Annotated in this window: 69 protein-coding genes, 4 pseudogenes and 1 riboswitch; of the genes and pseudogenes, 17 read left to right on the top strand and 56 right to left on the bottom strand. The window is 70.6% G+C overall.

Annotation, left to right across the window (positions count from 1 at the left end; all coding sequences use genetic code 11):
- The 31 genes and pseudogenes from D474_RS0115280 to D474_RS0115130 form a co-directional block, all read right to left on the bottom strand.
- The coding region (locus D474_RS0115280; RefSeq protein ID WP_017614422.1) for a sensor histidine kinase at positions 1-2285 on the bottom strand (2285 nt) is incomplete at its 3' end.
- Between the two features lie 223 nt (positions 2286-2508).
- Positions 2509-3424, bottom strand: a pseudogene (locus D474_RS28855) (sirohydrochlorin chelatase).
- Positions 3425-3578: 154 nt separating this feature from the next.
- Positions 3579-4175: a GTP-binding protein gene (locus D474_RS0115270; protein ID WP_017614421.1), complete on the bottom strand. Its 597-nt coding sequence runs from the start codon at positions 4173-4175 to the stop codon at positions 3579-3581.
- Entirely contained in the window at positions 4156-4599 is a 444-nt protein-coding gene (locus D474_RS0115265; protein WP_083931843.1) for a DUF742 domain-containing protein, read from the bottom strand. Before D474_RS0115265 ends, D474_RS0115270 begins: the two co-directional genes overlap by 20 nt.
- Positions 4596-5033, bottom strand: a complete 438-nt coding sequence (locus D474_RS0115260) for a roadblock/LC7 domain-containing protein (protein WP_017614419.1) — start codon at positions 5031-5033, stop codon at positions 4596-4598. Before D474_RS0115260 ends, D474_RS0115265 begins: the two co-directional genes overlap by 4 nt.
- 1 nt (position 5034) lies before the next feature.
- Positions 5035-7515: a sensor histidine kinase gene (locus D474_RS0115255; RefSeq protein WP_017614418.1), complete on the bottom strand. Its 2481-nt coding sequence runs from the start codon at positions 7513-7515 to the stop codon at positions 5035-5037.
- Between the two features lie 274 nt (positions 7516-7789).
- Positions 7790-9244 carry an argininosuccinate lyase gene (gene argH, locus D474_RS0115250; RefSeq protein ID WP_017614417.1) on the bottom strand — a complete coding sequence of 485 codons (1455 nt, stop codon included), beginning with the start codon at positions 9242-9244 and terminating at the stop codon, positions 7790-7792.
- 54 nt (positions 9245-9298) lie between these two features.
- A complete protein-coding gene (locus D474_RS0115245; RefSeq protein WP_051050986.1) occupies positions 9299-9802 on the bottom strand; it encodes an arginine repressor in 504 nt (167 codons plus the stop codon).
- 29 nt (positions 9803-9831) lie between these two features.
- Positions 9832-10788, bottom strand: coding sequence for an ornithine carbamoyltransferase (gene argF, locus D474_RS0115240; protein WP_017614415.1), 957 nt, complete (start codon positions 10786-10788; stop codon positions 9832-9834).
- Positions 10785-11993, bottom strand: a complete 1209-nt coding sequence (locus D474_RS0115235; protein ID WP_017614414.1) for an acetylornithine transaminase — start codon at positions 11991-11993, stop codon at positions 10785-10787. Before D474_RS0115235 ends, argF begins: the two co-directional genes overlap by 4 nt.
- Entirely contained in the window at positions 11990-12991 is a 1002-nt protein-coding gene (gene argB / locus D474_RS0115230; RefSeq protein WP_017614413.1) for an acetylglutamate kinase, read from the bottom strand. The genes D474_RS0115235 and argB overlap by 4 nt, the downstream gene beginning before the upstream one ends.
- Complete coding sequence (locus D474_RS0115225) at positions 12988-13764, bottom strand: bifunctional ornithine acetyltransferase/N-acetylglutamate synthase (protein WP_017614412.1); 777 nt, start codon at positions 13762-13764, stop codon at positions 12988-12990. The genes argB and D474_RS0115225 overlap by 4 nt, the downstream gene beginning before the upstream one ends.
- 18 nt (positions 13765-13782) lie before the next feature.
- Positions 13783-14811 (bottom strand): N-acetyl-gamma-glutamyl-phosphate reductase, encoded by a 1029-nt coding sequence (gene argC / locus D474_RS0115220; protein WP_017614411.1) that lies wholly within the window; start codon positions 14809-14811, stop codon positions 13783-13785.
- Positions 14812-14967: 156 nt separating this feature from the next.
- A pseudogene (locus D474_RS28850) lies at positions 14968-16424 on the bottom strand (NAD(P)/FAD-dependent oxidoreductase).
- Between the two features lie 166 nt (positions 16425-16590).
- Entirely contained in the window at positions 16591-17046 is a 456-nt protein-coding gene (locus tag D474_RS0115210; RefSeq protein ID WP_017614410.1) for a MarR family winged helix-turn-helix transcriptional regulator, read from the bottom strand.
- Positions 17047-17250: 204 nt separating this feature from the next.
- Positions 17251-18477, bottom strand: coding sequence for an aminotransferase family protein (locus tag D474_RS0115205; RefSeq protein ID WP_017614409.1), 1227 nt, complete (start codon positions 18475-18477; stop codon positions 17251-17253).
- Between the two features lie 457 nt (positions 18478-18934).
- Entirely contained in the window at positions 18935-21421 is a 2487-nt protein-coding gene (gene pheT / locus D474_RS0115200) for a phenylalanine--tRNA ligase subunit beta (protein ID WP_026118513.1), read from the bottom strand.
- Entirely contained in the window at positions 21421-22539 is a 1119-nt protein-coding gene (gene pheS, locus D474_RS0115195; protein WP_017614407.1) for a phenylalanine--tRNA ligase subunit alpha, read from the bottom strand. Before pheS ends, pheT begins: the two co-directional genes overlap by 1 nt.
- Positions 22540-22726: 187 nt before the next feature.
- A complete protein-coding gene (locus D474_RS0115190) occupies positions 22727-23860 on the bottom strand; it encodes a sensor histidine kinase (protein ID WP_017614406.1) in 1134 nt (377 codons plus the stop codon).
- A 486-nt stretch (positions 23861-24346) separates the two neighbouring features.
- Positions 24347-25204, bottom strand: a complete 858-nt coding sequence (locus D474_RS0115185) for a TrmH family RNA methyltransferase (RefSeq protein WP_017614405.1) — start codon at positions 25202-25204, stop codon at positions 24347-24349.
- A gap of 20 nt (positions 25205-25224) precedes the next feature.
- Positions 25225-25596, bottom strand: a complete 372-nt coding sequence (rplT, locus tag D474_RS0115180) for a 50S ribosomal protein L20 (protein ID WP_017614404.1) — start codon at positions 25594-25596, stop codon at positions 25225-25227.
- 171 nt (positions 25597-25767) lie between these two features.
- A complete protein-coding gene (gene rpmI, locus D474_RS0115175; RefSeq protein WP_017614403.1) occupies positions 25768-25965 on the bottom strand; it encodes a 50S ribosomal protein L35 in 198 nt (65 codons plus the stop codon).
- 180 nt (positions 25966-26145) lie between these two features.
- Positions 26146-26805 (bottom strand): translation initiation factor IF-3, encoded by a 660-nt coding sequence (gene infC / locus D474_RS0115170; RefSeq protein WP_017614402.1) that lies wholly within the window; start codon positions 26803-26805, stop codon positions 26146-26148.
- 293 nt (positions 26806-27098) lie between these two features.
- Positions 27099-27935 (bottom strand): shikimate dehydrogenase, encoded by an 837-nt coding sequence (locus tag D474_RS0115165; protein WP_017614401.1) that lies wholly within the window; start codon positions 27933-27935, stop codon positions 27099-27101.
- Complete coding sequence (gene mltG, locus D474_RS0115160; protein ID WP_017614400.1) at positions 27936-30227, bottom strand: endolytic transglycosylase MltG; 2292 nt, start codon at positions 30225-30227, stop codon at positions 27936-27938. It lies immediately after the preceding gene.
- Entirely contained in the window at positions 30227-30712 is a 486-nt protein-coding gene (gene ruvX / locus D474_RS0115155) for a Holliday junction resolvase RuvX (protein ID WP_017614399.1), read from the bottom strand. The genes mltG and ruvX overlap by 1 nt, the downstream gene beginning before the upstream one ends.
- A gap of 578 nt (positions 30713-31290) precedes the next feature.
- The gene (gene alaS, locus D474_RS0115150; protein WP_017614398.1) at positions 31291-33957 is read right to left on the bottom strand and encodes an alanine--tRNA ligase; all 2667 of its coding nucleotides are present in this window, start codon (positions 33955-33957) and stop codon (positions 31291-31293) included.
- Positions 33958-34210: 253 nt separating this feature from the next.
- On the bottom strand, positions 34211-34792 hold the full coding sequence (locus tag D474_RS0115145; RefSeq protein WP_026118511.1) for a hypothetical protein: 582 nt from the start codon (positions 34790-34792) through the stop codon (positions 34211-34213).
- 72 nt (positions 34793-34864) lie between these two features.
- Positions 34865-35578: a hypothetical protein gene (locus tag D474_RS0115140; RefSeq protein ID WP_017614396.1), complete on the bottom strand. Its 714-nt coding sequence runs from the start codon at positions 35576-35578 to the stop codon at positions 34865-34867.
- Positions 35579-35715: 137 nt separating this feature from the next.
- The gene (locus D474_RS0115135) at positions 35716-35979 is read right to left on the bottom strand and encodes a hypothetical protein (RefSeq protein ID WP_017614395.1); all 264 of its coding nucleotides are present in this window, start codon (positions 35977-35979) and stop codon (positions 35716-35718) included.
- Positions 35976-36371, bottom strand: a complete 396-nt coding sequence (locus D474_RS0115130) for a DUF948 domain-containing protein (protein ID WP_017614394.1) — start codon at positions 36369-36371, stop codon at positions 35976-35978. The genes D474_RS0115135 and D474_RS0115130 overlap by 4 nt, the downstream gene beginning before the upstream one ends.
- 368 nt (positions 36372-36739) lie before the next feature.
- Here D474_RS0115130 and D474_RS0115125 point away from each other — a divergent pair, with 368 nt between their 5' ends.
- Positions 36740-38284: a serine/threonine-protein kinase gene (locus D474_RS0115125; protein WP_026118510.1), complete on the top strand. Its 1545-nt coding sequence runs from the start codon at positions 36740-36742 to the stop codon at positions 38282-38284.
- Between the two features lie 45 nt (positions 38285-38329).
- On the opposite strand, the gene D474_RS0115120 is transcribed toward D474_RS0115125, so the two are convergent.
- The gene (locus D474_RS0115120) at positions 38330-39661 is read right to left on the bottom strand and encodes a replication-associated recombination protein A (protein WP_017614393.1); all 1332 of its coding nucleotides are present in this window, start codon (positions 39659-39661) and stop codon (positions 38330-38332) included.
- 34 nt (positions 39662-39695) lie between these two features.
- Positions 39696-41699 (bottom strand): SpoIIE family protein phosphatase, encoded by a 2004-nt coding sequence (locus D474_RS0115115; RefSeq protein ID WP_017614392.1) that lies wholly within the window; start codon positions 41697-41699, stop codon positions 39696-39698.
- Positions 41700-42283: 584 nt separating this feature from the next.
- On the opposite strand from D474_RS0115115, the gene D474_RS32725 reads away from it, so the two are divergent.
- Positions 42284-42424 (top strand): hypothetical protein, encoded by a 141-nt coding sequence (locus tag D474_RS32725; protein ID WP_193374015.1) that lies wholly within the window; start codon positions 42284-42286, stop codon positions 42422-42424.
- Between the two features lie 71 nt (positions 42425-42495).
- On the opposite strand, the gene aspS is transcribed toward D474_RS32725, so the two are convergent.
- Positions 42496-44265: an aspartate--tRNA ligase gene (gene aspS, locus D474_RS0115110; RefSeq protein ID WP_083931842.1), complete on the bottom strand. Its 1770-nt coding sequence runs from the start codon at positions 44263-44265 to the stop codon at positions 42496-42498.
- 170 nt (positions 44266-44435) lie between these two features.
- A complete protein-coding gene (locus D474_RS0115105; protein ID WP_017614390.1) occupies positions 44436-45113 on the bottom strand; it encodes an MBL fold metallo-hydrolase in 678 nt (225 codons plus the stop codon).
- A gap of 475 nt (positions 45114-45588) precedes the next feature.
- Between D474_RS0115105 and D474_RS0115100 the strand changes: the two genes are divergently transcribed.
- Positions 45589-46821 carry a DUF349 domain-containing protein gene (locus tag D474_RS0115100; RefSeq protein WP_017614389.1) on the top strand — a complete coding sequence of 411 codons (1233 nt, stop codon included), beginning with the start codon at positions 45589-45591 and terminating at the stop codon, positions 46819-46821.
- Positions 46822-47025: 204 nt separating this feature from the next.
- Here the strand turns inward: D474_RS0115100 and D474_RS0115090 are convergent, their stop codons facing one another.
- The 14 genes and pseudogenes from D474_RS0115090 to pyrR form a co-directional block, all read right to left on the bottom strand.
- Complete coding sequence (locus D474_RS0115090; protein ID WP_017614387.1) at positions 47026-47688, bottom strand: DUF11 domain-containing protein; 663 nt, start codon at positions 47686-47688, stop codon at positions 47026-47028.
- 166 nt (positions 47689-47854) lie between these two features.
- Positions 47855-49048, bottom strand: a complete 1194-nt coding sequence (gene metK / locus D474_RS0115085) for a methionine adenosyltransferase (protein WP_017614386.1) — start codon at positions 49046-49048, stop codon at positions 47855-47857.
- A gap of 242 nt (positions 49049-49290) precedes the next feature.
- Positions 49291-50484, bottom strand: coding sequence for a bifunctional phosphopantothenoylcysteine decarboxylase/phosphopantothenate--cysteine ligase CoaBC (coaBC, locus tag D474_RS0115080; protein WP_017614385.1), 1194 nt, complete (start codon positions 50482-50484; stop codon positions 49291-49293).
- A 120-nt stretch (positions 50485-50604) separates the two neighbouring features.
- The gene (gene rpoZ, locus D474_RS0115075; RefSeq protein ID WP_017614384.1) at positions 50605-50871 is read right to left on the bottom strand and encodes a DNA-directed RNA polymerase subunit omega; all 267 of its coding nucleotides are present in this window, start codon (positions 50869-50871) and stop codon (positions 50605-50607) included.
- 109 nt (positions 50872-50980) lie between these two features.
- Entirely contained in the window at positions 50981-51571 is a 591-nt protein-coding gene (gene gmk, locus D474_RS0115070; RefSeq protein ID WP_017614383.1) for a guanylate kinase, read from the bottom strand.
- Between the two features lie 198 nt (positions 51572-51769).
- Positions 51770-52093: an integration host factor, actinobacterial type gene (mihF, locus tag D474_RS0115065; protein WP_017576782.1), complete on the bottom strand. Its 324-nt coding sequence runs from the start codon at positions 52091-52093 to the stop codon at positions 51770-51772.
- A gap of 368 nt (positions 52094-52461) precedes the next feature.
- The gene (gene pyrF / locus D474_RS0115060) at positions 52462-53169 is read right to left on the bottom strand and encodes an orotidine-5'-phosphate decarboxylase (RefSeq protein ID WP_017614382.1); all 708 of its coding nucleotides are present in this window, start codon (positions 53167-53169) and stop codon (positions 52462-52464) included.
- Between the two features lie 220 nt (positions 53170-53389).
- A complete protein-coding gene (locus D474_RS0115055; RefSeq protein ID WP_026118507.1) occupies positions 53390-54331 on the bottom strand; it encodes a dihydroorotate dehydrogenase in 942 nt (313 codons plus the stop codon).
- Between the two features lie 30 nt (positions 54332-54361).
- Positions 54362-55224 (bottom strand): annotated as a pseudogene (locus D474_RS28845) (dihydroorotate dehydrogenase electron transfer subunit).
- 271 nt (positions 55225-55495) lie between these two features.
- Positions 55496-58810, bottom strand: a complete 3315-nt coding sequence (gene carB, locus D474_RS0115045) for a carbamoyl-phosphate synthase large subunit (protein ID WP_017614380.1) — start codon at positions 58808-58810, stop codon at positions 55496-55498.
- Positions 58811-58831: 21 nt separating this feature from the next.
- Positions 58832-59987: pseudogene (gene carA, locus D474_RS28840) on the bottom strand (glutamine-hydrolyzing carbamoyl-phosphate synthase small subunit).
- Between the two features lie 53 nt (positions 59988-60040).
- Positions 60041-61342 (bottom strand): dihydroorotase, encoded by a 1302-nt coding sequence (locus D474_RS0115035; RefSeq protein ID WP_017614379.1) that lies wholly within the window; start codon positions 61340-61342, stop codon positions 60041-60043.
- An 89-nt stretch (positions 61343-61431) separates the two neighbouring features.
- Positions 61432-62340, bottom strand: coding sequence for an aspartate carbamoyltransferase catalytic subunit (locus tag D474_RS0115030; protein ID WP_017614378.1), 909 nt, complete (start codon positions 62338-62340; stop codon positions 61432-61434).
- A complete protein-coding gene (gene pyrR / locus D474_RS0115025) occupies positions 62340-62987 on the bottom strand; it encodes a bifunctional pyr operon transcriptional regulator/uracil phosphoribosyltransferase PyrR (RefSeq protein WP_026118506.1) in 648 nt (215 codons plus the stop codon). The genes D474_RS0115030 and pyrR overlap by 1 nt, the downstream gene beginning before the upstream one ends.
- Before the next feature lie 498 nt (positions 62988-63485).
- Here pyrR and bldD point away from each other — a divergent pair, with 498 nt between their 5' ends.
- Positions 63486-63980 carry a transcriptional regulator BldD gene (gene bldD / locus D474_RS0115020; protein WP_017576791.1) on the top strand — a complete coding sequence of 165 codons (495 nt, stop codon included), beginning with the start codon at positions 63486-63488 and terminating at the stop codon, positions 63978-63980.
- 405 nt (positions 63981-64385) lie between these two features.
- A complete protein-coding gene (locus D474_RS0115015; RefSeq protein WP_017614376.1) occupies positions 64386-65000 on the top strand; it encodes a GNAT family N-acetyltransferase in 615 nt (204 codons plus the stop codon).
- On the opposite strand, the gene metF is transcribed toward D474_RS0115015, so the two are convergent.
- Positions 64933-65775, bottom strand: coding sequence for a methylenetetrahydrofolate reductase [NAD(P)H] (gene metF, locus D474_RS0115010; RefSeq protein WP_239647085.1), 843 nt, complete (start codon positions 65773-65775; stop codon positions 64933-64935). The two genes, D474_RS0115015 and metF, sit on opposite strands and share 68 nt — an antisense overlap.
- Before the next feature lie 235 nt (positions 65776-66010).
- Here metF and D474_RS0115005 point away from each other — a divergent pair, with 235 nt between their 5' ends.
- The 3 genes from D474_RS0115005 to D474_RS0114995 all read left to right on the top strand — a co-directional run bounded on the left by D474_RS0115005 (position 66011) and on the right by D474_RS0114995 (position 69442).
- A complete protein-coding gene (locus D474_RS0115005) occupies positions 66011-67093 on the top strand; it encodes a polyprenyl synthetase family protein (protein WP_017614374.1) in 1083 nt (360 codons plus the stop codon).
- A 126-nt stretch (positions 67094-67219) separates the two neighbouring features.
- Positions 67220-68494 carry a DUF418 domain-containing protein gene (locus tag D474_RS0115000; protein WP_017614373.1) on the top strand — a complete coding sequence of 425 codons (1275 nt, stop codon included), beginning with the start codon at positions 67220-67222 and terminating at the stop codon, positions 68492-68494.
- Between the two features lie 54 nt (positions 68495-68548).
- Positions 68549-69442: an SDR family oxidoreductase gene (locus D474_RS0114995; RefSeq protein WP_017614372.1), complete on the top strand. Its 894-nt coding sequence runs from the start codon at positions 68549-68551 to the stop codon at positions 69440-69442.
- 36 nt (positions 69443-69478) lie between these two features.
- Here the strand turns inward: D474_RS0114995 and thiE are convergent, their stop codons facing one another.
- Positions 69479-70144, bottom strand: a complete 666-nt coding sequence (thiE, locus tag D474_RS0114990) for a thiamine phosphate synthase (RefSeq protein WP_017614371.1) — start codon at positions 70142-70144, stop codon at positions 69479-69481.
- 96 nt (positions 70145-70240) lie between these two features.
- Positions 70241-70594, bottom strand: a complete 354-nt coding sequence (locus D474_RS0114985) for an Rv2175c family DNA-binding protein (RefSeq protein WP_026118505.1) — start codon at positions 70592-70594, stop codon at positions 70241-70243.
- Positions 70595-70808: 214 nt separating this feature from the next.
- Positions 70809-70897: riboswitch (TPP riboswitch) on the top strand.
- A gap of 14 nt (positions 70898-70911) precedes the next feature.
- On the opposite strand from D474_RS0114985, the gene thiO reads away from it, so the two are divergent.
- The 7 genes from thiO to thiI all read left to right on the top strand — a co-directional run bounded on the left by thiO (position 70912) and on the right by thiI (position 78864).
- A complete protein-coding gene (gene thiO, locus D474_RS0114980; protein WP_040703665.1) occupies positions 70912-72060 on the top strand; it encodes a glycine oxidase ThiO in 1149 nt (382 codons plus the stop codon).
- Positions 72057-72272, top strand: coding sequence for a sulfur carrier protein ThiS (gene thiS / locus D474_RS0114975; RefSeq protein ID WP_017614368.1), 216 nt, complete (start codon positions 72057-72059; stop codon positions 72270-72272). The genes thiO and thiS overlap by 4 nt, the downstream gene beginning before the upstream one ends.
- A 2-nt stretch (positions 72273-72274) precedes the next feature.
- Entirely contained in the window at positions 72275-73045 is a 771-nt protein-coding gene (locus tag D474_RS0114970) for a thiazole synthase (RefSeq protein WP_017614367.1), read from the top strand.
- A 354-nt stretch (positions 73046-73399) separates the two neighbouring features.
- A complete protein-coding gene (pknB, locus tag D474_RS0114965; RefSeq protein ID WP_017614366.1) occupies positions 73400-75367 on the top strand; it encodes a Stk1 family PASTA domain-containing Ser/Thr kinase in 1968 nt (655 codons plus the stop codon).
- Positions 75368-75481: 114 nt separating this feature from the next.
- Entirely contained in the window at positions 75482-76165 is a 684-nt protein-coding gene (locus D474_RS0114960) for a response regulator (RefSeq protein ID WP_017614365.1), read from the top strand.
- 143 nt (positions 76166-76308) lie between these two features.
- Complete coding sequence (locus tag D474_RS0114955) at positions 76309-77334, top strand: 6-phosphofructokinase (RefSeq protein ID WP_017614364.1); 1026 nt, start codon at positions 76309-76311, stop codon at positions 77332-77334.
- 240 nt (positions 77335-77574) lie between these two features.
- Positions 77575-78864 (top strand): tRNA uracil 4-sulfurtransferase ThiI, encoded by a 1290-nt coding sequence (thiI, locus tag D474_RS0114950; protein WP_017614363.1) that lies wholly within the window; start codon positions 77575-77577, stop codon positions 78862-78864.
- Positions 78865-78964: 100 nt separating this feature from the next.
- Here thiI and aroF read toward each other — a convergent pair whose 3' ends face one another.
- Complete coding sequence (aroF, locus tag D474_RS0114945; protein WP_017614362.1) at positions 78965-80011, bottom strand: 3-deoxy-7-phosphoheptulonate synthase; 1047 nt, start codon at positions 80009-80011, stop codon at positions 78965-78967.
- 307 nt (positions 80012-80318) lie between these two features.
- On the opposite strand from aroF, the gene D474_RS0114940 reads away from it, so the two are divergent.
- Positions 80319-80954, top strand: coding sequence for a molybdopterin-dependent oxidoreductase (locus D474_RS0114940; protein ID WP_026118504.1), 636 nt, complete (start codon positions 80319-80321; stop codon positions 80952-80954).
- 38 nt (positions 80955-80992) lie between these two features.
- Here D474_RS0114940 and macS read toward each other — a convergent pair whose 3' ends face one another.
- From macS to D474_RS0114925, 3 genes are read right to left on the bottom strand one after another with little or no spacing between them, the layout of a single operon-like run.
- Positions 80993-82231, bottom strand: coding sequence for a MacS family sensor histidine kinase (gene macS, locus D474_RS0114935; RefSeq protein ID WP_394296533.1), 1239 nt, complete (start codon positions 82229-82231; stop codon positions 80993-80995).
- Complete coding sequence (locus D474_RS0114930) at positions 82114-83031, bottom strand: hypothetical protein (RefSeq protein WP_017614359.1); 918 nt, start codon at positions 83029-83031, stop codon at positions 82114-82116. Before D474_RS0114930 ends, macS begins: the two co-directional genes overlap by 118 nt.
- Positions 83028-83837: an alpha/beta hydrolase gene (locus D474_RS0114925; RefSeq protein ID WP_193374014.1), complete on the bottom strand. Its 810-nt coding sequence runs from the start codon at positions 83835-83837 to the stop codon at positions 83028-83030. The genes D474_RS0114930 and D474_RS0114925 overlap by 4 nt, the downstream gene beginning before the upstream one ends.
- Before the next feature lie 751 nt (positions 83838-84588).
- Here D474_RS0114925 and D474_RS0114920 point away from each other — a divergent pair.
- A complete protein-coding gene (locus tag D474_RS0114920) occupies positions 84589-85425 on the top strand; it encodes a lysophospholipid acyltransferase family protein (protein WP_040703663.1) in 837 nt (278 codons plus the stop codon).
- Positions 85426-85445: the final 20 nt, after the last annotated feature.

Below are 85445 nucleotides of genomic sequence, written 5' to 3'. Positions count from 1 at the left end.
GGCGCGGGCCGCTGCGCGTGCGGGTTGCGTACCGGCAGCGGCGGAGGGTCCTGACCGGACGCGGGCGGGCGGCTCTGCCCCTGCTCCGGGCGCGGGTCGGGTGTGTTCTGGGCGTGGGCCGGGAGCGGCTGCTGCGGCCCGGTACCGGCGGGGTTGCGGACCGCCTCCGGTGAACCGAGCCCCGCCGGGACCCGGGGGCTGCGCCGGGGAAACCCGCTCTGTTCTCCGCCCGGTGCCGGGGTGTCGAGCTCCTTCCAGCGCCCGCCCGGCGGCGGCGTGACGGGGGTGCCGTTGACCGGCGTCTGGGACTCGGCGGGTTCGAGCACGGACTCCGGGACGAGCATGGTTGCGCGAGTGCCCCCGTACGGAGAGGGACGCAGCCACACCTGGATCCCGTGGCGTTCGGCCAGCCGGGACACGACGAAGAGGCCCAGACGCGGGTCGTCGGGCATGGCCAGGACGTCGAACTCCGGGGGGCGGGCCAGTGTGCGTTCTGCCCGGGCGTACCCCTGCTCCGACATCCCCAGGCCGCGGTCCTCGACCTCCACGACGAGGCCGCCGACCACGGGTGAGCAGCTCACATCGACGGGGCTGTCGGCCGGGGAGAACTGTGTGGCGTTCTCCACGAGCTCGGCCAACAGGTGCACGATGTCGGCGACGACCTGGCCGTGCATGAGGATGCGGGGCGCGGAGGTCAGGCGGACCCTGCCGTAGTCCTCCGTCTCGGCGATGGCCGCACGCAGCACGTCCACGAGTGGGCGCGGGCGGCTGCGGCGCCGGTTGGCCCGGCCCCCGCCGAGGATGATCAGGTTGTCGGCGTAGCGGCGCCCGCGTGTGGCCAGGTGGTCGAGCTGGAACAGCCGATGCAGGGCCCGGGGGTCCTGTTCGTCGTGTTCGATCTCGTCGAGCAGGCGCAGCTGCCGCTGGACGAGGGCCTGGTTGCGGAAGGCCACCCCGAGGAAGGCGCGGTTCGCGCCGCGGCGGATCTCGGCCTGGCGCACGGCGGCCTCGACCGCGGCGAGCTGGGCGCTGTCGAAGGCCTCGGCGACCTGGCCGATCTCGTCCTCACCGCACTCGTCGAGCGGCGGGAGCTCGTCCTGGACCTCGACGCGGTCCCCGCGTTGGGCGCGGTCGATGATCTCGGGCAGGTCGTCGTCGCGGTCCAGGATCTGGCCGCGTAGCCGGGCCAGGCGCCCGGTGAGGCGGCGGGAGGAACGTCCGACGACGGCGATGGCGACCACTCCGGCGGCCAGGACCGCTGCCCCCGCGGCCACGCCCAGGGACACGCGCAGGAGTGCGGCACTCCAGGCGAGGTCGATGGTGCGTTCGGTCTGCGCGGCAGCCAGGGCGTCCAGTTCCTCCAGAGCGGGTGCGGACGAACCCTCCCACTCTGCGGCGGAGACGTCGATGCCGACGTTGGGTTCGAGCACGGGTTCGCCGGTGGTGGTCACCGCGCCGGCCTCTGACTCCACGAGCAGCGGCCGGGTGACCACGTCGCGGCTGAGTTCCTCGGCCTGCCCCCAGACCCGGCCGTCGACCATCGCCTCGTAGCGGGTGCGCACATCGCTGTGGAGCGAGGGCCCGGCCTCCTCCAGGTTGTCGCGGTAGGAGGCGGTCAGGTAGGTGAAGTGGGCGCTCTCCTGGTGGTTCATCCCGCCGGCGGCGATCACGCCGGCGAGCAGGGCGTCGGCCTCGGAGTACTCCGAGCGGGCGTGCATGAGGTCGCTGGCCAGGACCGCGTCGGACAGATTCTCTCCGCCGTCCGTTGTGTGCACGAGCGCGGTGACGGTCTCCTGAAGCAGGTCGAGGACCTCCCCGTACTCGAGCAGCACACGCTCGCGGTCGGGTATGGCTTCGTCGACGCCCCGGCGCAGTTCGGCCACCCCGTCGGGGGCCTCCTGCAGGTCGCCGGCGATCCTTTCGACCTCGCCGTCCGGTCCGGACCCGAGCTCGGCGGAGGCGTTCACGGCCTCCTCGAGCGCTCCGTCGGTGGCCGTTCGGCCCTGCTCCAGGGCCGTGGTGTCCACGGCGTCCTGGTCGCCTGCCTCGACCGCACCCAGTTGGATCAGGGCCTGGCGCCGTTCCATTCGTAGTTCCTCGGCGGCGCCGGAGAAGACCTCCGCGCCGTCCCTGGCCTGGTTCACCGCGCCCATGTGTTGGACCGCCTGGACGGTACCCACCGCAGCGACCACGAGCCACAGAGCCAGGAAACACAGGCTCGGGACCAGCACGATGCGGTTGAGTTGTCCTCTGATCGTGGACGCGCCGTCGCCATTCTTTCGCATGGCCCCTCCAGCCCGTGCGTGTGCCGGACTCCCCCTCGGACATCCCGGCGACTCTCGGTAGTGCCTGAGGCTATCGAAAAATCATTGCTTTCCGTTGTCAAATAATCACTACTAGTTACCTTCGTAAAGCTGGCAACAGGCAGGAACGTGTGTTAACCGGGCGTTCCTGCCCAGGTGGGAGGGGNCCCCCCGACGGTGTTCCCGGTTCGGCGTGTCGCAGCGCTCAGGAATCCGGGCGGTGACGCGAACCCACCGGCGCCGGCAGCTCCTCCGCGGTGGGAGGCTGCTCCACACCGAGGGAGTTGAGGATCTCCGCGTAGCGCAGCGCGGCGATCTTGCCGAGCAGGCTGTCAGCGCCCAGCGGGTCACCCAGGCGGGCACCCAGGCGCTCGGCCAGGGCCTCCAGGCGTTCCCAGGGCAGCTCGGGTCCCAGGGCGCTCGGGGCGATCACCGGACGCTGCGAACCGCCCTCGCGCAGCTGGCCGATGACCCGCGCCAGAGCGGCCTCGTCGTCCAGGTCGGCGGGCAGCACCGTCAGCCCCAGGCGGGCTGCCAACAGTACGGCGGTCNCCGGCAGCGCCCACCGCGCCCTCCCCGCCCACACCGCCGACGACAACGCCGTCGGCCATCGTGGTGTTACGGGCCACGACACTGATGAGGCGCATGCGGTCGGCGCGCACCGACCCGGCCTCGGCCAGGCGCAGGTGGAGGACCTCGGCGAGCATGGGGTGCGGCCCGAGGCCCTCGGTGATGCGCACGTCGGCACCGCTCTCGGCCACCGCACGTTCCACCGCGGCCGAGGCCCCCGTGTGCGGGGCGGTGACGAGCGGGACGACGACGCCCTGCAGGGGACGCTCCTCCCCCTCGCCCAGACCACGGAGCGCGTCGGTCAGCGTCTGCTCGTCGCCCTCGGTGTGGCCGTAACGGATGGTCACCTCGGGGCGGTAGGCGCGCACCAGATCGGCCATCCGGGCACCGATCGACTCACCGTCGGCGTCCTTGGCCCGTTCGGCCGTGCCGGGAACCGCCATGATCAGCGCCGGGGTCCCGAACCAGTTGTCGAAGGACAGGGGGTTCCGGTGTCGGCCGGAGCGTCGCTTGGGCAGTTCGCGCGGGGGAAGTCGGTCAGAGTTTCGCATACCAGGATTCAGATGAGAGGCGGATGGGGTGATCCGGGCAGATCAGAGCCAAGGTCACTGCCGCGACATTGTAGCGTTCAACACCACATTCACGAGCGCACCCAACGAACGTACACCCGGTGGACACCCGGCGGCAGGGGCCACGGCCCGGACCTCACCCGCTCAGAGCTGCCTGCCTGCTCCGTAGTACGTGGGAGACCAGTTGCACCAGCACCTCCTTGCTCGACATCCGTTCACGGGCGTCGGCCATCACCACCGGGACGGACGCGGACACGTCGAGCGCCTCGCGGACCTCCTCCTCCGAGTAGGCCGTGGCGCCCTCGAAGCGGTTGACAGCCACGACGAAGGGCAGGTTCCTGCGCTCGAAGAAGTCGACCGCGTGGAAGCAGGTGTCCAACCGGCGGGTGTCGGCCAGGACCACCGCGCCCAACGCCCCCTCGGCCAGTTCCTCCCACATGAACCAGAAACGGTCCTGCCCGGGGGTCCCGAACAGGTAGAGCACGATGTCCTTGCTGATCGTGATCCGGCCGAAGTCCAGGGCGACCGTGGTGGTGGTCTTGTCCTCGACCCCACCGAGATCGTCCACCCCATAACTGGCCTCGGTCATGAGTTCCTCGGTGCTCAACGGGGCGATCTCGCTGACCGAGGAGACCAGCGTGGTCTTTCCCGCGCCGAGCCCCCCGGCGACGATGATCTTGACCGCGTGCGGGATCGCCTCTGTCGGCTGGGTGTCAGAGTCTGCGGATGCCATCGAGTACCGCCTGAAGCACTTTCTTCTCGGGAAGCTTGGTCACGGGCGCCGCCACCCGGGTACGGAGGTCACCCTGCGCGAGCAGATCGCTCAGGAGCACCCGGACGACGGTCAGAGGGACGTCGAGCCGGGCAGAGACCTCCGCGACCGACACGGGTTTGCAGCACAGGCGCAGGATCGCCTCGTGCTCGGGCTCGCGGGTTCTGTCCTCCCGGTCGGCCACGGTCACCACGAGGGTGATCAGATCCAGCCTCCCGCCGTCGGAATCGGGCCTGGTCCGGCCCTTGGTCATGGTGTAGGGGCGTACGAGCGGGCCGGCTGTGGAGTCGCCCACGGGCGCGGTACCGCGCTCGACCTCGGTGCGCGGGTGTCCCCTACCGCCGGCCCAGGGCGTTCCGGGGCCCCGTCCTCGAGGAGCGGTCATGCTCCGGGGCCTCCCCCCGCGGTCGTGAGGTGGCCCGGCGTGCGCGGGGCCGCGGTGAGGAACTGGCCGACCTGCTTGACCCGCAGGTTCATCTCGTAGGCCACCAGACCCACGTCGGCCTCTTCCCCCGCGAGCACGGCCAGGCACGCGCCGGCGCCCGCGGCGGTGACGAAGAGGTAGGAACGCTCCATCTCCACGACGGTCTGGCGCACCTCTCCCCCGCCGAAGTGGCGGCCCGTGCCGCGCGCCAGGCTCTGGAACGCCGAGGCCAGCGCGGCCAGGTGCTCGGCGTCCTCCGGTCCCAGGGACCGGGAGCTGCCCAGCAGCAGACCGTCCGAGGACAGGACGATCGCATGGTCGGCACCGACCACCAGATCGACGAGGTCGTCCAGGAGCCAGTCGAGGTTGTCCGCGGCCTTGCTGTTGCCCACCATCTCAGTCGCTCTCTCCCGTGTGCTCGTCGACGTGCCCGCCGACCTGACCGTCACTGCTTCGCTCATCCCCCACGGCCTCGACCTGTTCGGCCCTGCCGCGCCGTGTTCCCGAGCTGAAGGCGTCCATCATCCGCCGCACCTCTTCCGGGCTGCGCTGCTCGGGCGTGTCCCGTTGCTCCCCCTGCTGTTCCGGTTCCCGAACGGGTTCTCGGCGCAGTTGCGGGGCGAGATTGGCCTGGCGCTTGCGCCTGGGCAGCCCTGCCCTGCCCTGGCCGGCACCGACCCGGTCGTCCAGACGCCGGGGCAGAGGTGAGGCGGCGCTGTGCTGCTCCGGAGCCGAGCCGGAGCCGTTCTCGGGTGTCGGCGGCGGATCGGGCACACGGCGCAGGACGGGCGCGGAGGGGGCCGGCGGCCCTTCTTCCTCCTGGGGTTCGGGCACCGGGCGCAGGACGGCCCTTCCGCCGCCACCCCCGACCGAGGCGAGAAGGTCGGCACTCTCTGGCTCGGGGGTGGTGGCCGACTGCCGACTGCGGCGCGCGGCACCGCCCAAGCGCGGGCGTTCGGGCGCCGCACCTGCGGTGGGAGCGATGAGGTCCCCGGGGACGAGCACCACGGCGCGGGTGCCGCCGTAGGGCGAAGGACGCAGTTCCACTGCGATGTCGTGCTTGGCGGCCAGGCGAGCGACCACGAACAGTCCGAGGCGGGCATCGACGCCGGCAGCCATGACGTCGAACTCCGGCGCCTCGGCGAGCGTGGTGTTGGCCCGGAGGAGGGCGTCCTCGGTCATTCCGAGTCCGCGGTCCTCGATCTCGACGACCACGCCCTTGGGCACGGTCTCGGTCGCGATGGTGACCTCTGTGTGCGGGGGCGAGTACGCGGTCGCGTTCTCCACGAGTTCGGCGAGCATGTGGATGACGTCGGCCACGACCGCTCCGGACAGGGACAGGTCCGGGATGGTGGTCAGGCGTACCCGCGCGTACTCGTCGCTCTCGGAGATCGCGCCGCGGAGGATGTCGACCAGCGGGATGGGGTGGCGCCAGCGCCGTCCGGGCTGGGCCCCTCCCAGGATGATGAGGTTCTCCGCGTGGCGACGGCCGCGCGTGGCCAGGTGGTCGAGCTGGAAGAGGCTCTCCAGCAGGTCGGGGTCGTCCTCCTCGCGTTCGACACGGTCCAGCAGCTGGAGCTGGCGTTGGACGAGCGACTGGTTGCGGTGCGCGATACCGAGGAACACCCGGTTGACGCCCTCGCGCAGGTCGGCCTGTTTGACTGCCGCCCCGACGGCGGTGCGCTGGGCGATGTTGAAGGCGTCGGCGACCTGCCCGACCTCGTCTGTGCCGTGGTCGAGCTGATGGAGTTCGGTGTCCAGGTCGACCTTCTCACCGGCTTCCAGACGGCGCACGATGCGGGGCAGGTCCCTGCGGGCGCTTCCCAGGGTCTCGGCACGGAGCTTGGCCAGGCGGAAGGTGAGGCGGCCCGCGGACCGCGCGGCGACGCCGTAGGCCAGGGCACCGGCGAAAAGCGACAGGATCCCGCCGCCGATCGACAGACTCATCATCCACCCGGCGGCCGAGTCGGTGGTCCCGACAACGGATTCTGCGCGTGTCCGGNGGCCGCCCCGCCAGTCACCGAGGTCTCCGGGCGGGGCGAGATCGCTCTCCTGCTCGCCGGTGACGGGGTCCACGGTGACATCGGCTTCGTGTTCGGCGAGATTGCCGGCGGTCTCGAGCGCGTCCTGCCAGGGGGCCACCGTGAGCAGATCGCCCGGTGTGGCACCGTCGGACTCCTCGGAACCGGGGTGGACGGTGGCCACTCGGTGGCGGGCGTCGGTGGTCAGGGCTGCGATGCGGTTCTGTTCGGAGCGGGTGAGTTCCTGCCCGGCGAGCACGGCGCTGACGAGGGCGTCGGCGTGACCGAAGCTCTCCTGGGCCCACATGAGGTCGGTGGTGGCGGCCGCTTCGGCTGCGGCGGGGCCGTCGTCGAGAGTGCGGGTGATGCTGCTGTAGAGGCGAACACCCTCGCGGACGGGCGTGCTGTAGGTGTCCAGGACGGTGTCGACGTCACCGGGCGTGCCGAGGTCGGTGCCGCGCAGCTCCCCGATCTCGTCCAGGGCCTCGAAGAACCCGTCTGTGAGTTCGCCGGTGACGGGATCGCTCTGGTCGCCGAGGCTGCCGCGCAGGGACCGAACGGTGTCCAGGGAGCGGTCGGTGTGCTCCACGGCCTCGTCGAGGGCCGTCCCCCGGGCGGTCCCGGGGTCGGCGGCGTACTCGGCGTGCAGGCGGCGTTCGTCCTGCAGATCGCCGAGGGCCCGGGCGAGTTCGACGCCGGCGTCGGCCTCCGCCGAGGCCGACCGCAGGGAGAGGGCCTGGGTGAGCGTTCCGGTACTGAGTACCAAGAACAGCACCAGGAACGTGATGCTGGGGATCAGCACGATCTTCTTGAGCTGCGTGCCGATACCGCGGCGTGTGCCTCCCGACTGACCCATGGCGCTCCTCCCGACGGCTCGCGGACACCGGGGGCGGTGTGGGTGCGCAGGGATGGAACCGACGCGGACATACGCCGATGACGGTACGCACAGGAAGGACCACGTGTGGTGCCCGCAGACTCAGGACGCTATCGCACGGACACCCTTCGTGACAGGAGAATCTCGAAACGCAAGGAGCCCCCGGGCCACGAGCAACGATTCGTCGGTGCTCGCGGCCCGGGGGCCACAGGTGTCGGTCGTCCCGGGTACGGCAGGAGGCGTGGGGAGGCCGGGCTCAGACCTGGTCGGCGAAGTCCCGGCGGTGCTCCTGGGCCCCCGCACGCAGGCGCTCGAGCTGCTCGGCCACGCGCACGGGTGCGGTCCCGCCCTTGCCGGACCGGCTCGCGAGGGAACCGGGGACCACGAGCACCTCGCGCACCTCCGGTGTCAGGTGAGCGGAGATCTTCGCGAAGTCCTCGTCGGTCAGGTCGGGCAGGTCGATGCCGCGCTCCTCGCACTCGCGCACGCAGGCGCCCGCGATCTCGTGGGCCTCGCGGAAGGGGACCCGCTCGCGCACCAGCCACTCGGCGATGTCGGTGGCCAGGGAGAAGCCCTGCGGCGCCAGCTCCGCCATCCGGTCGGTGTGGAAGGCCATCGTGGCGACCATGCCTGTCATCGCGGGAAGCAACAGGTGAAGGGTGTCGACGGCGTCGAAGGCCGGCTCCTTGTCCTCCTGCAAGTCACGGTTGTAGGCGAGCGGAAGGCCCTTGAGCGTGGCCAGCAGACCGGTGAGGTCGCCGATCATGCGACCGGACTTGCCCCGGGCGAGCTCGGCCACGTCGGGGTTCTTCTTCTGCGGCATGATGGACGAGCCGGTCGAGAACGCGTCGTCGAGCGTGACGAAGGAGAACTCCTTGGTCGCCCAGACGATGACCTCCTCCGACAGGCGGGACAGGTCGACGCCGATCATCGCGGTGACGAAGGAGAACTCGGCGACCACGTCGCGGGCCGAGGTGCCGTCGATGGAGTTCTCCGCCGAGACGGGGAAGCCCAGCTCGGCGGCGACGGCCTCGGGGTCCAGGCCCAGGGAGGAACCGGCCAGCGCGCCGGAACCGTAGGCGGACACGGCGGCACGGCGATCCCAGTCGCGCAGGCGTTCGACGTCGCGCATGAGCGGCCAGGCGTGCGCCATGAGCTGGTGGCCCAGGAGCACCGGCTGGGCGTGCTGCAGGTGCGTGCGGCCGGGCATCGCGGCGTCAGGGTGGGCGGCGGCCTGGTCGGCCAGGGCCCCGATGAGGTCCAGGAGCCGGCCGGCGATGGCGCGGGCCTCCTCGCGCAGGTACATGCGCACGAGGGTGGCGATCTGGTCGTTGCGCGAACGCCCGGCGCGCAGACGCCCGCCCAGGTCCGGTCCCACACGCTCCAGGAGGCCGCGTTCCAGGGCGGTGTGTACGTCCTCGTCCTCCAGAACGGGCGTGAACACACCCGAGGCCACGTCGGCCTCGAGGCGGTCCAGACCCTCGAGCATTCCCTCGAGCTGCTCGTCGGTGAGCAGGCCCGTCCGATGCAGGGCGCGGGCGTGCGCGCGCGAGCCGGCGATGTCGTGCCGAGCCAGGCGCCAGTCGAAGTGGGTGCTCAACGAGAGCCGGGCGAGGGCCTGGTCGGGGCCGCCCTCGAACCGGCCGCCCCACAGGCGCAGTGCCTCGGGCTGGGCCTCACCCGGCTGGTCGGTGCCGGCGTGGTCGGCCATGGCGGTCTCCTTCTGATGGACGTGATATCGGGTTCCGGACCGGGGGCGGTGGTGTCAGGGTCTGCGGTCGGCCAGGCGCAGCAGGGCCGCCGCGACCTCTTCACCGCCCTGGGGGTCGCGGGAGATGACGAGGATGGTGTCGTCGCCCGCGATGGTGCCCAGGATCGCGTGGAAGTCGGTGTGGTCGATGGCCGAGGCGAGGTACTGCGCGGCACCGGGCGGGGTACGCACGATGACCATGTTCGCGGAGGCCTCGGCCGAGACCAACAGGTCCTCGGCCAGTCGCGTGAGCCGCGCGCCGGACACCTGGCCCAGGTCGAGGGTGTCGGGGCGGGTGCGCTGCACACGCTCACCCCCTTCCCCCGGCATGACGTAGGCCAGATACCCGTCGGCCGTACGCAGTTTGACCGCGCCGAGCTCGTCGAGGTCGCGGGACAGGGTCGCCTGCGTGACCTGGACCCCCGCCTCGCTCAGCCGCTTGGCCAACTCGCCCTGGGACCGGATGTCCTCGCTCTCGAGGACATCGGTGATCCGGGCGTGCCGTGCGGCCTTGGTCATCGGGGTGGCCCCGGCCGGTTCGATTCCTGTCACTGCGCTTCCGGCAGCTCGTCGTCGGGCGTGTCCGCCAGGTAGAGCAGGAACGCCAGCAGAGCCTTCTGTGCGTGGCGGCGGTTCTCGGCCTCGTCCCAGACCACGCAGCGGGGGCTGTCCATGACCTCGGCACTGATCTCCTTGCCGCGGTAGGCGGGCAGGCAGTGCAGCACGATCGCCTCGGGACCGGCGGACCCCAGGAGGGCGTCGTCGACGATGTAGGGGCGGAAGGGCGCCTCGCGTTCGGCGGCCTCGTCCTCCTGGCCCATCGAGACCCACGCGTCGGTGGCCACGGCGTCGGCGCCCTGGGCAGCCTGGTGCGGGTCGGTGGTGACCGCGACCGAACCCCCGGTCCGCTCGGCGATCTCCTCGGCGCGGGCGACCACGTGCGCGTCGGGGTGGAAGCCCTCGGGTGCCCCGATCCGCACGTGCAGGCCCGCGGTCACGCCGCCGAGCAGGTAGGAGTGCGCCATGTTGTTGGCGCCGTCCCCGACGTAGGCGAGGGTGAGGCCGGCCAGCTCGCCCTTGTGCTCCCGGACGGTCTGCAGGTCGGCCAGGACCTGGCAGGGGTGGAAGCTGTCGGTCAGGGAGTTGACGACCGGGACACCCGCGAAGTCGGCCAGCTCCTCGAGGTCCTTCTGTTCGAAGGTGCGCCAGACGATGGCGGCGACCTGGCGCTCGAGCACGCGGGCGGTGTCGGCGAGCGGTTCCCCCCGGCCCATCTGTGTGGTGGCCGAGTCAAGCACGAGCGGGGTTCCACCCAGATCTGCCACGCCCACGGAGAAGGACAGGCGGGTGCGTGTGGAGGGCTTGTCGAACAGGAGGGCGACGGTTCGGGGGCCTGCGAGCGGGCGGTACCCGAAGCGGTCGGCCTTCATGTCGTCGGCGATGTCGAGGACCCGGGTCTGTTCCTCGGGGCTCAGGTCGTCGTCGCGCAGGAAATGGCGGGTCATGGCGTCTCCTTGGTGGCTGCGGCCTCTGCGGCGTCCAAGATGGTGGGCAGGGCCTCGATGAACACCCCGATCTGCTCGGGGGTGATCACCAGGGGCGGGGCGATCCTGATCGCGTCGGGTGCGACGGCGTTGACCAGGAAGCCGCGCACTGCCGCCTGCTCCTGGACGTGGGCCGCGTGCGGTGCGGTGAGAGTGAGGGCACGCCACAGGCCCACTCCCCTCTGCCCGGCGAGCAGCGGGTGGTCCAGTGCGTCGATCTGTTCGGCCAACAGGTCACCCATGACGGTGGTGTGGGCGAGCAGACCCTCTTCCTCGAGCGTATCGAGTACGGCCAGCGCAGCCGCACACGCGACAGGGTTGCCCCCGAAGGTCGAGCCGTGGTCGCCCTTGTGGAAGGCGTCGGCGAAGCGGCCCAGCCCGATGCAGGCACCGATGGGCAGTCCGCCGCCCAGACCCTTGGCGAGTGTGACCACATCGGGGCGCACGTCCTCGGCCTGGTGGGCGAACCAGTGGCCGGTACGGCCGATGCCGCTCTGGATCTCGTCGAGCACGAAGGCGGCACCGGTGGCGTCGCAGATCTCGCGCACACCGGCGAGGTGGCCCTCGGGCGGGGGCACGACTCCGGCTTCGCCCTGGACGGGTTCGGCGAACACTGCGACGCAGTGCTCGTCGACGGCCTCACGCAGGGCTTCCAGGTCTCCGTGCGGGACGAAGCGCACGTCCATACCGAAGGGCCCGAAGGGCTCGCGGATGGTGTCCTTCCCGGTCAGGGCGAGGGCGCCGGAGGTGCGGCCGTGGAACCCGCTGGTGGCGGCCACGAAGTAGTGGCGTCCCGGTGAGGCAGCGCGCTTGACGAGCTTGAGGGCAGCCTCGTTGGCCTCGGTCCCGGAGTTGGCGAAGAAGACCTTGGCGTCCCCGCCGACGAGCGAGACCAGGCGTTCGGCGAGCTCCACCTCGCGCTCGTTGATGAAGAGGTTGCTGGAGTGGGCCAGCGTGGCCGACTGGTGGGCGACCGCCTTGACCAGCGCGGGGTGTCCATGACCGAGGGAGGACACGGCGATCCCGGCGATCAGGTCGAGGTACTGGCGCCCGTCGGCGTCGTAGACCTCGCACCCGCGCCCCAGGGCCAGGGCGGTCCGGAGCTGACCGTAGTTCGGCATGAGCGCGTCGGTGAAGCGCTCACGCAGGTCGCTGCTGCTGGTCACTGGGTCTCTCCACTGGTCTGTGCGGTCTGTTCGTGCCGCTGGGTCCGGGGCAGGTGTCCGCCGTTGCCGGAGAGCAGGGCGGCCTCGAGTTCGGCGTCGGCGACCATGGTGCCCACGCCCCTGTCGGTGAAGACCTCCAGGAGCAGGGAGTGCGGGACACGGCCGTCGATGATGTGGGCCTGGGGAACGCCGCCCTCCACGGCCCTGAGGCAGGCCTCCATCTTCGGGAGCATGCCCGAGGACAGGGAGGGAAGGAGCGCGCGGAGCTCGTCGACGTCGAGACGGCTGATGAGTTCGGTGTTGGCCGGGTAGTCGGCGAAGAGCCCTTCGACATCGGTGAGCATGATGAGCTTGCTGGCCCCCAGGGCCACGGCGAGCGCAGAGGCGGCTGTGTCTGCGTTGACGTTGTAGACACCGCCGTCGTCGGCACGGGCGACGCTGGAGATGACGGGGATGCGCCCGTCGGCGATGAGTCCGGAGACGGCACCGGCCGTGACGTCGGTGATCTCACCGACGCGGCCGATGTCGGCGAGCTCTCCGTCGACCTCGACCTGCTTGCGCTCGGCCTGCATGATGTTGGCGTCCTCGCCGGACACACCCACCGCGAAGGGGCCGTGCTGGTTGATCAGGCCGACGATCTCGCGGTTGACCTGCCCTGTCAGGACCATGCGGACCACGTCCATGGCCTCGTCGGTGGTCACGCGCAGGCCGGCGGTGAAGGTGGACTCCACCCCGACGCGGTCGAGCATGGCGCTGATCTGCGGTCCGCCGCCGTGGACGACGACGGGGCGCAGGCCGGCGTAGTACAGGAAAACGATGGACTCCGCGAAGCGCACGCGCAGCTCCTCGCTGACCATCGCGTTGCCGCCGTACTTGACGACGACGGTGCGTCCGTGGAAGCGGGAGAGCCAGGGAAGGGCTTCGATGAGGTTCGCGGCCTTGTCCATGGCCTCTGCCTGGTCCTCCGACTTTCCGGGATGTGCGGGTCGCGCGATCATGTGTGGGCCTGCTCGTCCTCTGTGATGGGGGTGTCCGCGGCGATCTGGGCGGCGAGGTCCTCGCACACCTTCGTCAGCAGCGCGGCGACGGTCTCGTCGTCGGTCGTGGTCTCGGCAGCCCCGCTGGCCAGCAGCACGACGGTGTCGCCGGGCCCGGTGAGCGGGGCGAGGGTTCGGGCGGCCACGGCCCCGACCAGGCTCTCGCACTGTCCGGGAGTGAGATCGGCGTCCGTGGTGAGCACGCACAAACCGGTGCTCAACGCAGGGTCCGGCCCCTTGGCCATACCGCCGACGGTGAGGTCTTCGCCCCTCTGGAACGCGAACTTCGCGACAGTGTCGGTGGTGCGCAGGGCGTCGGCGGCGGGGAGTCCTCCGCCACGAGCGGCCTCGGCAACAGCGTCGGCCACACCCTGTCGCAGGAGGTCACTGTCCGGGCGGACCCCGGGTTGTCCTGCGGCACAGACCACGACCTCGGCCGCCGAGTCGGACAGGGCGTCGGCGCTGTGTTCGGCCAGGGCGTGCACGGCCTGGAAACCTGCGGGCCCGGGGGAGGGCTCAGTGGCACCGGTGTCGACGACCACGGCGTACACACGCCCGCCGCTGACGACCTGCTTCGACCACAGGACGGGGGCCGCCGGCGCGTCGGCGGCGGTGAACGCGGCGCCCGCGGCCCTGGAGGGTCCGTCATTGACGACCACGGCCAGGTTCCGAGCACCGGCGGCCCCGGTGGTCACGCCCGCGGCACGGAAACCGCGGGGTGCGGTGACACTCACGGCATGAGCCTTTCTGGGTCAAGGGGCCACCGCGGTGCGCGGCAGGCCGATGGCTTCGGGCAGGCCGAAGGCGAGATTGGTGCTCTGGACGGCGCCTCCGGCGGTGCCCTTGGTGAGGTTGTCGAGCGCGGCGACGGCGACCATCCGGTTGGCGTCGGGGTCGACGGTGACCTGGACGGCCGTGGTGTTGGCGGCCAGGGTCATGGCCGTGTTGGGCCAGGTGCCCTCGGGCAGCAGGTCGACGAAGGGCTCGTCGGCGTAGGTGGCCTCGTAGGCGGCGCGGACCTGGTCGGCGGTGACGCCGGGCTTGAGCGGGGCGCTGCACGTGGAGAGGATGCCCCGCGGCAAGGGTGCGAGGACCGGTGTGAAGGACAGGGACACGCTCTCACCGGCCACTGCGGTGAGGTTCTGGACGATCTCGGGGTTGTGGCGGTGTTTGCCGCCGACACCGTAGGGGCTGAGGGCGCCCATGACCTCGCTGCCGACCAGGTGGGGTTTGGGTGCCTTGCCCGCGCCGGAGGTTCCGGTGACCGCGACGACGGTGACGTCGGGCTCCACGAGCTGTTCGGCCAGCCCGGGGAACAGCCCCAGGGTGGCGACGGTGACGTGGCAGCCGGGCACGGCGATGCGGTGGGCCCCGGTGAGGCGCTCGCGCTGCCCGGGGAGCTCGGGAAGGCCGTAGGGCCAGGTTCCGGCGTGCGGAGTACCGTAGAAGCGTTCCCAGGCGGCGGCGTCGTTGAGCCGGAAATCGGCGCCGCAGTCGACGACGACGACCTCGTCGCCGAGCTGTTCGGCGATCTCGGCGGACTGCCCGTGTGGGAGCGCGAGGTAGACGACGTCGTGGCCGCGCAGTTCCTCGAGCGTGGTGGGTGCCAGCACCCGGTCGGCGAGGGGTCGCAGGTGCGGCTGGTGCTCGATCAGCGGGGCTCCGGCGTTACTCCCTGCCGTGACGGCGCCGATCTCGATCTCGGGGTGGTCGAGCAGCAGACGCAGCAGCTCGCCCCCGGCGTAGCCACTGGCTCCGGCGATGGCCGCCGTGTATCCCATGATGGTCTCCCCAATCGAACCTGACTGACACATCATGCATTCGCCTGTAAATTTATGCAAGTACTTTGAGGTGCTCTGACCACGATGTGAGCGGCCTCTCCCCGACCGGGAAGTGTGTGGACATGCACCCCGGGGCGAACCCGGACGCGCAGGCGCTCAGCGCCCGGAGATCCGAGTCGCGAGCCCTGCCAGGCGCGAGGTGTGCTCGGCCGAACCGGATTCGCGCCGGTCGGCGGTGCGGTAGAGCCCATTGGTGACCCGGGTCCCGACCCAGCGCAGGGGCTCGGGTTCCCAGCCGCGCACGCGGCGCCCGACCCACGGCAGACGCGTGAGGTCGGTACGGCGTTGCAGGACCAGATCGCGCAGAGTGCGTCCGGCCAGGTTGCTCATGGCGACCCCGCTGCCCACATAGCCACCGGCCCAGCCCAGACCCGTGTCCGGGTCCAGGTCGACCGTGGGCGACCAGTCCCGGGGTGCACCGAGCACCCCGGACCAGGCATGTTCGACCGGAACGTCGGCCACGTCCGGGAGCAGCCCGACCAGGGAACGCCACAGCTCGGCGATGGCGTGCGGCTGCGTGGCCCCCTCGGCGTCGGGTTCGGAACCGAAGCGGTGGGGCACACCCCGCCCGCCGACCGCGATCCGGTCGTCGGCCGTGCGTTGGGCGTAGACGTAACTGTGTGCGCTGTCGCCGAGGACCTCTCGGCCCTNCCCCCCCGCCCCCCCCAGCCGATGCGCTCCCACACGTACTGGGGGACCGGCTCGGTCGCGATCATCGAGGCGTGCATGGGCAGCCAGTCGCGACGCAGTCCGCGCATCGTGGCGGTGTACCCCTCGGTCGCGCGGATCACGTGGTCGGCGTAGACGGTGCCCGACTCGGTCACGGCCGCCGGGCGGGCGGCGCCGCGTCGCGGGCGGATCTCGGTGACGGTGGTGCCCTCGTAGAGGTCCACACCCAGCGCCTCGACGGTTTCGGCCAGACCGCGCACGAGTTTGGCCGGCTGGACACGCGCGGCGTGGGGCGAGTAGGCGGCAGCAGTGGCACCGGACACCGCGATGCGGGGTTCCTGGTCGGGGTCGATCATGTGCAGGTCGTCGGGCCAGTAACCCCACTCCTGCAGGTGCTCGATGTCGCGGGTGAGGCGCTCGCGCTGGGCGGCGTTGGTGGCGACCATGCGCACGCCGCTCTGGTGGAGGTCGGCGTCGATACCCTCGTCCCGGGTCACACGCTGGACCTCCTCCACGGTGCGCATGAGCGCGCGCTGGAAGGCGATCATGGCGGCCTTGCCGTGGGAGCGGGCGTAGTGCTCTCGCGGGCCGGGGAACTCCGCCGACAACCATCCCCCGTTGCGTCCCGAGGCACCGAAGCCCGCGAAGTAGCGGTCGACGACGGCCACACGCAGGTCGGGCTGGGCCTTCTTCAGGTAGTAGGCGGTCCACAGGCCGGTGTACCCGGCACCGACGATGCACACGTCGCAATCGGCGTCGCCCCCGAGCGGGTCACGGCGCCGGGGTTGGCCGAGCTCTCGGTACCAGAAGGAGACGGCCCCGTTGACGAAGCGCGGGGATCGTGGGATCGGCCTCAGCTGCGCGGCAGCGGTGAAGAGTCGCATCTTTTCCCCCGGAACCTCTGTGCTCACAGCCACCCCCGTGGCTCCCCCGAACCTCACGCCAACCTACATGTGAACGGCGGCATGCGGGGCGTTTTCAGATGATTCGGGAGGATCGAGACCTTGGTCAACCCGGGCCGGTCCGCCAGGCACAGCGACTCCGAAAACACTACGAAGACGCGCTGTCACGGAGAGTACGCGCGATCGTCGTCAGTTGTCGAACCCCGTCCTCCCCCAGGGGTTCGAGCACGTGCTCGCGCAGGCGCTGGACGTGCTTGGCCCTGACCTCGCCGATGAAGGCCAGGCCGCTCTCGGTGAGGGAGGCGTAAACGACGCGGCGGTCCTCCGCACAGTTCTCGCGAACCAGATAACCCTCGCGCTCCAGCCGGTCGGCAAGCTTGGTGAACCCGCCGGTGCTCAGGCTGACCTCTCGCGCCAGGCGGCTCATCGGGAGGCGGTGCCCGGGCGTGCGCTGGAGCCGGATGAGGACCTCGAGCCAGGGCCCGGACATGTCCTTGCCCTCGGGCGTGATACCGCCCAGCAGCTTGGGTTGTATCGAGTTCATGACCTCGTGCACCAGCCCCCAAGCGGTGATGAGGTCGTCGTCGGTGGCGCCTGCTCCCATGCCGTCCCCTTCGCCTCGGCGGGGCGACCCAGCCCACGCACAAGAAGTATCTTCCCAGCAAATATTACTACATCGAGAAGATCAGTGGGCGGGACTTTCGGCATCACCTGGGCCACACGGAACACGAGAACGCCGGTGACCCATCGCGACCGGCTGTACCGATCACGGGGGCCACCGGCGGACCGGATCCGTGCATTCGTGCGCTCAGTGGCGGGCGGCCACCGCGTCCAGCGCCCCGTACAGCGTCGAGGCCAGGTGGTCGATCTGCTCCCAGGTGACCACCAGCGGCGGGGAGACCAGGAGGGCTTTGGGGATCGGACGCACGATCACCCCACGGGCCCGGGTCTCGGCGAAGACCTCGGCCGTGGTGATGCCCCTCTCGGTCAGGGCCTCCTCGGTCAGCTCCACCGCGCCCATCACGCCGACGCCCGAACGGACCTCCTGGACCAGCGGGTGCGCCTCCAGGCCCCGCAATGCGCTGTCGAGGTGGCGCTCGACCTCGAGCGAGACGGTGAAGAGGTCCTCGCGCTCGAGGATGTCGAGGTTGGCCATCGCCGCGGCGCAACAGGTCGGGTGCCCCGCGTAGGTGGTGCCGTGCACGAACGGGTTGCCCTCCTGGTTCCAGAAGGGGTCGGCCACCCGGCCGTTGACCACGACTCCACCGAGGGGGAGGTACCCGCTGGAGACCCCCTTGGCGAAGACGATCATGTCCGGACTGACGCCGAAGCGCTCGATCCCGAACCAGTTGCCCAGACGCGCGAACCCGCAGATGACACTGTCGACGACGAAGAGCACGTCGTACTGGTGGCAGATCCGGGCGACCTCGGTGAAGTAGTCGCGCTCGGGCAGGTACACACCACCGGCACCGATGACCGGCTCTGCGAAGAAGGCGGCGACATTCTCGGGGCCCACCCGGAGGATCTCCTCCTCCACCGCTGCGGCCGAGTCGTGGGGGACCACCGAGGTGTCGCGGACCATCTCGCCGAAGCCGGTGCGGAAACGGTCCATGCCGATCATGCTGGTGCCGAAACCGTTGAGACCGTGGTAGCCGGCAGTGCGGCTGATGAGGTGGGTCTTGTCCGGACGCCCCAGCGCGTACCAGTAACGGCGGGCCAGCTTGGCGGCGGTGTCGACGGATTCGCCGCCCCCGGAGGTGAGGATCACACGGGGGTCCACGACCGGGGCGTGCGCGGCCAGGCGCTCGCTGAGTTCGATCGCGGGAACGTTGGCGAAGTCGTTGTAGACCGTGTAGGCGTCCAGCGTGCTCATCTGACGGTGGACGGCGTCGGCGATCTCGGTGCGGCCGTGCCCGACGTTGCAGTACCAGAGGCTGGACGTGCCGTCCAGGAACCGGTCGCCGGACTCGTCCCAGAGCCACACGCCCTCGGCGCGGGCCACTACGAACTCCGGGCCCTTGGCCACGGTGTTCATATCGCAGAAGGTGTGCCAGAGACGGCTGGGCTCCCGGTATTCCTTGGGAGCGAGTGCGGATGAGACAACCGTTTCGGTCATATGGCGACCTCCGAGCCGAGACTTGCGCGAGCGCGCAATGGATGAACCCAGGTTGAATCCGACCTACACCCGGACGCCCGGTTGTGGCAGGTGCTTGCAGGCTAAGCGTGGGGAGCGCCTCACAGCAAGAGACAAAACGAAGCGTCATGCCCCGAAACCCAAACTTCATGCGCGCTACCCCCGACGGTCAGGCCCAAAACCCGCCCTACGCAGGAATAACAGGCGCGAATTTTTTTGTCCGAGGGGGCCTCATGCCGATCGTTTCGTTCCGAGACAGGGGGTACTCGGAGGTCAGGTGTCCTCAGTGACACACGAAGGCGGGGCGGGCCCTCCTCCTGGGGAAGGACCCGCCCCGCCGTGGGGTCGGACTGACAGCTCAGCCGCGCAGGCTCGCCCCGGTGCGCTCGGCGGCCGAGGAGACGGCTGCGTCACGGGCGGCGCCGGCCTCCTCCGCGGTCAGCGTGCGGTCGGGGGCGCGGAAGCGCAGAGCGAAGGCCACGGACTTGCGGCCCTCGCCGACCTGTTCACCGGTGTAGACGTCGAACAGGCGCACGCTCTCCAGAAGGTCCCCGGCACCCTCGGCAAGGGCATCGCTGAGGACGCCGACCGGAACGCTCTCGTCCACGACCAGGGCGACGTCCTGGGTGGCGACCGGGTAGGTGGAGATCTCCGGTGCACGCACCTCGGCGCGGGCGCTCTCGACCACGTCCAGGTCGATCTCAGCAGCGGCCGTGCGGGCAGGCAGGCCGAAGGCCTGGATCGCGCGCGGGTGCAGCTCGCCCGCGTGCCCGGCGAGCACGCGCTCGCCCTCGACGCGCACGTACAGCGCGGCACAGCGGCCCGGGTGCCACGGCGTGTGCCCGGCGGCCTCGACCTCGAGTCCGACACCGGCGACGCGGGCGACGTCACGAGCGGACTGGATCGCGTCGGCCCAGCCTGCCTCACGGCCCTGACCCCACCAGCCGTCGCGCTCGGCCCGTCCGGCCAGCACGACACCGACCCGACGGGGCTGGTGCGGCAGTGCGGCGTCGACGCGCTCGAGTTCCCCGGCGGACGGGCCTCGGTCCACGGGCAGGACCGGGGCGTTGCCGCCGTGGCTGGGCAGATAGACCAGGCCGGTCTCGAACAGAGCGACGTCGTTCAGCCCGCGGCTGACGTTGCGGGCCAGTGTCTTGAAGAGCCCCGGCAGCAGTGTCGTGCGCAGCAACGGCTCCTCGTCGTTGAGGGGGTTGGCCAGGCGCACACTGTCACGGCGCGGGTCCTCGGCCCCGAGCTGGAGCCCGTCGAGGTCGCGCTCGCCCACGAAGGGGTAGCTGAGGACCTCGGTGTGGCCGGTGTCGGCGAGCATCCGGCCGAACGCGCGGCGCAGGCGCTGGCTGTCGGTCAGGCCGCGTCCAGGACCGCTCAGCCGCACCGCCGGGATGTTCTCGTACCCCTCGAAGCGGATGACCTCTTCGGCCAGGTCGTTGGGGTCGGTGAGGTCGGGGCGCCAGGTGGGCGGGCTGACCGAGAGGGTCTCCCCGTCGCGCGCGACCGCGCAGCCGATGGCCCGCAGGTGCTTCTCCGTGGTGCCCTCGGGGTACTCGACCCCGGCCACCGACCCCGGGTGGGTGACGCGCATCGTGATAGTGCGGTCCGCAGACGGGTGCGTGACGTGGGTGTAGGCGCTCTCGACGCTCGCCCCGCCCAACTCGGCGAGGAGCTCGACGGCGCGGGTGGCCGCGGCTGCCTGCACGGCCGAGTCGACCCCGCGCTCGAAGCGGCGCGAGGCCTCCGAGGAGAGCTGGTGGCGGCGGGACGCGCGCGCGATGTGCATCTGGTCGAAGTGGGCGGCCTCCACCAGAACGGCGGTGGAGGCGAGGCCGATCTCTGTGTCGAGCCCGCCCATGACACCGGCCACTGCCTGGGCTCCGGCCTCGTCGGCGATGACGATGTCGTCGGTGTCGAGTGAGCGCTGGACGTGGTCCAGGGTTTCCAGCTTCTCCCCCGCCGCGGCGGCGCGCACGGTGACGGTGCCCTGGAGACGGTCGCGGTCCCAGGCGTGCAGCGGCTGGCCGAGCTCGAGCATGACGTAGTTGGTCACGTCCACGGCCAAGGAGACCGGGCGCACGCCGCTCTGATGCAGTCGGCGCTTCATCCACAGCGGGGTGGGGGCCTCGGGATCGAAGCCGTTGGCGCCGCGCAGGACGAGGCGGTCGGCCAGGGCCGGATCCTCGATACGCGCGGGGTGGCCCTCGCCGGTGGGTTCGGCGACCGCGATCTCGGCTGGGTCGTGCATATCGACGCCGTAGAGCGTGGCGGCGTCACGGGCCACACCCCGCATCGACAGCGCGTACCCGCGGTCGGGGGTGACGGCGATGTCGAGAACGTCCTCGCGCAGGCCCAGCGGACCGATGGCGTCCTGGCCCGGCTCACCGAAGCCCTCGGGCAGCACGACGATGCCGGTGTGGTCCTCCCAGAGGCCCAGTTCGGTGGCCGAGCAGATCATGCCGGCCGACATGCGGCCGTAGGTCTTGCGAGCCCCGATCTCGAAGCCGCCGGGCAGCTCGGCGCCGGGCAGCACCGCCACGATCAGGTCACCCACGGAGAAGTTCCGCGCCCCGCAGACGATCTCCTGGGGTTCCCCTGTTCCGTTGGCGTCGCCGACGTCGACGCGGCAGAACCGGATCGGCTTCTTGAAACCGGTGAGCTCCTCGATCTCGAGCACGCGACCGAAGACCAGGGGGCCCTGGAGGTCGGCGCCGAGGGCCTCGACGGTCTCGACCTCCAGGCCGGCCAGGGTCAGGCGACTCGCGAGCTCGCGTGCGGTGACGTCGGCGGGAAGGTCGACGTACTCCCGCAGCCAGGTCATGGGGACTCGCATCAGATCTCACTCCCGAACGCCGAGGAGAAGCGGATGTCGCCCTCGACCATGTCGCGCATGTCGCGCACCCCGTGCGCGAACATCAGTGTCCGTTCAATGCCCAGGCCGAAGGCCCAGCCGCTGTACTCCTCGGGGTCGACCCCGGCTGCACGCAGAACACGCGGATTCACCACACCGCAGCCGCCGATCTCGATCCAGCCCTCGCTGGCGCAGGTGCGGCACGGAGCTTCGGGGTTGCCGACGGAGGACCCGCGGCACACGAAGCACTCCATGTCGACCTCGGCAGAGGGCTCGGTGAAGGGGAAGTAGGAGGCACGGAAACGGGTGCGCAGCCCCTCACCGAAGACGGCGCCGACGAATGCGTCGATCGCCCCCCGCAGGTGGGCCAGGGTGATACCGCGGTCCACGACCAGGCCCTCGAGCTGGTGGAAGACCGGCGTGTGCGTTGCGTCGAGCTCGTCGGTGCGGAAGGTCTTGCCGGGCGCGACCACGTAGACCGGGAGCTCGCGCTCGAGCAGGGCGCGCACCTGTACCGGCGATGTGTGCGTGCGCATGACCATGCCGGAGTCACCGCCCTCGTCGTTCTCCACGAAGAAGGTGTCCTGCATGGTTCGCGCAGGGTGGTCGGGTTCGAAGTTGAGGGCGTCGAAGTTGAACCACTCGGCCTCGACCTCGGGGCCCTCGGCGACCTCGAAGCCCATGCCGACGAAGACGTCGGTCATGCGCTCGGCCACAGTGGTCAGCGGGTGGCGCGCGCCGCGGGGCGTGCGGTCCCAGGGCAGGGTGACGTCGACGCGCTCCTCGACGAGGACCCGCTCGTCACGCTCGTTCTCCAGGACGGCCTGACGGGCCTTGAGGGCCTGGCCGACGTCGCGGCGGGCCCCGCCCACGCGCTTTCCGGCGTCGGCCTTGGCAGCCGGCGGCAGCGCGCCGATCTCCCGGTTGGCCAGGGCCAGCGGGGAGCGGTCGGAGGCGTGGGCGAGCCGGACCTCCTTGAGCTCGTCGAGGTCGCCGGCGGCCTCGATGGCCGACAGCGCCTCGTCGCGCATACGGGCGACCTCGTCGGGGTGCAGGGGTGTCACCTCGACCGGGTCGTAGGAACTGTTGGGTGCAGACATGATGGGTTGCCTCGCCGCTGGCCCCGGCCCAGGGGTCGGGGCACGCGGCAGTCACGGTCCGCTCGGGGCGGACGAAGCCGACAGGAAGCACAGACGGGTTTCGGGCAGGCCCACGGGATGAACCGGATGCGGGGCAGCCGGGGGCCGACCGTTGTGCCCACCGGGGAGGCTGGAGTGACTGACCTGGTCAGACGAACTCGGGCGCCCCGGCGGGCATGGTAAATCGGAATTCGGCGCCGCCACCGGGGGCGCGTCCGACGGTGATCGTTCCGCCGTGGGCCTCCACCAGACCCTTGACGATGAAGAGTCCGAGGCCGGTGCCGCTCCGGCGCTTGCTGCGCCAGAACTGGCGGAAGACGCGCGGAATGGTCTCGGGCGCTATGCCCTGGCCTTCGTCGCGCACCGACACCGCTGCTCCTCCTTCACACGGCTCGATCACCACACTGACAGTACCAGCGCCGTGCCGTACCCCGTTTTCCACAAGGTTGGAGAGGATCTGTTCGAGTTTGTCGGGGTCGAGCCACATCTGCGGGATCTCACCCTCCACGCGGACGTCGAAGCGACCCTCGTCCTCACCGGAGAAGACGCGCCCGGCGACCACACGCCGAACGGCCTCGTGCAGGTCCACGACCTGGCGGCGCACCTCGAGGCGGCCGGACTCGATGCGCGAGACGTCGAGCAGGTCGTGGATGAGGCGGGTGACGCGGTCGGCATCGGCGTTGACCGTCTCCAGCATGAAGAGCTTCTGCTTGTCGGTGAGGCGCTCCCACTTGGTGAGCAGGGTCGAAGTGAAGCCCTTGACGCTGGTGAGGGGCGAACGCAATTCGTGCGCGACCTCGGAGACCAGGTCGGCCCGGGTGCGTTCGGCGCGGGTGGCGGCGTCGCGCAGGGTCACCACGAGGCGGATGAGGTCGCCCTCGGGGCGGGCTCGCACGTAACGCGCGGCGACCAGGACCTCGCGTTCGTCGGGCAGGTAGAGGGAGCGCTCGGCCTGGCGGACCCGGTCCCGAGCACCGCCGTAGGGGTTGCTGGCCTCCCACCAGTCGTGCCCGTCCGGGCCCACGAACGGCAGGGCGGACCGGAAGTCGCTGCCCAGCGCGGTCTCTGCGGGCACACCGGTGAGCTGCACGGCGAGGGTGTTGAAGAGGATGACACGGCCGCGGGCGTCGGCCACCACGAGGCCGTCGGGGAGGTCGTCCGCACGCAGCCCTGAGTCGGGGACCCCGGCTTTGTCGGAACCCGGCACCATTCCGGTGGCCGGGTGTGTGTGCGCGCCGCCCGAGTCCCCCGTCGGTTGGTCCGCCTTCCGGCCGCTGCCCACGCCTCTCCCCGCTCCCTCGAAGGTCCACGATCACAGCACCCGGGCCGCGAACCGCCGACCGGCTCGTTGTCGTACCCGCGAGAACTCCGCAGGCGGTCTACCCTGCACCCCCACCAGGTACGCCCGGCCTCCCCGGACGGCCGCACATGGCGGGTGTCGAGCGTATAGGGATCCACGGCACACCGCGCACCCGGTCCCGTCCGCGGCCTCCCCCACCCGACGCTCACACGTTGTCGTCAAGCTTGCCCGCCCGACGGCTCAGGCGCACCGTTCTACCCGCGACACGGGTAACAGGTATCGGGTCCGCGGTTCCCGTCGCCCGGACCACCGCGATCCGCGTCAGACCCTATCGGCCCGAGACAGTGGTGCACGTGCATTTCGGGTGGATCGGATCATGCGGCCACGTGCGGAACGGCCGTCCTCGGAACCGGAGCGACCGTGGCTCACGGGCCGGTTCCCACTCCCCCGGGCCGCCCGGCCCCGGGCTCAGCTGGAACGACGCGATGCGTGGGAAGCGGGGTCCCAGGAACGCCGCTGTTGGCGCGCGGTGGTGTACAGACACACCGCTGCGGCCGTGGCCAGATTCAAGCTTTCGGCCCCGCCGTAGATCGGGACGCTGACTGCCCCGTCGGTCTGCTCCACGACGTCCTTGGGCAGACCCCAGGCCTCGTTGCCGAAGACCCAGCCGACCGGTCGGTCCAGACCACCGGAGTCAGCCACCTCGTGCAGGTCCTCGGCGCCACCGCCGTCTGCGGCGAACACTCGGGCGTTCGAACCGTGCAGCACGGCGACCGCCTCACCGACCGGTGCGCCGACGACCACGGGAAGATGGAAGAGGCTTCCGGCAGAGGCGCGCACGCACTTGCCGTTGTAGGGGTCGACCGAGGCGTCGGTGAAGATCACGACATCCGCCCCGGCCGCGTCGGCAGTCCGCAGGACCGTGCCGGCGTTACCCGGGTCCCGGACGTGGGAGAGGACGACCGCCAGCCGGACGTCGCCCACGCTCTCCAGAGGGACGTCGACGAACTCGCAGACGGCGATGACACCCTGCGGGCTGACGGTCTGGGCCAGCTCGGACATGACCTCCAGGCTGACCCTGTGCACCGGAAGACCCGCCCCGTGGGCGGAGTCCACCAGTTCCACGTGGCGGTGCATGGCCTCGGCCGTGGCGAAGAGCTCCACCACGACCGTGCCACTGCGGCCCCCCGGGAGGAGGGCCTCTCGCACCGCCTGCGGCCCCTCGGCGAGGAAGCGCCGCTCACGTTGTCGGAAGGTGCGCTTGGCGAGCCGCCGAACCCCCTTGATCCTGGGTGACCGGATACTCGTGAATTCGTGACTCGCCACAGCGCAACCGTCTCCGACTACTAGGCCGCGGCCTGGGCCGGCAGGGCCTGCTTGGCCTTCTCGACGAGCGCGGCGAACGCGGCCTCGTCGTTGACGGCCAGCTCCGCCAGCATGCGGCGGTCGACCTCGATCTCGGCCAGCTTCAGGCCCTGGATGAGGCGGTTGTAGGTCAGGCCGTGAGCGCGGGAAGCAGCGTTGATGCGCTGGATCCACAGACGGCGGAACTGCCCCTTCCGGTCCTTGCGGTCCCGGTAGGAGTAGGTCATCGAGTGGAGCATCTGCTCCTTGGCCTTGCGGTACAGGCGCGAACGCTGACCGCGGTAACCGCTGGCGCGGTCGAGGATGACCTTGCGCTTCTTCTTGGCGTTGAGAGCCCGCTTCACGCGTGCCACTGTGACTCCCTCGTTGTCTCTTCCGGCGCGCACGGCGCGCCGACCGGCCCGGGTCGAGGCCCGGCGGCCGTGTTCGCTTCAGGTGTGGGGTGTCCCCCGTGGGCGGCGGCGCAGGATCGCGCTCCACCGCAGGCGGACGACAGGCTGCTCGGCCCGGCTGTACAGCCGGTGTTACTTCTTGCCGAGGAGCTTCGAGATCTTCTTCTCGTCCGCGGGAGCGAGCACGACCTCGTCGGAGAGACGACGCTTACGCTTCGAGGTCTTGTGCTCGAGGATGTGGTTCTTGTTGGCACGGCGGCGCATGATCTTGCCGGAACCGGTGACCCGGAAACGGTCCTTGGCTCCACTGTGGGACTTGTTCTTCGGCATGTCGCCGTCGTCTCCTACTCCGTCGGCGCGTGCCCCGCCCGGGGCGGGTCACGCTGTTCTTCCGCTGCTACGGCGGGCCCTCGAGGGCGCCGCGTCGCGCATCTGGACCGTTGGGCGCACGGCCTTCCCCACCACCCGGTCGTGTGCCGGCCGGGCGGTGGGGGACCAGCCCTGTCGCCGCTAGCCCTTGTCGCTCTGCTCGCGGCGGGACTTGTCCCCCGCCGCGGCGCGGGCTTCGGCCTTGTGGTCGGAACGCCGCTTGTGCGGACCGATCACCATGACCATGTTGCGGCCGTCCTGCTTCGGCTGGGACTCGACCTGGCCGAGATCCTTGACGTCCTCCGCGAGACGAGCCAGCAGTCGGCGGCCCAGTTCGGGGCGGGACTGCTCGCGACCACGGAACATGATCGTCACCTTGACCTTGTCCCCGCCCTTGAGGAACCGGACGACGTGACCCTTCTTGGTGTCGTAGTCGTGCGGGTCGATCTTCGGGCGGAGCTTGATCTCCTTGATGATCGTGTTCGACTGGTTCTTCCGCGACTCGCGTGCCTTGACCGCGGACTCGTACTTGAACTTGCCGTAGTCCATCAGCTTGGCGACCGGAGGACGGGCGGTCGGCGCGACCTCGACGAGGTCGAGGTCGGACTCCTGGGCCAGACGCAGCGCGTCCTGGACCGAGACGATACCGACCTGCTCACCGTTGGGTCCGACGAGTCGGACCTCGGGAACCCGGATACGGTCATTGATGCGGGGCTCGGCGCTGATGGGACCCCTCCCTAGCTTTCTCGGATTACCTGGGACCGGCCGCCCGGTGGGCGGCCCGCTCGATCTCGCGGCCACCCTCGGGTGCTCCGGTCGACCGGGTCGGGGTCCCCGTGAAAAGCGAAAACCCCGCCAGCGTGTGCAAGCGGGGTGTACCGACCGGATTATTCCGTCGTGGAACAGCGCGGGTGACGGGCCCCGACGCATCCGGGGCACACACGACACCAGGCCTTCCGACGGGCCGGACCCACACGGACACCGCCCGCTGGGTGGGAGGAACACCTCCGCTTGCGCGCCCGGTGAGTCTCGAACCCACCGGACCAAGTCGTCACCACCGAATATACCAGTCCCCGAGAGCGCTCTCGACACGCTCAGATCCGGTCCTCACGCTCCCGGCGGTCGAGCTCGGCCTCACCGGCGGCTCGCATCTCCTCGACGGGAACGTCGTGGCGCCCGGTCATCAGACGCACCTGAGCCACGGCCTGGTGCAGCAGCATCGGGAAACCGCCGACCACACGCCCTCCGGAGGCAGCCACCGCGTTCGCCGCGCCGGTCGGCCAGGGGGCGTAGACCACGTCGAACAGGTCGGCGCCGGAGGCGGCCAGAGCCTTCCGGTAGCGGTCGGCCGCCCCCGAGGGAAGCGTGGACACAACCAGGTCGGTATCGAGATGGTCCTCGATCCGGTCCAGTTCCGCCACCTCGAGCCCGACCCCGAGCCGGTCGGCGGCCTCCCTGACCTCACCGGTCCGGCCGGTGCTGCGGGCGAGCAGGGTCACCGGTTCCCCCACGCCCAGTTCACGCAGCGCTGCGAGCGCTGAGGCCGCGGTCGCCCCGGCACCGAGCACCACGGCACGTGCCGGCGCGGTGATCCCGGCCTCGATCAGGGCGGTGGTGATGCCCTCGACATCGGTGTTGTGCGCGTCCCAGGTTCCGTCGCCCACTCGCACCAGGGTATTGGCCCCACCCACGGCACGGGACAGATCGGAGACCCGGTCGGCCAGGTCCATGGCGCGGCGCTTGAGGGGCATCGTCAACGACAGGCCCGCCCAGTCCGCGCCGAGGCCCTGCAGGAACGGGGCGAGCCCGTCCTCCTCGCACTCGTGCTGGCCGTAGCTCCACCCCGCGAGCCCCATGGCGCGATGAGCTGCGCCGTGCAGGACGGGCGACAGGGAGTGGGCGACGGGGGAACCCAGGACCGCGGCTCGCATCTACTCACCGCCCCAGTTCTCCTGGAAGCGCTCCTTGAGCACCTCGAACTCGTCGTGGTCGTCGGTGAACTCGGTGACGCCGTTCTCCGGGTCGGTGGCCACGAAGTAGAGCCAGTCGCCCTGCTCCGGTTCGAGGGCGGCCTCGATCGCGTCCTCGCCCGGCGCCACGAACGGTCCCGGGATCAGGCCGGTGCTGTGGTAGGTGTCGAAGCCGCTGTCGTCGGCCTCGCACTCGGCCAGCTGGTCGTTGTTGAGCGCGATGCCGTAGGCGTCGATGGCGTAGAAACAGGTGCTGTCCATCTGCAGCGGCATGTCGAGGTCGAGCCGGTTGTGGACCACGCGGGAGATCTTGGGCATGTCCTCGACGGTGCCGGTCTCGGCCTGAACGATCGAGGCGATGGCCATGATCTCGTTCGGGTCGTACTGGGTCTCGGCGGCCCGCTCCTCCAGATCGACCTCCTCTGCGATCTCGCGGTACTGCGTGACCATGGTCTTGAGGACCGACAGCGCCTCCGCGTCGGGCTCGAAGCGGTAGGTCGAGGGATACAAGTACCCCTCGGGACCCTCCGTCGCGTAGTCGGGGAGGTTGAGCTCGTCGGACTGCTCGTAGGCCTCCTGGAGGTCCTGCTCGCTGATCGCGGTCTGGTCGGCGATCGCCTCCATGATCTCCTCGGCTCGCAGCCCTTCGCGGATACTCACCCGGCCGCCGAGGCGGTTCTCGGGGTCGAGCAGGGCTTGCACGGCGTGCTCGCCGCTCATCTCCTCGGCGAGGCGGTACGTTCCCGGGCTCAGTTCCTGGTCGGGAACGGAGTCCAGGGCGTTGGTGAAGGAACGGACACTCGCCACCACGTTCTCGTCGGCGAGGTTTCGTGCGACGGCCGTACCGCTGTCGCCCTCCTCGATGACGAAGTCGACCTCACCTGCCCCCTCACCCTCGTAGTCGGCGGGGAAGACGTAGGTGCGCAGCACACCGAACCCGCCGCCGGCGACCACCAACAGAAGGACCAAGGCCAGCACGCCCATCTTGCGCTTGCCGCCGCGTCCGCCCCTGGCCTTCTTGCCCTTGTTCTGAGCGCGGCGCTTGGCCTCCTTGAGCTTGCGGCGACTGCTACGGCTGCCACCGTAGGCCTCGGCGATGTCGGCGAGGCCGGGCTCGTAGTCCTCGTCGTCCTCGTCGCTCCCGTGTTCGGGTTCCGGCTCTGTTCCGGCCCCCTCCTCGGCGGGCTCGGGCTCGGCGGCGGCCTGTCTGCGCCGCGAGCGCCGGGTGCCTCCGCGGCGCCGGGACCGGGGCTCCTCCTGCGCCTCGTCCTCCTCAGCGGGTTCGGCGCCGAGGGCCGACGCCTCTCCGGACTGCTGCCGGGCGGCGCGGCGGGCCCTGCGGCCGCCACGGCGCGGCCGGGTCTCCGCCCCGGGCTCGGGTTCCGGCTCGGGTGCAGCGGCCCCGACGGCCCCCGCTCGGAGTGCGTCGGAGTCTTGGGCCCCGCTGTCGGACGGGTCCTGGGCGGGCATCGCACCGCTGTCCTCACCGCGGCGGCGACGGCGGCCGCCCCGGCGGCGCGGGGGTTTCTCGGGCGCCTCGGCCTTCTCGTCCTCCTTCACACGGGAGAAGACACCGGAGTCGGCGGAGGCGTCCACGCCGGGGAAGCTCCCGCTGTCGAAGACGTCGGTCTCGTCGGGGACCTCGGACAGGAAGCCGCCCTCGTCACCGCCCGCACGACGGGCGCGGCGGCGCGAACGGCGGCCGGCGGGCTGTTCCTCGAGCCCCTGGGGGTCGGTGTCGGGTGAACCGCGGTGTCGGCGCCCGCGCCCGGGCCGGGGGGCGGCCTCCTCGGCGGCGAAGGGCTCGGAGGGCGTCTCTGTCCAGGGGGAGGAACCGTGGACGGACTCGTCGGCGGCGGGTTCCTGTGTCGACGGCCCGCCGAGGCCGGCCAGCGCCGCGAGGGCGTCCTGGGCCGGACCGCCGGGGTGCTGTTCCTCGGGGCGTGCGCCGGTACGTGCCGCGCGACCGCCGCGCAGGGCGTCGGCGGCACCGTTGCGGCGCGGGGGTTCGCCGTCGGGCTGGGGGGCCTCGGGACGGCGCCGGCGGCCGCGGGGCGGTTCCTGGGGCTCGGCTCCGGCCATGGGCTGCTGCGGCCGCGCCTCGGGCTCGCGCCGGTCCCCGGGCTCAGGGCGCGCGCGGCGGCCGCGCGGCGGAGGGTGCGCGGGCAGCGGGTCGCTGAGCGGGTCGTAGTCGTAACCGCGCTCGGTACGTCCACGATAGGGATCGTTGGGGTATTCATCCCTGTCGGTCATCATTCTCCTTGGCTGGAGCGGACGATCTCGCCCGGGGGCCGGCCGGTTGACCGTTCCTGGTCCAAGGCGCTCTGCAGCAGGACCGTCGCTGCGGCCTGGTCGATCACCGACCGGCGCGCGCGGCCCCCCTTGGCGCCCTTCTTGCCGAAGGAAGCTCCGGACAGGAGCTGCCCCTGGGCGGTCACGGTCGTCAGCCGTTCATCGACCAGTCGGACGGGGACGGGGTGGAGGAGGTGGGCGAGGCCCTGCGCGAACTCCCGTGCGGAGCGTGCCGCGGGGCCTTCCTCGCCCGACAGTGAGGCAGGGTAACCCACCACGACCTCACGTGCCTCGCGCTCCACAACCAACTGGGCGATGCGCTGCTGGTCGCCCTTGCCGCGCGGGATGGTCTCGACGGGGCTGGCGAGTGTACCGCTGGGGTCGCTGGCCGCGACCCCGATCCGGGCGTTGCCGGGATCGATCGCCAGGCGTGCACCGTGCCTCACGAGGCCGTCTCCCCTGCTCCGGGGGCGGTACTCGGGCGGTGTGTGCCGTCGACGGCACTGCACCGCGGTTGGGAAATCCTCAACACGGTGGTCCTGTTCATCAACTAACTCGGGGGCGTCACCGCACATCCAGAACTGACTGACGTGAGTTCGGCTGCGGCGCGCCACAGTATGCCCGATTCGGTCACGACGCGCAGCTCGGCCGTGTACGGCTCGCATGGGAGGACCCGACTGGACACACGATTCGACAATCCGTGCGGGGGAAGTGCTCCGTGTGCGCGGGTACCGTCCGAGTGTAGGCCACCCCCGTGGGACGTCGGGGCACCGCATGCGCTCCGGGTCCCCCTTCGTGTCCGGGGTCGGCGTTCTCACGTGTGCTTCACGCTCCTGACGTGTGTCCCGAGGCGGCAGTGTGATTCCGGCGACGACGGGAAGCAGGATGACACCGAAAATGTGCGCACTCCGTGACCACCACGCCGGAGGCCGGGCAGCCGCCTGATCCGGGCAGAGGAGCGAGTGACACAGGAAGGGCGCCCGCAGGACGGACCCGCGGGCGCCCTTCCGGCGCTCGGCAGCGGTCAGGAAGCGGCCACGGCCGCCTCCACCGCACGCAGCGCCTCGTCGATCTGTCCGGCGTCCTTGCCGCCGCCCTGCGCGATGTCGGGCTTGCCGCCGCCACCGCCGCCGAGCGCGCGGGCCGCGATACCGACGAGGTCGCCCGCCTTGATGCCGGCACTGCGCGCGGCCTCGTTGGTGGCGATCACGACGACGGGACGGTCCTTGGGTACGGCGGTCATCGCCACGACCACCGGCTGGTCGTGGCCCAGGCGCTCGCGCACGTCGAGCACGAGGGTACGCAGGTCGTCGGCTGAGGCACCCTCGGGCGCCCGCTCGGCCACGACCGCGGTGTCACCGTGACGGCGCGCACCGGAGGCGAGCGGCCCGGCCGCCTGCAGCACCTGGGCCGCACGCAGCTTCTCGATCTCCTTCTCCGCCGAGCGCAGACGCGTGACCATGGAGTCGATGCGCTCGGGGAGCTCCTCGCGCGGGGTCTTGAGCTGCTCGGAGAGCTGGCCCACCAGCGCCGACTCCTTGGACAGGCGCTGGAAGGCGTCGGCACCGACCGCGGCCTCGACGCGGCGCACGCCCGAACCGATGGAGGACTCCCCCAGCAGCTTGACGATGCCGAGCTTGGCGGTGGAACCGACGTGGGTGCCGCCGCAGAGCTCGACGGAGTAGTCGCTCATCTCCACGACGCGCACACGGTCGCCGTACTTCTCACCGAACATGGCCAGCGCGCCCATGTTGAGCGCCTCGTCGAGGTCGCGCTCCTGGGTACGCACCTCGATGTCGCCGCTCAGGACGGTGTTGACCTCTTCCTCGACCTCGGCCAGGCGCTGGGTGCCGACCTGGCTGTCGGCGGTGAAATCGAACCGCAGCTGGCCGGGGCGGTTCTCCGATCCGGCCTGGCCCGCGGAGGGGCCGAGCGAGTTGCGCAGCGCCGAGTGGATGAGGTGGGTGGCCGAGTGCGAGCGCTCGATCGCGCGGCGGCGGCCGGTGTCGATCGAGGCGTGCACGGTGTCGTCCAGGACGACCTCGCCCGAGCGCACGGTGCCGCGGTGCACGAAGAGTCCGGGCACCGGCTTCTGCACGTCCTCGACGTCCACGACGCCGCGGCCGTCGACTGTGAGCGTGCCGGTGTCGGCGAGCTGGCCGCCGCTCTCCGCGTAGAACGGGGTGCGGTCCAGCACGAGCTCGACCTTCTGGCCCGCGCGCGCGGCCGGCACACCCCGGCCGTCCACCACCAGGCCCCGAACGTGGGACTCGCTCTCGGAGTCGCTGTAGCCGAGGAAGTCGGTGTCGCCGGCCTTCTCGTGCATCTGCGAGTAGAGGGAGATGTCGGCGTTACCGAGCTTCTTGGCCTTGGCGTCGGCCTTGGCGGTCTGGCGCTGGCGCTCCATGAGCTCTCGGAAGGCGCCCTCGTCCACGCTCAGGCCCTGTTCCTGGGCCATCTCCAGGGTCAGGTCGATCGGGAAGCCGTATGTGTCGTGGAGCTGGAAGGCGTCCGCACCGGAGAAGACGGTGCCGCCACTCTCCTTGGTCCGCTCGGCGGCGCGGCCGAACAGGGCGGTGCCAGCACGCAGGGTGTTGGCGAAGTTCTGCTCCTCGGTGTCGATCACACCGTGGATGACCTCGGCCTTGCCCTCGAGGTCCGGGTAGATGTCCTTCATCGCGTCGATGCTGACGGCGGTCAGCTCGTGCAGGAACGCACTGTCGGTGCCCGAGAGCAGGCGCAGGTTGCGCACCGATCGGCGAAGGAGGCGGCGCAGCACGTAGCCGGCCTTCTCGTTGCCGGGCTTGACGCCGTCGCCGACGAGCATGACGGCGCTGCGCACGTGGTCGGCGACCACACGGAGCATGACGTCGTGCTCGGGGTTGTCGCCGTAGGCGGTACCGGTCAGCTCGGCCGCGCGGTGCAAGACACGGCCCATGATGTCGGTCTCGTAGATGTTGTCGACACCCTGCAGGACCGCGGCGAGGCGCTCCAGACCCAGGCCGGTGTCGATGTTCTGCTGCGGCAGGTCGCCGAGGATCGGGTAGTCCTTACCGGAACCCTCGCCCCGCTCGTACTGCATGAAGACGAGGTTCCAGATCTCGATGTAGCGGTTCTCGTCCGCCTCGGGACCGCCGTCGGCACCGTACTCGGGTCCGCGGTCGTAGAAGATCTCGGAACAGGGGCCGCAGGGGCCGGGGACGCCCATGTCCCAGTAGTTCTCGTCCATTCCCATGCGCTGGATGCGCTCGGGCCGCACGCCGACCTTGTCACGCCAGATGTCGGCGGCCTCGTCGTCGTCGAGGTAGACGGTGACCCACAGCTTGTCCGGGTCGAGGCCGAAGCCGCCCTCCTCGACGGGGCTGGTGACCAGCTCCCACGCCAAGGGGATGGCCTTCTCCTTGAAGTAGTCGCCGAAGGAGAAGTTGCCCAGCATCTGGAAGAAGGTCGCGTGCCGGGAGGTCTTGCCGACCTCCTCGATGTCGATGGTGCGGATGCACTTCTGGACACTGGTGGCGGTGTCCCACGGGGGCGTGCGCTGGCCGAGGAAGTAGGGCTTGAACGGCACCATGCCTGCCGGGACCAGCAGCAGCGTGGGGTCCTCGGCGATGAGGCTTGCCGAGGGCACCACGGTGTGTCCGTTCTTCTCGAAGAAATTGAGGAAGCGGCGCGCGATCTCAGCCGTCTCCATTGATGCCCTCCTGTGTATTCGCACCAACGCGTGTGCTTTTTGCGGGTGGCCGCCGGAAGACCCGCGCTGTTGACGACAACCGCGGCGGCCTCGTTGTTCCAAGGCTATCGCCGCTGTGCACCGGCAGAAGCCGTCTGAGCACTCAGGGACGGCCCGCACGGGGGAAGGGGCGCACGGGGGCACGGGGAGGGGTCGGGGAACGGAGAGGACGCCGGGTGGCGCACGCGGTGCGGAGCCGTGTGCGCCACCCGGCTCAGTACTGCGGGTCGGGGCCGTACCCGTGGGGCACGGGCCCCTGGGGCACGGGCCCGTAGAACGCCCGCGACTTGGGACCGAGCATCATGGCGATGATGAAGAGGGTGAACACCAGCGGGATGATGGTGCTCTCACCCGCCAGCAACGACAGGACCAGCACGACCGTGGCCAGGACCTGGAACACCACCGCGCCCCAGAGGATCCCGCGCTTGCGCTTGCCCATGAACGACGCGAGCAGCGTCGATACCGCGCCGTAGACCAGGGCGACCGCCCCCGTGGCCAACATCGAGCGGCTGATCTCGTCGGGGTCCACCGAGCCCGGATCGAGTGCGGCGGCCTCCTCGATGGGCTGCAGGAGAATGGGGACCTCTGCCTCTGCCAGGGCGGACGCGATGTACAGAGCGCTCCCGCCCAGGATCAGACCTGAGATCCCTCCGAGGAACATGAGCACGCGCACCACGAGGACGGTGCCGGGCATCTCGGGACGGGGAGCGGCCCCGTGGGGCGGCGGCTGGTACTGCGGGGGCGGCGGCCCCTGCGGTGCAGGACATGGGCCGCCCTGGGGGTACGGGGGGTGCATGTGGATTCCTCACGGTCAGGGGTCCGGTCCCGGGGCGGCGCACACGGTGCGGAGCCGTGTGCGCCACCCGGCTCAGTACTGCGGGCCGGGGCCGTACCCGTGGGGCGCGGGCCCCTGGGGGGTCGGGGCGAAGTAGTTCCGGGAAGGCTGCACCAGCATCAGAACAATGATCCCGATGGTGAACAGCAGCGGCAGGCCGACGACGATGATCCCCGCCACGCCTCCGGTCACCAGCAAGAATCCGAGGAACAGCGCCGAGAGCACCTGGAAGACCACGGTGCCCCAGAGGACGATTCCATTGCGCTTGCCCATGAAGGAGGCCAGCAGGGTGGAGATCAGGCCGTAGAAGAACGGGATGGCTCCCAGGAGTCCGAGCCCGCCGATCACCTCGTTGGCACTGACGGCGCCGCCGACCCCTTCCGCCTCGAGCGCGGCGTTCGTCTGGTCCACGGCCGCTTGGTCACCCGCCATCATCAGGGCCCCCACCCAGAACGCGCCCCCGATGAGCAGCCCGGAGACACCCCCGATGAACTGGAAGATCCGCACCGCGATGACGGTTCCGGGCATCTTGGCGGCCCCGGGGTCGGTGCCCGCTGGGCCCGTGGGCGGCGGGCCGGGGGGCATGCCTCCGGGCTGGCCGTACGGCGGCGGGTAACCACCGGACGGGCCGTGGCCCGGAGGCTGGGCGTATCCGCCCGAGGGGTGGGCACCCCCCTGAGGGGGATACGGACCCGACGGGTACTGCCCGCCGTGGTCCGGGTTGTTGTAGGGGTCGTGCGGCTGCATCGCCCGGGCCTTCCGTGTGTGTATGTGGACAGTGCTCGAAAGCGCAGGTCCGACCCTACAGAACTGGACGCACGGGCAAAATCGCGCATTGGACACACGACGGCGACGGCAACCCCGCTGGGCCCGCTGGGGCCGGGTCAGCGTGCGCCTTCCCCCTCGGTCAGGGTGCGGCCGCGCTCTCGGGGCGCGTACCTGCGCAGGAGCTCCTCCTCCTGGTCGCGCACCGCGCCGGCGAGGTCCTCGTTGAGTTCCCGGAGCGCACCCCTGTACTCGGTCACGTGGCCCTCGAGGCGCTGGGCTATCCCGCCGGGCGTGAGAGCGCGCCGGGCGCGTTCGACACGGTGGACGACGTAACCGCCCACGGCGGCACCGGCAGCGAGGTAGAACAGGCGGCGCATCACCGGGCCTCCTCCTTGCGCTTACGGGTGCGCACCAGGGCGAGGGTGCGACGCTGACCCATCACCCGGCGGACCGCGTAACTGAACGAGGCGATCTTGACCAGCGGACCGGTGAAGACCGAGCGGGTCAGTGCGGTCATGGTGGAGACGTCCTCCGAGGAGGACTGCATGTTCGCGGTGATCTCCTCCACCCGCTCCAGCGAGGTGTTGGCGCGCTCGACGGTGGAGGACATGTCCTCCATGAGCGGCGGTGTGCGGTCACCCATCTCGGAGACGACCCGGGTCGCCGCGTTGATGAGCTTGATGAGTTTGACGAGGGCCACGCACAGGAAGGTGGCCAACACCGCCCAGACCACCGCGGCGACGAGCGCGGCGACCTCTCCTCCGGTCAGCATGGTGACTCCGTAGGCAGGTTGAGGGTTGAAGTGGAGGGTGGGCCCTGGGGGTGGCGTCCGGCTGCGCCCGTCCGGGCCTCCCACGCCCTCGGCCGTCCGCAAAGGGATGCGGGCCGGGCCGATTTTCGGCCGACCCTATCGCGTCCATCGCCGAGAGGCAGTGTCGGCACGCCAGCGGGAGCATCCGCAACGGCTGTCCGGAACCACCTCACGTTCGGGTCCCGTTCCGGCCTCGAGGGATCGACTGCTGCCGCCCCGGGCAGGACAATCGACACATCGGGTGGAGTCCCCACTCCGTCCGGACTTCACTACGATGTCCGGACACTCCCCCCACTGACGGCCGCCCCTGAAGCACCGACAGGATCCCCATGAGCCCTCGTTCTCCCCGTGAGATCTCCGTACTGGTCCCTCCGGGCCTGGCCCCGCTGTATCCGGACGACCCGTCGAGAATCGGCCCCTACCTGGTCCTGGGCCGGTTGGGTCAGGGCGGTACGGGCACCGTCTACGCGGCGGTCGACGTTTCCTCCCCGAACGTCGGTGAGCGCCTGGTCGCGGTCAAGACCCTCGTCTCCCCCGAGCTGGAGGACCCCTCCACCTACCCGGCGCTCACCCGTCGGCTGCGTTCGCTGGCCGGTATCGAGTCCGACCGTGTGGTCACGCCCCTGGTGCATGACACCGACGCGAACCCGCCGTGGCTGGCGATGCCCTACACAGCAGGGGAACGCCTTTCCCACTACGTGACCAAACGCGGCGGCCTGGGCAGCGGTAAGCTCATCGCCCTGGCAGTCGGGCTGGCCGAAGGCCTGAGCGTCCTGCACGCACGTTCGGTCTCCCACGGGGCAGTGCGCCCCAGCGAGATCATGCTGGGCCCGGACGGCCCGCACATCATGGACTGCGCCGTGGCACCCTCGGCCTCGCGCATGCGCGGGCACGGCGCCACCTGGCTCAGCCCGGAGCGCTACCGCGGCGGTGCCCCCTCCCCTGCAGCCGACGTCTTCGCCTGGGGAGCGGTGGTCGCCTTCGCCGGAACGGGGCGGTTGCCGTTCGGTACCGGCGAGGCCGACGAGATCGCCGAACGCGCCGCCGACGGCGCCTTCGACCTGGGGGACCTGGAGCCGGGACTGCGCCCGGTCGTGGGGCGCGCGCTGGACCCCGACCCCGACCGTCGGCCGAGCCTGCGCGAGGTCGTGGGCGCGGTCATCGCGGTCTGGCAGGCCGAGCACAACGCCGACTCCTCGCAGCCCGGCCGCGACGAGATCTCCCGGATCCTGGAGCGCGAATGGCACGCCATCGAACCGCCGGCCCGGGTTCCGGAGGTGGTGCGCCTGGAGGGCCACATGGCGGGCAAACGCCCCACCCGTTTCGTGTTCGCCGCGGGGACGGCCGTTCTGGCTCTGGCCCTGATCGGAACGGGTGTGTGGGGCGTGGGGCGGCTCCTGCCCTCCCCCGGCGACGACGAGCCCTCGGCCGAGGCGGCGGCGGACGCGGCCGAGGAGGCCGAGGCGGAGGAAGAGGAGACCACGGTCGTGGTCCGGCTCGACCCCTCCGACCAGGAGGACCCGGAGGAGGGCCCCTACGTCTACACGCCGGTCGATCGCGACGACACCCCGATCCGCGACCAGGGCGCGCCGACCCACGAGTACTGGGCGTCGGAGTGGGACGAGGTCGGTGAACCGGACGAGGCCGAGATCGACCCCGACGCCGAAGTGCTGTGTGCGAAGTTCTGCACCGCGCCCGACGACGTCCACATCGACGACGACTTCCGCGGCACCCTCGAGATCCCGACGGAGGAGTTCCTCGACTACCTGTCCTGGGGTCCGGTGATGATCCTCGAGGTCACCTTCGACGAGGAGTCCATGGAGGACGACGGTCCCCGCGAGATCGTGCAGGTCACCGAGCTCTTCACCGACTGACCCGGGCGCCCCGCGCGTTCCAGGGGCACGCCACCGCGGCGCGGCTCAGCCGCCGCGCAGCACATCCTTGATGCGGGACAGAACCTCGGAGAACCGGCGCTCGGTGCCGTGTCCGGTGGGCCGGTAGTACTCGCGCCCGGTCAGCCCCTCGGGCGCGTGCTGCTGCGGGGCGACCCCGCCCGGGTAGTCGTGTGCGTAGCGGTACCCCTTGCCGTGCCCGAGGTCGGCGGCGCCCTTGTAGTGGCCGTCGCGCAGGTGTGCGGGCACGGCCCCGGCCCGGCCCGAGCGCACGTCCGCCATGGCCTCGTCGATCGCGGTGATCACGGCGTTGGACTTGGGCGCCAGGCTGATGTGGATCACGGCCTGGGCGAGGTTGATGCGCGCCTCGGGCAGGCCGATGAGTTCCACGGACTGGGCCGCGGCCACCGCGGTCTGCAGGGCGGTGGGGTCGGCCATGCCGACGTCCTCGCTGGCGTGCACCACGAGCCGGCGGGCGATGAAGCGCGGGTCCTCGCCGGCCTCGATCATGCGCGCCAGGTAGTGCAGGGCGGCGTCGGGGTCACTGCCTCGCATGCTCTTGATAAAGGCACTGATGACGTCGTAGTGCTGGTCACCGGAGCGGTCGTAGCGCACGGCGTGGCGGTCCACGGCGCGCTCGACGTCTTCGGCGGTGATGGTGCGGGGACCGTCCTGCGCGGGACCTGCCACGAGCGCGGCCGCCTCGAGATAGGTCAGGGACCGGCGCCCGTCACCCCCGGCCAGGCGCACCACGTGTTCGGTGGCCTCATCGGTGAGCTCGTGGCTCCCGTCGAGGCCGCGTTCCTCGGTCAGGGCGCGTTGCAGGAGCAGGCGCACGTCATCGTCCTCGAGGGACTCCAGGGTCAGCAGCAGCGAACGCGACAGCAGCGGGCTGACCACGGAGAAGAACGGGTTCTCGGTCGTGGCGCCGATGAAGCTCACCCAGCGGTTCTCGACCGCCGGGAGCAGGGCGTCCTGCTGGGTCTTGTTGAAGCGGTGCACCTCGTCGACGAACAGCAGGGTGCGGGTGCCGTGCATGCCCAGGCGCCGCCGGGCCTCGTCAACGACCGTACGGACGTCCTTGACCCCGGCGTTGACCGCGGACAGCTCGACGAAGCGGCGACGGGTCACCCGGCTGACCACGCTGGCCAGGGTGGTCTTACCGGTGCCGGGCGGCCCCCACAGGAAGACCGACATGGGCGCGTCGTCCTCGACCAGACGGCGCAGGGGGCTGCCATCACCCAGCAGGTGGCGTTGTCCCGCAACTTCGTCGAGGTCGCGCGGTCGCATGCGGACGGGCAGGGGTTCCTGGCCCTTGGCGGCCTCGGCCCCGGCGTCGTCGAACAGTGTTTCGGACACCCCTCCAGGGTAGGCGAGGCGTACGGCCGGCGTGTCAGGTCGCGGGGACGGCGGTGGAGAAGGTCTCCGGGTCGCTGGGCACCGACCGGGTCATGCGGGTGATCAGGAGCGCGATGTCGTCGCCGCGTCCGGCGGGTGCCATGTCGGCGAGCACGTGGGCGGCCTCCTTGGGGTTGGCCGCGTGCTCGGACAGCGCCTGACCGACCGCGGCCAGACCGTCCTGCATGGTGACGTCGGAACTCTCCACGAGGCCGTCGGAACACAGCAGCAGTGTGGTGTCGGGGGCGAGCACGCTGGTGGTGACGGTGTACTCGGTGTCGGGCATCACACCCAGGGGAGGTCCGGTCTCGGGTTCCCAGACGCGGTAACCACCGCCGGCGGCCAGGACCACGGGCGGCTGTCCGGCCCATGCGGCCTGCATGACGCCGGTCTCGCGGTCGACCACGAGGTATCCGCAGGTGGCGAAGACGATCTCCCCGGTCTCGGCGAGCAGGCGGTTGGTCTCGCCCAGCACCACCCCGGGGTCGGACTGGTTCGTGGCGTAGGCGCGGAAGGCCACACGGATCTGGCCCATCGCGGCCGCGGCCTCGACGCCGTGGCCCTGCACGTCGCCGACGAGCAGACCGACCTTGTTCTCGGGCAGCTCGATGACGTCGTAGAAGTCCCCGCAGATGCGCCAGTCCGCGCGCGAGGGCAGGTACTTGGTGGCGATGTCCATGTCCGGAAAGCTTGCCACCTGGCGGGGCAGCATGCGCCGCTGCACCGCGTCGGCGAGTTCGAGCTCGGCCTGCTGAGCCTTGATGCGCTGCAGGGCCTGGCCGGCCAGCCCGGCGAAGGTGAGCATCAGGGCTCGCTCGTCGCGGCTGGCGTGGTGGGGGCGATCCCAGACCATCTGCCACACGCCGAGCGCGATCCTGCTGTCACCGAAGATCGGCACGGTCGCCCAGGCCTGGGACTTGCCCGTGTTGCGCAGCAGCTCGACCGCGGACGGGAAGCGGCTGACGACCTCGGCACGGCTCTCGAAGAAGCGCGGCTGGCGGTCCTGGATGACCGCGCCCATCGGGTAGTCGGTGTCGTCGGCCCGGCGTCCGTCTATGATGTCGGTGTTCCCGCGCTCGCGGGCGCTGGGCGAGGTGCGCAGCAGGCCGTTCTCCACGTAGAGGGCGACGGCGTGGTACCCGCCGAAGATCGGCAGGAACTCCTCGCTGAGCAGGTCCATGACCTCGTCGACGGTGGTCGCCGAGACCAGCTTCGAAGACAGCTCGGTGACCAGGCGCCCGTGTTCGGCCTCGGTGCGGCGGCGGTCGGCCAGGCGGCGCACGAGCTGCACGTGTTCGGTGACGTCGTCGACGATGCCCACGAGACGGTCGGGGTCGCCCGGCACGAAACGTGCCCGTACGTGCAGGGAGCGTTCGTCGCCGAGGCGGTCGAAGACCCGGAAGCGCTGTTCGTAGTCACGGCCCTCGAAGGCGCCCGCGAGGGCGTCGCGCACCCGGGCGACGTCGTCGGCGTGGACCCGTTCGAGGAGGTGTTCGAGCTCGGGTTCGTTTCCGGCCAGGAGGGCGCCGAGGGGGGTGGGGCCGAAGAGTTCGCGCATGCAGCCGGTGCTCAGGTCCAGGCTCCACAGCACGGAGTCGGAGTTGTCGGTGCGCAGTTCACCGACCACACGCAGGTCCGTCTCCTCCGGGGACAGCAGGTGGGTGAGGACGACGAGGCGGTCCTGTTCGGGCACCGGGCGCAGCTCGACCTCGGCCATGCGGGCGGAATGCCCCGCGGGGGCCAGGCGCAGGCGTACCCTGCGCCCCCAGTCTCCGTTCAGTGCCTCGGCGTGCAGGGCGGCCCCGCGTTGGGCGTCGTCGCCGTCCAGGAGTTCGTGCCACACTCGCCCCTCAAGCCCGGCCGGGTCCCCGAAGAGATCGGCGAAAGCCCCGTTGGCGCGCACGACGGTGCCGTCGGTGCGGGAGAGCACCATCGGTTCGGGGGCGTGTTCGAACGCTCCCGCGAGCACGGTTTCGGAGCCATCGCCTGAGGCGCGCATTCGGTTCACGTATGACTCATCCTCATGTCGTCTCGGACGTCACACCCGCGTCTGACGCGGCCACCCGTTGGGAACGTTCCGATCGGTTCATTCTAGTGTCCGAGGCAAAGACCGCCCCGGGGCGTCTCGGGACCGGCCGGAAGCACGGCGGGGCGCGGGGCGGCCGTTGCGGCCCCGGTACGGGGCGGCCCCGTACCGGAGTCGGGCTCAGGGCTGCCGGGAACACCGGCGAGCGAGCTGGACCGACCTAGGGCGGAACCGGGATCGTTGCACCCGCGTGATACGGCGGGCCCGAACAGACCCGCGCCGCCCCACGAAAAGAATCCGTGTCCGCTCGTGCGCGGTGTTCTCGAGTGACACACCGGCGCATCGCGGCACGAAAGGGCGATTCGCGCTCAACGCTAGGGGATGAAGGACCCCCGTCGCATCCGCAACAAGGGGGCGCGGCCGGTTTCGGCCGTTTTCCGAGACACAAAGGTGTCCGGTTTATTACCGACAGAGCTTTGTGGCCGTTTGGGGAAGGTTCAAGTTCTCTCGAGGAGGGAAGCGCAAGAGAAACACTTTTCCTACCTCCGAGGATCCCCATGCGCCGGCCACACGTGCCCGCTCTTCCGCGCCCGCGGCACGACAGCACGCTCCGGAACTGGACCTGCCGCCTGTGCGAGCACAGCAACCCCGACGACGAGGACATCTGCTGCCAGCAGTGCGGGGCCGCCAAACGCTGACCCCGACCGGACACGCAGGGGCGGTGCGCATGCGCACCGCCCCTCTTCACCGTCACCGGCGGCTCCCCCGGCTACTTCTTGGTCTCGGGGGGCAGCACCGAACGGATGTGCACATCGCGCAGCTGCTGCTCCGAAACGTCCGAGGGTGCGCCCATCATGAGGTCCTGCGCGTTCTGGTTGAGCGGGAACGCGATGGTCTCACGAATGTTGGGCTCGTCGGCCAGGAGCATCACGATGCGGTCGATACCGGGCGCGATACCACCGTGCGGCGGGGCGCCGAACTTCAGGGCCTTGAGCATGCCGCCGAACTCGGCCTCGACGTCGTCCTTGTCGTAGCCGGCGATGTCGAAGGCCTTGTACATGATCTCGGGCGAGTGGTTACGGATCGCGCCCGAGGACAGTTCCACACCGTTGCAGACGATGTCGTACTGCCAGGCCAGAATCTCCAGCGGGTCCTTGTTGAGGAGCGCGTCCATCCCGCCCTGGGGCATGGAGAAGGGGTTGTGGCTGAACTCGATGTGGCCGTCGTCGGTACGCTCGAACATCGGGAAGTCGACGATCCAGCAGAACCGGTAAGCCTTCTCCTCGAAGTGCCCTGCACGCTTGCCCGCCTCGACGCGCACCGGCGCCATGATGCGGTTGATCTCCTCGTCCTTCTCGCTCGCACAGAAGAACAGGCCCGTCCCGGGCCCGGCGCCCAGCACGGCGAGCAGGTCGTCGCTGATCTCGCCGACGAATTTGGCGATCGGACCGGTCAGTTCGCCGTCCTCGCCGACCTTGAGCCAGGCCAGACCCTTGGCTCCCTGCTCCACGGCGTAGTCGCCGATGCCGTCGAAGAACTTGCGCGGCTGGTCCTGTACCCCGGGCACGGCCAGGGCGCGGACCTTCTTGCCGGCGAAGGCGCGGAAGTCGGTGCGGTCGAACAGCTCGGTGACGTCGACCATCTTCATCGGCACGCGCAGGTCGGGCTTGTCCGTGCCGTACCACTCCATGGCGTCGCGGTAGGGGATGCGCGGGTACGGGGAGGTGATCTCCCAGCCCTCCTGCGAGAACTCGCGGAAGGTGTCGGTCATGACGTCCTCGATGATCTCGAAGACGTCGTCCTGCTCCACGAAGCTCATCTCGACGTCGAGCTGGTAGAACTCGCCCGGGGAGCGGTCGGCGCGGCTGTCCTCGTCGCGGAAGCACGGCGCGATCTGGAAGTAGCGGTCGAAGCCGGCCACCATCAACATCTGCTTGAACTGCTGCGGGGCCTGCGGCAGCGCAAAGAAGCGGCCCGGGTGCAGGCGAGAGGGCACCAGGAAGTCGCGAGCTCCCTCGGGGCTGGAGCTGGTGAGGATCGGGGTCTGGAACTCGTCGAAGCCCAGCTCCGTCATCCGGCGGCGGATGGAGGCGACCACCTGCGAGCGCAGCATGACGTTGCGGTGCATGCGATCGCGGCGCAGGTCGAGGAAGCGGTAGGTGAGGCGGCGCTCCTCGGAGGTGTTGTCCTCCGGGAAGACCGTCAGGGGCAGTTCCTCTGTGCTTCCGAGCAGCTCGAGCTCGGCGGCCTGGATCTCGATCTCACCGGTGGGCAGGTTCGGGTTGACGTTCTCGGCGTCGCGGGCCGAGACCTCACCGGTGACCTGGACGACCGACTCCTTGGGGACCCGGCTGAGCTCCTCGAACACCGGGGACTCGGGGCGGGCCGTGATCTGCGTGACCCCGTAGTGGTCGCGCAGGTCCACGAAGAGCAGACCGCCGAGATCACGGCGGTTGTGCACCCAGCCCGAGAGGCGCACCTGCTGCCCGACGTGCTCCTTGCGGAGCTGACCACACGAATGAGTCCTGTAACGATGCATGAGTTACCAAGTCCACTAACTACACGGCTGAGCGAATGCGCCGGCGAACCCCGAGAGGGACCGGCCTTCTGGAATGCCCCTTGAACACCTGGGATCTTACCGCCAACCGCCACCCCGCACCGCCTCGCTCCGCAGGTCCGGTCCTGGCGCGCGGGAGGACGCGACCGGGCTCACGCGGGGGCCTGTCGCAGGTACGGGTTGGTTGCACGCTCGCGCTCGACGGTCGTGCCCGGTCCGTGTCCCGGCAGGATCTGGGTGGTGTCGGGGCGCGCGAGCACGGCGTCGGCGAGGCTGCGGTCCATCGCCGCGGTGTCGCCCCCGGGGAAGTCGGTGCGCCCGATGGAGCCGGCGAAGACCAGGTCGCCCGCGAACATGACGGGCACCCCCTCCTCGGTGGTGACGGTGTAGACGACCGAGCCCGGGGTGTGGCCCGGGGTGTGCCGGACCTCAACCCTCAGGCCGGCGAGCTCGAGGTGCCGGCCGTCGGCCACCTCGCGCAGGTCCGCGGGCTCGGAGAAGGGCCCGGGGCCCAGGAGGGCGGAGAGCTGGGCAGCGAAACCCGGGTCCACGCCGGCGGCGGGCTCGGTGAGCAGGCCGCGGTCCTCGGGGTGCAAGTACACGGGCAGACCTCGCCCGTCGGCGATCTCTGCTGCCGACCAGACGTGGTCGAAGTGGCCGTGCGTGAGCAGCACAGCGACCGGGGTGAGGTGGTACTCGGCGAGGGCCTTGTCGACCTGCTCGGCAGCCTCCTGGCCGGGATCGACGACGACGCACTCACCGCCCTCGGCCGGGGCGAGCACGTAACAGTTCGCGGCGAGGGGCCCGGAGGGAAGGGCGGCGATGAGCACGGGGATGACTTCCTGTCCTCGGTCGGTGTCCAGGTCGGGTGTATGAGGGACGGGGCTCGTCACGGGCGCCCCTGTGCCCTCCGTGTTCCGAGCCTACCGAGCACGCTGCCGGGCCGGGACCGGTCCGGCCGCTCCCCGCCGGGGTGCGGGAACCCTCTGGCACACATCACCATTCGATCACCGCGCACGGGGGCCCTCTTTGCCAGAGCGCGCGGTGATGCCATATTGGTCAGCGTCTCCATGTGCCCCGCGGCCCCGACCTGCGCATCCGCGGATCCGTTGCGCAGGGCCCGCCGGTGCACGAGGCGCAGGGCGCAGACCGCAGCTCCGTCTGTCCCTGTTCGCGAACACGGCGCGTCGTGGCCCGGGGGAACCTGGGGATATCGTGCAGGGCACAACGGCTCCCCGTACGAATCGGGCCATACGCCGCGACGATCCGAGCCCGCACACGGGCCCACGACAGCAGGAGGACACGGTGACCACGGACCCTTGGGGCCGCGTAGACGACGACGGCACGGTCTACGTGCGCACGAGCGAAGGCGAACGGGTCGTCGGATCGTGGCAGGCGGGCGCGCCGGAGGAGGCCCTGGCCTTCTTCCGCAAGAAGTACGACTCCCTCGTGACCCAGGTGGAGCTGCTGGAGAAGCGACTGCGCAGCACCGATCTGTCGGCCTCGTCGGCGATGGCCGGCATCGACAAACTGCGGGCCTCGGTGAACGAGGCCAACGCCGTCGGTGACCTGGACTCGCTGTCACGGCGACTGGACACGCTGGCCGAGCGTGCCGAGGAGCGCAAGGTCGAGCAGAAGCAGGCCCAGGAGCAGGCCCGTGACAAGGCGCGCGACGTAAAGGAGCGCATCGTCGCCGAGGCCGAGCGGGTCGCGGCCGAGACCACGCACTGGAAGTCCGGCAGCGAGCGCATGTCGCAGCTCATCGAGGAATGGAAGAAGGCACCCCGGGCCGACCGCCCCACCGAGCAGGCCCTGTGGAAGCGGATGTCGGCTGCACGCAACTCCTTCTCCAAGCGGCGCAAGGCCTACTTCGCCAACCTGGACCAGCAGCGCGACGAGGTGCGTGTGGCCAAGGAGGCCCTGGTCGTGGAGGCCGAGTCGATGAGCCACTCCACGGACTGGGGCCCGACGGCCCGCGCTTACCGCGACCTCATGCAGCGGTGGAAGGCCAGCGGCCGCGCCGACCGTGCCAGCGAGGACAAGCTGTGGGCCCGGTTCAAGGCCGCGCAGGACACGTTCTTCGACGCCCGCAACGCGGTCTTCGCCGAGCGCGACGCGGAGCTGCGGGTCAATGCCGAGGCCAAGGAGAAGATCCTGGAACAGGCCAAGGCGGAGATCCCGCAGATCGAGGACCCGCGCCGGGCGCGCACGCGCCTGCGCGAGTTCCAGGAGGCCTGGGAAGAAGCAGGTCAGCTCCCCCGGGACATGCGCGACCAGCTCGAGGGCGCCTTCCGCCGGATCGAGGACGGCGTGCGCCAGAACGAGCAGGCCGAGTGGGAGCGCACCAGCCCCGAGGCGCGCGCCCGCGCCCAGGGCACGGTGGACCAGCTCTCCTCGGCCATCGCCGACCTGGAGTCCAAGTTCGAGAAGGCGCGGGCCAAGGGCGACGAGCGCAAGGCCAAGGAGCACGAGGAGGCTCTGGAAGCGCGCCGTTCGTGGCTGGCTGAGGCTCAGAAGGCACTGGACGAGATGAGCTGACCACTCACCGGACGCCGCGCGGGGGCCGTACCTTCTTCCGGAGGTGCGGCCCGTCGTCGTGCTCGCTCTCGGAGCCGGCGCCGCTGCTGTTGAGCGTCCACACCTCCGACACCGGCAGGGGCCTCGCCCCGAACGCACAGAACCCCGGTCGGCGCATTGGTGTGGACCGCGCGGTCCACACCTCCGGCCCTGCAGCGCGGTCACTCAGCGGTGCACGTCCAGGTGGTAGACCTTGGCTGCCCCGGGGAACGTGCGCACGTTGGGGACCGAGCCCGGGGTGTGGTTGCTGGGCGTGGGCGGCTCGGGCCTGGGTCTGCGCGAGTCCCGGTAGCGCACGAAGCCGACCGACCCGACGATTCCCATGAGCAGGAGCAGGGCCGCGGAGGTCACGACGGTCCAGGGGACGGCACCGTGGATGCGGTGGTCGACGGCGGTGCACGTACCTGCGGCGCCCTCCTGGGGGCGTACACACACGGTGGCGGCGGAGTGCGATCCTCCCTCGGGCACGCTCACCACCTGGACCGTGGAGACCACGTTCGACCGCTCCCCCGCTTCCAAGGGCTGCTCCCAGCGGACCTGCGAACCGTCGGGGTCGGCGTTCCCGCTCCCGGAGACGTGCGACATCGTCTCGGGCAGAAAATGCACGACCTGGGCTGCGTCCAGATCGTCCTCGCCGGAGTTGTGCACCCGGATCGTGTACTCGACCCGGTCCCCCGGGTTGAGGCTCTCCTCCCCGCTGTCGGCCTCCAGGGCGACCCGCAGCGGGCCGTCGCCGCCGGAATCCTCCTGCGCCGGGGCCGAGACGGACCCGGCCAGGGTCGTCACGGCCGCCAGGCCGATCGCGGTCATGAGCCTCGGCACCGCCATGGTGCAACCTCCGCACAGCAGTATGACAATACGTGCATACCTCATAACACGTAGTAGCACTCATTCCGTGGTGCCGTGCGGCTCCCGTCCCAGAACACACTCCCCCACACGAACGGGGCGGACGGCTCCGCCGAGCCGTCCGCCCCGCCGGCGGTGACACTCCGGACTAGGCGCCCACGAAGGACCGCAGGGCCTCGGCACGGTCCGTGCGCTCCCAGGTGAACTCCGGGAGCTCACGGCCGAAGTGGCCGTAGGCGGCGGTCTTCGAGTAGATCGGACGCAGAAGGTCGAGATCGCGCACGATCGCGGCCGGACGCAGGTCGAAGACCTCCTTGACGGCCTTCTCGATCAGCTCCGGGGCGACCTTCTCCGTGCCGAACGTCTCGATGAACACACCGACCGGGTGGGCCTTGCCGATGGCGTAGGCGACCTGGACCTCGGCCCGGTCGGCGAGCTCGGCGGCGACGATGTTCTTGGCGACCCAGCGCGTGGCGTAGGCGGCCGAACGGTCGACCTTCGACGGGTCCTTGCCCGAGAAGGCGCCACCGCCGTGGCGGGCGTAACCGCCGTAGGTGTCGACGATGATCTTGCGACCGGTCAGGCCGGCGTCACCCATGGGGCCGCCGATCTCGAAGCGGCCGGTCGGGTTGACCAGGAGACGGTAGTCGTCGGACTCCAGCCCGAAGGCGGACACGATCGGCTGGATGACGTGCTCGCGCAGGTCGGGCGCAAGCATCTCGTCGAGGTTGATGTCCGCGGCGTGCTGGCTGGAGACGACCACCGTGTCGAGGCGGACCGGGGTGTTGCCCTCGTACTCGACGGTGACCTGGGTCTTGCCGTCGGGACGCAGGTACGGAACGGTGCCGTTGCGACGGACCTCGGACAGGCGCTCGGACAGGGAGTGCGCGAGCTTGATCGGCAGCGGCATCAGCTCCGGGGTGTCCCGGTTGGCGTAACCGAACATCAGGCCCTGGTCGCCGGCGCCCTGGCGGTCGAGCTTGTCCTCTTCGCGCTCGACGCGGGCCTCGTAGGCGGTGTCGACGCCCTGGGCGATGTCGGCGGACTGCGCGTCGATCGAGACGTTGACCCCGCAGGAGTCGCCGTCGAAACCCTTGGCGGAGGAGTCGTAGCCGATCTGGAGGATCTTCTCGCGCACGATGGCGGGGATGTCGACGTAGGTCTGCGTGGTGACCTCACCCGCGATGTGGACCTGACCGGTGGTGATCAGCGTCTCGACAGCGACCCGGCTGGCGGGGTCTGTCGCGAGCATCTCGTCGAGGATCGCGTCACTGATCTGGTCGGCCATCTTGTCGGGATGGCCTTCGGTGACCGACTCGGAGGTGAAAAGGCGGCGGGACACGTTACGTGGCTCCTTGCAGCGGCTGCTGGCTGACATGGACGATGCGCCGAACGGTATCCGGGGATCCCGCCTGAGCGGGAAATACCGACCGTCGCGGTTGGTTGTCGTCGGTCCACTGTATAGGGACCGTCGGCGGGCGAACCCTGCGGCCCACCCCGACGGGCAGACCGCGGACGCCCTTGTGAAGTGTGGCGTACCGAGCGGTACGAAATCCAGTCCTCTGGCGGAGTCTCTTCGCGAATCTACCCGTACAGCCGTTCGAGAACCAGGTCCCATACCTGGTCAGCGAGGTCTTCCTTGGGTCCACGCGGAACTTCGGTCGTCGATCCGTCGATACCGAGGACCACGGCCTGGTTGTCGTCGGTCCCGAACGCACGCCCGCGGCCGACCTGGTTGACCACGAGCAGGTCACACCCCTTGCGCTCCAGTTTGGCGCGGCCGTGGGCGACCACGTCGTCGGTCTCGGCCGCGAAACCCACGACTGTCTGCGCCGGAGCGCGTTCGGCACGCGTTCGCACCAGATCCGCGAGGATGTCGGGGTTCTCGGTGAGTTCGATCGGATCGGGTTCACCGCCGGACTTCTTGATCTTTGAACCCACTCTGCTGCTGGGCCGGAAGTCGGCGACGGCAGCGGCCATGACCACCGCATCCGCTCCCACGCGGTGCTCCTTCACGGCCTCGGCGAGCTCGGCAGCAGACGTGACAGGAATGACATCCACCCCCGCCGGATCGGGAAGTGAGACGTTGGCCGAGATCAGGGTCACATCGGCGCCGCGGGCGGCGGCGGTGCGGGCGAGTGCGTAGCCCTGCTTGCCGGAGGAGTGGTTTCCGATGAACCGGACGGGATCGATGGCCTCGCGGGTTCCGCCTGCGGAGATCACGATCCGGCGTCCGGCCAGGTCATCGGCGCCCCCGCTGCGACGCAGGGCAAGGCGCGCGGTTTCGTGGAGCTCGACGGGATCGGGCAGGCGTCCTCGCCCGCTGTCGGAGCCGGTCAGGCGCCCCTCGGCCGGGTCGAGCACGACGGCTCCGCGGGAGCGCAGGGTCTCGACATTGGCCCGGGTCGCAGGATGCTCCCACATCTCGGTGTGCATCGCCGGGGCGAACACGACCGGACAGCGGGCGGTCAACAGGGTGTTGGTCAGCAGGTCGTCGGCGAGGCCGGCGGCGGCCTTGGCGAGGATGTTGGCGGTGGCGGGGGCCACGAACACCAGGTCGGCCGATTGTCCGATGCGTACGTGGGGAACCTCGTGCACGCGGTCCCACACGCCGGTCTCGACCGGCTGCCCGGACAGGGCGGCCCACGTGGGCTCGCCGACGAAGCGCAGGGCCTCGTCGGTGGGGACGACCCGCACCCGGTGGCCCGACTCGGTCAACCGCCGCAGCAGCTCGCACACCTTGTAGGCGGCGATGCCGCCCCCGACGCCGAGGACCACCTGGGGAATGTGTCTGTCACTCACGGAAGGAGTTCTACCAGGCGCGACGGCCGCCCCCGACCCCGGGGGCGGCACGGCGCGCCGGTGGAGGGCCTCCGGCGGTCACCCGCCGGGGACGCCTCAGTTGCCTTCGTAGGGCTCGGCGGTCAGCAGCCCGGAGCGGACCTCGCGCAGAGCGATGGAGAGGGACTTCTCCTGGACCTGCGTCTCGACCAGCGGGCCGACGTACTCCAGCAGGCCCTCGCCGAGCTGAGCGTAGTAGGCGTTGATCTGGCGGGCCCGCTTGGAGGCCATGGTCACCAGGCTGTACTTGCTGTCGACGCACTCCAGCAGGTCGTCGATCGGCGGGTTGGTGATGCCTTCGGCGACGGGCTCGGTACCAGCCACTTCGAATACCCCCAGGGACGGTCTCCGGCTCGTCGAAAGCCGCGAGGTGGATGAATTGGATCGGGCCGCGCTCCGGGGCGCTGCGCAGGTCGTGTTGGTTCCCGCGCTATCACACCTTGGGCGCAGCCATCAACGCTAGCAGCTCGCCGCACACATCCTGTACCGACGTGTTGACGAGGGTGGTGTCGAACTCCTTCTCGGCGGCGAGCTCGACCTTGGCGGTCTCCAGGCGGCGCTGGATGACCTCCTCGGCCTCGGTGCCGCGGCCCGTGAGGCGGCGAACCAGCTCGTCCCAGGAGGGCGGGGCGAGGAAGACGTGCAGGGCCTCGGGCATGGTCTCACGGACCTGACGGGCACCCTGGAGCTCGATCTCGAGCAGCACGGGGAGTCCTGCGGTCAGCCGGGCCTGGACGGGCGCGCGGGGAGTTCCGTAGCGGTTGCCGGCGAACTGGGCCCACTCCAGGAGCTGGTCACCCGCGATGAGTTCGTCGAACTCCTCGTCGCTGACGAAATGGTACTGGACCCCGTCCTCCTCACCCGGCCGGGGTGCGCGAGTGGTGACCGAGACCGACAGCCACACGTCGGGGTGCTCGCGGCGCAGGGCCGCAACGACGGTGCTCTTGCCCACTCCGGAGGGGCCGGACAGGACGATCAGACGCTTCTCGGCCTGCTGGGACTGGGCTCCGGGCTCAGCTGACATCTGTGTTCGGGCTTCCATTCGCTGTGCGCCGACGTGAAGGGCCGCGGGGCCGTCCGGGATCGGCCGCCGCCCCGTGCGGCGTGTGTGCGGGACGTGCCGCGTACGTCGCGGGAAGCTCCAGTTATACCACCGGAAACGAACGCGCCCGTCCGCGTCTGTGGGGAGACGCGAACGGGCGGTCAGCGGTGTTCGGGGGTTCTACTTGGTGAGGTCGCCGAACTCCTCTTCCAGCGCGGCGCGCTGGTTGGTGCCCAGGCCGCGCACACGGCGCGACTCAGCGATGTTGAGGCGCTCCATGATCTGCTTGGCACGGACCTTGCCGACACCGGGAAGGGACTCGAGCAGTGCCGAGACCTTCATCTTGCCGATGACGTCGTCCTTGAGGCCTTCGGAGAGCACCTCGGACAGCGAGACGCCGCCGTTCTTCAGCTTGTTCTTGACCTCTGCGCGCTCTTTTCTGGCCTTGGCGGCCTTCTCGAGAGCCGCATGCCGCTGCTCGGGTGTGAGGGGAGGAAGGGCCACGCCGGGTCACCTCGGATTTCTACTCGTGTGTAGAGGGCGGACGCCTGCGCAAGTTAGTAGGTCTGACCCCCGTTAGGCAACGTAAAGTGCCCTTTCAGGGCCTATTTCATCGAACTAACTACGCACAGTCATCAAGTAGCTGCCCTCGGGGACCAAATCCAGGACTTTGGTCCTGATTGAAAGTAGCGGAGAACGTGTCACCTGGAACGGTCACAGAGCGGTGACCCGGGTCACTCAGGGCTGCCGGAATCGGATTTTGGACGCACGCAATAACGGCCATCGTTAAGCCACAACTGTGAGCACGGGGGCGCCTACTCAAGTCCGGCTACCGGACCCGACGAATCCACCGCCGGGCCCGGCAGCGGACCCTAGACACGGACACCGGCACGCCGGACCGCCGCCGCGATGGATGCGGCCGCCGAGCCGGGATCCGATGCCCGGGTGATGGGCCGTCCGATGACCAGAAGATCCGCGCCCGCTGCGACGGCCTCCTCGGGTGTGGCAACCCGCGACTGATCACCCCGGTCCGCCCCTGCCGGGCGCACGCCCGGTGTGATGAGGGTGATGTCGGGGCCCACCTCCGAGCGGACCATGGCCACCTCCTGGGGCGAGCACACCAGCGCGCGGGCGCCCGCCTCCACCGAGAGCACCGCAAGGCGGCGTACCGCGTCGCGGGCCGGCCCGAGCAGCCCCACCTGCTCCAGATCGGCCTCGTCCATCGACGTCAGAACCGTCACACCAGCGATATCGGTGTCCGGTGCCGCCTCGACCGCGGCCCTGACCATGTCGGAGCCGCCACTGGCGTGCACGGTCAGGTAGGAGGGCTTGAGACCGGCGACGCTGCGCGCGGCCCCCGCCACGGTCGCGGGGATGTCGTGCAGCTTCAGGTCGAGGAAGACCCCGACCTTGTTGGCGCCTCGTACCGCGCTGACGATCTCGGGACCGTAGCGCAAGTACAGTTCCAGCCCCACCTTGACCGTGCTCACGTGCGGTGCCACCGCAGAGGCCCAGGTGGCCGCCGTCTCGATCTCCTTGGCGTCGATCGCGACGGCGATGGGCGCTGAGGACACGGTCATGTCGGATTCTCCAATCGTGTGCCACCGGCCCCGTGGCCGGTGCGGCACCGGACGGGCCCACACGAAGGCCCGAAACGGCGCACGGTCACTGTCATGTGCACACCACCGAGGGGTGCACTTCCCATGGCGGACGGCTTCATGCCGGCGACCCGGGACCGGTTCGGACACGTTCCGCACGGCGCGGGGGAGCTCTTCCCGGCACCTTCCGGCCGACTGCGGATCAGCCGCGCGGTCCGGTCCGGTGAGCCGCGCCGACCAGGTCGGCGGCGCGTGCGAAACCCCGTTCCTCGAGCGCCTCGGTGAACTCGCGCAGGACCCGCGCACCCGCGGAGGGGTCGGAGAAGTTCACGGTTCCCACCCCCACGGCACTGGCCCCTGCGGCCATGAACTCCAGGACGTCCTCCCCGGTCCGCACGCCGCCCATACCGATGATGGGAACCTCGGGCAGGGCCTCGTGCACGCGGTGGACGCAGCCCACCGCGATGGGGCGTACAGCTGGCCCGGACAACCCGCCCAGCCCTCCGGCCACGGCCGGGCGCAGGGTCCGGGTGTCCACGACCATGCCGCGCAGGGTGTTGATCATCGAGAGCCCGTCGGCCCCGGCCTCGGAGCAGGCGGTCGCCGATTCCACGATGTCGGGGACGTCGCCGGCGAGTTTGGCCAGCACCGGCAGCTGCGCTCCGGCCCTCGATCGGACCGTCCCCACGACCTCCCCGGCGCGGGCCGGATCGTCGGCGAACGTGCGGCCCGCGGCGCTCTCCGGGTCGGGGCACGACAGGTTGACCTCGATCGCGCCGATCCCCTCCGCCTCGGACAGGCGATGCGCGAGCTCACCGAACTCGGCCACCCCGGCCCCGGCCAACGACACGATCGCGCGGCCCCCGCGGGAGAGCAACCACGGCAGATCGCGCTGCAGCAGCACGTCCAGCCCCGGGCCCTGCATCCCCGTGGTGGAGAGCATGCCGCTGGGTGTCTCGGCCATGCGCGGCGCCGGTCTGCCCGCGTGCGGTTCCAGCATCACCGACTTGGTCGTCACCGCCCCGAGTGAGGCGATGTCGAAGAACTGGGCGAGCTCGCGGCCCGCTCCGGCGCATCCGGCAGCGGTCACCACGGGGTTGGGCAGCTCGAGGCCGCCCACCCTGGTCCTGAGGGTTACGTTCACGGTCCTACCCGTCGGGTCGTGCTGTGGAGATCAGGCGATGTCGCGGTCCTGCTCGACACCGCGTCCGGCGGCGCCCTTCCACCCGGGTGCGCCCAGGGCGTCGAAGGGGATGGAACCGACGTCGTCGAAGCGCACCTGCTCGCCCCGGAAGACGGGGCCGTCCACGCACGAGCGCACCATGCGGGTGATGCCGTCCCCGCCCACGACCGGGATCACGCAGGTCATGCAGATGCCGGTACCACAGGCCATGGTCTCCTCGACCGACACCTGCGCGGGCAACCCGTACCGGTCGGCCACAGCGGTGACCGCGTGCAGCATCGGCATGGGGCCGCAGGCGTAGACAGCGTCCGAGNGGCGCGCCGGCGGCTGCCGAAGGAACCGTCGTCGGTGGTGAAGGTCGCAGTCTCGGCCAGGCGCCGCGCGGCGATGGCGTTGAGCACACCATCGGCGGAAGCGGCCCCGATCACGAAGTCGACCCGGCAGCCGCGCCGACGCAGCGACTGGGCCAGCGGGAACAGCGGGGCCGCACCGGAGCCCCCGCCCACCAGAACGCAGTTGACCGGGTCGCGGGGCAGCGGGAAGGGGCGGCCGAGGGGGCCGACGACGTCCAGCAGGTCACGCGCGCGCCGTTCGGCCAGCCAGGCCGTCCCGGTGCCCTCGACCGAGAAAAGGAACTCCACGGTGCCGCCGTAGTCGGCCTTGACGTCGTGCACGGCGAAGGGGCGGCGCAGCAGGGTGCTGGAATGGTCCCCGCCCACCCCTACGGAGACGAACTGGCCCGCACGGAACCGTTCGGCGACCCCCGGGGCGACCACGGTGATACCGATGTAGGCATCGACCCTGCGCACGTTCAGCACGGGGCATCTGATCTGCACCGGTCCGTTGTCGCTCATGGTCGGGTCGGGGCCTCTCCTGTGGGTGTGCGGGTGCGCGGGCGCGGCCACGCGCTGTGGGCTCCGGGGCCTGCGCGTAGCGCTCCGGCGGCCCCTCACAGCGTAGAGGCTCACCGGACGCACCGACGCGATTCGGCGGTACGGGTACCCGCGCCCGGAAGGGAGCACAGTCCGCCGGACACAGGTCGGGCGGCCCCGACGCCGCGGGGCCGCCCGGATCCCGGTCCAGGTCCTGCTGTGCGGGGTCCCTGGGAAGCCCGCCGTCAGGTGCTCAGTCCTGCAGGGCCCCGCGTCCGGCGTTGAGCGTGGTCGCGTGCTCCTGGAGGGAGTGCACGCCCACGTCGCCGCGCACACGGGCCTCGATGGCCTGCACGGCCGCGGCCAGGCCCTGAGCCGTGGTCACGCTGGGCACGTTGCGCACGACAGCGGCGGTGCGGATCTCGTACCCGTCCAGGCGGGGCCCGGCCTGCCCGGCGCTGCCGAACGGGGTGTTGACGATCAGGTCGACACCGCCGTCGTGGATGAGCTGCACGATCGTGCGCTCCCCCTCGGGCCCTGGACCGGCGCTGTGCTTGCGCACGACCGTGGCGTGCACGCCGTTGCGGCGCAGCACGACCGCGGTGCCCTCGGTGGCCATGATCTCGAAGCCGAGGTCGGCCAGGCGCTTGACCGGGAAGATCATGGAGCGCTTGTCCCGGTTGGCCACGGAGACGAAGACCTTGCCCTGGGTGGGCAGGGAGCTGTTCACCGCGAGCTGGGACTTGGCGTAGGCGGCACCGAACTCCAGGTCCAGGCCCATGACCTCGCCGGTGGAACGCATCTCCGGGCCGAGGATGGTGTCGACGCCCTCGCCCTGCTTGTCGATGAACCGGTTGAAGGGCAGCACCGCCTCCTTCACCGACACCGGGGCGTCCACTGGCAGGTCGCCGCCGTCTCCGGTGGCCGGGAGCATGCCCTCCTCGCGCAGGTCGGCGACGGTGGCGCCGGCCATGATGCGCGCGGCCGCCTTCGCCAGCGGCACGGCGGTGGCCTTGGACACGAACGGCACGGTCCGGGAGGCGCGCGGGTTGGCCTCGAGCACGTAGAGCACGCCCGAGGAGAGCGCGTACTGCACGTTGATGAGGCCGCGCACACCGGTCCCGCGGGCGATGGCCTCCGTGGAGTTGCGGATGCGCTCGATGTCCTCACTGCCCAGGGTGACCGAGGGCAGTGAGCAGGCGGAGTCGCCGGAGTGGATGCCGGCCTCCTCGATGTGCTCCATGACTCCGCCGAGGTAGAGGTCGCGCCCGTCGTAGAGGGCGTCGACGTCGATCTCGATGGCGTCGTCGAGGAACCGGTCGATCAGGACCGGGTGCTCGGGGCTCACCTCGGCGTTGCGCTCGATGTAGTCGGCGAGCATGGCCTCGCTGTAGACGATCTCCATACCGCGGCCGCCCAGAACGTAGGACGGGCGGACCATGACCGGGTAGCCGATCTCGTCGGCGGCGGCCTTGGCCTGTTCGAAGGAGTGTCCGGTGCCGTACTTGGGTGCGGGCAGGCCGGCGCCGGCCAGGACCTTGCCGAACTCCCCGCGGTCCTCGGCCAGGTCGATGGCCTCGGGGCTGGTGCCGATGATGGGCACCCCTGCCTGCTTGAGCTCACGGGCGAGGCCGAGCGGGGTCTGGCCGCCCAGCTGGACGATCACACCGGTGACCGGACCCGCGGCCTGCTCCGCGCGCACGACCTCCAGGACGTCCTCCAGCGTGAGGGGCTCGAAGTAGAGCCGGTCGCTGGTGTCGTAGTCGGTGGAGACCGTCTCGGGGTTGCAGTTGACCATGACGGTCTCGTAGCCGGCCTCCGACAGGGCGAAGGAGGCGTGCACACAGGAGTAGTCGAACTCCACGCCCTGGCCGATGCGGTTGGGCCCCGAGCCCAGGATGATGATCTTGGGCTTGCCCCCGGCCGGGACCTCGGTCTCCTCGTCGTAGCTGGAGTAGAGGTAGGGGGTCTGGGCGGCGAACTCGGCGGCGCAGGTGTCCACTGTGAGGTAGACGGGGTGCAGGCCCAGGGCGTGGCGCAGCTCGCGCACGACGTCCTCGCTCTTGCCCGTGATCTCTCCGATCTGCAGGTCGGAGAAGCCGAGCTCCTTGGCCTCGCGCAGCAGGGCCACGTCGATCTTGGCCGCCTTGCCCAGGACCCGGGCGGTCTCCTCCAGGAGCAGCATCTGGTCGAGGAACCACGGGTCGATGCGGGTGGCCTCGTGCAGCTCCTCCACCGTGGCGCCGGCCCGCAGGGCCTGCTGGACCTGGCGCAGGCGGAACTCGGTGGGGACCTTGGCCCTCTCCACCAGCTCGTCCTTGTCGCCGGGCTCACCCTCCCAGGTCAGCCCGACACCGTTCTTCTCCAGGGAACGCATGGCCTTCTGGAGGGCCTCGGGGAAGGAGCGGCCGATCGCCATGGCCTCACCGACCGACTTCATGGTCGTGGTGAGCTGAGGGTCTGCGCCGGGGAACTTCTCGAAGGCGAAGCGGGGCGCCTTGACGACCACGTAGTCGAGCGTGGGCTCGAAGCTGGCCGGGGTCTCCTGGGTGATGTCGTTGGGGATCTCGTCCAGGGTGTAACCCACGGCGAGTTTGGCGGCGATCTTGGCGATCGGGAAACCCGTGGCCTTGGAGGCCAGCGCGGAGGAGCGCGAGACCCTGGGGTTCATCTCGATGACGATGATGCGCCCGGTGGTGGGGTGCACCGCGAACTGGATGTTACAGCCGCCGGTGTCGACACCGACCTCGCGGATGACGGCGATACCGATGTCGCGCAGTTCCTGGTACTCGCGGTCGGTGAGGGTCATCGCGGGGGCGACGGTGATGGAGTCGCCGGTGTGCACGCCCATGGGGTCGAGGTTCTCGATGGAGCACACGACGACGACGTTGTCGTTGCCGTCGCGCATCAGCTCGAGCTCGTACTCCTTCCAGCCGAGGATGGACTCCTCCAGGAGCACCTCGGTGGTGGGCGAGAGCGCCAGGCCCTGGCCGGCGATGCGGCGGAGTTCGGCCTCGTCGTGCGCGAAGCCCGACCCGGCGCCGCCCATGGTGAAGGAGGGGCGCACCACGACCGGGTAGTTCAGCTCCTCGGCCGCGTCCAGGCACTCCTGGAGGCTGTGGCAGATGCGCGAGAGGGCGGACTGGCCGCCGACACTCTCGACGATGCCCTTGAAGCTCTCGCGGTCCTCACCGGACTGGATGGCCTCGATGTTGGCGCCGATCAGCTCGACGCCGTACTTGTCGAGGATCCCCGACTCGTGCAGGTCGACGGCGGCGTTGAGGGCTGTCTGGCCGCCGAGGGTGGGCAGGAGCGCGTCGGGGCGCTCCTTGGCGATGATCTTCTCGATCATCTCGGAGGTGATCGGCTCGACATAGGTGGCGTCGGCGATCTCCGGGTCGGTCATGATCGTGGCCGGGTTGGAGTTGACCAGCACGACTCGCAGGCCCTCGGACTTGAGGACGCGGCAGGCCTGGGTGCCCGAGTAGTCGAACTCGGCAGCCTGCCCGATCACGATCGGACCGGACCCGATCACGAGGACGGATGAAAGGTCACTACGGCGCGGCATGCTCTTGATTCCTCTTGATCGCTACTTGGCAGCCGGAGCAGGCTGGGCGGACATCAGGTCGACGAACTCGTCGAAGAGTTCGGCCGCGTCGTGGGGGCCCGCGGCGGCCTCCGGGTGGAACTGGACGCTGAACACTGGGCGGTCCAGCAGCCGCAGGCCCTCGACGACCTGGTCGTTGAGGCCGATGTGGCTGGCCCCCGTGGCTGACCTCGGTCCGGCCGTAGTCGGTGTCGAAGGGCTCGTCGAGCGGGGCGTCGACCGCGAACCCGTGGTTCTGGCTGGTGATGGCGACGCGGTCGCTGCGGGTGTCGCGCACCGGCTGGTTGACGCCGCGGTGGCCGAAGGGGAGCTTGTAGGTGCCCAGGCCCAGGGCCCGGCCCAGGATCTGGTTGCCGAAGCAGATGCCGAAGAGCGGCTTGCCGGCGTCGAGGACCCCCCGCATGGCGGAGACGGGGCCGTCGGCGGTGGCGGGGTCGCCGGGGCCGTTGCTGAAGAAGACACCGTCCGGGTCCAGAGCGAGGATGTCCTCCGCGGTGGCGTCGGAGGACAGCACGGTGACCCTGCAGCCGCGCTCGGCCAGGCGCTGGGGCGTCATGGCCTTGATTCCGAGGTCGACGGCCGCGACGTGGAAGCGTGCCTCCACGCCCTCGGGCGGCAGGACCTCGTAGGCGTCGTCGGTGCTGACCTCGGCCGCCAGGTCGGAGCCGGCCATGGTGGGCTGTTCCAGGATGCGGGCGAGCAGATTCTGCGGATCGGTCTCCACGCTGCTGACGGCCGCGCGCATGGCACCCCGATCGCGCAGGTGGCGGGTGAGCGCGCGGGTGCCCTTCAGAGCGATGCCGACCACGCCCTGGCGGCGCAGCTCCTCGTCCAGGGTGCGCTCGGCACGCCAGTTGGAGGGGATGCGGGCGGGCTCGCGGACGACGTACCCGGCGACCCAGATGCGGCCGGACTCGGGGTCGTCGTCGTTGACGCCGGTGTTGCCGATGTGCGGGGCGGTCATCGCCACGATCTGGCGGTGGTAGGAGGGGTCGGTGAGGGTCTCCTGGTAACCGGTCATGCCGGTGTTGAAGACGGCCTCGCCGAAGGTCTCGCCGGTGGCTCCGAACGATCGGCCGTGGAAGACCCTGCCGTCCTCGAGTACCAGGATCGCGGGTCCGCCCGTTTCCTCGGACACGTCTGCCCCCTCCTGCGTGCCGGGGACGCCCCGGCTGTTCTGTGTGGTGGTGTTCATGCGTTCTTGCCTTCCAGGACGGTGGGGACCCCGCGCAGGAACGTGGCCCGGACCTGCCCGGGCAGGGTCATACCCCGGAAGGGGGTGTTGCTGCTCTTGGTGACCATGGCCGTGCCGTCGACGTCGACGGGCGCGGCGGGGTCGTAGAGCACGACGTTGGCCGGCCCGCTCTCGCTCAGGCCACGGCCGTGACCGTCCAGCCGGCCGATTCGGGCGGGGGCGGCCGACATCCGGTCGGCGACCTGCTCCCAGGTCAGGAGCCCGGTGTCGACCATGGTGCGCTGCACGACCGCCAACGCGGTCTCCAGACCGACCATTCCCATGGCGGCGTTGGACCACTCGGTCTCCTTGGCCTCCACGGGGTGGGGGGCGTGGTCGGTGGCGACGACGTCGATGGTGCCGTCGGCCAGGCCTTCGCGCAGGGCGAGGACGTCCTCCTCGGTGCGCAGCGGCGGGTTGACCTTGTAGATCGGATCGTAGCCCTCCACGAGCTCGTCGGTGAGGAGCAGGTGGTGGGGGGTGACCTCGGCGGTGACGTCGCAGCCGCGTTCCTTGGCCCAGCGGATGATGTCGACCGAGCCCTTGGTGGACACGTGGCACACGTGCAGGCGCGAGCCGACGTGCTGGGCGAGCAGGCAGTCCCGGGCGATGATCGCTTCCTCGGCGACCGCGGGCCAGCCGGGCAGGCCGAGGCGGTCGGAAACGCAGCCCTCGTTCATCTGGGCGCCCTCGGTGAGGCGGGGTTCCTGGGCGTGCTGGGCGACAACGCCGTCGAAGGCCTTGGCGTACTCGAGGGCGCGGCGCATGAGCAGCGCGTCCGAGACGCACTTGCCGTCGTCGGAGAAGACACGGACCTGGGCGGCGGAGTCGGCCATGGCGCCGATCTCGGAGAGCTGCGCCCCGGCCAGGCCGACGGTGACGGCACCGACGGGGCGCACGTCGCACAGGCCGATCTCCCGGCCCAGATGCCAGACCTGCTCGACGACGCCGGCGGTGTCGGCGACGGGGTGGGTGTTGGCCATGGCGTGCACGGCGGTGAAGCCGCCCATGGCGGCCGAGCGGGAGCCGGTCTCGACCGTCTCGGCGTCCTCGCGTCCGGGCTCGCGCAGGTGTGTGTGCAGGTCGACCAGGCCGGGCAGGGCGATCAGCCCCTCGGCGTCGACGACCTGGACACCTTCGGGGACCTCCAGATCGTTCCCGATCTGCGCGACCGTGCCGTCTCGCAGGAGCAGGTCGACCGGGTCGCCACCGAGCGGGCGTGCCCCGCGGATGAGGTAGGGGCCGTGGTTGTCGGGCATCGCGGTGTGCGGCTTTCTGTTCGGGTGGAGCAAGGCTGTGGGTGCCGTGTGGCACCGGCGCGCCCCGGAGGTCGGGGCGCGCGAGGGCGTCAGGAGCCGCCGAGGAGCAGGTAGAGCACGGCCATGCGCAGGCTCACGCCGTTGGCGACCTGCTCGGTGACGGTGCACCGGGGCGAGTCGGCGACCTCCGCGGAGATCTCCACGCCGCGGACCATCGGGCCGGGGTGCATGACGATCGCGTGCTCGGGCATGCGGCCGAGACGTTCTCCGTCGAGGCCGTAGTGGCGGCTGTACTCGCGCACGGAGGGGAAGAAGGACTCGTTCATGCGCTCGCCCTGGACCCGCAGCATCATGACGACGTCGCTCTTGGGCAGAACGGCGTCCAGATCGTAGGAGACCTCGCACGGCCAGGTGCCCACCGAGACGGGCAGGAGGGTCGGCGGGGCCACGAGGGTGACCTCGGCCCCGAGAGTGGTCAACAGCAGCACATTGGATCGTGCGACCCGACTGTGCAGGACGTCGCCGACCACTGCCACGCGAAGGCCCGCGAGGGTGCCCAGGCGGTTCCTCATGGTGAAGGCGTCGAGCAGAGCCTGCGTGGGGTGCTCGTGGGTGCCGTCGCCGGCGTTGAGGACCGAACCGTCGACCCAGTGGGAGAGGCGGTGTGCGGCCCCGGAGGCGCTGTGTCGGATGACGACACCGTCTGCGCCCATGGCCTGCAGCGTCAACGCGGTGTCCTTGAGGCTCTCGCCCTTGGAAACGCTGGAGCCCTTTGCGGAGAAGTTGATGACGTCGGCGGAGAGGCGCTTGGCCGCCAGCTCGAAGGAGGTGCGGGTGCGGGTGGAGTCCTCGTAGAAGAGGTTGACCACGGTGCGCCCCCGCAGGGTCGGGAGCTTCTTGACCGAACGGTCGCCGACCTGGGCGAGTTCCGTGGCGGTGTCCAGGATCAGGGTGGCCTGGTCCCGGTCGAGGTCGCCGGTGGAGAGCAGGTGCCGCATCAGCTGTCCACCTCCTGGTCCGCGGATCCGGCCGAGCCGGCGCGGGAACGGGAGGGACCGAGCAGGACGGCGTCCTGGTCGTCGGTCTCGCTCAGGCGTACGTCGACGGTCTCGCGCAGGGAGGTGGGCAGGTTCTTACCCACGTAGTCGGCGCGGATGGGGAGCTCGCGGTGGCCGCGGTCGACGAGGACGGCGAGCTGGACCGCGCGGGGGCGGCCGAGGTCTCCGAGGGCGTCGAGGGCAGCGCGTACGGTCCGGCCGGAGAAGAGCACGTCGTCGACGAGCACGACCACGCGGTCGTCGAGCCCGCCGTCGGGGATCTCGGTGCGGCCGAGCGCGCGTGCGGGCGCGAGACGCAGGTCGTCGCGGTACATGGTGATGTCGAGGGAACCGGTGGGGACGGAGAGGTCCTCCACACGTTCGATGCGCCGGGCCAGGCGCTGTGCGAGCGGGACACCGCGCGAGGGGATTCCGAGGAGGGTGACCTCATGGCCGCCCTTGGTGCGTTCGAGCACCTCGTGGGCGACCCGGGTCAGTGCCCGGTTGATCTCGGGACCGTCGAGGACGGCACGGGTGCCTTCGGGCACCTTCGCCTGTGCGCCCGAGGTTCCCCCAGATTCACTGGCGGTGGGTTTTTGCGCACGCAAAGTAATGACCCCCTTCCCTGCTTCACTGAACAGGACGTTAAAGGATGTCGATCGAGCCCACGCTACCAGCGGGCCCACCCGGCCTCTCCTGGGAGCCCGCCCTCGCGACCGCCTTGGGGTGACTTCAATCACACCGAAAATCCCTGTTTCGTTGCCTATGGCGACAGACGGACGACACTCCGGATTCATCTCCGCGAGAACCTGGAGGCCGAAACCCCCGTGAACACGGGCTTCCGGGCCATTACCACCACCCAGAACGCCCCGATCTCGGGTGACATGAGAGGAGTTTCACCTACGCGCGGTTTGGACACTGATTAGTCGCATTTCACACCAACGGCTTGACCTGGGCGCCAGACCCCCTTACCGTCACTGTCTGTAATCACTACCGGGTGGGGTTGCACCCCGTGACCATCCGCTGGACCGCCCAGGCGGCCCGCCGAGTACGAGCGGATCTCCCCCACCACGCCAGCCACCGTCACGGCCGGGAGCGACAAGAAGATGCCATCCGAATACGCGAAGTCCCTCGGCGCGCGACTGCGTGCCATCCGCACCCAGCAGGGCCTGTCCCTGCACGGCGTCGAGGAGAAGTCCCACGGGCGCTGGAAGGCCGTCGTGGTGGGTTCCTACGAGCGCGGGGACCGCGCCGTCACCGTCCAGAAGCTGGCGGAGCTCGCCGACTTCTACGGCGTTCCGATGTCGGAGCTGCTGCCGGGCGGCGCCGCACCCACCCCGCTGGGTCCGACGCCCAAGCTGGTGATCGACCTGGAGCGCATGCAGCAGCTGCCGCAGGAGAAGGCCGGGCCGCTCTCGCGCTACGTCGCCACCATCCAGAGCCAGCGCGGCGACTACAACGGCCGTGTACTGAGCATCCGCCAGGAGGACCTGCGTTCACTCGCGGTCATCTACGACAAGTCGCCCTCGGACCTGACCGAGGAGCTCATCAACTGGGGTGTCCTGGACCCCGAGGCGCGCCGGGCGGTCGACGCCTTCTAGGTGCATCCGCGCCGGCGCTCGAGAGCCGGCCCCTCCCCCCGAGGAAGCCGGCTCTCGTCGTGTTCGGGCCCCGTCCCACGGTGGGCGGGGTCCGTTCGTGCGCCGGGGGTCCTGCGCCGGGGCGAACCCGGGCAGAAGGGAGCAGGAGAAACAGGACGGTGCGGCCGGACGTGGGGCTTCCCCTCCCCAACCCGGCCGCACCGCTGCCCGCCAGGATACCCGGCGGACCTACGATCGAACGTGAGTTCGAACAGGATCAGTTAACCTCAGGCCCGCGCAGAGCGTCAAGCGCTTCGCGGCGATTCTGTGGACGGTGGTGGGGCGGCCCGCTGGTCCGACCAGGGCGGGAGCGCGGGCATCGGGCGAAGGCCCCATGAGGAGGGCGCCGAGGAATAGGGTTGGGCCGTGGACGCCGACACCGAACTGCGTGAACTGGCGCCGGACCCCTTCACGCACGCGGTCCCCGCACTCATCCGGATCTATGAGGCAGCCATGGCTCCTCCCGCCGAACAGCTCCCCGGGCGGGCGGCGGTGATGAACGCACACGCCGAACACCCCGGTTTCCGTTCGGTCGTGGCCGTACGCGGCGGCGATGCCGTCGGGTTCGCCTACGCGTTCCGCGGGCGGTCCGGCCAGTGGTGGCACGACGTCGTCGAGGCGGAGCTGCGCAGCCGGGGGAACGAACGGCAGGCCCGTCGCTACCTTGCCTCCGCTCTGGAGATCGCCGAGGTGCACGTCCACCCGGACGCGCAGAACGGCGGGTTGGGGCGGCGCATGCTGCACACCCTGTGCGAGGGGCGGCCGGAACGGACCGCGTTGCTGTCCACCAGGACCGGTCCGACCCCGGCCCGCCACCTCTACGATTCCTGCGGTTTCTCCGCGCTCTTGGAGGACTTCACCTTCCCGGGCAGCCCGGACCACCCGTTCGACATCCTCGCGGCGCGGCTACCGCTCAGGGGACCCGGGTCCCGGCGATCTCCCGGTAGATCTCCCTGGTGGCCGTGGACTGGTTCGAGGTGATGAAGTGGATGCCGGGGGCACCCTCGGCGAGCAGCTTCTCGCACATCTTCTGGGCGTGCTCGATCCCGAACTGGCGCACCGCCTCGGCGTCGTCGCCGAAGCTCTCGAACTTCTGGGCGAGGTCACGGGGGAACGGGGCGCCCGAGAGCTTCTCAGAGCGCGGGATGAAGGACGTGCGCACCACCGGGAAGACTTCGGGGATGATCGGGATGTCGCAGCCCTTGGCCACCACGCGGTCGCGCATGCGCAGGTACTCCTCGGGGTCGAAGAACATCTGCGTGATGGCGTAGTCGGCACCGGCCCGGCACTTGCGGATGAAGTGCTCGGTGTCGGTCTCAACGTCGGGCGAGCGCGGGTGCTTGTAGGGGAAGGCGGCCACACCCACGCAGAAGTCGCCGCTCTCCTTGATCAGTCGGACGAGCTGTTCGGAATAGGTCAACCCCTCGGGGTGGGCGATCCACTCACCGTCGGGGTCGCCGGGCGGGTCACCGCGCACGGCCAGGATGTTGGACACCCCCGCGTCCGAGAAGCGCCCGATGAGGTGGCGCAGCTCGGCGACGGAGTGGTCGACCAGGGTCATGTGCGCCACCGGGAGCAGGGTCGTGTCCGTGGCGATGCGTTCGGTCGTCTCGACCGTCTTTCCGCGCGTACTACCCCCTGCTCCGTACGTGACGGAGACGAAGGAGGGGTTGAGGGCCTCCAGTTCGCGGATGGCCCGCCAGAGGCGCTCCTGTGCCTTGTCGGTACGCGGCGGGAAGAACTCGAAGGAGAACATCGGCTCTCCGGAATCGAGCATCTCGCTGATGTGCCGGGGGCTGGTGGCTCGGGGAGCCACGGGATGTGTCAATGCGGGCTGCATGGGCTCCACCATAGTTGAGCCGACCCCGCTGCCCTGGACCGCGGGCCCGGAACATGGGACATCTGCGGGTCAGGAGCGGTACACGGAGCACCCTCGACCGCTCCCCGGGGGCCGGGTCCGGCAGCCGCGCGCAGCCGATAATGTGCGGGGTATGGGCCCTTCCTCATCTTCTTCCGCCTCGCCCGTCTCGGTCGTCCGCCCCGACGTCGACCGCGTGCTCACCGCCTTCGGCGCCCGCAACCGCGAACGCCTTCTGCAGATCGGCAGTGAGCTCGCACCGGCCGTCGACGCACTGGAGTCGATGCTCTCAGGGGGCAAGCGCCTGCGGCCGACCTTCGCCTACTGGGGCTGGCGCGGTGCCGGCGGGGACGCCGGGGACTCGCGCATCGTGCAGGCCGCCGCGTCCTTGGAGTACTTGCAGGCGTGTGCGCTGGTGCACGACGACGTCATCGACAAGAGCGACACCCGCCGCGGGCTCCCGGCCACTCACAAGCGCATGGCCAAGCTTCACGCCGACCACGGTTGGGGCGGGGACAGCGAGGGGTTCGGCCAGGGTGCGGCGATCCTCATCGGGGACCTGTGCCTGGTGTGGTCCGACGAGATGTACCAGTCCAGCGGGTTCTCCCCCGAGACCCTGCTGGCCGGACGGGTGCCCTTCGACGCCATGCGCACCGAGGTCATGGCCGGGCAGTACCTGGACACCCTGGAGCAGGTGCGCGGCACCTCCACGCGTGAGGCCGCCCTACGGGTCATGCACTACAAGGCCGCCAAGTACACGGTTGAGCGTCCCCTGCACCTGGGAGCGGCGCTGGCCGGGCGCCTGGAGGAGCTCGGCCCGGTCTACACCGACTACGGCGTGACACTCGGCATCGCCTTCCAGCTGCGCGACGACCTGCTCGGGGTGTTCGGCGACCCGTCCACGACCGGCAAGCCCGCCGGTGACGACCTGCGCGAGGGCAAGCGGACCCTCGTCGTGGCCGAGACCCTGGAACGGGCTGCGTCCACCGAAGCCGACCGGTTCCGTTCACTGCTGGGCGCCCCGGATCTGACCGCCGAATCGGTGGAGTGGATGTGCGGGCTCATCGAGGAGTGCGGTGCGCTGGCCGCCTGCGAGGAGATCGTGTCCGAGTACGCCGACCGTGCCGTGACCGCGCTGGAACACCCCGGGGTCGACGCAGACGCCCGCGGCCCGCTGCGTGAACTGGTCGGGATCGCCACCGCCCGCACCCACTAGGGCTTCTCTTCCCTGAGACCGTGCCCCGTGAGGACCGGGGCCGGACTCAGGGACGTCCCGGTTGTCGCGGCCTCCCCCGAGCAGTTGAATCGTGGTGAGACCTCGCGACAGATCGGATGTGTCCCCATGGGCCGTCAGACCGCAGCGCGCGGACCCGCCGGAATCGGGGAGCGGGCCCTCGCGCCCGACCTTGCCCGCGGGTTCATGCTCCTGTTCATCGTCCTGGCCAACACCGTCTGGTACCTGTGGGCGGTCCCGACCGCCGGCATGGGGACGGCGCACCCGGACGCCGAGGGGGCGCTCGACAGCGCTGCGCAGTTCTTCACGGTGATGGCCGCGGACATGCGCAGCTACCCCATGTTCGCCTTCCTGTTCGGTTACGGGACGGTGCAGCTCATGCGGCGCCAAGAAGCCGCCGGGGCGAGTCCGAGCGAGGCCTCCGCCCTGCTGCGGCGGCGCAATCTGTGGCTCCTGGCCTTCGGTCTCGTGCACGCGTCTCTGCTGTTCGTCGGCGACATCCTGGGGGCCTACGGACTGGCCGGGCTGTTGTTGGGATGGCTGTTCCTGCGCCGGGCCGACCGCACCCTGCGGATCTGGATCTCGGTGCTGCTCGGGTTCATGACCCTCCTGGCGCTGTTCAGCCTGCTCGGAGCCGCCTTCACGCCCGCCGACGAGCTCGCCGACGAGGGATCCACGGTGCAGATCGACGCGCTGATGGGCAGCTTCGCCGAGAGTTCCTACCTGGCGGCGGCCCTGGAACGGACGATCGCGTGGCCGATGGTCGTGGTCGGCCAAGGCCTGCTGTCGATGTCGGCACCGGTGGCGATCCTCCTCGGGTTCCTGGCCGCGCGTTCCCGGATCCTCGAGGAGCCCGGGCACCACCTCGGCCTGCTGCGCGGGGTCGCTGCCGTCGGTCTCACGGTGGGCTGGCTGGGCGGTCTGCCGCTGGCACTGGTGCAGACCGGGGTGTGGGAGATGGGCGAGGCCCGCGCGATGATGCTGATCTTCCCGCACGTGGTCACCGGCCTGTTCTGCGGCGTGGGGTACGTCGCGCTCATCACCCTGGTCGCCCACCGGATCCAGGCTCGGGGAACCGGACCGCTGGCCGGCGCCGTGGCCGCGACCGGTAAGCGCTCCCTGTCAGCCTACCTCGCCCAGTCGTTGGTGTGCGCCCCGGTGCTGGCCGCCTGGGGCCTGGGTCTGGGCGCCCACCTGACCTCGTGGACGATGGCACTCTTCGCCGTCGGCCTCTGGTTGGCCACCGTGGTGGGCTGCGCGGCTCTGGAACGGGCCGGCCTTCGGGGACCGGCCGAGCTGCTGCTGCGGCGCCTCGCCTACCGGGATTCGGGCCGCCCGAGGGCCGCCCCTGGCCGGGCCGCACCCCCGCCCCCGGGCACGTGAAATCGGGGCGTGCCGCTGAGCTCGGCACGCCGGGCCGTGTCCGAGGATGGGTCCATGGGCGACGATCACATGACAAACCGCACCACTGCTGTGACCGGAGCAACGGGCGCGCTGGGCGGACGTGTGGCCGCCCGGATCGCCCGACGCGGGATCCCTCAGCGGTTCATCGTGCGTGACCTCAACCGCGCCCCCGAGCACCCGGGAAGCAGCGCCGCGATGGCCACCTATGAGGACACCGCAGCGTTCGAGCGCGCCTGCCGGGGTGTGGACACGCTGTTCCTGGTGTCGGCGAACGAGTCCGAGGACCGTGTACAGACACACCTGAACGCCGTGGACGCGGCGGTCGCGGCCGGGGTGTCACGCATCGTGTACCTGTCGTTCCTGGGCGCGGGCCCCGCATCGACCTTCACCTTCGCGCGTACCCACTTCTTCACCGAGGCGCACATCCGGTCGACGGGGGTGGCTCACACCTTCCTCAGACCCAGCCTGTACCTGGATCTGCTGCCGCACTGGGTGGACGACGAGGGTGTGGTGTGCGGCCCCGCCGGCGACGGGCGGGTCGCGTGGGTCTCGCGCAACGACGTGGCCGACGTGGCGGTCGAGGTCTTGACCGGCCCGGAGACGTTCCTGCGCACCGAGAACGCCACCCTCGACGTGACCGGGCCCGAGGCCTTGTCGCTGGCCGCGACCGTGGACAAGCTGACGACACTCACCGCCCGCTCGATCAGGTACGTACCCGAGACCTGGGAGGAGGCGCTGGCCTCCCGCCGGGCCACCGGTGCCCCCGAATGGCAGGTGGAGGGGTGGGCCTCCTCCTATGCCGCGATCGCCACCGGCGAGATGGACGAAGTGACGCCGACCGTCCCCAAGCTGACCGGGCACCCCGCCCAGTCGATCGAGGGCTTCCTCCGGCGCCACCCGAGCGCCCTCGCCCACGTGGCCGTCTGAACCACCGTCCCCCGCAGGCCGTCGTCCCCGCCGAGGTCACCCCGCCCGGTCGGTCAGCCGGGAGCGCAGGTACGCGGCGGCGGCTCGCGGGTCCTCGGCCTCGGTGATCGCGCGGACCACGACCACACGGCGGGCGCCGGCGTCCAGGACCTCGTCGAGGTTCCCGGCGTCGATCCCCCCGATGGCGAACCACGGGCGGTCGCTGCCGAACACGGCGGCCTCGCGTACGAGGTCGAGACCGGCGGCCGGGCGACCCGGTTTGGTGGGTGTGGCCCACGTCGGGCCGACACAGAAGTAGTCGGTGCCGGGCTCCTCCGCGGAGGCCGCCGCGGCACCGGCGTCATTGTTCGAACGCCCCACGATCGGGTCGGCCCCGATGACGTCGCGGGCCATCGGCACCGGTAGGTCGCGCTGGCCCAGGTGGAGCACGTCAGCGCGCACGGCGCGGGCGATGTCGGCCCGGTCGTTGACCGCGAGCAGGGCGCCGTGACGCTCGCACGCATCGCGCATGACCTCGAGCGCGGCGATCTCCTGGCGCGCCTCCAGGCCCTTGTCGCGGAGCTGGATGATGTCCACGCCGCCGGCGAGGGCGGCCTCGGTGAACTCGGCCAGGTCGCCGCGCTCAGTGCGGGCGTCGGTGCACAGGTACAGAAGGGATGTGCCCAGCCGCTCGCGCAGGCTGGTTCCGTGGCTGGTCCTCACCCGCCCCACCTTAGACGCTGAACGTCCCGCACCGCAGGACCTGCCGCGCCGCGGCCCCGTGAGCACTCCGGACCGTGGAACGCCCACGGGTGCGCCTCAGAATGCCATGCTCTGGGCCCTGCGGCGCACCTCGGTGCCGCGATTCTCGCGCATGGCCTGGATGGGTGTGCCCGGCAGGGTCTCGTCCGGGGTGAAGAGCCATCGCAGGGCCTCTTCGTGGGAGAAACCGGCGTCACTGAGCAGAACCAGGGTACCGGGCAGGCCCTTGACGAGGTCTTCGCCGTCCAGGAACGCGGCGGGGACCGAGAGCTCGCCGCCGCGGACCAGACCCATCATGCGGTTCTCGCGGATCAGCTGCTTGATGCGGTTCGGGCTGACGCCGAGGGGTTGAGCGGCCTCCTTGAGCGTGAGCCAGTCGCCGACCAGGGTGTCGATGTCGTTGTGTGTCACGGCTCCAATCTGCCACATGCGCAGGGCTCCCGTGCCCGGGTCGCCGCTCACAGCCCCTCGGGGCGGCCCGGGTGCGGGAATGCACGGCCGGAACGTCCGGTTCACGCCCACCCGGCCCGTGATGCCGGGGGGTTCACGGGGCGTTCGAGGACCTGTCCTGTGGGCGCCGCCCGTAATCGGGGGCCGACGAGCAGGCCCTAAACTGGAGGAAGACCGCGGGAGCCGGGTGGTCCCGGCTGAGAGGGCGGAGAGACCGATCCGCCGACCGCACGAACCTGATCCGGATCATGCCGGCGAAGGGAGAGGAACACAGCGCCATGCGCACCAGACATCCCACCACCGACCGCAGGGGCAGCCGTGTCGTCGTGGTCGGCGGCGGCCTGGCCGGGCGGGTCACCGCCTGGCGCGCCGCACAGCGGGGACTCGACGTCACGGTCGTGGAACCCTCCGACGCCCGCTCGGCCTCCAGGGTCGCCGCGGGCATGCTCACGCCCGCCTCCGAGGCGGCCTTCGGCGAGGAACCCCTCATGGAGTTCGCCGTTCACTCGGCGGGGCTCTACACGGACTTCGTCTCCGAGCTCGAGACCGCGAGCGGCGTGGACGTGGGGCACCACACGACGGGCACGCTCATGGTCGCCTTCGACCGCGACGACCTCGCCGTCCTGACCGACCTGCACGACCTCCAGCAGCGCCTGGGGGTACCCACCGAACGCCTCACCAGCCGCTCGTGCCGCAAACTCGAGCCGATGCTGGCCCCGTCGGTGCGCGGCGGGGTACTCGCACCCGAGGACCACTCGGTGGACCCGCGTCGGTTGCTGAACGCCCTGGCCGCGGCCGGCGACCGCGCGGGCGTGAGCGAGGTCGCGGACCGCGCTGTGGAGGTCACCGAGGGCCTGTCCGTGCGTCTGGCCGGCGGCCGGACGCTCGGAGCCGACCAGGTGGTGCTGGCCGCCGGGTGCTGGGGCAACGACATCGCCCTGCCGGAACCGGTGCTTCCCACCCTGCGCCCGGTCAAGGGCCAGCTCCTGCGCACCCGCCTGCCCGAGGGCTCGGAACCGCTGGTGCACCGCACCGTGCGCGGCCTGGTCAAGGGCTCGCCCGTCTACCTGGTCCCGCGCGGGGACGGAGAGATCGTCGTCGGAGCCACCCAGGAGGAACTGGGCCACGACGATTCCCTCACCGTGGGCGGGCTCTGGAAGGTCCTGCGCGATGCCCGGGAGCTCGTTCCAGGTGTGACCGAGCTCGAGGTCACCGAGACCTGCGTGGGCCTGCGCCCCGGCTCCCCCGACAACGAACCCCTGCTCGGACCCACGCGGGTTCCCGGGCTCCACCTGGCCGCCGGGCACTTCCGCCACGGCGTCCTGCTCACCCCGGCCACGGGCGAGGCCATGGCACAGGCCCTGACCGAGGGCACCCTGCCCGCCCCCGCACGCCGGTTCTCTGCCGACCGGGAGGACAACACGTGAAGCTCACTGTCAACAACGAAGAGCGCACCTACGAGACCGGGACCACCGTCGAGTCGGTCGTCCGCGACCTGACCGTCCCCGAAGGCGGCGAGGTTCCCGGCGGTATCGCCGTGGCCGTCAACGACGAGGTGGTCCGACGCCCGGTCTGGGCCGCGACCCCGCTCGGCGCGGGCGACCGCGTGGACGTCCTGACCGCAGTACAGGGGGGCTGACGATGTTCGACCCGCGCATGGACGACCCGTTCACCATCGCCGACACCACTTTCACCTCCCGTCTGATCACCGGAACGGGCGGGGCCCCCTCGATGGAGGTGCTCGAGGAGGCCCTGACCGTTTCCGGGACGGAGCTGACCACGGTCGCGCTGCGCCACGTCTCCCCCACCCAGGAGGGTTCGGTGTGGGACGTGCTGCGGCGCAACAAGATCCGTCCGCTGCCCAACACCGCGGGGTGCTTCACGGCCGCGGACGCAGTGCGCACCGCTCGGCTGGGACGCGAGGCCCTGGAGACCGACTGGGTGAAGCTGGAGGTGGTCGCCGACGAGCGCACCCTCCTCCCGGACCCGGTGGAGCTCTTGGAGGCCGCGGAGACGCTCGTGGACGAGGGGTTCACCGTGCTGCCCTACACCAACGACGATCCGATCCTGGCCCGGCGCCTGGAGCAGATCGGGTGCGCTGCCGTGATGCCCCTGGCCGCGCCGATCGGTTCGGGCCTGGGTATCCGCAACCCGCACAACCTGGAGCTCATCGTGGAGCAGACGGAGGTCCCGGTCATCGTGGACGCCGGCATCGGCACGGCCAGCGACGCGGCGCTGGCGATGGAGCTGGGCTGCGACGCTGTCCTGCTGGCCACGGCCGTCACCCGCGCGCAGGAGCCCGGTCTGATGTCAGCGGCGATGCGCGACGCCGTGCGGGCCGGCCGGGCCGCACGTCTGGCCGGGCGTATCCCGGTGCGCCGGTACGCGCAGGCCTCCTCCCCCATGCCCTGAGGACAGGGGCTGCATATCGCGGTACGGGAGCCCGGTGTTCCCGTACCGCGTGACGGGCCCGACACCACGGGCCCTTCTGTGTCACCTACCGTGGTGGGGTGCGTTCGACGCACACCGAACGAGCCACCGCCTCCGCGCCGTACGCGGCCCGGAGGCGACGACCGCCGACCGCGGGGCGGGCGCGTGCGCCGGATTCCGCTATCGTGTCGGTTCGACACACGGTGTCGGGTGAGCGCCGTCGCCCAGTGCGGCCCCTCCCGCGGGCCGCCCCGGCCGTCCCGGCCATCCCGGGCCGCATCGCCCACGCCGACCGTGACTGCCCGCGCTCCCCGCAGCAAGGACAATGACTCCGCCGTGGACATGACGACTTCCGACCCACTCGTAGGCGCGACACTCGACCGGCGTTACTTCGTCGAGTCCCGTATCGCCGGGGGTGGGATGGCGACCGTCTACGTCGCCCACGACCTCCGTCTGGACCGGCGGCAGGCGTTGAAGGTGATGCATCCCTCCCTCGCCCAGGACCCCGCCTTCGTCCAACGCTTCATCAACGAGGCGCACTCGGTCGCCAAGCTCTCCCACCCGAATGTGGTGCAGGTCTTCGACCAGGGCGAGGACACCGGCCACGTATTCCTGGCGATGGAGTACGTCCCGGGCCGGACCCTGCGTGACCTGCTCAAGGCCAAGGGGCGCCTGGCTCCGCGTGCCGCGCTCAACATCACCGCGTCGGTGCTGGCCGCGCTGGGCGCCGCCCACCAGGCGGGGATGGTGCACCGCGACGTCAAGCCCGAGAACGTGCTCATCACCGAGGACGGCCGGGTCAAGGTGGCCGACTTCGGTCTGGCCCGCGCGGTGGAGCAGTCGAACCAGGGGCTGACTCGCACGGGCACCCTCATGGGCACGGCCGCCTACCTGGCTCCGGAACAGATCGAGAAGGGCCTGGCCGACGCGCGCAGCGACGTGTACGCAGCCGGGATCATGCTGTACGAGCTGCTCACCGGCAGCCAGCCCCACACCGGCGAGACGCCCATCGCGATCGCTTACCAGCACGTGAACGAGGACGTCCCGCGCCCCTCACAGTTCGTCCCGAACATGCCCCCGGAAGTCGACTCTCTGGTCACCAAGGCCACCGAGCGCGATCCCCGTTTCCGTCCCAGCAACGCCGGCCAGTACCTGGCCAAGGCGCTGGAGGTGCTCAAGCGCCTGCCCGACGACCCGCACACGTCCGGTCCGATGGCGCCGGTGGCCCCGCAGAAAGGATCTGTCCCGACGGTGACCGCGCCGCAGCTCATCGCGGGAGGCGCGGGCCCGGGCACCGAGAACGCGACGATGGTCGTGGACATGGAGGCGGCCGGGTTCGACGACGGCGCTTCCGGGGACGGCGGCCGCGAGGAGGCCTCGTGGCTGCGCCGCAACCGGGTGCTCGCCTTCAGCGGGGCCGTGGCGGCGCTGGTCGTCCTGGTCGCCGGTTGGTGGTTCCTGATCGGACAGTTCGAGCCCGTGCCGGACGTGGCCGGGTCCGACACCGACACGGCCCGCTCGGAGATCCAGGCCGCCGGGCTGGAGTTCGACCTCGCCCAGGAGGAGGTCTACAGCGAGGAGGCCGAGCCGGGCACCGTCGCCGAGACCGAACCGGAGATCGGTGACCGGCTGTCCGAAGGCGACCAGGTCACGGTCTTCCTGTCCAAGGGCCCGCAGACCTTCGACATGCCCGACCTGGTCGGTGAGGACGTCGCCGACGCCACCAAGGAGCTCGAGGACCGCGGCTTCGCCTCCGACGACATCGTGCAGGACGAGGTCGACGCCGACGACACCCCGCCCGGTGAGGTGCTCTCCACCGACCCGGACGCGGGCGGCACCGCCGACCGCGAGGAGGCGGTCACGCTCACCATCAGCCGGGGTATCGACGTCCCGGCGGTGGCCGGGCGCGACGTGGAGGAGGCCACCTCCGCCCTCGAGGACCTCGACCTGGAGGTCGATGTCGAGGAGGAGGAGAGCGAGGACGTCCCCGAGGACACCGTGATCAGCCAGAGCCCCGACACCGGCACCAGCCTGGGCCCGGGCGGCACCGTGACGCTGACGGTCTCGACCGGCCCGCCCGAGGCCGACGTGCCCGACGTGGTCGGCATGGACCTCGACGACGCCGTCGAGGAGCTGGAGGACGCCGGGTTCGAGGTCGAGGTGGAGCGGATCCTGCGCGGTGACCAGGTCGCACGCCAGTCGCACGAGGACAGCGCCCCCGAGGGCACCACGATCGAGCTCATCGCGACCCCGGGCGGGATCGACCTCGGCGGCGACGATGACGACGAGGACGACGACGACTGACACGTGCCCGGAGCGACGCCGGGGCTGAGAAGAATCCGGACGGCCGGGCTCCGCTGGGGCCCGGCCGTCGGCGTTCCGGCCGAGAGCCGATGGCGATGCCTTAGGGTTCCGGCCATGGACAGTGCGCTCGAGCGGATCAGGGTTCTGGTCGTCGACGACCACCCGATGTGGTGCGGAGCGGTCGCGCGCGACCTCGAGGAGGCCGGCACGACCGTGGTGGGCACGGCGGGGGACGGCGCCAAGGCGCTGCGCATAGCCCCGGCGGCCCGTCCCACGCTGGCCGTGGTCGACCTGCACCTGCCGGACATGAGCGGGGTCGAACTCATCGCAGGCCTGGCCGAGCTCCCCGACCCCCCGCACGTGCTGGTGCTCTCGGCCAGCGGGGAGGGCGACGACGTGCTCGCGGCGGTCAAGGCCGGTGCGACCGGGTACCTGGTCAAGTCGGCCGACCGGGATCAGCTCCTGGACGCGGTGCGCAGGGTCGACTCGGGCGAGGCGGTCTACACCCCCGGGCTGGCCGGGCTGGTGCTGGGCGAGTACCGGCGCTTGTCCGCCCGCGCCGAGGATCCGGGCGGCAACCGCTCCGATCAGGCCCCCAGTCTGACCCCGCGGGAGACCGAGGTGCTGCGCCTGGTCGCCAAAGGCCTGGCATACAAACAGATCGCGTCACGGCTGTCCATCTCGCACCGGACGGTCCAGAACCACGTCCAGAACACCCTGACCAAACTGCACTTGCACAACCGGGCACAGCTGGTGCGGTACGCCATCGACCAGGGCATCGACGGCGGCGGGGACTGAGTGCCACCGGTGGCGTCCCCGGCGCCGGCGAGCTCCCGGAACCCGGCGCCCGCACGGGTTGGCCTGTACAGCCCGAGCGCACTATGGTCTAGACCATATGGCGTCCTGCGCCGTGACAACCCACAACGTCGAGGAGAAGTCGCATGCGAGTCGGGGTGCTGACCGGTGGCGGGGACTGCCCTGGTCTGAACGCGGTCATCCGTGCTGTGGTCCGCAAGGGGATCAAGGACTACGGCTACGAGTTCATCGGCTTCCGGGACGGCTGGCGCGGCCCTCTGGAGGGCGCGACCAAACCGCTGGACGTGTCGGCCGTGCGCGGCATCCTCCCGCGCGGGGGCACGATCCTGGGTTCCTCCCGCACCAACCTCATGAAGATCGAGGGCGGGGTCGAGCGCGTCAAGGACAACATGGCCGGACTGGGCGTCGACGCACTCGTGGCGATCGGGGGCGAGGACACCCTCGGGGTGGCACGCCAGCTCCACGACCAGGGCGTCAACGTCATCGGTGTCCCGAAGACCATCGACAACGACCTCAACGCCACCGACTACACCTTCGGGTTCGACACCGCGGTCAACATCGCCACCGAGGCCATCGACCGCCTGCACACGACCGCCGAGTCGCACCACCGTGCGCTCGTGGTCGAGGTCATGGGCCGCCACGCGGGCTGGATCGCCCTGCACTCGGGGATGGCCGCGGGCGCCAACGTCATCCTCATCCCGGAGCGCCCCTTCGACATCGACGAGGTCGTCAAGCACGTCGAGAGCCGCTTCGAGACCCAGTACGCGCCGATCATCGTCGTCGCCGAGGGCGCCCACCCGCAGGAGGGCCAGATGGAGCTGGCGACCGGGGAGACGGACTCTTTCGGCCACGTCCGTCTGGGCGGCATCGGCCAGCGCCTCGCCGACGAGATCGAGCAGCGCACCGGCAAGGAGGCCCGTTCGGTCGTCCTCGGCCACGTGCAGCGCGGCGGCACCCCCAGCGCCTTCGACCGCGTGCTCGCCACCCGCCTCGGCGTCAACGCGATCGAGGCCGTGCACGAGCAGGCCTTCGGCCGGATGGTGGCTCTGCAGGGCACCGACATCGTCCGCGTCGACCTGTCCGAGGCCACCGACACCCTCAAGACCGTGCCCTCCGAGCGCTACGAGGAGGCCGAGGTCTTCTTCGGCTGACCCCTCGCAGGCTCTGCCTGCGTAACGCCGCCCGGACCGTCGGCCCCTCCCCTTCACGCGGAGGGGCCGACGTGCGCCATGTCGGCCCTCACAGGCGATCGACGGCCCGGTCGGGAATGTACCGAGCGCTCCGGGGATTGTTCGATACTGGAAGGCGGCGGTGAACGGCCCGGTCCCGCCACCGACCCTCCTCTCCCCGAACCGGGTCGCGAAGGCATCGTCTTTTCCGGAGGTAGCACCATGTCAGCGTCGCTGGAGTCCGCGCCGCTCCCCGCAGCCGAGGTCGGAGCCGACGCCGGGCTCGGCGAGCTCTGCGTGCTCATGAAGCTCGGCGAGATCGTCCTCAAGGGCTCCAACCGCAAGCTCTTCGAGCGCCGCCTGCACAACAACATCCGCAACTCCGTACGCGACCTGGGTGACATTCGCCTGTCCCAGCGCGGGGCGGGTGTGATCATCGTGCGCAAGCCCGGCGCCTCCGACCTCGAGGTCGCCGAGATCGCCGACCGCATGTCCGACGTCATGGGTGTGGTCTGGGTTCACCTGGTGCGCCGCGTGCGCAAGGACCTCGACGCGATCACCGACATCGGTGTGCGTTCCATGGCCGACCGCGAGGGCACCTTCGCGGTGCGCGCCCGCCGCCGCGACAAGCGCTTCGAGATGACCTCCTCGGAACTGGCCGGATACCTGGGTGCGCGGATCATCGAGGAGCACGGGTACGCCGTGGACCTCAAGAACCCCGACAACACCCTGCACGTGGAGGTGGACAAGGACGAGGCGTTCGTGTTCACCGAAGGCATCCCAGGACAGGGCGGCCTTCCCGCGGGGATGAGCGGCCGCGGCCTGGTACTGATGTCGGGCGGCATCGATTCCCCCGTGGCGGCGCACCGTATGATCCGTCGCGGGCTCAAGGTCGACTTCCTGCACTTCTCCGGCATGCCTTTCACCGGCCCGGAGTCGATCTACAAGGCCTACAGCCTCGTACGCCAGCTCGACCGGTTCCAGGTGGGCTCACGCCTGTTCGTGGTGCCCTTCGGCAAGGCGCAACAGCAGCTGAAGAGCTCCGGCAACGAGCGCCTGCAGATCGTGGCCCAGCGCCGCCTGATGCTCAAGACCGCCGAGGCCCTGGCCGACGATCTCAAGGCCGAGTGCCTGATCACCGGTGATGCCCTGGGTCAGGTCTCCAGCCAGACGATGACCAACATCACCGCGCTGGACGACGCCGTGGACCTGCCGATCCTGCGCCCGCTCATCGGGATGGACAAGGCAGAGATCATGGGCGAGGCCCGCAAGATCCGCACGCTGGGCATCTCCGAGCTCCCGGACGAGGACTGCTGCACCATGCTGACTCCGCGTCAGGTGGAGACGGCCGCCAAGATCCCTGACCTGCGCCAGATCGAGCGCCGCCTGGACGCAGAGGAGCTTGCCGAGCACCTGGTCGCCAACGCCCAGCGCCACAAGCCGAGCTTCCTCGGGGACGAAGCGCCCTCGCGGGTCGAGCAGAGCCCGGCGGCGGCCGCGGTACGCGCCTGAGCCCACCGTGCCCCCGCGCCCGACGGGCCCCGGTGCCGGGAACGGATGCGCTCCGTTTCCGGCACCGGGGCCCGTTCCGTGCCCGGGGCCTGCACGGGCCTCAGAGGCCGGCCAGCTCCTGCCCGGGAGCCGGGGTCAGGGTGCGTCCGCTGAGCGCGGCGAGCGTGCCCACGAGGTCGCGCAGCTCGGCCAGGTCGCCCTCGAGCAGGGCCTGCGGGCCGTCGCACAGCGCGGTCTCGGGGTGCGGGTGCACGTCCACGATGACACCGTCGGCGCCGATGGCCACGGCCGCGCGGGAGAGCGGCAGGACCAGTTCGCGCTTGCCGCCCGAGTGCGAGGGGTCGACGATGACCGGCAGGTGTGAAAGGTTCTGCGCGACGGGCACGGCGCTGATGTCGAGCGTGTTGCGGGTGGCCTTCTCGAAGGTGCGGATCCCTCGCTCGCACAGCACGATGTCGAGGTTGCCGCGCTGGGCGACGTATTCGGCGGCCATCAACCACTCCTCGATGGTGGCGTTCATGCCGCGCTTGAGCAGAACCGGCTTTCCGGCGTCCCCCGCTGCCTGCAACAGGGCGAAGTTCTGCATGTTGCGGGTGCCGATCTGGAGCATGTCGGCGTGGGACGCGACCAGCTCGACGTCGTTCGCGTCCACGACCTCGGTGACGATGGGCAGCCCGGTCTCGTCGCGCACGTCGGAGAGGATCTTCAGACCCTCCTCGCCCAGGCCCTGGAAGGCGTAGGGGGAAGTGCGGGGCTTGTAGGCACCGCCGCGGAGCAGGGACGCCCCCGCGGCCTGGGCCATGCGCGCGGCCTCCAGGGTCTGTTCGGGCGTCTCCACCGCGCAGGGGCCTGCGATGACGGTCATGTGGTCGCCGCCGACCGGCACGCCGCGCACGCTCACCACGGAACGGCGGTCATGGTTCTCACGGCTCACGAGCTTGTAGGGGGCGGAGATGCGCAGCACCTCGGCGACCCCGGGCTTGGCGGCCAGGCCCAGGTCCTGGAACCGGTCGACCTCCCCGACCAGGCCGATGATGGTGCGACTGACCCCGCGCGTCACGTAGGCCTCACCTCCGGCGGAGGAGACCAGTTCGACGAGCGCGTCGATGTTGTCGGAGGTGGCGTCCGGTGCCATGACGATGACCATGTGGGTTGTCCCTGTCTTTCGTGTGCGGTTCGAACCGCCGGGGGACCTTCGCCCGGAACGCAGAGAGCCCCGGGCCTGTCCGGCCCGGGGCTCCTGGTGAAGTCGTCTGTGTCAGCGCAGCGCTTTACAGGCGACCGTCCGGGATACGGGCCGGTAGCCATAAAAGCGCCAAAAGTTCCGCTGCATGCGAGTGACTATAACGCACGGCCCGCGCTCCCACACAAGGACGGGGGGAGTGATCTGTCTCTCCATTACCCCCTGGCAGGATGGCAGGGATCCGGCGCCGACACATGAAACGGGGGACCGATTGCCGGCTGGAACGGAGCCCGACAGGCGGGGCGGGGAGGCAACGCCCCGACTCCCGCCCGGACAAGCGGCCCGGTACGAGCACAAGGCACTGCACTACGGCCCGGTCCCTGCTTTCCGGCCTGAACGCTGGGACCTGCGGGTGGTGGGTGCGACCGAGGACCTGGGGACCTACCGCTGGACGTACGAGGAGTTCCAGGGGCTGCCGCGTACGGAGTCGGTCAGCGACTTCCACTGCGTGATGCGTTTCAGCGTCCCCCAGGTGCGGTGGTCCGGGGTGAGCGCGCTCGACCTGGTCACGTTGGCCCCGCCCTCCCCCGAGGCCACACACGTGATGGTGTGGGGCGAGTACGGCTACAGCGCGAACCTGCGCATGTCCGACTTCCTGTCGCCCTCGGTGGTACTGGCCACCCACCGCGACGGCCTCGCTCTGGCACCCGAGCACGGACACCCCCTGCGGTTGGTGGTGCCGCACCTGTACGGGTGGAAGAGTGTCAAGTGGCTGCGGATGGTGGAGTACATGACCGCTGACCGCCGCGGATTCTGGGAGGAGCGCGGGTACCACAATCGCGCCGACCCGTGGCTGGAGCAGCGATTCTCCGCCCAGGAGGAGCCCGGGGACGGCCCCGACCTCTGACCCCGCGGCCGGGGGCGGCGCGTGCGCAGCCGGGCACCTCAGGAACGCGGCAGGTGGATCTCGACCTCGGTTCCCTCATCGGGCCCGGTCACCACGTCGACACTGCCTCCGAGGTCCCGTACCCGGCCGAACACCGACTGGGCCATTCCCAACCGCCCCTCGCGCTGTGCCTCCTCCAGCCGGCCCTCGGCGATACCGGGACCCTCGTCACGCACGCTGACGGTCACCCCGCTCCCCTCGTCCTCGACCAGGACCCAAGCACGGGTGCCTTCGGGACAGTGGCGGGACACGTTCTCCAGGGCGGCGTGCACAGCGGCGGCGATCTCGCGCGCGGTGCGATCGGGCAGATCGACCGGTTCGGCGGGTCCGGAGACCGATACGAGGGAACTCTCCTCCGGGCGCAGCAGGTCACGCAGGTCCGCTGTTCCGGGTGTGTCCTGGACCGGGGCCTCGGTTCCGCTGATCAGGGCCCGCAGGCGCACCTCCTGCTCGCCGGCCATGCGTCCCAGTTCGGCGGCCTCTCCCCCGGCCTCCTCACCCCGCCGGTGTACGAGGGAGAGCACCTGGAGCACGGAATCGTGCACCGAGCGGGCGATCTGCTCGCGCTCGCGCATGCGGGCCTCCAGCTCCACCGCGCGGGCGAAGCGTTCCTCGGCGCGGTGGGCGACCCGGGCCATGTACCCGACGGCGGTACCGGCGAGCAGGAGCAGGACGACTCCGCGGAGTGTGGCCCCGGTGACGGCCGCGCCCATGAACTCGCGCAGCGCCAGATCACCGAGACCGTACACGAGCGCGACCAGGATCGCCGCGCGCACGCCCGCGATCGCCCCGACCGCGAGCACGGCCCCGGCGAACCAGTACGCGCTCAGCGGTGCGGCCTGGGTCAGGTAGTGGGGGCCGGCTGCCAGACCGGTCGCGAACAGGCATGCGAACGCCACCGCCAGGTCGGCGGTGAGCATCCGTGCGTCGCGCAGGTGCGGGTGGGAGTAGGCACGGGCGCTCACGACGGTCCACAGCGCCATGACCGCGAGCACGCCCCAGGCGAGCCACGGACGGATCAGGTGCTCGTGGTGCTGGACGATCAGGACCAGGGCGTGGACCAGCGCGGCGGCGCGGTAGAGCGCGAACGTGCGCCAGAGGGGGACGTCGAAGCCCAGGCTCAGACCACCGCCCCGTTGTCCGGTCCGTTGTCGCCGGGCGGGCGGCTGTCGGTCATACGCAGGACCAGCACCACGAAGCTGGTCAGGAACGCCACGACCGCGGCGAGCATGATCCAATTCGGCAGCGAGATACCCAGGAACGCGGAGCCGAAGAGCACGACGGGGGCGGTGAGCAGGCCGAACCACGCGGCGATGCCGACCTTGTCCCCCTGTAGCAGAGGCGGCGGAGGCGGGGGCTCGTAGTGACCCTCGATCTCCTCCTCGGCCCGGCGAGCGGCGCGCTCCTCGTCCTCCTCCGCGGAGTCCTCGTCCCGGTCGTCGCGTTCGTCGCGGCGGCGGGAACGGGAGGCGAGCAGGTCGCCGATGCGGTTGGCGGGCGAGTCGTCCTCGCGGTCGCCGTGGCCGATGTTCTCGGCATCGGGCCAGGAGGCCGTGTCCCGGTCGGGTTCGGAGGCGGTGTCGTAGAAGCGGGCGACCAGGTCCTTCCAGACCTCGTCGTCGGAAGCGGTCCCCTCTCGGTTGTCGGGGCCCTCCTCCAACGGCCCGTCCAGCAGGTCGCCGCCGACGGCGCTCTCCGCGCTCCCGGGGGCCCGGTCGCCGGCGGCGTCCTGCCCGGGGAGCCCGCGCGGGGCGAGCAGGTCGGAGACGTCCTCGTCGTCGTCCAGCCCGGGCAGTTCGGCACCCAGGACGTGTTCGGCCGCCGAGCGTTCGTCGGCATCGACGTAGAGGTGGTCGGTCGGGGGGTCCTCGTCGGAGCCGCCGGCCGGTTCGAGCACGTCCTCGTCGAGCGGAACCGCGTAGGCGGCGATGCCGCTGCGGCGCAGGGCCTCGAGCATGTGGTCGGCGTGCGAGGGGGAGAGCAGGATCAGCGGGACGTAGGCGTCGGCGAGCAGGCCGTTCTCCCGACGTTGTGTCATCGGTCGGCTCCTTCCCCGCTCCTCTTCTGCTCTCGCACGAACGCGAGGCTTCCGGCGAAGATCGTGGTCGCATCATGGTCGACGGTCGCCACGTGGTAACTGTCCCGGAGCAGGTGGATCGTCACTCTGGTGTTGACCGCTCTCCTTGCGAGGATACGCAGACTCCGCGGGCCGACCACATGGTCCTGGGTGCTGCGGTAGGCCAGGACCGGCGCCCGCAAACCGGACATCCCCTCCTGAACCGCGCGCCACAACTTCGGGAGTGTCGCCGCGGCCGCCGTCGGAACGCGGTCGTAGCCGCCCTCTCCCGTGTAGGGCCGGGAGACGTCGTTGCTGATGCCGGGCGTCGAGGGCAGCAGGCGGGCGGCCAGGCGCCTGAACGGCGCGATGAGCGGGAGCCGGAGGTCCTCCAACACCAGGGAGGGGTTGACCAGGACCACCGAGGAGACGAGATCGGGATGGTCCTGTGCCAGACGCAGGCTCAACGCCCCGCCCATCGACAGCCCCATCACGTGGATCTCGTCGCAGCGTTCGGCGAGGTCGAACAGGGCGCGTTCGGCCGCGGCGTACCAGTCGTCGCTGGTCGTGAGGTTCATGTCCTGCCAGACCGTCCCGTGACCGGGCAGGAGGGGCATCTCGACGCTGAGCCCGGCCTGGACCAAGTACTCGGCCCAGGGGCGCATCGAGTGCGGTGAACCGGTGAAGCCGTGGCACAGGAGCGCCCCGACCCGGGAACCCCGGTGGCTGAGGGGTGCCGCCCCTGGGAGCAACGCGGGGTCCGGTCTGGTCGGGATGGTGGATGTCACGGAGGTGTCTCCCGGGGGATCGTTCGGCGCGTCCGGGCGGCGCCGGCCGTGGGGCGTGTCCGACTTGCGAGGTTAGCCGTTCGGGCAGGCGCATGCCATGACTGAACAATAGGTCCTGCTCGGCGGCCACCGTAACCTGCTGCGCGGCGCCCCAGCGGCACTCTCGCTGCGTTCTCGTCGGTCCACAGGAGGCCCAACCCGGGGCCGGCTGCGCGAAACCGCCGAGCTTGCCGGGTACGCACAGTGGGGGCACTCCTTCTTCGGCCTCGCGAGAGCACTGCTGCCCACCCGTCACCCGCCACCACCCTCAACGGACGCCTCCGGCGCACAAACCAACCCAGTCACCCGCCACCACCCTCGAGCGACACCCCCGCCGAAGTACCCGTCGAAGCGACGGCAGGCGCCCCGAGGAGGGCCTGGGCCCCTGTCCTGCCCGTTCCGGCCCTGCACCCGGACCCCGCCCCTGCGGCCCGGGGGCCGACACTGCCCACCACGCGCGTGCGCGGGCGCGGATCCACGCAGGGCGGCGGTCGGCCGGAGACAGCGCATGAGTATCCTCGTGGGGGTCCGGCCTGGCCGCCCGATCACAGGCGCTTTGGCAGATGCCGTCGCCCGATGGGAAGATGGCCCACGTCAGCCGACCATCATCCGCCACCCCCGGCGGGTATGTCCTGATCCAAGTCGACCGAGCGGGAATGTGGACAGCGGTGGACCCTGCCCAGAGCTCCCCGCCATTGCAGGGGTGATCCGATTGTTCTACTGGGTGGTCAAAGCGATCCTGGGGCCGTTGCTGGCCGTGCTCTGGCAGCCGAGGGCGGAGGGTGTGGAGAACGTGCCCCGCCGCGGCCCGGCCATCATGGTCAGCAACCATCTGTCCTTCTCCGACCACTTCTTCGGCCCGCTGCCACTACCGCGCAAGATCACGTTCCTGGCCAAGTCCGAGTACTTCACCGGGACCGGGGTCAAGGGTTTCGCCAGCCGTGCGTTCTTCAGCGGCGTGGGTCAGATCCCGATCGACCGCGCGGGCGGCAAGGCCAGCGAGGCGGCCCTGCGCACCGGCCTGCGTGTGCTCAAACGCGGCGACCTGCTCGGCATCTATCCCGAGGGAACCCGTTCCCCCGACGGCAAGCTCTACCGCGGCCGCACCGGCGTGGCCCGCCTGGCCCTGGAGTCGCGGGCCCCGGTCGTACCGATGGCGATGATCAACCTCGAGAAGATCATGCCCCCGGGACGCACCGTGCCCAAACTGGGTGTGCGCCCTCAGATGAAGTTCGGCGAGCCCCTCGACTTCTCCCGCTACTACGGCATGGAAGAGGACCCCCGGGTCCTGCGCGCGGTCACCGACGAGATCATGTACGCGCTCATGGAGCTCTCGGGCCAGGAGTACGTCGACCGCTACGCCCAGGCGGTCAAGAAGGAGCAGGAGGCCGAGGCCAAGGAGGCCCGGCGCGAGCAGCACGCGGACGACAAGGAGCGCCGCAGGGCCGGACGCGCCCGGCGCAAGGACGAGCGCCGCTCCCGCAGGGAGGAGCGCAAGGCCCGCAAGGCGGCCGAGCGTGAGAAGAAGAAGGGCTCCGAGGAGGGTTGATCCCTCTCCCCCTGACAGAA

The sequence above is a fragment of the Nocardiopsis salina YIM 90010 genome (assembly GCF_000341025.1).
Classification (GTDB): Bacteria; Actinomycetota; Actinomycetes; order Streptosporangiales; family Streptosporangiaceae; genus Nocardiopsis; species Nocardiopsis salina.
This window is presented reverse-complemented; position numbering and strand designations above follow the sequence as displayed.

Excerpts from the sequence above, each read along its gene's own strand:
- carB (WP_017614380.1), bottom strand. The coding sequence starts at position 58,810 with ATGCCGCGCCGTAGTGACCTTTCATCCGTCCTCGTGATCGGGTCCGGT.
- D474_RS0114960 (WP_017614365.1), top strand. The coding sequence starts at position 75,482 with ATGGACAGTGCGCTCGAGCGGATCAGGGTTCTGGTCGTCGACGACCAC.
- D474_RS0115140 (WP_017614396.1), bottom strand. The coding sequence starts at position 35,578 with ATGCAGCCGCACGACCCCTACAACAACCCGGACCACGGCGGGCAGTAC.
- thiO (WP_040703665.1), top strand. The coding sequence starts at position 70,912 with ATGCGCACCAGACATCCCACCACCGACCGCAGGGGCAGCCGTGTCGTC.
- D474_RS0114995 (WP_017614372.1), top strand. The coding sequence starts at position 68,549 with ATGGGCGACGATCACATGACAAACCGCACCACTGCTGTGACCGGAGCA.
- D474_RS0115090 (WP_017614387.1), bottom strand. The coding sequence starts at position 47,688 with ATGGCGGTGCCGAGGCTCATGACCGCGATCGGCCTGGCGGCCGTGACG.
- D474_RS0115030 (WP_017614378.1), bottom strand. The coding sequence starts at position 62,340 with ATGCGGCACCTGCTCTCCACCGGCGACCTCGACCGGGACCAGGCCACC.
- D474_RS0115210 (WP_017614410.1), bottom strand. The coding sequence starts at position 17,046 with ATGGGAGCAGGCGCCACCGACGACGACCTCATCACCGCTTGGGGGCTG.
- D474_RS0115130 (WP_017614394.1), bottom strand. The coding sequence starts at position 36,371 with ATGCTGACCGGAGGAGAGGTCGCCGCGCTCGTCGCCGCGGTGGTCTGG.
- D474_RS0115205 (WP_017614409.1), bottom strand. The coding sequence starts at position 18,477 with ATGAACACCGTGGCCAAGGGCCCGGAGTTCGTAGTGGCCCGCGCCGAG.
- aroF (WP_017614362.1), bottom strand. The coding sequence starts at position 80,011 with ATGGTCATCGTCATGGCACCGGACGCCACCTCCGACAACATCGACGCG.
- D474_RS0115115 (WP_017614392.1), bottom strand. The coding sequence starts at position 41,699 with ATGCGCGCCTCAGGCGATGGCTCCGAAACCGTGCTCGCGGGAGCGTTC.
- D474_RS0114930 (WP_017614359.1), bottom strand. The coding sequence starts at position 83,031 with ATGACACAACGTCGGGAGAACGGCCTGCTCGCCGACGCCTACGTCCCG.
- pyrF (WP_017614382.1), bottom strand. The coding sequence starts at position 53,169 with ATGACCGTGTCCTCAGCGCCCATCGCCGTCGCGATCGACGCCAAGGAG.
- gmk (WP_017614383.1), bottom strand. The coding sequence starts at position 51,571 with ATGTCAGCTGAGCCCGGAGCCCAGTCCCAGCAGGCCGAGAAGCGTCTG.
- pheS (WP_017614407.1), bottom strand. The coding sequence starts at position 22,539 with ATGTCTGCACCCAACAGTTCCTACGACCCGGTCGAGGTGACACCCCTG.
- D474_RS32725 (WP_193374015.1), top strand. The coding sequence starts at position 42,284 with ATGCGCCGGCCACACGTGCCCGCTCTTCCGCGCCCGCGGCACGACAGC.
- argH (WP_017614417.1), bottom strand. The coding sequence starts at position 9,244 with ATGGCCGACCACGCCGGCACCGACCAGCCGGGTGAGGCCCAGCCCGAG.
- bldD (WP_017576791.1), top strand. The coding sequence starts at position 63,486 with ATGCCATCCGAATACGCGAAGTCCCTCGGCGCGCGACTGCGTGCCATC.
- D474_RS0115125 (WP_026118510.1), top strand. The coding sequence starts at position 36,740 with ATGAGCCCTCGTTCTCCCCGTGAGATCTCCGTACTGGTCCCTCCGGGC.
- D474_RS0115145 (WP_026118511.1), bottom strand. The coding sequence starts at position 34,792 with ATGCACCCCCCGTACCCCCAGGGCGGCCCATGTCCTGCACCGCAGGGG.
- D474_RS0115005 (WP_017614374.1), top strand. The coding sequence starts at position 66,011 with ATGGGCCCTTCCTCATCTTCTTCCGCCTCGCCCGTCTCGGTCGTCCGC.
- argB (WP_017614413.1), bottom strand. The coding sequence starts at position 12,991 with ATGATCGCGCGACCCGCACATCCCGGAAAGTCGGAGGACCAGGCAGAG.
- mltG (WP_017614400.1), bottom strand. The coding sequence starts at position 30,227 with ATGACCGACAGGGATGAATACCCCAACGATCCCTATCGTGGACGTACC.
- argF (WP_017614415.1), bottom strand. The coding sequence starts at position 10,788 with ATGACCCGCCATTTCCTGCGCGACGACGACCTGAGCCCCGAGGAACAG.
- rpmI (WP_017614403.1), bottom strand. The coding sequence starts at position 25,965 with ATGCCGAAGAACAAGTCCCACAGTGGAGCCAAGGACCGTTTCCGGGTC.
- D474_RS0115270 (WP_017614421.1), bottom strand. The coding sequence starts at position 4,175 with ATGGCATCCGCAGACTCTGACACCCAGCCGACAGAGGCGATCCCGCAC.
- D474_RS0114955 (WP_017614364.1), top strand. The coding sequence starts at position 76,309 with ATGCGAGTCGGGGTGCTGACCGGTGGCGGGGACTGCCCTGGTCTGAAC.
- D474_RS0115245 (WP_051050986.1), bottom strand. The coding sequence starts at position 9,802 with ATGACCAAGGCCGCACGGCACGCCCGGATCACCGATGTCCTCGAGAGC.
- thiI (WP_017614363.1), top strand. The coding sequence starts at position 77,575 with ATGTCAGCGTCGCTGGAGTCCGCGCCGCTCCCCGCAGCCGAGGTCGGA.
- D474_RS0115260 (WP_017614419.1), bottom strand. The coding sequence starts at position 5,033 with ATGGTGGGCAACAGCAAGGCCGCGGACAACCTCGACTGGCTCCTGGAC.
- D474_RS0114970 (WP_017614367.1), top strand. The coding sequence starts at position 72,275 with ATGTTCGACCCGCGCATGGACGACCCGTTCACCATCGCCGACACCACT.
- argC (WP_017614411.1), bottom strand. The coding sequence starts at position 14,811 with ATGGGATACACGGCGGCCATCGCCGGAGCCAGTGGCTACGCCGGGGGC.
- metF (WP_239647085.1), bottom strand. The coding sequence starts at position 65,775 with ATGTTCTCCTTCGAGTTCTTCCCGCCGCGTACCGACAAGGCACAGGAG.
- alaS (WP_017614398.1), bottom strand. The coding sequence starts at position 33,957 with ATGGAGACGGCTGAGATCGCGCGCCGCTTCCTCAATTTCTTCGAGAAG.
- pheT (WP_026118513.1), bottom strand. The coding sequence starts at position 21,421 with ATGCGAGTCCCCATGACCTGGCTGCGGGAGTACGTCGACCTTCCCGCC.
- D474_RS0115035 (WP_017614379.1), bottom strand. The coding sequence starts at position 61,342 with ATGCCCGACAACCACGGCCCCTACCTCATCCGCGGGGCACGCCCGCTC.
- D474_RS0115265 (WP_083931843.1), bottom strand. The coding sequence starts at position 4,599 with ATGACCGCTCCTCGAGGACGGGGCCCCGGAACGCCCTGGGCCGGCGGT.
- D474_RS0115000 (WP_017614373.1), top strand. The coding sequence starts at position 67,220 with ATGGGCCGTCAGACCGCAGCGCGCGGACCCGCCGGAATCGGGGAGCGG.
- D474_RS0115165 (WP_017614401.1), bottom strand. The coding sequence starts at position 27,935 with ATGCGAGCCGCGGTCCTGGGTTCCCCCGTCGCCCACTCCCTGTCGCCC.
- aspS (WP_083931842.1), bottom strand. The coding sequence starts at position 44,265 with ATGCATCGTTACAGGACTCATTCGTGTGGTCAGCTCCGCAAGGAGCAC.